This window comes from Luteimonas dalianensis (genome assembly GCF_049339425.1).
Lineage (GTDB): Bacteria > Pseudomonadota > Gammaproteobacteria > Xanthomonadales > Xanthomonadaceae > Luteimonas > Luteimonas dalianensis.
The window spans coordinates 111,950-222,455 of sequence record NZ_JBMPPO010000005.1 but is presented as its reverse complement, the minus strand read 5'-3'; the positions used below and the strand labels follow the sequence as shown (position 1 = coordinate 222,455).

109 protein-coding genes, 2 tRNA genes and 1 other RNA gene (1 of these 112 only partly in view) are annotated in these 110,506 nt (G+C 71.2%); 73 read left to right on the top strand and 39 right to left on the bottom strand.

Annotated elements, in window-relative coordinates; all coding sequences use genetic code 11:
• From yajC to secF, 3 genes are all read left to right on the top strand, one after another.
• Positions 1-284 carry the 3' portion of a preprotein translocase subunit YajC gene (gene yajC / locus ACOZ90_RS09325; protein ID WP_422893383.1) on the top strand. The gene continues 55 nt to the left of window position 1, outside the view, so 284 of the gene's 339 nt are visible here — the last part of the coding sequence; its start codon lies off the left edge, out of view; it ends in the stop codon at positions 282-284.
• Positions 285-347: 63 nt separating this feature from the next.
• Positions 348-2,213, top strand: coding sequence for a protein translocase subunit SecD (gene secD / locus ACOZ90_RS09320; protein WP_422893382.1), 1,866 nt, complete (start codon positions 348-350; stop codon positions 2,211-2,213).
• A gap of 16 nt (positions 2,214-2,229) precedes the next feature.
• Positions 2,230-3,195, top strand: coding sequence for a protein translocase subunit SecF (secF, locus tag ACOZ90_RS09315; protein ID WP_422893381.1), 966 nt, complete (start codon positions 2,230-2,232; stop codon positions 3,193-3,195).
• Between the two features lie 255 nt (positions 3,196-3,450).
• On the opposite strand, the gene ACOZ90_RS09310 is transcribed toward secF, so the two are convergent.
• Positions 3,451-4,305, bottom strand: a complete 855-nt coding sequence (locus ACOZ90_RS09310; protein WP_422893380.1) for an inositol monophosphatase family protein — start codon at positions 4,303-4,305, stop codon at positions 3,451-3,453.
• A gap of 87 nt (positions 4,306-4,392) precedes the next feature.
• On the opposite strand from ACOZ90_RS09310, the gene ACOZ90_RS09305 reads away from it, so the two are divergent.
• The 3 genes from ACOZ90_RS09305 (at position 4,393) to ACOZ90_RS09295 (ending at position 8,293) form a co-directional block, all read left to right on the top strand.
• Positions 4,393-5,178 carry an RNA methyltransferase gene (locus tag ACOZ90_RS09305; RefSeq protein WP_422893379.1) on the top strand — a complete coding sequence of 262 codons (786 nt, stop codon included), beginning with the start codon at positions 4,393-4,395 and terminating at the stop codon, positions 5,176-5,178.
• A 77-nt stretch (positions 5,179-5,255) separates the two neighbouring features.
• Positions 5,256-6,179: a phosphate/phosphite/phosphonate ABC transporter substrate-binding protein gene (locus ACOZ90_RS09300; RefSeq protein WP_422893378.1), complete on the top strand. Its 924-nt coding sequence runs from the start codon at positions 5,256-5,258 to the stop codon at positions 6,177-6,179.
• A gap of 2 nt (positions 6,180-6,181) precedes the next feature.
• Positions 6,182-8,293, top strand: a complete 2,112-nt coding sequence (locus tag ACOZ90_RS09295) for a putative bifunctional diguanylate cyclase/phosphodiesterase (protein WP_422893377.1) — start codon at positions 6,182-6,184, stop codon at positions 8,291-8,293.
• A 10-nt stretch (positions 8,294-8,303) separates the two neighbouring features.
• Here the strand turns inward: ACOZ90_RS09295 and ACOZ90_RS09290 are convergent, their stop codons facing one another.
• Positions 8,304-8,945 (bottom strand): exopolysaccharide biosynthesis protein, encoded by a 642-nt coding sequence (locus tag ACOZ90_RS09290; RefSeq protein ID WP_422893376.1) that lies wholly within the window; start codon positions 8,943-8,945, stop codon positions 8,304-8,306.
• Complete coding sequence (locus ACOZ90_RS09285; RefSeq protein WP_422893375.1) at positions 8,935-10,266, bottom strand: hemolysin family protein; 1,332 nt, start codon at positions 10,264-10,266, stop codon at positions 8,935-8,937. Before ACOZ90_RS09285 ends, ACOZ90_RS09290 begins: the two co-directional genes overlap by 11 nt.
• Before the next feature lie 195 nt (positions 10,267-10,461).
• On the opposite strand from ACOZ90_RS09285, the gene ACOZ90_RS09280 reads away from it, so the two are divergent.
• Positions 10,462-10,848: an MGMT family protein gene (locus ACOZ90_RS09280; RefSeq protein WP_422893374.1), complete on the top strand. Its 387-nt coding sequence runs from the start codon at positions 10,462-10,464 to the stop codon at positions 10,846-10,848.
• A 70-nt stretch (positions 10,849-10,918) separates the two neighbouring features.
• Positions 10,919-11,575 carry a rhomboid family intramembrane serine protease gene (locus ACOZ90_RS09275; protein WP_422893373.1) on the top strand — a complete coding sequence of 219 codons (657 nt, stop codon included), beginning with the start codon at positions 10,919-10,921 and terminating at the stop codon, positions 11,573-11,575.
• Positions 11,576-11,578: 3 nt separating this feature from the next.
• Here ACOZ90_RS09275 and ACOZ90_RS09270 read toward each other — a convergent pair whose 3' ends face one another.
• From ACOZ90_RS09270 to ACOZ90_RS09255, 4 genes are all read right to left on the bottom strand, one after another.
• Positions 11,579-13,597, bottom strand: coding sequence for a M13-type metalloendopeptidase (locus ACOZ90_RS09270; protein ID WP_422893372.1), 2,019 nt, complete (start codon positions 13,595-13,597; stop codon positions 11,579-11,581).
• 100 nt (positions 13,598-13,697) lie between these two features.
• Positions 13,698-17,291 carry an ABC transporter permease/M1 family aminopeptidase gene (locus ACOZ90_RS09265; RefSeq protein WP_422893371.1) on the bottom strand — a complete coding sequence of 1,198 codons (3,594 nt, stop codon included), beginning with the start codon at positions 17,289-17,291 and terminating at the stop codon, positions 13,698-13,700.
• Positions 17,292-17,294: 3 nt separating this feature from the next.
• Positions 17,295-18,185, bottom strand: coding sequence for an ABC transporter ATP-binding protein (locus ACOZ90_RS09260; RefSeq protein ID WP_422893370.1), 891 nt, complete (start codon positions 18,183-18,185; stop codon positions 17,295-17,297).
• Between the two features lie 138 nt (positions 18,186-18,323).
• Positions 18,324-20,420 (bottom strand): M13 family metallopeptidase, encoded by a 2,097-nt coding sequence (locus ACOZ90_RS09255; protein WP_422893369.1) that lies wholly within the window; start codon positions 20,418-20,420, stop codon positions 18,324-18,326.
• Between the two features lie 407 nt (positions 20,421-20,827).
• Between ACOZ90_RS09255 and ACOZ90_RS09250 the strand changes: the two genes are divergently transcribed.
• Positions 20,828-22,132 carry a DEAD/DEAH box helicase gene (locus ACOZ90_RS09250; protein ID WP_422893368.1) on the top strand — a complete coding sequence of 435 codons (1,305 nt, stop codon included), beginning with the start codon at positions 20,828-20,830 and terminating at the stop codon, positions 22,130-22,132.
• A 7-nt stretch (positions 22,133-22,139) separates the two neighbouring features.
• Here the strand turns inward: ACOZ90_RS09250 and ACOZ90_RS09245 are convergent, their stop codons facing one another.
• Complete coding sequence (locus ACOZ90_RS09245; protein WP_422893367.1) at positions 22,140-24,167, bottom strand: protein kinase domain-containing protein; 2,028 nt, start codon at positions 24,165-24,167, stop codon at positions 22,140-22,142.
• A 111-nt stretch (positions 24,168-24,278) separates the two neighbouring features.
• On the opposite strand from ACOZ90_RS09245, the gene ACOZ90_RS09240 reads away from it, so the two are divergent.
• On the top strand, positions 24,279-25,649 hold the full coding sequence (locus ACOZ90_RS09240; RefSeq protein ID WP_422893366.1) for a hypothetical protein: 1,371 nt from the start codon (positions 24,279-24,281) through the stop codon (positions 25,647-25,649).
• Positions 25,650-25,652: 3 nt separating this feature from the next.
• On the opposite strand, the gene ACOZ90_RS09235 is transcribed toward ACOZ90_RS09240, so the two are convergent.
• Both ACOZ90_RS09235 and trxA read right to left on the bottom strand, forming a co-directional pair.
• Positions 25,653-26,102 (bottom strand): DUF4442 domain-containing protein, encoded by a 450-nt coding sequence (locus ACOZ90_RS09235; RefSeq protein WP_422893365.1) that lies wholly within the window; start codon positions 26,100-26,102, stop codon positions 25,653-25,655.
• Positions 26,103-26,110: 8 nt separating this feature from the next.
• Positions 26,111-26,998: a thioredoxin gene (gene trxA, locus ACOZ90_RS09230; RefSeq protein ID WP_422893364.1), complete on the bottom strand. Its 888-nt coding sequence runs from the start codon at positions 26,996-26,998 to the stop codon at positions 26,111-26,113.
• A 132-nt stretch (positions 26,999-27,130) separates the two neighbouring features.
• Between trxA and ACOZ90_RS09225 the strand changes: the two genes are divergently transcribed.
• The 3 genes from ACOZ90_RS09225 to ACOZ90_RS09215 are packed head-to-tail and all read left to right on the top strand — an operon-like array spanning position 27,131 to position 28,604.
• Positions 27,131-27,748 (top strand): hypothetical protein, encoded by a 618-nt coding sequence (locus tag ACOZ90_RS09225; protein WP_422893363.1) that lies wholly within the window; start codon positions 27,131-27,133, stop codon positions 27,746-27,748.
• Positions 27,745-27,963: a helix-turn-helix transcriptional regulator gene (locus ACOZ90_RS09220; protein ID WP_422893362.1), complete on the top strand. Its 219-nt coding sequence runs from the start codon at positions 27,745-27,747 to the stop codon at positions 27,961-27,963. Before ACOZ90_RS09225 ends, ACOZ90_RS09220 begins: the two co-directional genes overlap by 4 nt.
• Positions 27,960-28,604: a DUF998 domain-containing protein gene (locus tag ACOZ90_RS09215; protein WP_422893361.1), complete on the top strand. Its 645-nt coding sequence runs from the start codon at positions 27,960-27,962 to the stop codon at positions 28,602-28,604. The genes ACOZ90_RS09220 and ACOZ90_RS09215 overlap by 4 nt, the downstream gene beginning before the upstream one ends.
• On the opposite strand, the gene ACOZ90_RS09210 is transcribed toward ACOZ90_RS09215, so the two are convergent.
• Both ACOZ90_RS09210 and ACOZ90_RS09205 read right to left on the bottom strand, forming a co-directional pair.
• Positions 28,524-28,775, bottom strand: a complete 252-nt coding sequence (locus ACOZ90_RS09210) for a SemiSWEET transporter (RefSeq protein WP_422893360.1) — start codon at positions 28,773-28,775, stop codon at positions 28,524-28,526. The genes ACOZ90_RS09215 and ACOZ90_RS09210 overlap by 81 nt on opposite strands.
• A complete protein-coding gene (locus ACOZ90_RS09205) occupies positions 28,772-30,079 on the bottom strand; it encodes a metal-dependent hydrolase family protein (protein ID WP_422893359.1) in 1,308 nt (435 codons plus the stop codon). The genes ACOZ90_RS09210 and ACOZ90_RS09205 overlap by 4 nt, the downstream gene beginning before the upstream one ends.
• 139 nt (positions 30,080-30,218) lie before the next feature.
• Between ACOZ90_RS09205 and ACOZ90_RS09200 the strand changes: the two genes are divergently transcribed.
• From ACOZ90_RS09200 to rlmH, 7 genes are all read left to right on the top strand, one after another.
• Complete coding sequence (locus ACOZ90_RS09200; protein WP_422893358.1) at positions 30,219-31,148, top strand: DUF368 domain-containing protein; 930 nt, start codon at positions 30,219-30,221, stop codon at positions 31,146-31,148.
• 61 nt (positions 31,149-31,209) lie between these two features.
• The gene (gene leuS, locus ACOZ90_RS09195; protein ID WP_422893357.1) at positions 31,210-33,993 is read left to right on the top strand and encodes a leucine--tRNA ligase; all 2,784 of its coding nucleotides are present in this window, start codon (positions 31,210-31,212) and stop codon (positions 33,991-33,993) included.
• Positions 33,994-34,085: 92 nt separating this feature from the next.
• On the top strand, positions 34,086-34,586 hold the full coding sequence (locus ACOZ90_RS09190; RefSeq protein WP_422893356.1) for an LPS-assembly lipoprotein LptE: 501 nt from the start codon (positions 34,086-34,088) through the stop codon (positions 34,584-34,586).
• 37 nt (positions 34,587-34,623) lie between these two features.
• Entirely contained in the window at positions 34,624-35,652 is a 1,029-nt protein-coding gene (gene holA, locus ACOZ90_RS09185; protein ID WP_422893355.1) for a DNA polymerase III subunit delta, read from the top strand.
• Positions 35,652-36,326, top strand: a complete 675-nt coding sequence (gene nadD, locus ACOZ90_RS09180) for a nicotinate-nucleotide adenylyltransferase (protein WP_422893354.1) — start codon at positions 35,652-35,654, stop codon at positions 36,324-36,326. The genes holA and nadD overlap by 1 nt, the downstream gene beginning before the upstream one ends.
• 28 nt (positions 36,327-36,354) lie before the next feature.
• Positions 36,355-36,774 carry a ribosome silencing factor gene (gene rsfS, locus ACOZ90_RS09175; protein WP_422893353.1) on the top strand — a complete coding sequence of 140 codons (420 nt, stop codon included), beginning with the start codon at positions 36,355-36,357 and terminating at the stop codon, positions 36,772-36,774.
• Positions 36,775-36,813: 39 nt separating this feature from the next.
• Entirely contained in the window at positions 36,814-37,287 is a 474-nt protein-coding gene (gene rlmH / locus ACOZ90_RS09170) for a 23S rRNA (pseudouridine(1915)-N(3))-methyltransferase RlmH (RefSeq protein WP_422893352.1), read from the top strand.
• Between the two features lie 6 nt (positions 37,288-37,293).
• On the opposite strand, the gene ACOZ90_RS09165 is transcribed toward rlmH, so the two are convergent.
• Together ACOZ90_RS09165 and ACOZ90_RS09160 are read right to left on the bottom strand one after the other, a co-directional pair.
• Positions 37,294-37,479 carry a hypothetical protein gene (locus ACOZ90_RS09165; protein WP_422893351.1) on the bottom strand — a complete coding sequence of 62 codons (186 nt, stop codon included), beginning with the start codon at positions 37,477-37,479 and terminating at the stop codon, positions 37,294-37,296.
• 12 nt (positions 37,480-37,491) lie between these two features.
• Positions 37,492-38,214, bottom strand: a complete 723-nt coding sequence (locus tag ACOZ90_RS09160; RefSeq protein ID WP_422893350.1) for an SIMPL domain-containing protein — start codon at positions 38,212-38,214, stop codon at positions 37,492-37,494.
• Positions 38,215-38,337: 123 nt separating this feature from the next.
• On the opposite strand from ACOZ90_RS09160, the gene ACOZ90_RS09155 reads away from it, so the two are divergent.
• The 4 genes from ACOZ90_RS09155 to tldD are packed head-to-tail and all read left to right on the top strand — an operon-like array spanning position 38,338 to position 45,763.
• Positions 38,338-38,967, top strand: a complete 630-nt coding sequence (locus ACOZ90_RS09155) for a Maf family protein (protein WP_422893349.1) — start codon at positions 38,338-38,340, stop codon at positions 38,965-38,967.
• Positions 38,964-40,442: a ribonuclease G gene (gene rng, locus ACOZ90_RS09150; protein WP_422893348.1), complete on the top strand. Its 1,479-nt coding sequence runs from the start codon at positions 38,964-38,966 to the stop codon at positions 40,440-40,442. The genes ACOZ90_RS09155 and rng overlap by 4 nt, the downstream gene beginning before the upstream one ends.
• A 27-nt stretch (positions 40,443-40,469) precedes the next feature.
• Complete coding sequence (locus ACOZ90_RS09145) at positions 40,470-44,318, top strand: YhdP family protein (RefSeq protein WP_422893347.1); 3,849 nt, start codon at positions 40,470-40,472, stop codon at positions 44,316-44,318.
• Positions 44,315-45,763 (top strand): metalloprotease TldD, encoded by a 1,449-nt coding sequence (tldD, locus tag ACOZ90_RS09140; protein ID WP_422893346.1) that lies wholly within the window; start codon positions 44,315-44,317, stop codon positions 45,761-45,763. The genes ACOZ90_RS09145 and tldD overlap by 4 nt, the downstream gene beginning before the upstream one ends.
• A 16-nt stretch (positions 45,764-45,779) precedes the next feature.
• On the opposite strand, the gene yjgA is transcribed toward tldD, so the two are convergent.
• On the bottom strand, positions 45,780-46,328 hold the full coding sequence (gene yjgA, locus ACOZ90_RS09135) for a ribosome biogenesis factor YjgA (RefSeq protein ID WP_422893345.1): 549 nt from the start codon (positions 46,326-46,328) through the stop codon (positions 45,780-45,782).
• 125 nt (positions 46,329-46,453) lie between these two features.
• Between yjgA and pmbA the strand changes: the two genes are divergently transcribed.
• Entirely contained in the window at positions 46,454-47,812 is a 1,359-nt protein-coding gene (pmbA, locus tag ACOZ90_RS09130) for a metalloprotease PmbA (protein WP_422893439.1), read from the top strand.
• Between the two features lie 48 nt (positions 47,813-47,860).
• Entirely contained in the window at positions 47,861-48,283 is a 423-nt protein-coding gene (locus ACOZ90_RS09125; RefSeq protein ID WP_422893344.1) for a DUF4870 domain-containing protein, read from the top strand.
• 10 nt (positions 48,284-48,293) lie between these two features.
• Here ACOZ90_RS09125 and ACOZ90_RS09120 read toward each other — a convergent pair whose 3' ends face one another.
• Together ACOZ90_RS09120 and ACOZ90_RS09115 are read right to left on the bottom strand one after the other, a co-directional pair.
• Positions 48,294-49,607 carry a M48 family metalloprotease gene (locus tag ACOZ90_RS09120; protein WP_422893343.1) on the bottom strand — a complete coding sequence of 438 codons (1,314 nt, stop codon included), beginning with the start codon at positions 49,605-49,607 and terminating at the stop codon, positions 48,294-48,296.
• Positions 49,583-51,451 carry a CHASE2 domain-containing protein gene (locus ACOZ90_RS09115; RefSeq protein ID WP_422893342.1) on the bottom strand — a complete coding sequence of 623 codons (1,869 nt, stop codon included), beginning with the start codon at positions 51,449-51,451 and terminating at the stop codon, positions 49,583-49,585. The genes ACOZ90_RS09120 and ACOZ90_RS09115 overlap by 25 nt, the downstream gene beginning before the upstream one ends.
• Before the next feature lie 175 nt (positions 51,452-51,626).
• Here ACOZ90_RS09115 and ACOZ90_RS09110 point away from each other — a divergent pair, with 175 nt between their 5' ends.
• Positions 51,627-53,078, top strand: a complete 1,452-nt coding sequence (locus ACOZ90_RS09110) for a VWA domain-containing protein (protein ID WP_422893341.1) — start codon at positions 51,627-51,629, stop codon at positions 53,076-53,078.
• Between the two features lie 15 nt (positions 53,079-53,093).
• On the opposite strand, the gene ACOZ90_RS09105 is transcribed toward ACOZ90_RS09110, so the two are convergent.
• The gene (locus ACOZ90_RS09105) at positions 53,094-53,297 is read right to left on the bottom strand and encodes a hypothetical protein (protein WP_422893340.1); all 204 of its coding nucleotides are present in this window, start codon (positions 53,295-53,297) and stop codon (positions 53,094-53,096) included.
• On the opposite strand from ACOZ90_RS09105, the gene ACOZ90_RS09100 reads away from it, so the two are divergent.
• The gene (locus ACOZ90_RS09100) at positions 53,277-53,495 is read left to right on the top strand and encodes a hypothetical protein (protein WP_422893339.1); all 219 of its coding nucleotides are present in this window, start codon (positions 53,277-53,279) and stop codon (positions 53,493-53,495) included. The genes ACOZ90_RS09105 and ACOZ90_RS09100 overlap by 21 nt on opposite strands.
• The gene (locus ACOZ90_RS09095) at positions 53,492-54,124 is read left to right on the top strand and encodes a DUF2799 domain-containing protein (RefSeq protein WP_422893338.1); all 633 of its coding nucleotides are present in this window, start codon (positions 53,492-53,494) and stop codon (positions 54,122-54,124) included. The genes ACOZ90_RS09100 and ACOZ90_RS09095 overlap by 4 nt, the downstream gene beginning before the upstream one ends.
• A 15-nt stretch (positions 54,125-54,139) precedes the next feature.
• Here the strand turns inward: ACOZ90_RS09095 and ispA are convergent, their stop codons facing one another.
• From ispA to ACOZ90_RS09075, 4 genes are all read right to left on the bottom strand, one after another.
• Positions 54,140-55,042 carry a (2E,6E)-farnesyl diphosphate synthase gene (ispA, locus tag ACOZ90_RS09090; RefSeq protein ID WP_422893337.1) on the bottom strand — a complete coding sequence of 301 codons (903 nt, stop codon included), beginning with the start codon at positions 55,040-55,042 and terminating at the stop codon, positions 54,140-54,142.
• Positions 55,035-55,295 (bottom strand): exodeoxyribonuclease VII small subunit, encoded by a 261-nt coding sequence (locus ACOZ90_RS09085; RefSeq protein WP_422893336.1) that lies wholly within the window; start codon positions 55,293-55,295, stop codon positions 55,035-55,037. Before ACOZ90_RS09085 ends, ispA begins: the two co-directional genes overlap by 8 nt.
• A gap of 60 nt (positions 55,296-55,355) precedes the next feature.
• Positions 55,356-55,446: transfer RNA gene (locus ACOZ90_RS09080), tRNA-Ser, on the bottom strand.
• A gap of 74 nt (positions 55,447-55,520) precedes the next feature.
• Positions 55,521-58,373 (bottom strand): M16 family metallopeptidase, encoded by a 2,853-nt coding sequence (locus tag ACOZ90_RS09075; RefSeq protein ID WP_422893335.1) that lies wholly within the window; start codon positions 58,371-58,373, stop codon positions 55,521-55,523.
• A 129-nt stretch (positions 58,374-58,502) separates the two neighbouring features.
• Between ACOZ90_RS09075 and ACOZ90_RS09070 the strand changes: the two genes are divergently transcribed.
• Positions 58,503-58,910: a DUF6165 family protein gene (locus ACOZ90_RS09070; protein ID WP_422893334.1), complete on the top strand. Its 408-nt coding sequence runs from the start codon at positions 58,503-58,505 to the stop codon at positions 58,908-58,910.
• A 6-nt stretch (positions 58,911-58,916) separates the two neighbouring features.
• On the opposite strand, the gene ACOZ90_RS09065 is transcribed toward ACOZ90_RS09070, so the two are convergent.
• A complete protein-coding gene (locus tag ACOZ90_RS09065) occupies positions 58,917-59,984 on the bottom strand; it encodes a glycosyltransferase family 9 protein (protein WP_422893333.1) in 1,068 nt (355 codons plus the stop codon).
• Positions 59,985-60,005: 21 nt separating this feature from the next.
• Between ACOZ90_RS09065 and ACOZ90_RS09060 the strand changes: the two genes are divergently transcribed.
• From ACOZ90_RS09060 to ACOZ90_RS09035, 6 genes are read left to right on the top strand one after another with little or no spacing between them, the layout of a single operon-like run.
• The gene (locus tag ACOZ90_RS09060; RefSeq protein ID WP_422893332.1) at positions 60,006-60,767 is read left to right on the top strand and encodes a 3-deoxy-D-manno-octulosonic acid kinase; all 762 of its coding nucleotides are present in this window, start codon (positions 60,006-60,008) and stop codon (positions 60,765-60,767) included.
• A gap of 2 nt (positions 60,768-60,769) precedes the next feature.
• Entirely contained in the window at positions 60,770-61,525 is a 756-nt protein-coding gene (locus ACOZ90_RS09055) for an MBL fold metallo-hydrolase (protein WP_422893331.1), read from the top strand.
• A 1-nt stretch (position 61,526) separates the two neighbouring features.
• Entirely contained in the window at positions 61,527-62,555 is a 1,029-nt protein-coding gene (gene moaA, locus ACOZ90_RS09050; protein ID WP_422893330.1) for a GTP 3',8-cyclase MoaA, read from the top strand.
• A 4-nt stretch (positions 62,556-62,559) separates the two neighbouring features.
• Entirely contained in the window at positions 62,560-63,078 is a 519-nt protein-coding gene (moaC, locus tag ACOZ90_RS09045; protein WP_422893329.1) for a cyclic pyranopterin monophosphate synthase MoaC, read from the top strand.
• A complete protein-coding gene (gene moaD / locus ACOZ90_RS09040) occupies positions 63,075-63,317 on the top strand; it encodes a molybdopterin converting factor subunit 1 (protein WP_422893328.1) in 243 nt (80 codons plus the stop codon). Before moaC ends, moaD begins: the two co-directional genes overlap by 4 nt.
• A gap of 4 nt (positions 63,318-63,321) precedes the next feature.
• Positions 63,322-63,777 carry a molybdenum cofactor biosynthesis protein MoaE gene (locus ACOZ90_RS09035; RefSeq protein ID WP_422893327.1) on the top strand — a complete coding sequence of 152 codons (456 nt, stop codon included), beginning with the start codon at positions 63,322-63,324 and terminating at the stop codon, positions 63,775-63,777.
• On the opposite strand, the gene ffs is transcribed toward ACOZ90_RS09035, so the two are convergent.
• Positions 63,764-63,860, bottom strand: an RNA gene (gene ffs / locus ACOZ90_RS09030) — signal recognition particle sRNA small type. The two genes, ACOZ90_RS09035 and ffs, sit on opposite strands and share 14 nt — an antisense overlap.
• A gap of 13 nt (positions 63,861-63,873) precedes the next feature.
• A tRNA-Ser gene (locus ACOZ90_RS09025) sits at positions 63,874-63,965 on the bottom strand.
• Between the two features lie 120 nt (positions 63,966-64,085).
• Here ACOZ90_RS09025 and dnaX point away from each other — a divergent pair.
• From dnaX to ACOZ90_RS09005, 4 genes are read left to right on the top strand one after another with little or no spacing between them, the layout of a single operon-like run.
• Positions 64,086-65,894, top strand: a complete 1,809-nt coding sequence (gene dnaX, locus ACOZ90_RS09020) for a DNA polymerase III subunit gamma/tau (RefSeq protein ID WP_422893326.1) — start codon at positions 64,086-64,088, stop codon at positions 65,892-65,894.
• Positions 65,895-65,918: 24 nt separating this feature from the next.
• Entirely contained in the window at positions 65,919-66,239 is a 321-nt protein-coding gene (locus ACOZ90_RS09015; protein ID WP_422893325.1) for a YbaB/EbfC family nucleoid-associated protein, read from the top strand.
• 16 nt (positions 66,240-66,255) lie between these two features.
• On the top strand, positions 66,256-66,852 hold the full coding sequence (gene recR / locus ACOZ90_RS09010) for a recombination mediator RecR (protein WP_422893324.1): 597 nt from the start codon (positions 66,256-66,258) through the stop codon (positions 66,850-66,852).
• A gap of 51 nt (positions 66,853-66,903) precedes the next feature.
• Complete coding sequence (locus ACOZ90_RS09005; protein WP_422893323.1) at positions 66,904-67,254, top strand: histidine triad nucleotide-binding protein; 351 nt, start codon at positions 66,904-66,906, stop codon at positions 67,252-67,254.
• A gap of 18 nt (positions 67,255-67,272) precedes the next feature.
• Here ACOZ90_RS09005 and ACOZ90_RS09000 read toward each other — a convergent pair whose 3' ends face one another.
• Genes ACOZ90_RS09000 through ACOZ90_RS08985 form a run of 4 tightly spaced genes read right to left on the bottom strand, consistent with a single transcriptional unit; the run spans position 67,273 to position 71,714 of the window.
• Positions 67,273-67,785 (bottom strand): Slp family lipoprotein, encoded by a 513-nt coding sequence (locus tag ACOZ90_RS09000; protein WP_422893322.1) that lies wholly within the window; start codon positions 67,783-67,785, stop codon positions 67,273-67,275.
• Positions 67,782-69,776 carry a transglutaminase TgpA family protein gene (locus ACOZ90_RS08995; protein ID WP_422893321.1) on the bottom strand — a complete coding sequence of 665 codons (1,995 nt, stop codon included), beginning with the start codon at positions 69,774-69,776 and terminating at the stop codon, positions 67,782-67,784. Before ACOZ90_RS08995 ends, ACOZ90_RS09000 begins: the two co-directional genes overlap by 4 nt.
• A gap of 26 nt (positions 69,777-69,802) precedes the next feature.
• Positions 69,803-70,780: a DUF58 domain-containing protein gene (locus ACOZ90_RS08990; RefSeq protein ID WP_422893320.1), complete on the bottom strand. Its 978-nt coding sequence runs from the start codon at positions 70,778-70,780 to the stop codon at positions 69,803-69,805.
• Positions 70,761-71,714 (bottom strand): AAA family ATPase, encoded by a 954-nt coding sequence (locus ACOZ90_RS08985; RefSeq protein WP_422893319.1) that lies wholly within the window; start codon positions 71,712-71,714, stop codon positions 70,761-70,763. The genes ACOZ90_RS08990 and ACOZ90_RS08985 overlap by 20 nt, the downstream gene beginning before the upstream one ends.
• A gap of 77 nt (positions 71,715-71,791) precedes the next feature.
• Here ACOZ90_RS08985 and ACOZ90_RS08980 point away from each other — a divergent pair, with 77 nt between their 5' ends.
• Positions 71,792-73,672, top strand: coding sequence for a glycosyltransferase family 39 protein (locus ACOZ90_RS08980; protein ID WP_422893318.1), 1,881 nt, complete (start codon positions 71,792-71,794; stop codon positions 73,670-73,672).
• A gap of 9 nt (positions 73,673-73,681) precedes the next feature.
• Here the strand turns inward: ACOZ90_RS08980 and ACOZ90_RS08975 are convergent, their stop codons facing one another.
• Together ACOZ90_RS08975 and ACOZ90_RS08970 are read right to left on the bottom strand one after the other, a co-directional pair.
• The gene (locus ACOZ90_RS08975) at positions 73,682-74,251 is read right to left on the bottom strand and encodes a Maf family protein (RefSeq protein WP_422893317.1); all 570 of its coding nucleotides are present in this window, start codon (positions 74,249-74,251) and stop codon (positions 73,682-73,684) included.
• A 14-nt stretch (positions 74,252-74,265) separates the two neighbouring features.
• Positions 74,266-74,631 carry a hypothetical protein gene (locus tag ACOZ90_RS08970; protein ID WP_422893316.1) on the bottom strand — a complete coding sequence of 122 codons (366 nt, stop codon included), beginning with the start codon at positions 74,629-74,631 and terminating at the stop codon, positions 74,266-74,268.
• A 134-nt stretch (positions 74,632-74,765) separates the two neighbouring features.
• Between ACOZ90_RS08970 and ACOZ90_RS08965 the strand changes: the two genes are divergently transcribed.
• The 12 genes from ACOZ90_RS08965 (at position 74,766) to ACOZ90_RS08910 (ending at position 84,940) form a co-directional block, all read left to right on the top strand.
• A complete protein-coding gene (locus ACOZ90_RS08965) occupies positions 74,766-75,272 on the top strand; it encodes a YceD family protein (protein ID WP_422893315.1) in 507 nt (168 codons plus the stop codon).
• A gap of 30 nt (positions 75,273-75,302) precedes the next feature.
• Positions 75,303-75,497, top strand: a complete 195-nt coding sequence (rpmF, locus tag ACOZ90_RS08960) for a 50S ribosomal protein L32 (RefSeq protein ID WP_422893314.1) — start codon at positions 75,303-75,305, stop codon at positions 75,495-75,497.
• 112 nt (positions 75,498-75,609) lie between these two features.
• Entirely contained in the window at positions 75,610-76,605 is a 996-nt protein-coding gene (locus tag ACOZ90_RS08955; RefSeq protein WP_422893313.1) for a beta-ketoacyl-ACP synthase III, read from the top strand.
• A 115-nt stretch (positions 76,606-76,720) separates the two neighbouring features.
• The gene (gene fabD / locus ACOZ90_RS08950; protein ID WP_422893312.1) at positions 76,721-77,665 is read left to right on the top strand and encodes an ACP S-malonyltransferase; all 945 of its coding nucleotides are present in this window, start codon (positions 76,721-76,723) and stop codon (positions 77,663-77,665) included.
• A 36-nt stretch (positions 77,666-77,701) separates the two neighbouring features.
• Complete coding sequence (gene fabG, locus ACOZ90_RS08945; protein ID WP_422893311.1) at positions 77,702-78,445, top strand: 3-oxoacyl-ACP reductase FabG; 744 nt, start codon at positions 77,702-77,704, stop codon at positions 78,443-78,445.
• A gap of 121 nt (positions 78,446-78,566) precedes the next feature.
• Entirely contained in the window at positions 78,567-78,806 is a 240-nt protein-coding gene (acpP, locus tag ACOZ90_RS08940) for an acyl carrier protein (RefSeq protein WP_422893310.1), read from the top strand.
• A gap of 173 nt (positions 78,807-78,979) precedes the next feature.
• Positions 78,980-80,218, top strand: a complete 1,239-nt coding sequence (gene fabF / locus ACOZ90_RS08935) for a beta-ketoacyl-ACP synthase II (RefSeq protein WP_422893309.1) — start codon at positions 78,980-78,982, stop codon at positions 80,216-80,218.
• A gap of 66 nt (positions 80,219-80,284) precedes the next feature.
• A complete protein-coding gene (locus tag ACOZ90_RS08930) occupies positions 80,285-81,634 on the top strand; it encodes an aminodeoxychorismate synthase component I (protein ID WP_422893308.1) in 1,350 nt (449 codons plus the stop codon).
• A gap of 192 nt (positions 81,635-81,826) precedes the next feature.
• On the top strand, positions 81,827-82,885 hold the full coding sequence (gene mltG, locus ACOZ90_RS08925; RefSeq protein ID WP_422893307.1) for an endolytic transglycosylase MltG: 1,059 nt from the start codon (positions 81,827-81,829) through the stop codon (positions 82,883-82,885).
• On the top strand, positions 82,882-83,523 hold the full coding sequence (tmk, locus tag ACOZ90_RS08920; RefSeq protein WP_422893306.1) for a dTMP kinase: 642 nt from the start codon (positions 82,882-82,884) through the stop codon (positions 83,521-83,523). The genes mltG and tmk overlap by 4 nt, the downstream gene beginning before the upstream one ends.
• Positions 83,524-83,528: 5 nt before the next feature.
• Positions 83,529-84,554 carry a DNA polymerase III subunit delta' gene (locus ACOZ90_RS08915; RefSeq protein ID WP_422893438.1) on the top strand — a complete coding sequence of 342 codons (1,026 nt, stop codon included), beginning with the start codon at positions 83,529-83,531 and terminating at the stop codon, positions 84,552-84,554.
• 26 nt (positions 84,555-84,580) lie between these two features.
• Positions 84,581-84,940 carry a PilZ domain-containing protein gene (locus ACOZ90_RS08910; RefSeq protein ID WP_422893305.1) on the top strand — a complete coding sequence of 120 codons (360 nt, stop codon included), beginning with the start codon at positions 84,581-84,583 and terminating at the stop codon, positions 84,938-84,940.
• 60 nt (positions 84,941-85,000) lie between these two features.
• Here ACOZ90_RS08910 and ACOZ90_RS08905 read toward each other — a convergent pair whose 3' ends face one another.
• Positions 85,001-87,055: a 3-hydroxyacyl-CoA dehydrogenase NAD-binding domain-containing protein gene (locus ACOZ90_RS08905; protein ID WP_422893304.1), complete on the bottom strand. Its 2,055-nt coding sequence runs from the start codon at positions 87,053-87,055 to the stop codon at positions 85,001-85,003.
• A gap of 165 nt (positions 87,056-87,220) precedes the next feature.
• On the opposite strand from ACOZ90_RS08905, the gene rpoE reads away from it, so the two are divergent.
• From rpoE to recO, 9 genes are all read left to right on the top strand, one after another.
• Positions 87,221-87,835, top strand: a complete 615-nt coding sequence (rpoE, locus tag ACOZ90_RS08900; protein WP_422893303.1) for an RNA polymerase sigma factor RpoE — start codon at positions 87,221-87,223, stop codon at positions 87,833-87,835.
• Complete coding sequence (locus ACOZ90_RS08895; RefSeq protein WP_422893302.1) at positions 87,832-88,899, top strand: sigma-E factor negative regulatory protein; 1,068 nt, start codon at positions 87,832-87,834, stop codon at positions 88,897-88,899. Before rpoE ends, ACOZ90_RS08895 begins: the two co-directional genes overlap by 4 nt.
• Positions 88,900-88,981: 82 nt before the next feature.
• Positions 88,982-90,520, top strand: coding sequence for a Do family serine endopeptidase (locus ACOZ90_RS08890; protein ID WP_422893301.1), 1,539 nt, complete (start codon positions 88,982-88,984; stop codon positions 90,518-90,520).
• A 135-nt stretch (positions 90,521-90,655) separates the two neighbouring features.
• Positions 90,656-92,449 carry a translation elongation factor 4 gene (gene lepA, locus ACOZ90_RS08885; protein WP_422893437.1) on the top strand — a complete coding sequence of 598 codons (1,794 nt, stop codon included), beginning with the start codon at positions 90,656-90,658 and terminating at the stop codon, positions 92,447-92,449.
• 28 nt (positions 92,450-92,477) lie between these two features.
• Positions 92,478-93,275, top strand: a complete 798-nt coding sequence (lepB, locus tag ACOZ90_RS08880; RefSeq protein WP_422893300.1) for a signal peptidase I — start codon at positions 92,478-92,480, stop codon at positions 93,273-93,275.
• Positions 93,276-93,313: 38 nt separating this feature from the next.
• Entirely contained in the window at positions 93,314-93,694 is a 381-nt protein-coding gene (locus tag ACOZ90_RS08875) for a DUF4845 domain-containing protein (protein WP_422893299.1), read from the top strand.
• Entirely contained in the window at positions 93,675-94,346 is a 672-nt protein-coding gene (rnc, locus tag ACOZ90_RS08870; protein ID WP_422893298.1) for a ribonuclease III, read from the top strand. The genes ACOZ90_RS08875 and rnc overlap by 20 nt, the downstream gene beginning before the upstream one ends.
• A 48-nt stretch (positions 94,347-94,394) precedes the next feature.
• The gene (gene era / locus ACOZ90_RS08865; protein ID WP_422893297.1) at positions 94,395-95,324 is read left to right on the top strand and encodes a GTPase Era; all 930 of its coding nucleotides are present in this window, start codon (positions 94,395-94,397) and stop codon (positions 95,322-95,324) included.
• Complete coding sequence (recO, locus tag ACOZ90_RS08860; RefSeq protein ID WP_422893296.1) at positions 95,325-96,050, top strand: DNA repair protein RecO; 726 nt, start codon at positions 95,325-95,327, stop codon at positions 96,048-96,050. It begins immediately after the preceding gene.
• Positions 96,051-96,063: 13 nt separating this feature from the next.
• Here recO and ACOZ90_RS08855 read toward each other — a convergent pair whose 3' ends face one another.
• The gene (locus tag ACOZ90_RS08855) at positions 96,064-96,783 is read right to left on the bottom strand and encodes a response regulator (RefSeq protein ID WP_422893295.1); all 720 of its coding nucleotides are present in this window, start codon (positions 96,781-96,783) and stop codon (positions 96,064-96,066) included.
• A 36-nt stretch (positions 96,784-96,819) separates the two neighbouring features.
• Between ACOZ90_RS08855 and ACOZ90_RS08850 the strand changes: the two genes are divergently transcribed.
• The 8 genes from ACOZ90_RS08850 to ACOZ90_RS08815 all read left to right on the top strand — a co-directional run bounded on the left by ACOZ90_RS08850 (position 96,820) and on the right by ACOZ90_RS08815 (position 104,291).
• Positions 96,820-98,841 carry a translocation/assembly module TamB domain-containing protein gene (locus ACOZ90_RS08850; RefSeq protein ID WP_422893294.1) on the top strand — a complete coding sequence of 674 codons (2,022 nt, stop codon included), beginning with the start codon at positions 96,820-96,822 and terminating at the stop codon, positions 98,839-98,841.
• 44 nt (positions 98,842-98,885) lie between these two features.
• Positions 98,886-99,488, top strand: coding sequence for a DUF1318 domain-containing protein (locus ACOZ90_RS08845; protein WP_422893293.1), 603 nt, complete (start codon positions 98,886-98,888; stop codon positions 99,486-99,488).
• Between the two features lie 278 nt (positions 99,489-99,766).
• Complete coding sequence (gene rlmD / locus ACOZ90_RS08840) at positions 99,767-101,086, top strand: 23S rRNA (uracil(1939)-C(5))-methyltransferase RlmD (RefSeq protein ID WP_422893292.1); 1,320 nt, start codon at positions 99,767-99,769, stop codon at positions 101,084-101,086.
• 10 nt (positions 101,087-101,096) lie between these two features.
• Positions 101,097-101,612, top strand: a complete 516-nt coding sequence (locus tag ACOZ90_RS08835) for a CYTH domain-containing protein (RefSeq protein ID WP_422893291.1) — start codon at positions 101,097-101,099, stop codon at positions 101,610-101,612.
• A 55-nt stretch (positions 101,613-101,667) separates the two neighbouring features.
• Positions 101,668-102,675 carry a beta-N-acetylhexosaminidase gene (gene nagZ / locus ACOZ90_RS08830; RefSeq protein ID WP_422893290.1) on the top strand — a complete coding sequence of 336 codons (1,008 nt, stop codon included), beginning with the start codon at positions 101,668-101,670 and terminating at the stop codon, positions 102,673-102,675.
• Positions 102,672-103,229, top strand: a complete 558-nt coding sequence (locus ACOZ90_RS08825) for a hypoxanthine-guanine phosphoribosyltransferase (protein ID WP_422893289.1) — start codon at positions 102,672-102,674, stop codon at positions 103,227-103,229. The genes nagZ and ACOZ90_RS08825 overlap by 4 nt, the downstream gene beginning before the upstream one ends.
• 4 nt (positions 103,230-103,233) lie before the next feature.
• On the top strand, positions 103,234-103,989 hold the full coding sequence (locus ACOZ90_RS08820; RefSeq protein WP_422893288.1) for an S-methyl-5'-thioinosine phosphorylase: 756 nt from the start codon (positions 103,234-103,236) through the stop codon (positions 103,987-103,989).
• Positions 103,990-104,084: 95 nt separating this feature from the next.
• Entirely contained in the window at positions 104,085-104,291 is a 207-nt protein-coding gene (locus tag ACOZ90_RS08815; protein ID WP_422893287.1) for a cold-shock protein, read from the top strand.
• A gap of 117 nt (positions 104,292-104,408) precedes the next feature.
• Here ACOZ90_RS08815 and ACOZ90_RS08810 read toward each other — a convergent pair whose 3' ends face one another.
• On the bottom strand, positions 104,409-105,554 hold the full coding sequence (locus ACOZ90_RS08810; RefSeq protein WP_422893286.1) for a phospholipase A: 1,146 nt from the start codon (positions 105,552-105,554) through the stop codon (positions 104,409-104,411).
• Positions 105,555-105,583: 29 nt separating this feature from the next.
• Positions 105,584-106,087: a DUF456 domain-containing protein gene (locus ACOZ90_RS08805; protein WP_422893285.1), complete on the bottom strand. Its 504-nt coding sequence runs from the start codon at positions 106,085-106,087 to the stop codon at positions 105,584-105,586.
• 81 nt (positions 106,088-106,168) lie between these two features.
• Here ACOZ90_RS08805 and ACOZ90_RS08800 point away from each other — a divergent pair, with 81 nt between their 5' ends.
• Positions 106,169-106,387, top strand: a complete 219-nt coding sequence (locus ACOZ90_RS08800) for a cold-shock protein (protein ID WP_422893284.1) — start codon at positions 106,169-106,171, stop codon at positions 106,385-106,387.
• Positions 106,388-106,469: 82 nt separating this feature from the next.
• Here ACOZ90_RS08800 and ACOZ90_RS08795 read toward each other — a convergent pair whose 3' ends face one another.
• Positions 106,470-106,943, bottom strand: coding sequence for a peptidoglycan-associated outer membrane lipoprotein precursor (locus ACOZ90_RS08795; RefSeq protein ID WP_422893283.1), 474 nt, complete (start codon positions 106,941-106,943; stop codon positions 106,470-106,472).
• A gap of 129 nt (positions 106,944-107,072) precedes the next feature.
• On the bottom strand, positions 107,073-107,525 hold the full coding sequence (locus ACOZ90_RS08790) for a hypothetical protein (protein ID WP_422893282.1): 453 nt from the start codon (positions 107,523-107,525) through the stop codon (positions 107,073-107,075).
• A 95-nt stretch (positions 107,526-107,620) separates the two neighbouring features.
• On the opposite strand from ACOZ90_RS08790, the gene ACOZ90_RS08785 reads away from it, so the two are divergent.
• Positions 107,621-108,403 carry a tRNA threonylcarbamoyladenosine dehydratase gene (locus ACOZ90_RS08785; RefSeq protein WP_422893281.1) on the top strand — a complete coding sequence of 261 codons (783 nt, stop codon included), beginning with the start codon at positions 107,621-107,623 and terminating at the stop codon, positions 108,401-108,403.
• Positions 108,404-108,422: 19 nt separating this feature from the next.
• Here ACOZ90_RS08785 and ACOZ90_RS08780 read toward each other — a convergent pair whose 3' ends face one another.
• Both ACOZ90_RS08780 and ACOZ90_RS08775 read right to left on the bottom strand, forming a co-directional pair.
• Positions 108,423-109,202, bottom strand: coding sequence for a TatD family hydrolase (locus ACOZ90_RS08780; protein WP_422893280.1), 780 nt, complete (start codon positions 109,200-109,202; stop codon positions 108,423-108,425).
• A gap of 13 nt (positions 109,203-109,215) precedes the next feature.
• Positions 109,216-109,467 carry a DUF6116 family protein gene (locus tag ACOZ90_RS08775; RefSeq protein ID WP_422893436.1) on the bottom strand — a complete coding sequence of 84 codons (252 nt, stop codon included), beginning with the start codon at positions 109,465-109,467 and terminating at the stop codon, positions 109,216-109,218.
• A gap of 178 nt (positions 109,468-109,645) precedes the next feature.
• Here ACOZ90_RS08775 and ACOZ90_RS08770 point away from each other — a divergent pair, with 178 nt between their 5' ends.
• Positions 109,646-110,446, top strand: a complete 801-nt coding sequence (locus ACOZ90_RS08770; protein WP_422893279.1) for a glycine zipper 2TM domain-containing protein — start codon at positions 109,646-109,648, stop codon at positions 110,444-110,446.
• The last annotated feature ends 60 nt before the right edge of the window (positions 110,447-110,506 follow it).

Here is a 110,506-nt window from a genome sequence, read left to right as displayed (position 1 = left end):
CCGGAGGCAGCATGCTGTCGGCGCTGATGTTCCCGATCCTGCTGATTGCGATCATGTACTTCCTGCTGATCCGTCCGCAGATGAAGCGCAACAAGGAGCATCGGGCGATGCTGGAGAAGCTCTCGGTGGGCGACGAGGTGATCACCGGCGGCGGCATTGCCGGCGTGGTGCGCTCGATCGGCGACAGCTTCGTGACCGTCGAGATCTCCGACCGGGTCGAGATCCGCGTGCAGAAGGGCGCGATCGGCAACGTGCTGCCCAAGGGCACCCTCAAGTCCGCCTGACCGCAGGCGCTTACTCCACCATCAGACAGGCGCCGGCCCATGGCCGGCGCGCAGGGCTCGGCAATGCTGGAATTCCCACGCTGGAAATACGTCGTGATCGTACTGGTCGCCCTGCTGGGCACCCTGTACGCGCTGCCCAACCTGTATCCGCAGGATCCCTCGGTGCAGGTGACCGCCTCGCGCGGCAGCCAGATCACGCAGGCGCTGGGCGAGCGCGTCCAGGCGCAGCTGGACGAGGCCGGGATCGCGGTCAAGGCGATCGACGTGGATGCCGAAAACGGCAACATGATCGTGCGCCTGCCCGACCTGGACACCCAGACCCTGGCGTCCGACCTGCTGCGCGACAGCCTGGGCCAGGACTACACGGTGGCGCTGAACCTGGCTTCGACCGTGCCGGACTGGCTGAGCAGGTTCGGCGCCAAGTCGATGGTGCTGGGCCTGGATCTGCAGGGCGGCGTGCACTTCGTGATGCAGGTCGACCAGCAGGCGGCGCTGGAGCGGCGGCTTGACTCCTACGCCGAGGGCATCCGCGCCACCCTGCGCGACAACCGCGTTCGCTACAGCTCGGTCGAGCGCCGTGCCGACGGCACCATCCAGACCGTGCTCTCGGACGAGGCCGACGTCAGCAGGGCAATGCAGCTGATGGCCGCCGACCAGCCCACGCTCAACCGCTCGGTCAGCGGGAACCGCATCACCACCCGCGTGCCGGAGTCGGAGATCAACCAGATCGCGATGGATGCGATCGACCAGAACATCACCACCCTGCGCAACCGCGTGGACGAAGTCGGCGTTGCCGAGCCGGTGATCCAGCGCCAGGGCGACGACCGCGTGGTCGTGCAGCTGCCGGGCGTGCAGGACACCGCCGAGGCCAAGCGCATGATCGGCGCCACCGCCACGCTCGCCTACCACGCGGTGCTGGACGGGGACGCCTTCGAGGCCGCGCGCACCGGCGTGGTGCCGCCCGACGGGCGCATCTACTACAGCCGCGAGGTGGGTATCGACGGCAATCCGGTTCCGTACATCCTCAGCCGCCGGGTCATCGCCACCGGCGAGGAGATGGTGACCGCGCAGTCTTCCTACGACCAGAACGGCCTGCCGGCGGTGAGCGTGACCCTCAACGCGTCGGCCGGCAAGCGCATGTTCGACTTCACCAGCATGAACGTGGGCAAGCCGATGGCGGTGGTCTACATCGAACGCGTGCCGGTGGTGCGGATGGTCAACGGCGAGGAGGTGCGCTCCTTCCGCGACAGCGAGGAGATCATCAGCGTCGCCAACATCCAGGGCGTGTTCAGCCGCGAGTTCCAGACCACCGGCCTGGAGAAGCAGGAGGCCGACGACCTGGCGCGGATGCTGCGCTCGGGCTCTCTGGCCGCGCCGATGGACTTCATCGAGGAGCGCATCGTCGGCCCCAGCCTGGGCGCCGAGAACGTGTCGCGCGGCATCACCGCGGTGGGCTTCGCGTTCCTGTTCACCCTGGTCTTCTTCATGATCTATTACCGCATGTTCGGCCTGGTCACCAGCGTGGCGCTGCTGCTGAACCTGGTGCTGGTGGTGGCGGTGATGTCGATCTTCGGCGCCACCATGACCCTGCCGGGCTTCGCCGGCCTGGCGCTGTCGATCGGCCTGTCGGTGGACGCCAACGTGCTGATCAACGAACGCATACGCGAGGAGTTGCGCAACGGCATGCCGCCCAAGTCGGCGATCGCGGCGGGCTACGACAAGGCCTCGTCGTCGATCCTGGACGCCAACATCACCGGCATCCTGGCGGGCGTGGCGCTGTATGCCTTCGGCACCGGCCCGCTGCGCGGGTTCGCGATCACCCTGGTGGTCGGCATCATCGCCTCGATGTTCACAGCGCTGGTGGTGACCCGCGGGTTGGTGACGCTGATCTATGCGCGCCGCAAGAAACTCAAGACGCTGGCCATCTGACGGGAGAACCGAAGACATGAGCATTTTCCCGCTGACCCTGATTCCGGCCGAGCCGAAGATCGATTTCATGCGCATGCGCTGGATCACCCTGGGCGTGGCCCTGGTGGTGTTCATCGGCGCGATCGCGGCGATCGGGCTGAAGGGCTTCAACTTCGCGCTCGACTTCACCGGCGGCACCGCGGTGACGCTGCGCTTCGACCAGGCGCCGGACGTGGACGAGGTGCGCGCGCAGCTTGCCGATGCCGGCCACGGGAACGCCCAGGTGCAGACCTTCGGCAGCGGCGCCGACCTGCTGGTGCGCCTGCGCGCGGAGGAAGAGCAGCTGACGGTGGACCAGAACACCCAGCTGGTGGACGAGGTGGTCGCGGCGGTTACGGCGGACGGCAGCCGGGTGGAGGTGATCAGCAGCGAGTCGATCGGCTCCCAGGTCTCGGCCGAGCTGGCGACCAAGGCGGTCAACGCGGTGATCTTCGTGCTCGTGGGGTTCCTGATCTACATCGGTTTCCGGTTCGAGTGGAAGTTCGCGGTGGTGGCCAGCCTCACCACGTTCTTCGACGTGATCGCGGTGGCGGGGTTCTGGGCGCTGACCGGGCGGGAGTTCGACCTGACGGTGCTGGCCGGACTGCTGGCGGTGATGGGCTTTTCGATCAACGACAAGGTGGTGGTGTTCGACCGCGTGCGCGAGAACTTCCGCAGCATGCGGGCCGATCCGCTGACGGTGTTCAATGCGTCGATCAACCAGACGCTTTCGCGCACGATCATCACGTCCTTGGTGTTCCTGCTGTCGGTGTCGGCGCTGTATTTCTACGGCGGCGGTTCGCTGGAGGGGCTGGCGCTGACCCAGATGATCGGCGCGGTGATCGGGACGCTGTCCTCGATCCTGCTGGCCTGTCCGATGCTGACGGTGGGGTTCCTGAAGGTGACCAAGCAGGATCTGCTGCCCAAGGCCAAGGACGAGGCGGCGCTGGCTCGCCGGCCCTGATCGGGGGTTGTTGGTTGATTACGGAAAAGGCCGCGCACTGCGCGGCCTTTTTTGTCGGGTTCTTTTTCCGGGTTCGGGGGCTGCCCCTTTCCTTTGCCTCGCGGTGACCTGAGGGGCCCCGCCGCGGCCGGCAGGCCTTTGCGCTCCATGTCCCCCGGCCTGCGCTGCGCTGCGGCCTTCTCCTTTACTTACGCGCAAAGGCCTGCCGGCCACGGCGGGGCGTGGCTCCGGGGAGTGCCGGGCGGGGTGCCCGGATCAGTCCTGGGCGACGGAGGCCAGGCCGGTGAAGGCGTTGGCGTAGCCGGAGTCGGCCAGGGCCTTCTGCAGGGGAGGGGTGATGCGCACGTTGCCGGCCATCAGCTGGCGGCTGGCGGTGCCGCGGGCGTCCATGGGGCCGGTGGCGGCGCCCTTGAAGTCGGCGATGCGGCCGCCGGCCTCGCGCACCAGCAGCACGCCGGCGGCGATGTCCCAGGGCTTGAGGCCGGCTTCGAAGTAGGCGTCGACGCGGCCGCAGGCCACGTAGGCCAGATCCAGGGCGGCCGAGCCGGTGCGGCGCACGTCTTCGGCCTCGCGCAGCAGCTGGCGGATGCATTCGAGCTGGGCGCCGGCGCGGGCGCGCTCGCGCGGGGCGAAGCCGGTGGCGAGCATGGCGCCGCCGAGGTCGCGGCGTTCGCCAATGCGGATCCGGCGTTCGTTGAGCTGGGCGCCGCCGCCGCGGGTGGCGGTGAACAGTTCGTTGCGCAGGGGGTCGAAGATCACCCCGTGGATCGGCTCGCCGTCTTCCACCAGGGCGATGGAGACGCACCAGTGGGGGAAGCCGCGCAGGTAGTTGCTGGTGCCGTCTAGGGGGTCGATGACCCAGGTGTAGCGGCTGGCGCCGCGGTTGCCCTTCATCACGCCGCCTTCCTCGCCGAGGATGGCGTACTCGGGGTTGGCGCGGCGCAGTTCCTTGATCACCTCGGCCTCGGCCATGCCGTCGACTTCGCTGGCGTAGTCGTGGCGATCCTTCTCGACCACGTTGAGGGCGTCCAGGCGGTGCATGTGGCGCAGCAGGACGTTGCCGCCGGCGCGGGCCGCCTTGATCATGACGTTGACGGCAGGTTTCAGCATCGCGGGGGACTCCGGGCGCAAGGGGGATCGGCAGGGGAAAAGAGCGTGCCAGCGCTGCGGCTGGCCGCGACAGTTTAACATTCACCCATGTCCCAGGAACCCGAACAGACCTCTCCAACACCGGCGGCCCAGGCCGCAGCGGGCCGTATCCGCATCGTCCTGGTGGGCACCCAGCACCCGGGCAACATCGGCGCCGCCGCGCGGGCGATGCGCACCATGGGGCTGCAGCGGCTGGCCCTGGTGGCGCCGCGCCATTTCCCGCACGCCGAGGCGGCGGCGATGGCCGCCAGCGCAGGCCAGGTGCTCGAACAGGCCACCGTTCACGCGGATCTGGCCGAAGCGGTGGCCGACTGCCGGCTGGTGCTGGGCAGCACCGCCCGCGATCGCCGCATCGCGCTGCCGCAGCTGGCCCCGCGCGAGGCGGCCGGGCGGGTGGTGGAGGCCGCCGGCGGGAACGAGGTGGCGCTGGTGTTCGGCCGCGAGCGCACCGGGCTGGAGAACCACGAGCTGCAGCTGTGCCACTGCGCGGTGCACATCCCGTCGGATCCGGACTGCAGTTCGCTCAACCTGGCATCGGCGGTGCAGGTGCTGGCCTACGAGGTCAGGCTCGCCCTGCTGGAGGCCGGTGTGACCATGGCCACCGAACCCAGGCACGGCGATGACCCCGCCAGCCACGCCGAGGTGGAAGGGTTCTTCGCCCAGCTGCATGACACCCTGGACCAGATTGATTTCCACAAGGGACGCAACCCCGACGCCGCGATGCGCAAGCTGCGGCGGATCTTCCTGCGCACCGATCTGCGGGCGGGCGAGGTGCGCCTGCTGCGCGGCGTGCTGGCCGACGCCCAGCGCATGGCCCGGCTGGCGGGGCGTTGACGACGGTGCGGATGTCACTGTCCCGGCGGCGGCCTTTTGGGCTAGTCTCGCCTGCATCCACAGCGCGTGATCCCCGTTTGAGCACTGCCCGCGTCCGTCTTTCCCACCTGTTCGGCCTGCTGTGCGCCGGGTTGCTGGCGGCCTTTTCAGCTGTCGCCGAGGACGGCGTGCTGGTGCTGGGCCGGATCAGCGACGACCCGGCGCGGCATTACGCGCAGCTGCAGCCGCTGCTGGACTACGTGGTTCCGAAGATGGCGGACGTGGGGATCCGCGAGGGCCGGATCCTGATGGCCCGCGATGCGCAGCAGATGATGAGCTACCTGCGCCGCGGCCGCGTGCACTGGGTGACCGAGACGGCGGCGGCCTCGATGCTGCTGCAGGAGCGCACGGGCGCGCAGCCGCTGCTGTTGACCGAGCGCAGCGGGGTCAGCCATTACCGGACCGTGTTCTTCGTCCGCCGTGACAGCGGCATCGAGGCGCTGGAGGAGCTGCAGGGACGCACGGTGGCATTCCAGGTCCGCACCTCGACCAGCGCCTATTTCGTACCTGCCACCGAGCTGCTGGCGCGCGGGCTGGCGATGGAGATCCTGCTGTCGCCGCGGGACGAGCCGTCGGTGGACTCGGTCGGCTACCTGTTCGCCGGCTCGGAGGCCAACATCACCACCTGGGTTCACAAGGGCCTGGTGGACGCCGGGGCGATGAGCGACCTGGACTGGGAGAATCCGCGCGCCACCCCGCCGGCCTATCGCCGCGACCTGGTCCTGATCCACCAGACGCCCGCGTTCCCGCGCGCGGTGGAGCTCACCGGCCCCGACATGGCCCCGCGGGTGCGCGAGCGGCTGCGCGAGGTGCTGCTGGAGGCCGCGGCCGACCCGCAGGCCAGCGAAGCGCTGCTGCATTTCTTCCGCACCACCGGGTTCCTGCCGATCGACGAGGGCGCCGCCGGCCAGCTCGAATACCTGCGCAACGCGGTGCTCCGCGTCAGCGAGGAGGTCGAGTGAGGATGCGCTACGGACTGCAGGCCAGGGTGCTGACCGTGCTGCTGGTGGTGCTGCTGGTCACGCTGGGCGTCATCGGCCTGGTGCTCCAGCGCCAGCAGACGATGCGCGAGGAAATGCTGGACCAGGCCGGCGATGCGATGCACGGCCTGGTCTACAGCCGCCTGCGCAGCTACGGCGAGGCCCAGGTCGAGCGCCTGGCCGGCAATCTCGTCAACCCGCTGTACTACTTCGACCTTGAAGCCATCGGCCAGGTGATCGGCAACGTCCAGCGCCAGCCCGACGTGGATTACGTGGTGGTGTATTCGCCCACCGGCGAGGTGATCCACGACGGCTCGCGCGAGATCGCCACCTACGGCCACGTGATGGACGACGCGCTGGGCGCGGGGGCGATCGCCGCCGAGGTGCCGACGTCGCAGGCCGGCAGCGGCGTGTACGACGTGTCCGCGCCGATCCGGATCGGCGGCGAGCGCCTGGGCGGGGTGCGGATCGGCTATTCGCTTGAGTCCATCCGCCTGGACGAGGAGTCGGCCACCGCGGGCCTGCGCACGAGCCTGGAGGAGATCGCCCGCAACCACCTGGTCTGGATCGCCGCCCTGCTGTCGCTGCTGGTGGTGCTGGGCGCGGCGCTGGTGCTGGTCGCCGATCGCACCCTGGTGCGTCCGGTACGCCGCCTGGCCGCCGCTGCGCGCGAGATCGAGTCCGGCAATTTCGCGGCCCGGGTGCCGGCCAGCAGGCGCCTGGACGAGATCGGTGACCTGGAGCGCGGGTTTGCGCGCATGGCCGAAAGCATCGCCCGCCACGACCGCGACATCCGCAGGATGGCCTACACCGATGCGCTGACCGGCCTGCACAACCGGGTTGCGTTCCGCGAGATCCTGGACGAGCGCATGCTGCGCTCCAACGGCACCGGCGGCAGCATGGCGCTGCTGTTTGCCGACATCGACAACTTCAAGCGGGTCAACGATTCGCTCGGCCACGATGCCGGTGACGAGGTGCTGGTGCAGTTCGCCGAACGCATCCGCGAGGGCGTTGCCCGGCACTCGGAGGAGGCGGTGGTCGCGCGTTTCGGCGGCGATGAGTTCGTGATCCTGCTGCCGATCGCGGCGGACGGCAATGCGCGCGAAGCGGCCGGGCGGCTTGCCGGGATCCTGGTCCAGGATCTGCGCAGCCCGCTGATGGTTTCGGGCAACCAGGTGTTCCTGGGCCTGTCGATCGGGGTGACCCTGTTCCCCGACGATGCGGCCAGCGCGGGCCTGCTGATGAAGAACGGCGACATCGCCATGTACCAGGCCAAGGTGGCGGGGAAGAACTGCCACCGCTTCTACAGCCGGGCGATGGACCAGGCGGTGGAGCGGCGGGTGCGGATGGAGCAGGATCTGCGCGGGGCCTGGGATCGCGGCGAGCTGAGCGTGGTTTACCAGCCCCTGTTCCGCATGTCCGACAGCCGCCTGGTGGGCGCCGAGGCGCTGCTGCGCTGGCACCATCCCACCCACGGCATGGTGGCGCCCTCGGTGTTCATCGAGGTGGCCGAGCAGAGCGGGCTGATCGAGGCCCTGGGGCCGATGGTGCTGCTGGCGGCCTGCGAGGAAGCGGCGGGCTGGCAGGAGCGTTGCGGCCCGGACGGCATGTTCGTGTCGGTGAACGTATCGCCGCGGCAGCTGCGCGGCGGCGACCTGGCCCAGCAGGTGGAGGGTGTGCTGGACGAGACTTCGCTGGCGCCGGGGCTGCTGCACCTGGAGCTGACCGAGACCGCGGTGCTGGGCGACGAGCTGCGCACCAACCAGCACCTGGTGCGGCTGCGCTCGGCCGGGGTCAAGGTGTGGCTGGATGACTTCGGCACCGGGTTCTCGGGCCTGAGCCACCTGCGCCGGATCCCGATCGACGGGGTCAAGATCGACCGCAGCTTCATCGCCGACGTGCTGCGTGATCCGGACGACCTGGCCCTGACCAGCGCGATCATCGCCATGGCCCATTCGCTGGGGATGACGGTGGTGGCCGAAGGGGTGGAGAAGGAAGGGCAGTACGAGCTGCTGCGCGAGCGCGGCTGCGACCTGGCCCAGGGGTTCTGGCTGGGCCACCCGGTCAGCGGCGAGGAGCTGCGGCTGCTGATCTGACGCCGCGCTGCTACAGCAGGACGCCGATCCAGTGGGCCGCGGCCGCGGCCAGCGCGCCGCTGGCGACGCCGAACACGCCGATGGCCAGCAGCCCGGCGCCCCAGCACACCAGCATCAGCGCGCCGTCGCGCTCGAGCAGGGCCAGGGCGAAGGCCATCATCAGCGCGCCGAACAGGTAGTTGGTGAACGGGATGGGCAGCGCCAGCAGGATGCCCAGCAGCACCACCAGCAGGCCGGTGAACATCGCCGCCGGGCGATAGTCCAGCACCGCCGACAGGCGCGGCTTGATCCTGCGCTCGATCCGCGCCAGCAGCGGCGAGATCCGGCGTTCGAACCCGATCAGCGTGTGCCGGTAGGGCCCGCGCCGGGCCATGAACCGCGGCAGCCACGGCTGGCGCAGCCCCAGCAGCAGCTGCAGCCCCACCAGAACCGTCAGCGGCCCGCTGATCGCCCCGGCCAGGCCCGGCACCGGGATGAAGGCGGGGATCGAGGCGATGACCAGCAGCATGCCGAACACCCGCTTGCCCAGCCCGGCCAGCAGGTCTTCCAGCCGCAGTGCCTCGTCCGGATCGCCGACCGTGTACGCCGCCAGCAGGGCCCTGGTGCCGGCTTCGCCGCGGGCCGCCCCGTCGGCACCGGGGTCATTCGTCATAGGGGGCGGGTTCGGGCAGCTTCTGCAGCAGCAGCTTGTCGATGCGTGGGCCGTCCAGGTCCACCACCTCGATCCGCCAGCCTTCCCACTCGAACCACTCGCCGGTATTGGGAATGCGGCCGAAGTGGGCGATCACCATGCCCGCGGCGGTGTGGAAGTCGTGCTCGTCCTCGTCCGGCAGCCGGGCGCCGCCCAGCAGCTCGCGCACGGTGTCGGTGGTGACGGTGCCGTCGACCAGCAGGGTGCCGTCGTCGCGGGTGACCACCAGCGGCGTGGCATCGCTGCCTTCGCCGCTGCGGGTGCGGCCGATGACCGCCTCCAGCAGGTCGTTGACCGTGATCAGGCCGGTGATGTCGCCGTACTCGTCCACCACCAGCGCCAGCGACTGCTTCTCTTCGCGGAAGATCTCCAGCAGCTTCAGCGCCGGCGTGGATTCGGAAACGAACAGCGCCTCGCGCAGCTGGGCGAACAGGTCGAAGCTGTCGCGGTCGATGCGGTGCAGCAGTGACTTCACTTCCAGGATCCCGATGACGTCGGCATCCGAATCCCGATACACGGGGTAGCGTGAAAACGGCGTCTCGCGCATCGCCGCCAGGTTGGTCTGGAAGTCCTCGTCGGCGTCCAGCCAGGCGATCCGGGTGCGCGGGGTCATCAGGCTTTCGGCGCTGCGGTCGCCCAGCTGCAGCACCCGGTTCATCATGTTGCGCTCGTCGGCGTCGATCACGCCCTGCTCGTGGCTTTCGCTCACCAGCAGGCGGATCTCCTCCTCGCTGACCTGGGCGGCCTCGGTGTCCGAGAGCCGCAGCAGGCGCAGCATCGCGTGCACGCTGGAGCTGAGCAGCCACACCGCCGGCTTGGCCACGCGCGAGATGCCGTGCATGGGCAGGGCGATCACCGAGGCCAGCCGCTCCGGCGCCAGCAGCGCCAGGCGCTTGGGCAGCAGCTCGCCGAACACGATGGTCAGGTAGGTGATCAGGCTCACCGCCAGCACCAGGCCGATGGTGGCGGCCCAGCTGGACTGCACCAGCGGCATCGTGGCCCCCAGCGCCGGGACGGCGCCCAGCAGCACGTCTCCGATCGACTGGCCGATGGCCTGGCCACCGAACATGCCGGTGAGGATGCCGATCAGGGTGATCCCCACCTGCACCGTGGACAGGAAGCGTTCGGGCTGGTTGGCCAGCTCCAGCGCGGTACGGGCGCCGCGGCTGTCGTCGGCCTGCTGCTTCAGGCGCGACTTGCGCGAGGTGACCACCGACATTTCCGACAGCGCGAAGAACGCGTTGCAGGCGATCAGCACCAGGACGATCAGGAATTCCACCATCAGCCGGATCCCCGGGTCGGGTCGGGGCGGATGGAGCGGCTGGAACCGGTGGTGCGGAGCCCGGCGGGGGGCGGCGGTCTAGGGTCGTCGTCCATGGAGTCGATGGGGCGCGGCAGCGCGGAAGCGGATGATAGCAGCCGCCGGGGCCGCGTGGCCGCCGGCCCGGGAAGCCGCCGGGGCGGCTATCCTGCGGCGATGGAATCCAGCGCGGCACGCGAGCGGATCCTGGCCGCGGTGCGGGCGATACCGCCTGGCCAGGTGGCCGGCTACGGCGAGGTGGCGCGCCGCGCCGGGCTGCCGGGGCGGGCGCGCTTGGTGGCCCGGATCCTGTCCGCCAACGAGGATCCCGCGCTGCCCTGGCACCGCGTCCTGCGCAGCGACGGCCGGATCGCGCTGGAGCCGGGCAGCGATGGCTGGCGCGAGCAGGCGCAGCGGCTGCGCGCGGAGGGCGTTGAAGTGGTGGAAGGCCGGGTGCGGCCTGCTCCGCGCGCGCCCGGCGACGGCCTGGACGCGCTGCTGTGGGGGCCGGGCGAAGGCCCCGCGGGGCCTGCGGGCGGAGGAACGCCACGCCGCAAGCCTTGAACCGCCGGCCACCGGCGCCCGACAGGCCGGGCTGGGGCCGGTATCATGCAGCGTCACTCCAGGAGCCCGGATGTTCTCCAACCTGCCTTCCATCACCAGGACGCTGTTGATCATCAACGTCGTCGCGTTCCTGCTCCAGCTGCTGGCCGGGAACCAGCTCGTCTATCCGTTCATGCTGTGGCCGCTGGGCGGCGCGGAGGCGGGCGGGATGTCGTTCCTGCCCTGGCAGCTGGTGACCTACGGGTTCCTGCACGCCGACCTGTTCCACCTGCTGTTCAACATGCTGGTGCTGTACATGTTCGGCGCGCCGCTGGAGCACACCTGGGGCCAGCGCCGGTTCCTGACCTACTTCATGGTGTGCGTGGTCGGCGCCGGGCTGTGCCAGCTGGTGGTGGTGTCCTGGTCGCTGGCCCAGGGCGGGATGCCGTATCCGACGCTGGGCGCCTCGGGCGGGGTGTTCGGGGTGCTGCTGGCGTTCGGCATGCTGTTCCCCAACCACCGGGTGATGCTGCTGATCCCGCCGATCCCGATGAAGGCGCGCACCCTGGTGATTGCGCTGGGCGTGATCGAACTGTTCTTCGGCATCACCGGCACGCGCTCGGGCGTGGCCCACTTCGCCCACCTGGGCGGGATGCTGTTCGGCTGGCTGCTGATCCAGCAGTGGCGCGGCCGCCCGCCGTTCAGCAGGCGGCCGCCGCGCGGCGGCGACAACGTCCGCCGCCTGTAGGCCTCAGCGCCAGATCCTGACCTGCTCCGCCTCGGGGCGCTGCATCGGCGCGTCCGCGTCGCAGCCGAACGCCTCGCCGAAGGCCGGCAGGTTGGCCAGCGGGCCGTTGGCGCGCCACTTGCCGGGCGTGCGGGCCTGGTTGGCCGCGGCCACGGTGACCGCGTCGGGCGACATCTGCTGGCGCCACAGCCCGGCCCAGGCCTGGAAGAACGCCTGCGAGGACTCCTGGCTGCGCTGCGGGCTGGCCTGCTCCAGCGCCTGCCACGCCAGCTCCACGCCGGCCAGGTCGGCGGCATTGGCGTCGCGGTGGCGGGTGCCGTCGACCATGGCTTCGCTCGAGCCGGGAAACGCATAGGCGTGGTACTGGGTGGCCAGGCCGTGGGCGCGGTCGTTCCAGGCGATGTCGTCGGCCTCGGCCCACCAGTTGCGCACGTTGCGGTCGGCATCCACGTTGCGGCCGAGGATGTCGATGCTGCGGCCCAGTTCATGGCCGACCAGGGCGCCGAGGCTGCCGTAGTGGGCGGCGGGATCGGCGGCCATGTCCAGCACCGGCGGCTGCAGCACCGCGGCGGTCACCACCAGGTGGTTGCGGCCCAGGTCGTAGGCCAGCGCCGGCTGCTGCGGCTGCACGTCCCAGCGGCGGGCGGCGTTCTCCTGTCCGATCCGGCGCATCTCCTGGGCGTGGCGCCAGGTGGAGGCGATCAGCATGTTGGCGCCGAAGCTCTCGCGGCCCATCGGCTGGATGCTGAAGTCCACGTTCCAGGCCGGTGAGCCGACCTCGATCCGCAGCGCCTGCAGCTTGCGTCCGGCCTCCACCTTCGTGGCCGGGGCCATCCATTCGTTGCGCTCCAGCGCCCGCACCAGCGCGTCGCGCACCTGGCCGGCGATGGTTTCGGCGCGATCGCGGGTGGCGGCGGACAGGTGCGCGGCCACGTACTCGCTGGCCAGCATCGGCCCGGCGGCCTTGTTGATCGCGGCCAGCACCTGGTCGGGGCGTGCCGCCGGGGCGGTTTCCCCGCGCAGCACCCGGCCGTGGAATTCGAACTCGACGTCTCGGAATGGTTTGGATAGATACGGCGCCATGGCGTTGGCGATATGGAAGCGCAGGTAGGACTTCCACTGCTCCGGCGGCGTGTTGGCCACCAGGTGGTCGAGCAGGGCGAACAGCTCGGGATTGGCCAGCGAGACGTGCTCGGCCTCCACCTCCTGGGCCTGCAGGAACTGGTCCAGGCGCAGGTTGCGGTACTGCCGGCGCAGGCCGGCGGTGGGAACCAGGGCGTAGTTGTTGCGCGGGTCGCGCATGTGCTCCAGATCCTGCCAGTAGGCGGCGATGTGGCGCTCCATGTCGATCACGGCCTGGGCCTGAGCGTCCAGCTCGCCCTCGGCGACGCCGGTCAGGGCCAGGATCGCCCGCACGTAGTCGCGGTAGCGTTGCAGCAGCGCACCGGTGTCCGCGTCCTGGCGGCTGTAGAAGTCGGGGCCGGGCAGGCCGAGCCCGCCCTGGGTGAAGTAGCCGATGTGCCGATCCAGGTCGGCCAGGTCGAGGTCGGCGTTGAACTCGAAGGCCACCGGGATGCCGACCTGGTGCAGGGCGGCAATGGCCGGCGCGATGTCGCGGGCGCGGCGGATGCCGTCGATGCGCGCCAGCAGCGGCGCGATCGGCAGGGCGCCGTCGGCCTCCACCGCTGCCTCGTCCAGGCCGCTGGCCCAGAAGTTGCCCAGCAGCCGCTGGATCTCGTTGCGCGGCGCGTTCATGGCCCCGTCCAGCAGCTGGCGCTGCTGGCGTCCGGCCAGGTCGCGCAGCTCCTGCAGGGACGAAGCGGTGGCGATGCCCGGGCCGGGCAGGGCGTTGGCCTGCATCCAGTCCTGGTTGGCGAAGGCGTGGAAATCGGTGCAGGCGGTGGGTGCCGCAGGCGCGGCGCCGCGGCGCTGGGCGCCGGCATCGGCGGCCAGGCTGGCCAGCAGTACCGCGGCGGCGGCGAGGGCGAGGGGGCGGGCGGACGGGAAAGTGGTGCTCGGCATCACAGCTCCATTGCGGTTGGCGCCGGGGGATCGGAGCGCAGAAGTCTAGCAAGCGGCCCGCCGACCCGGTGACCGCCGGGCCGGCGCCGCGCGGCGGCGTTTACTGCAGCGTCACCCGCCTGCGGTTGTCGTCCGAGGCGCGGTCGATCAGCTTGTTGTACGGGTCGATGCCGGCCTCGTAGGGCGCCTCGTCGACCACGATTTCCAGCGTGGTTTCCTGATCCGTGATGCGGTGCTTTTGCAGGTACAGCACCCGCTCCTCCGATTCCGGGGCGCCCGGCGCGCGCGCGAACACGCCGATGTCGACCTCGTAGTCCACCGGCTCCGGAGTCTCCTTGCCGCGGCCGTCGGTGACCAGCTTCTCCGCGTGCACGGTGAGCGTGACGGCGTACCTGCCGTCTTCGCGCTGCACGGCTTCGGATGACACCACGCGCTGGTTCCAGAACACGATGCGTTCGAACAGGTCGCCGATCAGGGCGTGGTGCTCCGGACCGGTACCCGCGTAGAGCAGGTCGAGGAAGTCGCGGGTGGTCGGGTAGGGCGGGCCCTGGAACGCCCACTGCTCCAGGAACCGGGCCAGCACCGCGTTCAGCGCCTCCTCGCCGATGGCGTCGCGCAGCGCGTAGAACACCAGCGAGCCCTTGTTGTAGTGGATGTACTGCTGGTTCTCGTTGAGCGCCAGCGGCAGCTCCTCGACCCGCTCGGTGGAGCGCATCATCAGGTACTGATCCAGCTCGTACTTGAGGAACCGGCGCATCTGCCGCGCGCCGTATTCCTGCTCCATCACCATCAGCGCCGAATATTGCGCCAGCGACTCGGACAGCATGGTCGCGCCCTGCACGTTGGCGCCCACCACCTGGTGCGCCCACCACTGGTGCGCGGCCTCGTGGGCGGTGACGTAGAACACGTAGTCGATGTCCTCTTCGTCGCGCAGGTCGGCGATGAAGCCGATTGACTCCGAGTACGGGATGGTGCCGGCGAAGGCCTGGGCGAAGCTGCTGTAGCCGGGGAACTCCAGGATCCGGAACTGGCGGAACTGGTAGGGCGAGAACTCGCGGCTGAAGTACTCCAGCGACTTCTTCGTGGCCTCGATCATCCGCGCCACGTTCCAGTGGTGGGCGGGGTGGTGGTAGACCTCGATTGCCACGTCGTTCCAGCGGTCGCGCTCGACCAGCCAGCCAGCCGAGAGCCAGGAGAAGAACGGCAGCAGTTCGGATTCGGACCTGTAGTGGAAGTACCTGCGCCCGTCCTCGACCCACTCGCGCTGCAGGTAGCCGGGCGCGAGTGCGATCTGCTCTTCGGAAGTCGAGACGATGGTTTCGAAATCGACCCAGTCGCCGCTGTCGGTGATGTAGTTGGCGCCGGGCCCGGCCGGGTCGTCGATCGGGTTCATCCGTGGCAGTTCCGGCAGGCCGTGCTTGCGTCGCTCGTTGCGATCCTGCAGCTGCCGGTTCTCGTCGTAGCCGAACTGGGGCAGGGCGGCGTAGTTGTTGAAGAACGTGCCGTTGGCCACCACCGAGGTGCCGCCGCCGTTGAGCGGGAAGCCGTCGGGCTCGCTGGACAGCTCGAATTCGAAGTCCATCGCCGCGCCGGGCGCCAGCGGCCGCCCGAGCCGGTAGATGGTGTAGCCGTGGACCTCGTCGGCCTCGACCACCGTGTGCGGGCCGAACTCCAGCCGCCCGACCTCGACCTCCGGGTCCAGGCTCACGTGCAGCTCGGAGATCGACTGGCCGGTGCGGTTCTCCAGCCGGTAGCTGCCGCGGATGGCGACGGTGCGCCGGTCCGGGAAGATATCCACGTCGGCGCGGATCGCAGCGATGCGCGGCTTGGGCATGTCCTTGTACTGGCGGTACGCCTTCTCGTAGGCCGCCTGGCGCTCGCGCGCCTCGTCGCCCGGCACGTACTCGTTGAGCACGTTGGTGTTGTAGAAGATCCAGCCGCCCGTGCCGATGGCGGCCAGCACCGCCACCGCGATCGTCGCCAGCGCCGGGCCGCGGAGCCGCGAGCGCGCCTGCCGCAGCCGGTCGCGCCAGCCCAGCGAGGTGCCGCGCGGCCAGAACAGCGCCGCCACCGCCAGCAGTGCGACCGCGACCGCCGTCCAGTAGCCGCGGAACCACAGGTGCGGGCCGACGAAGTGGCCGTAGCCGTTCATGTCCGAATACGGGATCCGGCTGGCGGCCGGGTAGCGGTACAGCAAGTGGTCGAAATCCAGCATGCCCATGGCGAAGCTGGCCACCAGGTACACGATCATCAGCAGGTAGCCGAGGAATCGGTTGCCGCTGAGCACCTGCAGGAACAGCGCCAGCGCCGCCATCAGCAGGAACGTCATCGACGCCAGCCCCAGCCCCTTCAGGTACAGGGGTAGTTCGATGTCGGTGAACCCCAGCGCAAGCTGGTAGCCGATGGTGAACACCGCGCCCGCCGCCAGGAACACCGCCACGATCCCGGCCAGCGCCGTCAGCCGCGATGCCAGCGGGATCCAGTCCGGGGTGGCGTAGGCGTCGGTGGCCTCGGCCACCCGCAGCCCGCGCTCGCGCCAGACCAGTTCGCCGGCGTAGAAGATGATCACGATCACCAGGAACAGGCTGAGGCCGCCCTGGATCGCCGAGAGCATCGTCCGGGTGACCGGGTAGCGGTCGGTGCCGAACGTCATCCCGCTGAACTGCAGGGTGGTGAATATCAGCAGCAGGCCCAGCAGCAGCATGATGATGAACGGCGCGCCGCCCATCGACTGGCGCAGGTGGAACCAGCTCTGGCTGCGGTACTGGGCCCAGCGGGTGGCGGCGTCGCCGCGCAGCGCGACCGTCGGCAGGTGCACGTACGACGCGGCGGCCGGTGCCTGCGCGGGCGTGCCGGCGTCGCCCGTCCGGGCGCGGCGGCGACGCAGCCGCAGCCCCTCGCGGTCGGCGCGGAACAGGGTGAACGAGGCGGCCAGCATCGCCACCGTGATTGCCAGCCACAGCGCGCGGTTGGCCAGCAGCGGCCCGGTCAGCTCCGGCAGCAGGGTGTTGTACTGCTCGCTCGACCAGTAGCGGATGTGCTCGACGATCGCCGCGTTGCCGGACGGATCGACCAGCGCGGCGATCCAGCGCGTGTCCAGATCCTGCGCCAGCAGGTCCGACATCGACCACAGCACGAAGAACGCGATCACCCCGATGTAGGTGTAGAGCATCGAGCGGGTCAGCGTGGCCAGCAGGAACAGCAGCGCCGACAGGAACAGCAGGTTGGGGATCACCAGCACCGCGAACGCCCAGGCGTAGGCGCTCCACGGCGTCGGCCCCAGCCGCGCCTGGTCCAGCCACGGCATCTGGCTGCCCAGCCACAGGCCGAAGGCGATCGCGAGCATGATCCCCAGGCTGGCCAGGAAGCCGCCGCCGAAGCGCCCAAGCAGGTAGTCGCGCTTCTTCATCGGGGTGGCGAAGAACAGCTCCGCCGAGCGCATCTCGAAATCGCGCAGGGCGATGCCGGCGACGAAGATCGTGGTCAGCAGCACGCTGATCACGCTGAAGGCGCCCAGCAGGGTGATGATCACCGCCGGGGAGTTGCGCAGAATGTTGCCCACGCCGCCGCCGAAGCTGACGTCGTCCGAGGCCATGGCGCCGAAGCCGATCGCGGCGAAGGCCAGGGCCACGACCCAGAACAGGCCGCTGCGCAGCAGCAGGCGCCGCTCGAAGGCAAGCAGATGGCGGAGCATGGCTCAGGCCTCCCGGGCGACGGGGGCCGCGGCGCGCCGCAGCTCGCCGAAGTAGACGTCCTCCAGATCCGGCGGCACCGCGCTGAAGCCCTCGCCCGGCGCGCTGTCACTGAGCACGTGGATCACCGGCGTGCCGGCCACCAGGCGGGTGGACAGCACCGTGTGCGCGGCCATGTGTTCGTCCAGCGCATCCTTGTCCACGGACTTCTTCCACACCCGCCCGTCCAGCGAGCGGATCGCCTCGCGCGGCTCGCCGGCCAGGCGCACCTGGCCCTGGGCGATGATCGCCATGCGCGGGCACAGGTCGGTCACGTCCTCGACGATGTGGGTGGACAGGATCACCACCGTGTCCTGGCCGATCTCGGCCAGCAGGTTGAGGAAGCGGTTGCGCTCCTCTGGATCCAGGCCCGCGGTGGGCTCGTCGACGATGATCAGAGACGGCTTGCCGATCAGCGCCTGGGCAATGCCGAAGCGCTGGCGCATGCCGCCCGAGAAGGTGCCCAGCTTGCGCTTGCGCACGTCCCACAGGTTGACCTGGCGCAGCAGCGCCTCCACCAGCTCCCTGCGCTCGCCGCGCCGCGACACGCCCTTGAGGATGGCGAAGTGGTCGAGCATGGCCCCGGCGCCCACCTTCGGATAGACGCCGAACTCCTGCGGCAGGTAGCCCAGCCGGCGCCGGGCCTGGGTGGGCTCGGCCAGCACGTCCAGCTCGCCCAGGTGGATGCTGCCGGCGTCGGGCGCCTGCAGGGTGGCGATGGTGCGCATCAGGGTGGACTTGCCGGCGCCGTTGGGGCCCAGCAGCCCGAACATCCCGCTGGGGATGTCCAGGCTCACGCCGCGCAGCGCGTGCACGCCGTTGTCATAGGTCTTGGACAGCTCGCGGATCTTCAGCATCTGTGCGGCTCCTTCGCATTCCCCATCGGTGCAGCCTATCGTGGCAGGGCCGCCCGTGCCGCAAAACGTGCCGGATGTCACTGTGCCCCGGGGCAGGGTACGCGGGCCGCGGCGTCCGTGCCGGGCCCGCGGTCGCGCCTACCAGATGTCGATGCGATCCCCGCCCTCGCGCACCATGGCGTCGCCGGGCTTGCAGTCGAAGGCCGCGGCGAACGTCGGCAGGTTCGACGGCGCGCCGGCAGCGCGGAAGCCGGCGGGGGCGTGCGAATCGGTGGCCAGCCGCACCTTCAGCTCCTCGTCGGTGAAGTTGCGGCGCCACACGGTGGCCCAGTTCAGATAGAACCGCTGATCCTGGCTCAGGCCGTCGATCATCGGGTCCTCCTGGCCCTCGCGCGCGCGCTGCAGGGCGTCGTAGGACACCGCCAGGCCGCCCAGGTCGGCGATGTTCTCGCCCAGGGTCAGCTTGCCGTCCACGAACTGGCCGGGCGCGGCCTCGTAGGCGTTGAACTGTTCGATCAGCTGGCCGGTGAGCTCGCTGAAACCGGCCGCATCGGCCTCCGTCCACCAGTTCTCGAAGTTGCCCTGGGGATCGAAGCGGCTGCCCTGGTCGTCGTAGCCGTGGATCATCTCGTGGCCGATCACCGCGCCGATGCCGCCGTAGTTGAGCGCGTCGTCGGCCTCCGGGTCGAAGAACGGCGGCTGCAGGATCGCCGCCGGGAACACGATCTCGTTGCGCTGCGGGTTGTAGTAGGCGTTGACCGTCTGCGGCGGCATGAACCACTCGCCCGGATCGACCGGCTGGCCGATCTTGTCCAGGTTCCAGCGGTAGTTGAACGCGTTCGCCGCCAGCACGTTGCCGATGTAGCTCTCGCGCGAGGTCTCGAGGCCGCTCCAGTCGCGCCACTCGTCGGGGTAGCCGATCTTGGGGTCGAACGTGGCCCACTTCTCCATGGCCCTGGCCTTGGTCTCCTCGCTCATCCAGGCCAGGTTCTCGATCCGGATCTTGAGCGCGTCGGACAGGTTGCCCACCAGCTCATCCATGCGCGCCTTGGATTCGGCCGGGAACGCGACCTCGACGTACATCTGCCCCAGGGTCTCGCCGACCTGGCGGTTGATCGTGCCCAGGGCACGCTTCCACTCCGGCTCCATTTCCTGCTGGCCGCGCAGGGTGCGGCTGTAGAAGTCGTAGTTGGCCTGGACGAAATCCGAGGACAGGTAGGGCGAGGCGGCGTCCACGCGGTGGAAGCGCAGGTAGGCCTTCCAGGTGTCCACCGGCACTTCGGCCAGCATCGCGTCGACCTCGCGGTGGAAGTCCGGCATCGCCAGCGAGAACATCTCCGGCGCGGCTACGCCCTGGGACTGGAAGAACGCGCTCCACGGGAAGCCGGGAGTCAGCGCATCCGCATCGGCAAGGCTGACAGGGTTGTAGAACAGCTCCGCGTCGCGGGCCAGCTCCACGCGCGACTTCGACCTGTCGGCCAGCCGGGTCTCGAAGGCGACCACGTCCTTCGCCTGCGCCGCGGCGTCTTCGGCGCCCACGCCCGACAGCTCCAGCACCCGCGCCACGTGCTGCTCGTAGGCGGCCAGCTTGTCGGCATGGGCCTCGTCGAAGTAGTAGGTCTTGTCGGGCAGGCCCAGCCCGCCCTGCGAAGCGTAGGCGATGTTGACGCTGGAGTCCTTGAAGTCGGGCGAGGCGCCGAAGGAGAACAGCACGTTGTGGCCGTCCGCGGCGCTGCTGCGCAGGTAGTCGGCGACGGCCTGGGGCGTGTCGAGCGCGTCGATGGCGTCGATCACGTCCTGCACCGGGGCGATGCCCTGCGCGTCGATCCCGGCCCGGTCGGTGCCGGTGGCCCAGAAGTCGCCGACGATCTTCTCCACGCCGCTGGCGGCTTCGCCCGCGGCGGCCTGTTCGGCCAGCTGGCGCTGCACCGCCAGGGTGCGCTCGGCCAGCATCTCGAACGAACCCCAGGAGGTGCGGTCGCCGGGGATGTCATTGGCCGCCAGCCACTGGCCGTTGGCGTAGGCGTTGAAGTCCTGGCAGGCGTTCACGGTGGTGTCCAGGTCGCTGGCCTGGAAGCGGTTGACCGGAGGCAGGCTGCTTTCGTCCAGGCTCAGGCGGGGCGCGGAGTCCGCATCGGCCGCCTGGTCTGCGGTGGGTGCCCCGCCGCCGCATGCGGCCAGTGCAAGTGCGACGGACAGGCTGAGCAGCAGGATTTTCGGTTGCTTGGCGTTCATGGCGATCCTCGGCCCGGCGGGCCATCAGGGGAAGGAAATTACGCCCCGGCAGGGGCAGCGCGGCTACTTTACGCTCAAGGGCCGACGCGGGTGGATGCAGAAAGTCACGGCGGCCGGCAGGCGACAGCGGGCCGCGTTTGCCGTAAGATCGCCGCATCTGCAACACGGCTGCCCCTGCTTTCGAGCAGTGACGATCCTGGTATGCCGGCCGCGGCCCACGCCCCGGCTTCTTATCCCGCACGTCCTTTTCGTCGCGCAGACACGGCCCGGAACCATCCGGTTGCCGTCATCCCTTTGCTCGCAGCGCGGTTCTGGATAGCTCCGGGCAAGCCATGGTCAAGACCGGCCAATCGCCACGCCCTGCGTGCCGGTTGCCGCGTCGGGCCGTTTTTCGGAGTGACAGGACAATGACGTTTGAAACCCTCGGGCTTTCGCCCGCGCTGCTGCGCGCGCTTGCCGAAACCAACTACACCACGCCCACGCCGATCCAGGCCCAGGCGATCCCCGCCGGGCTGGAAGGCCGCGACGTGCTGGGCGCCGCCCAGACCGGCACCGGCAAGACCGCCGCCTTCGGCCTGCCGCTGCTGCAGCGGCTCGCAAAGGAAACGCCGCCCAAGGGCCCGCGCAAGCCGCGCGCGCTGGTGCTGGTGCCCACCCGCGAGCTGGCCGTGCAGGTCGCCGACAGCCTCAAGGCCTACGGCCGCCACATGCGCCTCAACGTGACCATGATCTTCGGCGGCGTCGGCATGCAGCCGCAGATCGACAACCTGCGCCGCGGCGTCGACATCCTGGTCGCCTGCCCGGGCCGGCTGCTGGATCATCTTGATTCGGGCCACGCCAAGCTCGACGCGATCGAGATGCTGGTGCTGGACGAAGCCGACCGCATGCTCGACATGGGCTTCCTGCCCTCGATCAAGCGGGTGCTTGCGCGGGTGCCGAAGCAGCGCCAGACCATGCTGTTCTCGGCCACCTTCGAGCCGCGCATCCGCCAGCTGGCGATGGAGTTCCTCGACCGGCCGGTGGAAGTGCAGGTAGCCGCGCAGAACACCATCGCCGACACCATCGTGCACCGCGTGCATCCGGTGGACTCGTCGCGCAAGCGCGACCTGCTGGTCGACATCCTCGCCGCCCGCCACACCGACCGGGTGCTGGTCTTCGGCCGCACCAAGCACGGCTGCAACCGGCTTGCCGAGCAGCTGGACAAGGCCGGGCTGCCGTCGGTGGCGATCCACGGCAACAAGAGCCAGGCGCAGCGGCAGAAGGCGCTGGACGCGTTCAAGGCCGGCCGCGCCCGGATCCTGGTGGCCACCGACGTGGCCGCGCGTGGACTGGACATCCCTGACCTGCCGCTGGTGATCAACCACGACCTGCCGATGGTGGCCGAGGACTACGTGCACCGCATCGGCCGCACCGGCCGCAACGGCGCCACGGGCGAGGCCCTGTCGCTGGTGGCGCCGGAGGAGGGCGGGCTGCTGCGCGACATCCAGCGCATGCTCAAGGCCGAGATCACCATGGAGACGGTGGCAGGCTTCGAGCCCAGCCAGCCGCTGCGCATGGACGCCAAGCCGGCGCAGGGGCGTGGCGGGCAGAAGCCCGGCGGCCAGCGCAAGCCGGCCAACCGTGGCCACGGCAAGCCGCAGCCGCGCAGCGCCAGCCCGCACGCCGGGCCCAAGCAGCATCGTGGCGGTGGCCGCAGGCGGCGCAGCGCCTGAGCCGGGGTCAGGGTTCGCGCACCAGCCGGAACCCCACGTCGTCGTAACCGCGTCCGGTCTGCCTCGGGCCGGACGCTTCGCGCCGCCAGCTGCTCCCGCCCACCGCGCGCGACTCGCAGCTGCCTTCGCAGTCCAGCAGCCACTCCGCCAGCGGGGTGGCGCCGGTGGCGGCCGGGAACTCGGCCGCTTCGCCCGCCGTGGGCAGGCGGTAGCGGGCGCCGTTGCGCTGGCCGAGCCAGCGCGCATAGGCGTCGGCATCGTCCCAGGACACGCAGGCCACCCCGTCGCTTCCCGACTGCTCGAAGCCGGGTGACGACCAGTCGCGCGGAGAGAACACCCGCAGCAGCGATGCACGTTCGCGGCACAGCGCCGGCTCGCGGCCGCTGGCCGTTGCGAAGCGCGCGTATTCGTCCAGGCTGATGGTGCGTGCGGTCAGGGCGTAGGCCGCGTCGCCATCCTTGCGCACCGTCATCCGGCCCGGGTCGCCCGGAACCACGTCACCGACTCCCGGGATGGCCCGCGCCTGCCTGGCCAGCCGCTCGCGGGTGGCCGCATCCACGCCGGCCGCCTGTGCCGCCTCCAGGCTGCGCAAGGCCGCCTGGCGGTCGAACCGCCCCGCGGCCCGGTCGATGCCGGCCTGGATGGCTCCCGCGGCCTCGCGCCGGATGGTGGCAAGGTCGGCGTCTGCGGCCGGGGACACCATTGCGGCCATCTGCGCCGCCCGCTCCAGCGCGGCCATGGCGCCATCGGGGTCGTTGGCACGCAGCCGCCGCACGCCGTCCTGGCCGAGCGCGGCAACCAGCGCCTTCGCGGCTTCGGGCAGCTCCAGGTGCTCGGGGTCGATCTTCGCGGCGGCCGTCAGGCTGTCCCAGGCGTTGTCGCCCCCGGGGGTGGTGAGGCGGCGCGCCCGGATCTGCCTGTGGGCATCGCTGATCAGGTGGCTGGCCCGCGATTGCGGCGCCGCCGGGTCGACCAGCGGATCCATGCTGACCGCCTCGTTCGCGACGGGGCTGACCTCCACGCCCGTGCCCTCGCCGGTGCCGGCGCGGAAGAAGCGCTCGGATCCGGTGCCTGTCCCGCCGTCGCGCAGGGCCAGGCCGAGGAGGCCTGCAAGCACCAGCCCGGCCATGACCCAGGCATAGCCGGGCACCCGCCGGACGAGGGCGGTGGCTGCCGCCGGCCATTGCGAAGGCGGCGGCCACCGCCGTGGCCCCGGCTGCGGCACCTGTTCCATCGCCTGCAGCATGTCGGCGGCGTCGTGGAACCGCTTCAGCGGGCCCTTGGCCAGCGCCCGATCCATGAAGCGCTGCCAGTGGCGCAGCTCGCGCGGCAGCCTGGGGACGGGGTCGCGCGCGTGCATGACCGCCATCGCCAGCGCGTCCTGGCCCTGGAAGGGCAGGTCGCCGGTCAGCATTTCCCAGGCCAGCACGCCCACGCTGTACAGATCCGCGCGCGGATCCACTTCTTCGCCGCGCGCCTGTTCGGGGGCCATGTAGGCGGCACTGCCCACGGCCAGGCCGGCGCTGGTCACCCGGCTGCCGTAGCCGCGGCGCAGGGCGATGCCGAAGTCCGCAAGCAGCGGTTTGCCCGCGGCGTCGAACAGCACGTTCTCGGCCTTGACGTCGCGGTGGATCACGCCGCGCCCGTGGGCGTAGGCCAGCGCCGACAGCAGTCCGCGCAGGACTTCGCGCACCGCGGCCTCGTCGCCGCGGAAGTCGCGCTGGCGCAGGTGCCCGTGGGCGAGATAGGGCATGGAGTAGTAGGGCAGGCCGTCGGCGGTGCGGCCCAGGTGGTGGATGTCGACGATGTGCGGATGATCCAGACGGCCGATGGCCCGGATCTCGTTCTCGAACCGGCGCCTGCCGACCTCGTCATCCAGCGCCTCCGCACGCATCACCTTCAGCGCGACCTGCCGGCCCAGCGACTCCTGCTCGGCCAGGTAGATGACCGAGGTGGCGCCCTCGGCGATCACGCGCAGCAGCCGGTAGCCGGGGACTTCCGGCAGCGGCGGCGCGTTGTGTGGTGACGACTGCATCGACATCCGGCATATCCCCCTGTAGCGCGGCAAGCATACGTTGCCGGGATGACCTCGTGCTGTGAAGTGGCGTACGGTTATGGGCGGGGAATCACGGAGAGGGGGCGACGCATGATGCGGGTATTGCGCTGGGTCGGGATCGCGCTGCTGGCGCTGTTGCTGGTGGCCGCGGCGCTGTGGGGCGCATCGCGGCTGCTTGGGCCCACGGCCGAGCAGCGCCAGGCGGTGGAAATGTTCGAAGCGCTGCCGCCGCCGCAGGGAAGCAATGCGTTCCCGGCGCTGTGGCTGCTGCAGTGGGATGTGCCGGAGACGGAACAGGCAGCGATCGCCGCCGGGGATGCGGAACGCTTCGGCGCCCTGCCTGCGCTGGGTGATCCCGCGCGCACGGCGGCCCTGAAGGACTTCCGCAGCGCTGCGACCGGACGCTACCCGGACCTGGAAGACACCCTGGCATCCGAACCGGCCTCCTGCGGTTTGCGCGCGGCGGGGTGCCTGGAGCACGTGCGCGCCGATCGCGATGCGCACGCCGCCCGCCTGCAGCGGGCAAGCCGGCTGGTGGAACGGGTGGAGGCGGTGGCCGATCACGACCATTACCGCAGCCTGCTGCCGCCCGCGCTCGACATGCCGTTCCCGAAGCTGCAGCTCACGACGCTGGCCCAGACCCGTCATGCCCTCCAGTTCGTCGATGGCGACGTCGACGCGGCGCTGGCCGGTACCTGCCGTGCGCTGGGCGGCTGGCGGCAGCTTGCCGGCGACTCGGATTCGGTGCTGGTCGCGATGTTCGCGGTGGCCGGCATCGAAGGCCACGCGGGGCTGCTGGCGGAGATGCTGGCCGAGTTGCCGGTTGACCACCCGCTGCCCGCTGCCTGCGGCCAGGCCCTGGCGCCGCCGCAGGCGGGCGAGTTCGGCCTTTGCACGGCAATGCGCGGTGAGTGGGAGTACGGCCTGACGGCGCTGGATATGATTGAACCGGAGCAGGGGTGGTATGGACGCATGAGTCGATCGCTGGTCCTGGACCGCGACGCCACTGCTGCGCTCTCCGCGGAGAACCTGGCGTGGTCGTGTGGGGAAGCGGCGGTACGGGCGGTGGCGGAGGATCACCCGATGAGTCCTCCGCATCAGGACCGCGGGATTTTGCGGTTTGAATGCGTGGCCAACGCCGTGGGCTGCATCCTGATGGACATCGCCCGGCCGGCGTATGCCGACTACGGGCTGCGCATGCAGGACGCGCGGGCGCGGATCGGGCTGCTGCGCACCCTGGAATGGATGCGCGGTCGGGCCGCGGCCGGGGACGGGCGCACCGCAGGTGAACTGCTGATCGCGCTGCCCGATGACCTGCGCGGCCCGGTGCGAACGGTCGATATCGACCCCGATACGGGCGGGCTGCGCATGGCGTTGTTTTTTGCTCGCCGCGACGCCTACTGGAGCCTCCCGCTGCCGCCGACGCTGCGCGCGTCCGGTGCCGGGAACGCGGCGCCCTGAATCTCAGCGGTCGGGCTTGCGGCGGGCGTAGACCTGCTTGCGCACCCGGGCGACCGTGTCGCCTTCCGAATCGACCACCTCGGTTTCAAACCAGCGCAGGTGCTTGGCGCCGTCGGCGGTGGCGGCGCGGATGGCTTCAACGGTGTCGTCGTCCAGTTCGAAGCTGGCGTGCACGGTGCCGCGGCCCGGCTTGAGGAACTCGATTTCCCCGGCCTGATCCCACACGTAGTGTCCGCGACCCAGGCGCTCCTTCACCAGGATCATCCAGAACGGATCGGTCATCGCGAACAGGCTGCCGCCGAAGTGGGTGCCCACGTAGTTGCGGTTCCACGGCCGCATGCGCAGCTCCACCCGGGCGCTGCGCCAGTCCTCGGCGATCGCCGCCACGTGGATGCCGGAGAACAGGAACGGCGGCCACAGGTTCATGCCGTGGCGCAGCGTGGAAGGCTTCATGGCGCGGCTCAGAACAGCAGGGAGGACATCTTCCTGCGGTAGCGACCCACGATCGCCGGATCGCCGACGACCTGGAACGCGTCGATCAGCGCCCGGCGCGGCAGGCCGTCGTCGAAGTCGCGGTCGCGCCTGAGCATTTCGATCAGCTGATCCAGTCCGGCCTCCGGCTCGCCGGCCACGATCCGGTGCACGCCAAGCAGGTGGCGCGCGCGCAGGTCGGACGGGTCGGTGGCGATCGCCTGCTCCAGCGCATCGGGCGCCGGCGCGTCGGCGAGCACGGCGGCGAAGCCCAGGTGGGCGCGCGCCTGCACGGTGCGGTCGTCGGTGGCCAGGTTGGCGGGCAGGGCGTCGAGCAGCTGCCCGGCCTCGGCGGTGGCGCCGGTGCGCAGCAGCGCCAGCGCCAGATCCAGCTTGAGCTCGTCGCGATCTGGCTCGGCCTGGACCTGCCCGCGCAGGCGGGCCACGTCGGCGTGCGGGTCGGAGGGGGGCGCTGCGGCCGGCGCATCGCCGTCGGCGCCTTCGAAGCCTTCCAGCGCGGGCGCCGCCGGCTCCACGCCGTTGCGCTTGAGGAACTCGCGCAGCTCGCCCTCGCTGATCGCGCCGGGGAAGCCGTCCACCGGCTGGCCGTTGACCAGCAGGAACACGGTCGGCACCGAGCGGATCTGGAACGCCGCCGCCAGCTGCTGCTCCTTGTCCACGTCGACCTTGGCCAGCACGAACGCGCCGTTGTACTCGCCGGCCAGCTTTTCCAGGGTCGGGCCCAGGGTCTTGCACGGGCCGCACCATTCGGCCCAGAAGTCGATCAGCACCGGCGTCTGCGTGGATGCCTGCAGGACGTCGGTTTCAAAGTTGGCGGCGGTGGCGTCGAAGACGTGGGTGGGGGGCTGGTTGGTCATGCGGGTTTCCTGTTTTGCTGCGCCCAGCATGGTGGCGGGCATGCCCGAAGCCAAGCCAATGTAAAAAACACTTGACATGCGGCGGGAATGATGTAAAAAGTGTTTTACATCAAGTCAAGTGGGGGATACATCATGCACATCAGAAGCCTGGGCTGGGCGGGGTTGGCCGCGGTGGCGGGGTTCGGCCTGTGGCTGCTGCTGGGCAGCGGGCGCGTGTTCGGCGTCGACATCGGCGGGCTGGGCGTGAGCCTGCTGGCCGTGGTCGCCTGGGGATCGCTGTACGCGGTGTCGCGGGCGCCGGCCGGCGGGATCGAACATGCGGTCTCGCCGGGAGAGTGGAAGGCGTGGATCGGACTGGGCTTCATGCTGGTCGGCACGAGCTATCTGCTGGGCAGGATCGAGCTGATGGATGGCGAATCGATGGCGCAGGCTTCGGCGGTGGCCCGCAAGCTGGTCATGCTGCTCATCGCCTGGATCGTGCTGTCGAAGGTGCTGGCCGACCGCTGGAAGGGCCGCGTCCAGGAGGACGAGCGCGACCGCGAGATCGAAGTGCGGGCCGCGGGCTGGGGCAGGGGCGCGCTGGTGTTCGCCGTGGTCGGCCTGGCGGTGCTGCTCGGCTTCTCCCCGGCCGACCGGCTGCAGTGGGCCACCCACTTCATGATCGGCAACCTGCTGATCCTGTCGCTGATGGTCGCCTGGCTGGTGGAGTACGCGGCGACGGCGGGAATGTACTGGTGGGATCGGCGGTGAGCGGCACGCCCATCGCCAACGTGATCCGCAGGCTGCGCTTCGACAACGGCGAGATGACCCAGCAGGCGCTGGCCGATGCCTGCGGGGTGACCCGGCAGACGATCATCGCGCTGGAGGCGGGCCGCTATGCGCCGTCGCTGGAGCTGGCGTTCCGGATCGCGCATGCGTTCGGGGTCGGGGTGGAGGAGGTGTTCCAGTGGGAGGCGAGGCGATGAGCCGCTGGATGGTTGCGGCCGGCCGCGCCGCCGCGGTGGCCTGCGTCGCGGCCGCGGTGGTGGGCGGCATGCGGCTTGACGGCTACTCGCACGCGCTGCATCCGCTGGCGCTGCTGGGCGGGCGGGGCGTTCCGGGGTCGGTCGTGTTCAACCTCGTCGGGTTCGTGCTCCCCGGCCTGCTCGCGGCGCTGGTGGCGCTGGGGCTTTATCGCGGACTGCCCGCGGCGGCGCGATGGTGGCCGCGGATCGGCGCCCGGCTGCTGCTGCTCTCGGCGCTGGCGTTCGCCGCCCAGGGCCTGCTGCCGCTCGACCCGCAGCACCTGGACGGGCCGCAAAGCGGGCTGCACGCCAGCGCGTGGATGGCCTGGTGGATCGCCTTCGCCGCCGGTGCGGCGCTGCTGGCGGCCGGCGCGCCGCGCCTGCGCGCGGGCACCCTGGCGGCAGCGGCCGTACTGCTGGCGATGATGTTCATTCCGGCTTCGCTGCTGGAACCGGTATTTGCCCAGCGCATCGCGCTCGCCGCGTGGCTGCTGTGGCTGGCCCTGGTGCCCGCGGCGGCCTCAGCCGTGGCGGAGCTTGAGCGCCAGGATCACGGCGGCCAGGGCGAAGGTGGTGATGTTGGCCAGGATCATCGGCCATGAGCCCAGCGCCAGCCCGTACAGGAACCAGAAGCCGATGCCGATGGTGAAGATCACGTACATCCCCAGCGAGATGCCGCTGGTGTCGCGGCTGCGGATGGTCTTGAGCGCCTGCGGCACGAACGCCAGCGTGGTCAGCACCGCGGCCGCATAGCCGAGCCATTCGATGCTCACCGCGCCTCCGGACGCTTGTACACGGTGCCGTCCTTCATCACGAAGCGCACGTCCATGACCGCCTCGATGTCCTGCAGCGGGTCGCCGGCCAAGGCGATGATATCGGCGCGCATGCCGGGCGCGATCCGGCCCTGGTCCTCGACTCCCAGCACCGTTGCCGCGTGGATCGTGGCCGCCTGCAGGGCCTGGGCGGCGGGCATGCCGGCCTCGACCATGTACAGGAACTCGCGCGCGTTGTCGCCGTGCGGGCCCACGCCCATGTCGGTGCCGAACGCGATCGGCACGCCGGCCCGGTAGGCCCGGGCGAAGGTGTCCTGGATCTTGGCACCGATGGCGGCGGCCTTGGGCCGCACGATTTCCGGGAAGTAGCCGTCCTCGCGCGCCTTGTCGGCGACGAAGCGGCCGGCGTGGATCGTGGGCACGTACCAGGTGCCGCGCTCGCGCATCAGCGCCATCACCTCGTCGCTCATGTGGGTGCCGTGCTCGATGCTCGTGACCCCGGCCTCGACCGCGCGGCGCATGCCTTCCTCGCCGTGCGCGTGCGCAGCCACGCTGTAGCCGTAGTCGCGCGCGGTCTCCACGACCGAGCGGATCTCATCGCCGGTGAACTGCGGCGCGTCGCCCGAGCGTGCATAGCTGAGCACGCCGCCGGTGGCGGTGATCTTGATCACGTCGCTGCCCTCCTTGTAGCGCTGGCGCACCGCCTGGCGGGCGTCTTCGACCGAGTTGATCACCCCTTCGGTGGGGCCGGGCGGCCCGAGCAGGTGGGAGAGCATCGAGTTCCAGCCGTTGCTGGGGTCGGCGTGGCCGCCGGTGGTGGCGATCGACTTGCCGGCGGCGAAGATCCGCGGTCCGTCCACCAGCCCCTGGTTGATGGCGTCGCGCAGGTGCGGGCTCACCTCGCCCCCCAGGTCACGCACGCTGGTGAACCCCGCCAGTAGGGTCTTTTCCGCGTAGCCGACGGCGCGGAAGGCGTAGTCCACCGGGTCCAATCGGAAGCCTTCGGCGTAGCTCTGCGGGCCGGACTGGCTGCCCAGGTGCACGTGCAGGTCGGTCCAGCCGGGCATGCAGGCGTGTCCGCCGAGGTCGATGTGCTGGGCCCCGGGCACGGCCGCCGCGGCGCCGGCGGTGACGCTCTCGATGCGGCCGTTGCGCACCGTGACCACGTGTGGGCCGAGCATGCTGCCGCTGCGGCTGTCGAACAGACTGCCGCATTCAAGCACCGCGGCATCGGCGGCGTCGGCGGCCGCGGGAGCGAACAGGGCGACAAGCGCCGCAAGGGCGGCGGTCGGCAGTCTGGGCATGGCGGCAGGGTCCCCGTGGTGGTTGCGGGCATTGAACCACGCCGGCGCCTCCTGAACAGCATCGGCACGCTGCATTCCTGCCCGCAACGGCGTAACCTGCGCACCCGCCGGCCGCAGGCGCCGCAACCCGGACACCCCGTTGAACCCCGCACGCACCTTCCTCGACTTCATCCGCGGCGCGCTGATTGGCGTGGTCGAGATCATTCCCGGCGTCAGCGGCGGCACCGTGGCGCTGATCATTGGCGTCTACGAGACCCTGATCGATTCGATGGGCGAGTTCGTGCACGGTGCGGTGGCGCTGGTGTCCGGCCTCCTGCTCGGGCGCGGCACCGCGCAGGCGCGCGAACACTTCGCCCGGGTTCGCTGGGACGTGGTGATCCCGCTGGGCATCGGCATGGTGCTGGCGCTGGTGGTCTCGGCGCGCATCGTCGCGCCCCTGGTGGAGCAGTATCCGCAGGCGGCGCGGGCGTTCTTCGCCGGGCTGATCCTGGTGTCGCTGCGGGTGCCCTACCGGATGGTCGGCAGTCGCTGGCGCGGCCACGAATGGGCCCTGGCCATCGGCGGCGCCGTGCTCGCGTTCTGGCTGACCGGGCTGCCGGTGCCGGCCGGCGACGGCGGGGCGCCGCCGCTGTGGCTGGTGGGGCTGGCGGCCGCGGTGGCGATCTGCGCCCTGGTCATGCCGGGCCTGTCGGGCTCGTTCCTGCTGCTGCTGTTCGGCCTGTACGTGCCGACGCTGGAGGCGCTGAACCGGCTGGATTTCGTCTACATCGGCACCGTCATCCTCGGTGCGGTGGTCGGGCTGGCGGTGTTCGTGCAGGTGTTGCGCTGGCTGCTGGCCCACCGCCGGCGGATCACCCTGTCGCTGATGACCGGGATGATGGCCGGCTCGCTGCGCGCGCTGTGGCCCTGGCAGGGGCCGGATCGCGAGCTGCTGGCACCGTCCGGGCAGGTGGGCGTGCTGCTGGGCTGGTTCGCGCTCGGGGTGGTGCTGGTGCTGGCGATGCTGGTGGTCGAGCGGATGGTGCTGCGGCGCCGGTACGCCATGGCGCGCAGGTCGCCGGCCGGGTAGGCGGGCGCCCGGCACGCGTGCCGGTTCCAATGGCGGGAGTTTGTGCGCTGCGGTAGGCTGCATGGCCCTTCCCCAGCCTTCCACGCCCGTGCCCGAGTCCACTGCTTCCCACGCCTCCGATCTCTCCGGCTACAGGCCCGCCGAGGTCGAATCCGCCGCCCAGGGGTTCTGGGATCAGACCCGCAGCTTCGAGGTGGTCGAGGATCCGGCCAGGCCCTCCTTCTACTGCCTGTCGATGCTGCCGTACCCGTCCGGGGCGCTGCACATGGGCCACGTGCGCAACTACACCATCGGCGACGTCATCAGCCGCTACCAGCGGATGATCGGGAAGAACGTGCTGCAGCCGATGGGCTGGGACGCCTTCGGCCTGCCGGCCGAGAACGCGGCGATCAAGAACCGCACCGCGCCGGCCAAGTGGACGTACGCCAACATCGAGCACATGCGCGGCCAACTCAAGGCGCTGGGCTACGCGATCGACTGGAGCCGCGAGTTCGCCACCTGCTCGCCGGACTACTACGTGCACGAGCAGCGCATGTTCGTGCGGCTGATGAAAAAGGGCCTGGCCTACCGCAAGAACGCGGTGGTGAACTGGGATCCGATCGACCAGACGGTGCTGGCCAACGAGCAGGTGATCGACGGCAAGGGCTGGCGCTCGGGCGCGGTGGTGGAGAAGCGCGAGATCCCGCAGTGGTTCCTGAAGATCACCGATTACGCCCAGGAGCTGCTGGACGGGCTGGACACGCTCGACGGCTGGCCGGAGTCGGTCAAGACCATGCAGCGCAACTGGATCGGGCGCAGCGAGGGCCTGGAGTTCGGCTTCCGTGTGGACGGCGAGGAGGAACTGCTGCAGGTCTACACCACCCGCCCGGACACGCTGATGGGGGTGACCTTCATCTCCATCGCCGCCGAGCACCCGCTGGCGATCAGGGCGGCGCAGGACAATCCGGAGCTGGCGGCCTTCATCGACGAGCTGCGCCAGGGCGGGGTGTCCGAGGCCGACCTGGAAACCCAGGAAAAGCGCGGCATGGCCACCGGCCAGTGGGCGATCCACCCGGTCACCGGCGAGGACATTCCGATCTACGTGGCCAACTTCGTGCTGATGGGCTACGGCACCGGCGCGGTGATGGCGGTGCCGGCGCACGACCAGCGCGACTGGGAATTCGCCACCCGCTACGGACTGCCGATCCGGCCGGTGATCGTGCCGGCGGCCGTGCATGACGCGCTCAACGAGCTGGTGCACGACGTGGGGGTGGATGCCGATCCGTTCCAGGCCGCGCTGTCGGGCACCTCGGTGGACGCCTACGACACCTCGGCCGCCGTGGCCGTGGTGCGCGAATACCTGGAGCAGGTGGAGCAGAAGGGGGCGTTCGCGGAGCGCGGGTTCCTGATCAACTCCGGCGAATACAACGGCATGGATTTCGATGCCGCCTTCGACGCGCTGGCGAAGCGGTTCGAGGACGAGGACATCGGCCGGCGCACGGTCAACTTCCGCCTGCGCGACTGGGGCGTGAGCCGCCAGCGCTACTGGGGCTGCCCGATCCCGGTGGTGTACTGCAACGCCTGCGGCGCGGTGCCGGTGCCCGAGGAGCAGCTGCCGGTGGTGCTGCCCGAGGATGTCGAGGATGCCTTCGCCGCCGGCACGGTGCTCTCGCCGATCAAGGCCGACCCCGAATGGAGGAAGACGACCTGCCCGCAGTGCGGCGGGCCGGCCGAGCGCGAGACCGACACCTTCGACACCTTCATGGAGTCCAGCTGGTACTACGCCCGCTACACCTCGCCCGGCGCGGACGACATGGTCGACGCGCGCGCCGGCTACTGGACGCCGGTGGACCAGTACATCGGCGGCGTGGAGCACGCGATCCTGCACCTGCTGTATTTCCGCTTCTACCACAAGCTGCTGCGCGACCAGGGCCTGGTGGACAGCGACGAGCCGGCCCGGCGCCTGCTCACCCAGGGCATGGTCATTGCCGACACCTACTTCCGCGAGAACCTGGACGGGTCGAAGGAGTGGTTCAACCCGGCCGAGGTCGATGTGACCCGCGACGACAAGGGCAAGGTCACCGGCGCCCGGCTCAGGGCCGACGGCCGGCCGGTGGGCATCGGCGGCGTGGAGAAGATGTCCAAGTCGAAGAACAACGGTGTCGACCCGCAGGAAATGATCGACCGCTACGGCGCCGACACCGTGCGCATGTTCTCGATGTTCGCCTCGCCGCCCGAGCTGTCGCTGGAGTGGAACGAGGCCGGCGTGGAGGGCATGGCGCGGTTCCTGCGGCGGCTGTGGAGCCAGGTCGAGCGGCACGTGGAGGCCGGCCCCGCGCCGGCGCTGGACACGGCGGAGCTGGACGCGGCCGGGCGCACCCTGCGCCGGCAGCTGCACGCCACCATCCAGAAGGTCGGCGACGACTACGGGCGCCGCTACAGCTTCAACACCGCGATCGCCTCGGTGATGGAGCTGCTCAACCACGTGGGCAAGTACGACGACCCGGCGCCGAACGCGCGCGCGCTGCGCCAGGAGGCGTTCGAGGCCATCGTGCTGCTGCTCAACCCGGTCACCCCGCATGCCAGCCACGCCCTGTGGCAGCGGCTGGGCCATGCCGAGACGCTGGTGGAGGACGTGGCGTTCCCGGCCGCCGACCCGGAGGCGCTGGCCCGCAACAGCGTGACCCTGGCGGTGCAGGTCAACGGCAAGCTGCGCGGCACCATCGAGGCGCCCGCGGACGCCTCGCGCGAGGATGTTGAGCGCCAGGCGCTGGCCGAGCCCAACGTGCTCAAGTTCATCGGCCAGGGCCAGGTGCGCAAGGTGATCGTCGTGCCCGGCAAGATCGTCAACATCGTGGTTGCCTGAACCCCGCCACCGCGGCGGGCCGGCGTGCACGCGCCCGGCCGCGCCCGGTTGCTAACCTTGTCGCCTCCGCCACCCTGGCCCAGACTGCGCCCATGATCCGATCCGCGATTGCCCTCGTCCTCGCCCTGACCCTTGCCGGCTGCGGTTTCCAGCTGCGCAGCGCGCTCAGCCTGCCGCCCGACCTGGGCCCGATCCAGGTCGAAGGCCAGGGCCGCTACAGCAAGCTGGCCGATTCGCTGTCGCTGTCGCTGCAGCGCGCCGGCGCCACCGTGGTGGAAGGGCGCGGGGGCGAGGAGGAGGTTGCCCGGCTGCGGATCCTGTCCGAGCGCTGGGGCAGCACCCCGATCAGCATCGACGCCCGCGGCCGCGCCCAGGAGTACACCCTGCGCTACGCGGTGGTGTTCGACCTGGTGCGCGCCGACGGCAGCGACCTGGTGCCGCAGCAGGCGGTGGAGCTGGCCCGCGACTACATCCGCAGCCCCACCGACCTGACCGGTTCCGACAGTGAGCAGGAACTGCTCACCCGCGAGATGGAGCGCGACATGGTGGCCTCGATCGTGCGCCGGATCGACGGCGCCTCGCGGCAGCCTTGAGCGTGAACATGGCCGTGGCGGGCCAGCGGGCCGGCGCATGGAGCTGAAGCCGGATCAGCTCGCCCGGCAGCTGCAGGCCGGCACCCTGCATCCGGCCTACCTCATCGCCGGGCCTGAGACCCTGCAGGTGCTGGAAGCGGCCGACGCGGTGCGCGTGCAAGCGCGCGCGCAGGGCTACAGCGAGCGCGAGGTGTTCGACGTGGATGGCCGCGGCTTCGACTGGTCGGCGCTGGAGGCCTCAATCAATGCGCCGAGCCTGTTCGCATCGCGCCGCATCATCGAGGTGCGCATGCCGACCGCCAAGCCGGGCAAGGAGGGCGCGGCGGTCATTTCCGCCTTCTGCGCGGATCCGCCTCCGGACGTGCTGCTGCTGGTCACCGGCGGGGAGTGGAGCAAAAAGCACGCGGGCAAATGGAGCGAGGCGATCGGCCGGATCGGCTGCGTGGCCATTGCCTGGGCGATCCGGCCCGACCAGCTTCCGGGCTGGATCGAGCAGCGCCTGCGCAGCCGCGGGGTGTCGGCCGACCGCGACGCCGCCCAGTTGCTGTGCGACCGGGTCGAGGGCAACCTGCTGGCGGCGGCCCAGGAAGTGGACAAGCTGGCGCTGCTGGCCGGCGGGGAACGGCTGGACGCGGCGCGGATGGAATCGCTGGTGGCCGACGCCGCCCGCTTCGACGTGTTCCGGCTCATCGACGCCGCGCTCAACGGCCAGCCCGGCCAGGTCTCGCGCATGCTCGCCGGGCTGCGCGCCGAGGGCGTGGTGGTGCCGGCGCTGATGGGCATGGTGGTGATGGAGCTGCAGCGCGCCGCCGCGCTCGCCCACGTGCAGTCGCGCGGCGGCAACCTGGCCGGCGAGTTCCGCGCCCAGCGGGTGTGGGAGTCCAAGCAGGCGGTGTTCCGGCGCGCCCTGCAGCGGCACGGCGCGGGGCGCTGGGAGCAGTTCCTGGCCGAGGCCGGGCGGATCGACCGCATCGCCAAGGGGCGCGCCGCCGGCGATGCCTGGCAGGCGCTGGAGCGGCTGCTGCTGGCGGTGGCCGAGCGCCGCGCCCTGGCGATGCTGGCCTGATGGCCGGCTCCGGGCTGGTTGTCCTTTACGGCGGCACCTTCGACCCGGTGCACAACGGCCACCTGGCCATCGCCCGGGCCGCGGCGCGGGCCCTGGGCTGCGTGGTGAGGCTGATGCCGGCGGCCGATCCGCCGCACCGGCCGGCCCCCGGCGCCAGCGCCCGGCAGCGCGCCCACATGCTCGACCTGGCCGTGCAGGATGAGCCGGAGCTGCGGGTGGATCTGCGCGAGCTGGAACGCCAGGGCCCCAGCTACACCGTGCAGACCCTGCGCGAACTGCGCGCCGCCGATCCGCAGGTGCCGGTCGCGCTGCTGGTCGGGGCCGACAGCTTCATCGGCCTGCCGTCCTGGCGGGACTGGCAGGCGCTGTTCGGGCTCACCCATTTCGTCATCGCCGACCGTCCCGGCGAAGCCTGGGGCCCCGGGAGCCTGCCCGGGCCGCTGGCGGCCCAGGCGCAGGGGCGCTGGAGCGATGATCCGGCCGAACTGTCGGCGCAGCCGGCCGGCCGGCTGCTGGCCCTGCGCCAGCCGCTGCACGAGGCCTCGGCCACGGATCTGCGCGCCCGCATCGCCGCGGGCCGGCCGTGGCGGCACCTGGTGCCCGCCGCGGTGGCCGGTTATATCCAGGCCCACGGCCTGTATCGCGACGCAGCCGACACGGCGTCTTCGCTATAATCCCGTGCAAACTCCACGAGCCATCCTTTTGAGCAACCCCGCCCAAGTCATCAAGACCCGCCTTCCCGACCCGCCGCCGGCCCCCGATGTGCTGCTCGACCACGTCCGTGCCGCCCTGGAGGAGCTCAAGGCCAGGGAGTCGGTGGAGATCGACGTGCGCGGCAAGACCAGCGTGTGCGATTTCATGGTGGTGACCTCGGGCACCTCCACCCGCCACGTGAAGTCGATCGCCGACGAGGTGGTCAAGCACGCCAAGCGCCTGGGCGTGCAGCCGCTGGGCGTGGAAGGCGAGCGCGAGGCCGAGTGGGTGCTGGTGGATCTGGGCGACGTGGTGGTGCACGTGATGCTGCCGCGGGTGCGCGAGTTCTACGCCCTGGAGCGGCTGTGGACGGTCGGCGACGAGCCGCCCGGGGAGTCTTCCGCCGAAGGCGATGACGCCCCGCGCTGACCATTCAGGCCGCGACGCGGCCGGACGCAAGGGTTTCCGGTGAAGGCGCGCCTGGTCGCGGTGGGCGAGCGTGCGCCCGGCTGGGTGGCCGAAGGCTTCGGCGAATACCGCAAGCGGCTTTCGCACTGGCTGCCCTTCGAACTGATTGAGATTACTCCCGGCCTGCGCGGCAAGGGCCGCGACACCGCGCGCGCGACCCATGACGAGGGCCAGCGGGTGCTGGCCGCGCTGCCGCGCGACGTGCACGTGGTGGCGCTGGACGGCCGCGGCCGCGAATGGGATTCGGAGGCGCTGTCGCAGCGGCTGGAGCACTGGCGCGGCCAGGGCCGCGACCTGGCCTTCCTCATCGGCGGGCCCGAAGGCCACGCCGACGAGGTGCTGGCCCGGGCCGACGAGTGCTGGTCGCTGGGCCCGCTGACCCTGCCGCACATGCTGGTGCGGCTGCTGGTGGCCGAGCAGCTCTACCGCGCCAGCGCGATGCTGGCCAACCACCCGTACCACCGGGCGGGATAGCCCGGCTCAATCGTCGTCGGCCGGATCCTTGCCGTCCCCGGGGTCGCGCTCCAGGCCGCCGTCGTCGGGCTCTTCCGGCGGGCGCTTGCCAAGGTTGCGCGCCTCGTCCTTGTCGCGCGGCTTGCGCTCGGCGTAGCCGGATCCGTCGTCGTCGCGGCTGGCCGGGGTGGTTTTCCTGTTCTTGTCCGTCATGCGATGGGGCCCTCAGCGGCCAAGTTCGAACACCACGTCCAGATTGACCGACAGGGTGCTTTCACCGGGTGAAACCGGGCTGGCCGCCACCGAATCCATGGCCCGCATGGCCATTCCCATCGGCCGCGGCATGAAGCCGCCGCCCTCGCTGATGCTGACGATGCGGCGCACCTGCATGCCCAGCGCTTCGGCATACAGCCCGGCGCGGGCACGGGCGGCGTCCAGGGCGGCGCGGCGCGCCTCGTCGTAGGCCGCGTCGGGCTCGCCGATCTGGAAGTTCGGGCCGTGCACCTGGTTGGCGCCGGCGGCCACCAGGGCGTCGATCACGCTGCCCAGGTCGTCGATGTCGCGGACGGTGAGGTTGACCGTGTTGCGCGCCTGGTAGCCGGAAATCTCCCGCGCCTCGCCGTCGGCGCGGTGGTACTGGGGGGACACCCCGAGGTCGCTGGTGCGGATGTCGCGTTCGGCGATGCCGGCCTTGCGCACCGCCTCCATCAGGCGGTTCATCTGCGCGGCGTTGGCGCGCAGCGCCTCGTTGGCGTCTGCGGCCTGGGTGACCACGCCGGCGGACAGGGTGGCCACGTCGGGCACGCGCGTGGCCTCGCCGGTGGCCGACACCGAAAGCAGGGTGCCGTCATTGGCGGTGACCTGGGCCGGCGCCTGGGCGTGCGCAGCGGTGGCGGGAACGGCCAGGGTGGCGGCCAGGAGCAGGGCGGACAGGGGGTTGCGGGGCATGGGGATTCCTCCAGGTGACGGGTTCAGGTTCGGGGCAGTCCGGTGAACGGCCCGTGAGCCGGAACGGGGTCGACCGCCCGCGGACGGGCGGTGCCGCGCGGCCTGCAGGGTATCCTTGCAGCAATGCTGCACCTTGCCTCCAGATCGCCGCGCCGCCGCGAACTGCTCGTCCGACTGGGCGTGCCCTTCGCGGTGCTGGACGTGGACATCCCGGAAGTGCGCGCCGCGCAGGAGCCGCCGGAAGCCTACGTGGCCCGGGTGGCCGCGCAGAAGGCCGCCGCGGGCCTGGCGCAGCTGGCCGGTGGTGATGACGCGCTGGTGATCGGGGCCGATACCGAGGTGGTGCTCGACGGCGAGGTGTTCGGCAAGCCGGCCGGCGCGGACGAGGCCGCGGCCATGCTCTCGCGGCTGTCCGGGCGCGTGCACCAGGTGCTGACGGCGGTCGCAGTGCGTTCGCGCGGCGGCCTGCTGCAGGCGCTGTCGGTGTCGGAGGTCGGGTTCGCGCCGCTGCCGCCGGCCTGGATCGACGCCTACGTGGCCAGCGGCGAGCCGATGGGCAAGGCCGGCGGCTACGCCATCCAGGGGGCCGCCGAGGCGTTCGTGGCCCGGCTGCAGGGGAACTGGTCGGGCGTGATGGGCCTGCCGCTGCACCAGACCGCGCGGCTGCTGGAGCAGGCCGGGATCCAGGTGCTGCCCGGGGCCCGTCCGGATGCGCCCATGGATGCCGCCGCGGGCGGCGGGGGCGGGGGATGAGCGAGGAGATCCTGATCAACGTCACCCCGCGCGAGACGCGCGTGGCGGTGGTCGAGAACGGCATGCTGCAGGAGCTGCACATCGAGCGCGGCTGGAGCCGCGGCGTGGTGGGCAACATCTACAAGGGCAAGGTGCAGCGGGTGATGCCGGGCATGCAGGCCGCGTTCGTGGACATCGGCCTGGATCGGGCTGCGTTCCTGCACGCCAACGACGTGCTGCGCTCGCTGCCGGCGCGGGAGATCGAGGCCGAGACCGGCCCGCTGCCGGTGCCGCCGATCGCCGAGCTGCTGCGCGACGGCCAGGACGTGGTGGTGCAGGTGCTCAAGGAGCCGATCGGCACCAAGGGCGCCCGCGTCACCACCCAGATCAGCATTCCCTCGCGTTACCTCGTGCTGCTGCCGCATTCGACCGTGGTCGGAGTGTCGGTGCGGATCGAGGACGAGGGTGAGCGCAGCCGGCTCAAGGGCATCGTCTCGGCGCTGTCGGCCGCCGGCAGCGGCCACGGCTACATCGTGCGCACCAACGCTGAGGGCCAGCCCGCCGACGCGCTGGAAGAAGACATCGCCTACCTGGCCCGGGTCTGGTCGCTGGTCGAAGAGCGCTCGGGCAAGGTGAAGACGGGCAGCTGCATCTACGAGGATCTGACCCTGCCCATGCGCGCGGTGCGCGACCTGATGCGCCGCGACGTGGAGAAGGTGAAGGTCGACTCGCGCGAGACCTGGGAGAAGCTGCGCACGTTCGCCGCCCAGTACGTGCCGGGGCTGGCGGAGAAGATCGAGCACTACGCGGGCGAGCGTCCCGTGTTCGACCTGTACGGGGTGGAGGACGAGATCAGCCACGCGCTGGAAAAGGAGGTGCCGCTCAAGTCCGGCGGCTACCTGGTGATCGACCAGACCGAGGCGATGACCACGGTCGACGTCAACACCGGCTCCTTCCTGGGCCAGCGCAACCTGGAGGAAACCGTCTACCGCACCAACCTGGAGGCGGCGCAGGCGGTGGCGCGGCAGCTGCGGCTGCGCAACCTGGGCGGGATCATCATCATCGACTTCATCGACATGACCGATCCCGAGCACCGCCGCCAGGTGCTGCGCACGCTCGAGAAATCGCTTGCCCGCGACAACGCCAAGACCACCGTCTACGACTTCTCGCCGCTGGGCCTGGTCGAGATGACCCGCAAGCGCACGGTGGAAAGCCTGCAGCGCCAGCTCAGCGAACCCTGCGGCGCCTGCGGCGGGCGCGGCATGCTCAAGACCCCGGAAACGGTGACCTACGAGGTGTTCCGAGAGATCACCCGCGCGGTGCGCCAGTTCGATGCCCAGCAGCTGCTGGTGATTGCCTCGCCGCGGGTGGTCGACCTGATCACCGAGGAGGAGTCGGTGGCGGTGGCCGAGCTGGAGGAGTTCCTGGGCAAGTCGATCCGTTTCCAGGCCGACGAGCAGTACCCGCAGGAGCAGTTCGATGTCGTGCTGCTCTGAGGCCGGGTCGGGCAGGGCGACGGGCCGATGAAGAGGATCGCCCTCGGCGGCCTGCGCCTGACGCGCAGGGCGCTGGTGTTTGCCGCCGTGATGCTGGTGGTGCTGATGGCGCTGGTGGGCGTGGTGGCCAGCCAGCTGCTGCCGATGCTCGAGCGCCATCCGGAGCGGGTGGAGGCCTGGCTGGGCGAGCGTGCCGGGCACCCGGTGCGCTTCGATACCCTGGACACCGAGTGGACACGGCGCGGCCCGCTGCTGCGCCTGGACGGCCTGCGCATCGGCCGGGACGGCGACGCGGTGACCATCGGCGAGGCGGAGGTGCTGGTGGCCCAGTACGGCGGGCTGCTGCCCGGGCGCTCGCTGACCGAACTGCGCCTGCGCAACCTGGCGCTGACCCTGGCCCGTGACGACGACGGGCGCTGGCACGTGCGCGGCCTGCCCGGGCAGGACACCGGCGGTGATCCGTTCAGCGCGCTGGAGCGCCTTGGCGAGCTGCAGGTGATCGGCGGCAGCCTGACCGTGGACGCGCCGGGGCTTGGCCTGCACGCCACGGTCCCGCGGATCGACGTGCGCCTGCGGGTGGACGGCCGCAACGTCCGCGCCGCCTCGCGGGCCTGGATGGGCGGAGCGGACGCGCCGCTGCGGGCGGCGGCGCGGTTCGATCGCGACAGCGGGGACGGGCGCCTGTACGCGGGCATGGATGACGGCGACCTGGACGCCTGGGCGCCGCTGCTGCGCATGGCCGGGATGGCGGTCGACGACGGCCACGGCCGGGCCGAGGTCTGGGCCGGGCTTCGTGACGCCAGGATCGACAGCGTGGTTGCGCGGCTGGATCTGGACGGGGTCGGCCTGCGTGGTGCCGCCGGGGCTGACGGTGCGCCGCTGCGGGTCGCCTTCGACGAGGTCGCAGGCGGATTTGATTGGCTCCGGACGGATGACGGCTGGCGGCTGGACGTTCCCCGGCTGCGGGTGGCCACGGACGAACGCGAATGGCGCAGCGATGGCGTGGCGGTGCAGGCCGGCGGCCATTATGCGCTGGTGGCCGAGCGGATCGAGGCCGCGCCGCTGCTGCAGCTGCTGGCCCTGAGCGATCGCCTCGGCCCGGGCACGCGTGACTGGCTGGCGCGCGCGGATGCCAACGCGGTGCTCGTGGACGTTGCGATGGCCGGGGCCGATGGCGTGGCGCCGGAGGGCCGGGCGCGGGTGGAGTCGGTTCGGTTCGCGCCCGTGGGCGACCGCCCCGGGCTCGATGGGCTGGCCGGCGAGCTGCTGGCCGACGGCGGCGGGCTGGTGTTTGAATTCGACCCGCAGGCGTCGTCGCGCTTCGACTGGCCGAGCGGCTTCGGCGTGGTGCACGAGGTGGCGCTGCGCGGGGAGGTCTCCGTGTGGCGGCAGGAGGGCGGCTGGCAGGTGCAGGCGCCGGCGCTGCGCGTGGACGGTGACGGCTACGGCGCGGATCTGCGCGGCGGGCTGTTGTTCCAGGGTGACGGCAGCCGCCCGCGGATCGACGTGGCCGCGCGCCTGGACGAGGCCAGGGCCCCGGTCGCGAAGCGATTCTGGGTGCGCTACCTGATGCCCGAGCAGGCGATCGAATGGCTGGACGCGGCGCTGGTGGACGGACGCATCGTCAACGGCCGGGCGGTGGTGTCCGGAGACCTGGACGACTGGCCGTTCGACTCCACATCCGGACAGGCCGCCAGCGGGCTGTTCCACGCCCAGGCGGATCTGGCCGGCGGCGTCCTCCAGTTCCAGCCGGACTGGCCGGCGGTCGAGGGCGTGCAGGGCACCGTCCGGTTCATTGCCAGGGGCTTCGACTTCCGCGGTAGCGGCGCGATCGCCGGGGTCGCGCTGGAGCAGCTGGAAGCGGGCATCGGCGACTTCGAGCGGGCCGAGCTGGCCGTATCCACCCGCACCGCATCCGACGCCGGGCGCGTGGTTGCGATGCTGCAGCAGTCGCCGCTGTCGGTGCAGGTGCTGGAGGGCCTGCAGGTGGACGGTGCGATGGAAGGCGATTTCGCCCTGGTGCTGCCGCTGCACGGCAACAAGACCGGGCCGCGCATCGAAGGCACGGCGCGGCTGGCGGGCGTGCAGGCGGCCATGCCCGGATGGGCGCTGGCCCTGGACAACGTGCGCGGCGCGCTGGAGTACGACCAGCACGGTTTCCTGGCCCCGCAGCTGAGCGTCTGGCAGTCCGGCCGCCCCGGCATGCTGGCGCTGCGCGCCGGTACCGGCCACGTGCTCGCCGATGGCAACGTGTTCGAGGGTGAGCTGCGGGCCGGCCTGGAGGCCTCGGAGCTGCTGGCGCGGGCGCCGCAGCTGGGCTGGCTGGAGCCGCGCGTGAGCGGGCGTTCGACCTGGACGGTGGGCGTGGCCATGCCCCGCGAGGATGCGGGCGGGGTGCCGCAGTTGCTGCTGCAGTCCGAACTCGTCGGTACCCGGCTCGACCTGCCGGAGCCGCTGCGCAAGGCCGCGGCGGCCCCGCTGCCGGCCCGGATCCGGATCCCGCTGCCGCTGGGCGATGGCGACATCGGCGTGCAGCTTGGTCAGCGCATGGCGCTGCGTGCGCACGCCGGCGAAGGCCCTCCCGCGGTGCGGGTGCGGATGGGCGGCGGCCAGGTGCAGGCGCCGGCCGCCGGGCTGGTGATCGAGGGCCGGGCAAACGAGCTGGCGGCGCTGGAGTGGGCCGGGCTGGTGGCCGCCGACGGCGGCCAGGAGCCGGGTGATGGCGCAGCCGCCGGCCCCGCGCTGGAGCTGCGCCAGGTGGACGTGCAGGTGGATCGGCTGCTGCTGGCGGGCGGCGGCTTCGGCGGCGTCCACGTGACCGGCGGAACGGGCGCGGGAGCCGGCGGCGGGATGGCGCTGCGGTTCAACGGCGAGGCGATGACCGGAACGCTGACCCTGCCGGGGCCGGACAGCACCGTGCTGGCGGGCCATTTCGAACGCCTGCACTGGCAGCGGCAGGCTCCGGCGGCGGACGCCGGGGCGGAGGCAGCAGCGGCTGCGGCGGAGGCGCCCGGCACGGGGCCGGATCCGGCGCTCATCCCTCCGATCCAGCTGTCCGTCGCCGATCTGCAGGTGGACGAGGCCCGGCTCGGCAACGCGACCCTGCAGACCAGCCGGATCCCGGGCGGCATGCGCATCGAACAGCTGGAAACCCAGTCGCCGCTCCACCACCTCACCGTCAGCGGCGAGTGGGTCGGCCGCGGCGAGCACGCGCGCACCCGCACCCGGACGCGGGTGGCGAGCGGGAACTTCGGCCAGCTGCTGGAAGGTCTGGGCTACCGCGGGCATCTGCGCGGTGGCGACGGCCGCCTGGAGCTCGCCGCATCGTGGCCTGCCAGCCCGGCCGGCTTCCGCGCCGAGCTGCTGGAAGGGCACCTGCAGCTATCGGTGCAGGACGGGCAGATCGTCGAACTCGAGCCCGGCGCGGGCCGCCTGCTCGGGCTGCTGAGCATCGCCGAACTGCCGCGCAGGCTGTCGCTGGATTTCCGCGACTTCTTCAATCGCGGGTTCGCCTTCAACGGGATCGAAGGCGACATCCACGTCGAATCGGGCCGCGCCCGCAGCGATGGCTTGGTCATGGACGGGCCGGCCGCCACGATCAACATCGCCGGCCACACCGACCTGCGTGCGCGCACCTATGACCAGACCGTGGAAGTGCTGCCCAAGTCCGGCAACGTGCTCACCGCGGTCGGCGCCATCGCAGGCGGCCCGGTGGGCGCCGCGGTCGGCGCGATGGCCAACGCCATGCTGCGCAAGCCGCTGAGCGGGCTGGGCGCCACCACCTACCGCATCACCGGCCCCTGGGACGAACCGCAGGTGGACGTGCTCCGCCGCGATCCGCCGCAGGTGGCCGGCAACAACGAGAGGACGCAATGACTGCAGACCAACCGCTGGCGATCGCCAGCAGCCGCCTGCTGCGGCCCGCAGGCCTGGACGAGTCCGCGCTGCAGCGCGCGTTCGGCGCCCTGATGGGGCCGGGCATCGACTTCGGCGACCTGTATTTCCAGCATGCCCGGCGCGAGAGCTGGACGGTGGAGGACGGCATCGTCAGGGACGGCGCGCATTCGATCGAGCAGGGCGTGGGGGTGCGCGCGATCTCCGGCGAGAAGACCGGCTTTGCGTATTCCGACGAGATCGACGCCGAAGCCCTGCTGGCGGCGTCCGGTTCGGCGCGGGCCATCGCACGCGCCGGTGACGCGCATGCGCCCAGGGCCCTGGTGGCCGGCCCGGGCGCGGCGCTGTATCGGCCGGACGACCCGATCGACGCGCTCGGCAGCGAGGCCAAGGTCGAGGCGCTGCGTCGGGTCGACCGCCTGTTGCGTGCCGCCGACCCGCGGGTGCAGCAGGTGATGGTGAACCTGTCCGGTGCGCTGGACACGATCCTGGTGGCGCGCTCGGACGGCGTGCTGGCCGGCGACGTGCGGCCGCTGGTGCGGATGAACATCCAGGTGATCGTGGAGCAGGGTGGCCGGCGCGAGTCTGGCTACGCCGGCTTCGGCGGCCGCCATTCCTACGCCGAGCTGCTGGCCGACGACCGCCCCGAACGCTTCGCCCGCGAGGCGCTGCGCCAGGCGCTGGTGAACCTGGAGGCGGTGGACGCCCCGGCCGGGGTGATGCCGGTGGTACTGGGTGCGGGCTGGCCGGGCGTGCTGCTGCACGAGGCGGTCGGCCACGGCCTGGAGGGTGACTTCAACCGCAAGGGCACCAGCACCTACGCCGGCCGCATCGGCCAGCGGGTGGCCGCGCCCGGGGTGACCATCGTCGATGACGGCACCCTGGCCGCGCGCCGCGGCTCGCTCAACGTCGACGACGAGGGCACGCCCACGCGCAGCACCACGCTGATCGAGGACGGGGTGCTGGTGGGCTACATGCAGGACACCCACAACGCCCGGCTGATGGGCGCCGAGCCGACCGGCAACGGCCGCCGCGAGTCCTTCGCCCACCTGGTGATGCCGCGCATGACCAACACGTACATGCTGGCCGGCAGGCACTCGCGCGAGGAGATGATCCGCTCGGTGAAGAAGGGCCTGTACGCGGTCAATTTCGGCGGTGGCCAGGTCGACATCACCAACGGCAAGTACGTGTTCTCGGCCACCGAGGCCTACCTGATCGAGGACGGCCGCATCACCGCGCCGGTCAAGGGCGCCACGCTCATCGGCAACGGCCCGGAAACCATGCAGCGGGTGGCGATGGTCGGCGACGACTTCGCCCTGGACGACGGCGTGGGCACCTGCGGCAAGGACGGGCAAAGCGTGCCGGTCGGCGTGGGCCAGCCGTCGCTGCTGATCGACCGGCTGACGGTGGGCGGAACCCGGGCTTGACCAGCCGCGGCCGGCGTCAATCCGTGGCCGGGTCTTCGTCCGCTCCAGCCTCGGCGTGCAGCTCGCGCAGCATGCGGAACAGCTCGCGGAAGGCGTGCGGCGGCTTGTTCTTCCTGCGCTCGGCGTGGACGTTGCGCACCAGCTGGCGCAGCTGCTGGCGGTCGGCCTGCGGGTGCTCGGCCAGCAGCGCTTCCAGGGCCGCGTCGCCCTCCTCAAGCAGGCGCTCGCGCCAGGCTTCGATGCGGTGCAGCAGCGCCGTCTCCTGGCGCGCCGACTCGCCGCCGGCGTCCATCGCGTCGCGGATGGCGTCCAGGGTCTCGTCGTCCTGGCGGCGCATCTGCTTGGCCAGGTACTGCAGCTGGCGCTTGCGGGCGATGTGCGAATCGATCCGCCGGGTCTCCAGGATGTGCGGCAGCAGGTCGTCGGGGATCGGCAGTTTTTCCAGCTGCCCCGGAGACAGCGCGATCAGCTTCTCCCCCAGTGCGCGCACCTCCAGCGCCTCGCGCCGCTGCTGGCTGCGGCTGGGGCCCAGGAATTCACCGGTTTCTTCGTCGATGCCGCGCATGGCTCTGGTGTCCGTGATGTTGCGTATGGCCGCGGATTTTCGCGGATGGGCACCGATAATGCACCCTGCCGCGTCGAAGCCGCATTGAACCGCACCCATCCAAGGACAGTCGATTGAACGAATCCATCTCCCGCACCGATGACAGCGTGGCCGACGACAGCGCCGCACGGCTGGAGGCGCTCTCGGGCCTGTCCCGGCGCCTGCTCGAGCTGTGCCGGGCCGCCGGCGCCGACCAGGCCGAGGTCAGCTGCTCGGAGGAGCGCGGGCTGAACGTGGGCGTGCGCATGGGCGAGGTCGAGACGGTGGAGGCCACCCGCGACCGCGGCATCGCCGTGACCGTGTACTTCGACCACCGCAAGGGCAGTGCCAGCACCGCCGACCTGCGCGAACAGAGCCTGGCCGCGACCGTGGAGCAGGCCTGCGCGATCGCCCGCTTCACCGAGGCCGACCCGGCCGCGGGGCTGGCCGATGCCGACCGCATGGCCGCCGATCCGCTGGAGCTGGACGCCTGGCACCCGTGGGCGCTGGACGCCGATCGCGCGGTGGAGCTGGCGCTGGCCTGTGAAGCGGCCGGGCGCGATTCCGACCCGCGCATTACCAACTCCGATGGCGCGGCGGTCGGCAGCGGCGCGTCGCTGGGGGTGTATGCGAACAGCCACGGTTTCGTCGGCGCCACCCGCGACACCATGCACAGCATGTCCTGCGCGCTGGTCGCCGGCCAAGGCGAGGGCATGCAGCGCCAGGGCTGGTACACCATCGGCCTTGCGGAAGCCGACCTGGAGCCGGCGGCCAGCGTCGGCCGCAGCGCCGCCGCGCGCGCCGTTGCCCGGTTGGAGCCGAAGGCGCTGGCGACCGGGCAGTACCCGGTTGTGTTCGACGCCGAGGTCGCGCGCTCGCTCATCGGCCACCTGGTCGGCGCGGTGTCGGGCGGGGCCCAGTACCGGCGCGCCAGCTTCCTGCTCGACAGCGTGGGCGAGCGCCTGTTCCCGGAGTGGTTCGGCATCCACGAGCAGCCGCGCCTGGTGCGCGGCCTGCGCTCGGCCTGGTTTGATGCCGAGGGCGTGGCCACCCGTGAGTCGGCCCTGGTGGAGGACGGCGTGCTGCAGCGCTACGTGCTGGGCAGCTACTCGGCCCGCAGGCTCGGGCTGGAAAGCACCGGCAACGCCGGCGGCGTGCGCAACCTGCGCGTGGCCGCCAACGCCGGCGGCCGGGAGGAACTGCTGCGCGGCATGGGCACCGGGCTGCTGGTGACCGACCTGATGGGCCAGGGGGTCAATACGGTGACCGGGGACTATTCACGCGGTGCGGGCGGGTTCTGGGTGGAGGACGGCGAGATCGCCTATCCCGTGGACGGCATCACGATCGCAGGCAACCTGAAGACGATGTTCCAGGCCATCGAGGCGGTGGGCAGCGACATCGATGCGCGCTCGCACCTGCGGGTGGGCTCGATCATGCTCGGCCGCATGACCGTAGCCGGCGGCTGAGGGGTTATCCTTGGCCCAGGGCAATGGAGCCCATGGGGAGAACGAGCAATGTCCGAACACGATCCAGCTGCACCGCCGCCGGCGGATTCCGGGCCGTCCGTGGGCGGCGTCAGCGCCGACCAGCGGCAGTGGGCCCTGTTCGCGCACCTGTCCGCGCTTTCAGCGCTGCTGACCGGTGGCCTGGGCGCCATCCTCGGCCCGCTGATCATCTGGCTGGTGAAGCGCGAAACGATGCCGTTCGTCGATGACCAGGGCAAGGAGGCGCTGAACTTCAACATCACCTGCTTCGGGATCTCGGTGATCCTGTGGGTGGTGGGCACCATCCTGCTGGTGATCCTGATCGGCTTCCTGTTCTACCTGGCGGCGTTCGCGGTGGGCGTCTACTGGCTGGTGATGACCATCATCGCCGCCCTCAAGGCGAATGAAGGCGTTGCCTACCGGTATCCGCTGACTCTGCGCCTGGTGAAGTAGCGCCCGGCGCTCAGTTGCGCCGCGCGCTCCTGTCCAGCCGGTCCATGCGCTCGTCCAGCGGCGGGTGGGTGCGATACAGCTGGGCCAGGCGCGCGGGGCGCTGGCCGAAGGCGGCCATCTTCTGCAGCACCGAATAGAACGCCAGCGGGTCGAACCCGGCCCGCTCCAGGTACACGCCGGCCGCGTGGTCGGCGCGGTATTCGGCGTCGCGGTCGAGGCTGGTGAGCAGCACCGCGGCACCGTGCCTGTCGACGTAATCCTTCGCATACGCGGCGGCCCCGGGCGCGGCGACCTGTGACAGCAGCGCGTCCTTGCCCGCTTCGCGCACCTGCTGCCTGCGGATCACCTCGAAGTGGTCGCGCTGGACCACGTGGCCGAGCTCATGCGCGATCACCGCCGCCAACTCGGAGTCGTCGGCGAGCAGCTCGTACAGCCCGCGGGTGACCAGCACGTAGCCGCCGGGCGCGGCGAAGGCATTGATCTCGCCGTCGTCGATGATGCCGAAGGTCCACGGCAGGTCCGGCCGCGAGGTCTGCGAGGCCAGCCAGCGACCCACCAGGTTGACCCGTCGCTGGGCATCTTCGTCGTCCCACAGCGGCGCCACGCCGAGCACGCGGCCTGTCACGGCCGGGCCAAGCGCGCGCTCTTCTTCCGCGATCTCCTGGTCCGACTTGCCCATGGCGCGGTCGGCCACGCGCGCGATCCCGCTGTCCCCGAGCGCCCCGCCACCGACCCTGGACAGCAGGCCGCGCGCGGACGCCAGCGCGCCGCGCTTCTCCGATCGGGTCGCCTGGTGGCCGGACACCTCGAGCTCGCGTGCCTCGCCGGGCCACGCCACGCTGCGCGGCTGCCAGCCCTGCGCGTGCGCGTGCGCGGCCGCCGTGGGCGCGTCGATGCGCCACGCCTCCATCCGTGCGAGCGCGGCGGCGTCGTGCGACCCGGCCGCGAGGTCGCTGGCGTCGATCCCGCGCACGGTCGCGGTCTCGGTCACCCGCCCGCGGCCCGCGCCGCCCTGCAACAGTGCCCGGCGGCTGGCGCCGGGGGTTTCATCGCCGGCATAGGCCATGCGCACCTCGTTGACCCGGACATAGCCGCTGCGTCCGTCGTCGAGCGCGAGTTCATACCAGAGCCCCTGCTGGCTGCTGATCTCCACCCGCGCGTCGCGTCGCAGCGTAGCGACCGCGGGCGCGTCGAAATCCGGCGCCTCGCGGACATCCACCGAGCGCTTGTGGACCACTGCCGGCATGCCCGCCGCCAGGGCTGCGGCGGTCGTGGCAATGCAGGCCAGTGCGACCATGCTCAGGGTGCGGATGGTGTTGCGCATGGCTGGTTCTCCTTGGATCCGTCGATTGGGGGCAAGAGCGGGTTGCCGGCGGCCAGGGGCCAGTGTTCGAGCTGGTCGAGGTCCTGGCCGAGCAGGGCGCGCAGGCGCAGCCGGCGCGCATGGGGGTCGTTGCCGGATCCATCGTCGATCCGGGCGGTGGCGGTGCAGACCATGATCCGGCCGCTGCCGTCAAGGCGTTCGCTGGTGGCATTGAGGGCCGCGTGCAGCGCATCCAGGTCGCGCCCCGCCTGTTCGCGCACGCCGGCCTCCGCGGCGCCCTTCCAGGTCAGCAACACCAGGTCGTCCAGGATCGCCTGCATCCAGTGCTTGCGCTCGATGACGCCCTCGATCATCACGATGTGGCTGCTGGAATGGACCAGCTTGCGCAGGATCCGGCGGTACTCGCGCCAGCGGCGCCTGGCCAGGCGGCGGGGCAGCCCCGGATCCGGCTCGAAGCGCAGCCGCGCCAGCAGCAGCCAGGGATCGGTGGCAGGGTCGTACGCGGGCAGGTAGTCGACGTTGCCGGTGGCACGCCCCCGCTGCACCGCAGCGTAGCCGCGGCACAGGCCGAAGCACAGCGCGCCGTAGCCGAGGCTGGCGAAGATGTCGATGAACCATCCGAAGAGCGTCAGCCCGGCGAACGCGATCGCCAGCAGCGCCAGGTTGAGCGCGACGAACACCGGATCGACGTCCCGGTGCGGCTCGCCGCGCCAGAACACGAAGCACGACAGCAGGACCAGCAGCGTGGCCAGCGCGTACTTGAGCCAGCCCGGCGGCATCCGGATCCAGCTGCCGGTGGACAGCGCTTCGACCGCCTCGGCGAGGATCTCCACGCCCGGCATCGCCATGTCCACCGGCGTCGGCTTGGCGTCGTTGATGCCGGCCGCGGTGTGGCCGACGACGGCCAGTGCGCCCTCAAGCGAAGGCAGGGCCTTGCCGCACACCGGAGAGCCTTCGATGAGGTCGGCGGCGCTGGCGTAGGGCAGGCGCGAGCGTCCGCGCCAGTTGATCCGCAGGTTGCCGTCGCGCGCTGCGACCGCCACCCGCGCGTCGGCCCCGCCGGCCCGGGCAAGGCGCAGCGCCAGGGACGGCATCGCCCACCCGCCGGCGACCTCGTACAGGCGCACGTCCCGCAGCACGCCGTCGCTCGCGCGCCGGATGTTCACCAGCCCGGAGTGGCGCGCCATCGCCGTCCCGAAAGGCTGGATCATCGCCACCCCCGGTCCCGGCATGGTGGCGCCGGGATCGAGGCGGAACGCGCCCGGCACCTCGCCCGCATGAAGCCCGGCCGCGTGGTCGAAGTCCGGGTGGAGGCGGGTGGCGGCGAAGATGAAGCGGCCGCCGCCCGCGTCGGCAGTCGCTTCCAGCAGGGCATCGCCGCCGGGGTCGTCGCGCGACGGGTCGGCGAACAGGACGTCGATTCCGACCGCGCTCACCCCGGCGCGGTCGAGCGCGTCGATCAGGTCGGCATGGCGTTCCCGGCTCCAGGGCCAGCCGCCTTCGCCGCGTGCGCGATAATGCTCGATCGAGCAGTCGTCGATTTCCACCACCACGGTGCGGCCGCTGGGGAGCGGCTCGATCGGCCGCCAGCTGATGACCCGGTCGAACACCGCGTCCTCGGCGTCGTCGAGCGAGCGCCCGTGCTGCCAGTCCCAGGCAAGCGCGCCGACCATGACCAGTGCCAGCAGCGGATAGAAGGTGAACCCCAGCCGCTGCGAACACCACGCCAGCGGCCGGCGGTAGCCGCGTTCGACCACCGCCCACGCGTCCATGAAGCGCACGCTGGCGCCCGCCATGGCCGAGTCCACGATGCCGGCCAGCCAATTCCTGATCTTCCCCGACACGCCTGTCCCTGGTTCCCGCGTTTGCCATGCCCATCCGGAACGTAAACGCCAAACGGGGGCGTGGACGGACAGGCCCGGGGCATGTCCCGCTTTCCGCCCGGAACCCGTCATGTGGAGAAGGAGTGGCGTGACTCCGGACCTTGTGGAGCAGCGCCAGCAAACGGGAGCGCGACCCATGAACAGGATGCTGACGTTGTTGTGCACGCTGGTGCTTGTGTCCAGTGCGCTGTGGCCCGCCTTTGGTTCCGCGGGTGGCGACGATGTGGCAAACACCGAAACGCCGGGCGGTACCAACCTGCTGTTCATCCTCGATGCGTCGGGCAGCATGTGGGGTCGCGTCGACGGCCAGCCGAAGGTCGTCGTCGCCCGGGAAGTGATGTCCGGACTGGTCCGGCAGCTGCCGGAGGACGCCAGGGCGGGCTTGATCGCCTATGGCCACCACCGCAAGGGCGACTGCACGGACATAGAGACCCTGGTGGCGCTGGGACCGCTGGACCGCGACGCCATGATCAGGCAGATCGAGGGTCTCAACGCGATAGGGATGACACCGCTCACGGCCTCCGTGCAGCAGGCGGTCGACCAGCTGCGGCAGATGGAGCAGTCGGCCAGCATCGTGCTTGTCTCCGACGGCCTGGAGTCCTGCGGCGGCGACCCCTGTGAAGCAGTCAGGGCGGCAAGGCGGTCGGGCGTCGAGTTCAGGCTGCACGTGGTCGGCTTCGATCTTGGCGACAGCGATACCGGGCAGCTGCAGTGCATGGCCGACGCCGGCGGCGGCCGGTTCTTCAGCGCGGACAATGCCGACGAGCTGGCCGGCGCGCTGGACGAAGCGGTACAGGCCGGGCCGGAGCCCGTCGCTGCGTCCACCGGGGCCATTGAGTTGAGCGTCACGGGGAATGGTGAGCCGATCGGCGCCTTTACCTACGTCTACAAGGCCGGGACCGACGAGGAGGTCGCACGGAACCACGCGCTGGAAGAGGGCAAGGCCCGCTATGAACTTGCCGCGGGCGACTATGACATCAGGGTCCGTGCCAAGGGGATTTCCGCGCCGGACCAACGACTGGAAGACATCCCGGTCACTGACGGTGGGACCACCGAACGGAGCGTGGACTTTTCCACCGGAACGGTTGAGCTCACGGTTACCACCAACGGCATTCCGTTGAAGGCCCGCACCTATATCCAGTATGCCGACAGCCACGAGGAGGCCAGCCGCGACGGCACCAACGGCGATGGCGTTGCCCGCTACACCATTCCGGTCGGTGAGTACCGCATCCAGGTCCGGCCCGATGGCATCAGCGCGCCGGACCAGTTCATTGACAGCGTCATGGTGGAAGCCGGCCAGACCACCGTGAAGCGCCTGGAGATCCCCAGCGGCACGGTCCGGATCAGGGTCACCGCCAACGGCCAGCCGTTGAAAGCCCGCACCTATATCCAGTATGCCGACAGCCACGAGGAGGCCAGCCGTGACTGGACCGATGGCGAAGGCTTCGCGGGTTACACGATCCCCGTCGGCGAGTACCGCATCCAGGTCCGGCCGGACGGGATCAGGGCCGACGACCGCTTCGTCGAGGGCGTGACGGTCAACGCGGCCGAGACCACGGAGGTCAGCCTTGATTTCCCGGTCGAGTAGCGGCTTCAGCCGACGCTATGCGCCCGCGTCGCGCGCCTCACGCCATCTGGCGAGGCGTCTGCGCGCCTCGCGGGTGTTCGGATCCTCTTCGCCCAGCGCCTGTTTGAGCCCGGTGTAACCCGTCTCCAGCAACGGCTCGGCGGCATCCGGTTCGAGGACGTCGCCGGCGTCGGTGACGAGGCGCGGTTCGCGTTGACGGTGGGCGCCGGCGACCTGCATGTCCGCACCGGCAACCTGTACTTCACCGTGTCGGCCTATTCGGGCCCGGCCATGGAAATGCCTGAAAGGCTGACCGGCGCGTCGATCATGGCCGCAGACAGGCAATGGCGGCAGGACACCATGCCGCAGCGCAGGGAAGCGGCGGTCGCGCTGGCCCAGGCTGTCGTCCAGTCGCTTGCGGGGCGTGGAGTGCAATGAGGGCGTTCGGGGTGGTCATGATTGCCGGCCTGGCATTGCTGCAGGCCGGCTGCGCATCCATGAGCCAGGGTGAATGCCTGTCTGGTGACTGGGGGCCGGTGGGATACCGGGACGGCGCCGACGGCCACCCGCCATCGCGCCTGGACGACCATGTGAGGGCCTGCGCCGCCTACGGCGTGCGCCCGGATGCGCAGGCCTACCTGGCCGCGCGTGATCGCGGGCTGGGCGAGTATTGCCGGCCGCAGCGCGGGTATCGCGAGGGCCGGATGGGGCGCCGGTACCACGGCGTATGCCCGCCGCAGCTGGCCGGCGGGTTCCTTGCCGGCTACGACGATGGCCGACGCCTGCACGCCGCCGAAGAACACCGCGACGCGCTGCGTGACGAGGTGCGTCGCCATGACCGGCGCATCGGCGACATCGACGATGAACTCGATGAGATCGGGGAGCGGCTCGCTGCGTCGGGGCTCGACAGGCACACGCGCGAATCGCTGGAAAGTGATCGCCGCAAGCTGCGGCGTGAACTGCGCGACATCAGGACCAGGCGCGAGCGTGCGTGGCACCAGGAGCGCATGGCCGAAGAGCATGCCAGGCGCCTGCGCATCGACCTCACGGGCTACTACCGGGACTGACCGGGGCTGCCGTGCTCAGCGGTCGCGTTCGACGGCCAGCCGGGCCAGCGTGCGCAGCGGCCCGGCGTCGTCGCCGAAGCCGGCCAGAGCCTGCTCCATCGCGTGGCTGAGGGCGCGCAGGCGTTCCCGCGAGGCTTCGAGTCCAATCAGGGCGGGGAAGGTGGCCTTGTCCTGCGCCGCATCCTTGCCAACGGTCTTGCCGAGGGCTTCGCTCTCGCCCTCGACGTCGAGCAGGTCGTCGCGGATCTGGAAGGCAAGCCCCAGCGCGTCCGCGTACGCGTCCAGGCGCGCGGATGCGTCCCTGCCGGCGCCCGCCGCGATCGCGCCCAGCCGCACGGCGGCGCGGATCAGGGCGCCGGTCTTGAGCGCGTGCAGGCGCTCGAGCACGTCGAGGCCGGATGCGGCGCCGGTGCCGGTCGCCGCCAGGTCCAGCGCCTGCCCGCCGCACATGCCGGCCGCGCCGGCGGCCGAGGCCAGCTCGCGCAGCATGGCGACCCGGCGGCCGTCGGGGAGCGGCGCCTCGGCCAGCACCTGGAACGCCAGCGCCTGCAGGGCGTCGCCGACCAGGATCGCGGTGGCTTCGCCGAACGCCACGTGCACCGTGGGCTGGCCGCGGCGCAGGTCGTCGTCGTCCATCGCCGGCAGGTCGTCGTGCACCAGTGAATAGGCGTGGACAAGTTCAACCGCGGTCGCGGCCGCGTCGAGCGCCCCGGGATCGACGCCGCAGGCGTGGCCGCTGGCGTGGACCAGCAGCGGGCGCATGCGCTTGCCGCCGAGCAGGACGGCGTGGCGCATGCCCTCGGCCAGGCGGGGCTCGGGACTGGCGGGCAGGGCGAGGGCGGCTTCCAGCGCGGCGTCGATGCGCGTGCGCCAGGCGTCAAGCAGCGGGCCGGTCTGCAGGCCCTGCGATTCAGACATCGTCGGCCAGGCCGGGGAAGGGTTCGGCCTGGTCGGGCTTTTCCGGATCGCTGAGCAGCTTCACCCGCAGCTCGGCCTGCTCCAGTGCCTGCTGGCAGCGGCGGTACAGGCCGACGCCCTGTTCGTAGGCGGCCAGCGACTGCTCCAGGCTCAGCTCGCCACGCTCCATGTTGTCGACCAGGGTCTCGAGCTGTTCGAGTGATTTCTCGAAGTCGGCGACGGGGGAGGGTTCGGGGGTGCGTTCTTTGGCCATGCCGCAAGTCTAAGCGATGGCCAAAGAAAAACGCCCCGCGAAGGGGCGTTTTTGCGCAACTGGCGGAGAGGGAGGGATTCGAACCCCCGAGGCGCTATAAACGCCTGCCTGATTTCGAGTCAGGTACATTCAACCACTCTGCCACCTCTCCGGTGGTGTGCGATCAAGCTTCGCACAGCCCTCAATGATACGACCCCTCCCGGCCGACGACAAGACGGGCCGGGGTCAGCGGTCAGCTTCCTCGACCTGTTCATTCATCATTTCCACCGGCCCGTAGCCCAGCGCCTCCAGCCGTTCGGCCTGGGTGGCGGCATCGCCGACCACCACGTAGATCATGGCGTCGGTACGCAGGTGGCGGTCGGCCAGCGTGCGTACCTGGGCCAGGTCCAGGCCACTGATCTGTCCGGCCTCCCGCTCCAGGTAGTCGGCGGGCAGTCCGTGGTCGCCGATGGCGGCGAGGATGCCGAGCTTGGCGCCGGGGGTCTCGAAGGCGAGCGCGCGGCGCTTGCCCATCGACTCGCGCGTGGTCTGCAGGTCGTCGGCGGTGAAGCTGGCGCCGTAGTCGCGGGCGATGTCGCGCGCGAGCTGCGCGGCTTCCAGGGTGACGTTGGCGCGGACGGCGCCGCCCATTGTGAAGTGGCCGACGTTGGTGTCGCCCGAAAAGCCGCTGCGGAACCCGTAGGAGTAGCCCTTTTCCTCGCGCAGGCTCTGCATCAGCCGTGAGGCGAAGCCGCCGCCGCCGAGGATGAAGTTCATCATCGTGGCGGGGTGGAAGTCCGGGTCGGCGCGGGTCAGCGCCGGGTAGCCGAACAGCAGCATGGACTGGGTGGCGCCGGGCATGTCGTGGAAATGGATGCGCGAGGCGGCGGGCGGCGCGGGCGCGGGGTAGGCCGGGATGCTCACGTCGCCGGCCTGCCAGCGCTGGCCCAGCGAGGCCAGCGCGTCGGTGGCCTGGTCGTGGCCGACCGGGCCGACGAAGCGGATGCGGGCGTGCTGCGGCGCCAGGCTGCGGGCCATGAACCGCCTGAGGTCGTCCATGTCGATCGCGGCCAGCGCGCTTTCGCTGCCCAGCGCGTTGCGCGACAGGATGTGCTCCGGGCCGTAGGCGACCAGATCGTACACGCGCCCGGCCATGGCGCCGGGCTCGGCGCGCGAGGCGGCGAGCTGGGCTTCGGCGGCGGCCCTGGCAAGGGCGAGTTCGTCCTCGTCCCAGCGCGGTTCGAGCAGCATTTCCTCCACCAGCGCCAGGGTGGCGTCGAGGTTGCGCGAGAGGGTGCGCCCGGAAATCACGAAGCGCTCGTCGCGCGCCTCCACGCCGACGGCCGCGCCCAAGGCCTTGAAAGCGTTCTCCATCTCGGCGGCGGTGCGGTTGCGGGTGCCGCGGTCGAGCATGCGCGCCAGCAGGCCGGCGGTGCCGGGCAGCTGCGGATCCTCGAACAGGCGCCCGCCGTCGATGGCCAGCTGGAAATGCACCAGCGGCGTTTCATCATGCTCGATGCCCGACACCTGCAGCCCGTTGGCCAGGGCGCTGCTCCACACCTGCGGCGGCGTCACCACCGGCGGCGGGCCGAACGGCGGTTCGATGGAGCGGTCGAAGGAGGAGGGCGTGCGCGCGTAGTCCGCGGCGCTGGCGGCCGGATCGATCGCGTCCTCGGCACCCTGCACGATCGGCTCCTCGACCACCGGGGCCACCTGCGAGCCCTCCAGCGCAAGCGCCGCCTGGCCGCGCGGGACGAAGCTGGTGGCCACGTGCGGCCGCTCGCGCAGGTAGGCGTTGTACACGCGCACGACGTCCTCGGCGGTAACCGCGCGCAGCGCGGCCAGGTCGGCGTCGGGGCTGGTGCCATACAGGTCGTGCCGGGCCAGCGCCGCGCCCTTGCCCAGCACGCTGGCCTGGCGCGCGTACATGTCGGCCTCGGACATGGTCTTGATCCGCTCCAACGCCTGCGCGTCCACGCCATCGCGCTCGAACCGGGCCATGCCGGCCTCAACGCCCGCCAGCGCGTCGTCCAGATCCACGCCGTCGAAGGCGGTGGTCTGCAGCATCACCATGCCGGCGATCTGCTGGCTGGTGTTCCAGGCCGACACCGCGCTGGCCAGCTTCAGTTCTTCCACCACCACCGCGGTCAGCGGCGAGTCGCGGCCGTCGGTCAGCAGCTCGGCCAGCACGTCCAGGGCGGCTTCGTCGGGATGGCCGCGCTCAACGCCCGGCCAGGCCAGGGTCAGTGCCGGCAGGCGGGCCAGGTTGTCCTCGTGCAGCAGGCGCGTGGAGGCCTCCAGGCGCGCCGGCTGTGGTGCCGGCGCGGCCGCTTCCTCGCCGCGGGCGATCTCGCCGAAATACTTCTCCACCCACTCGCGGGCCTGGGCCGGATCGAAGTCGCCGGCCACCACCAGGGTGGTGTTGTTGGGCGTGTACCAGCGGTGGTAGAAGCCGTGCACGTCCTCCAGCGTGGCCGCGTCCAGGTCGGCCAGCGAGCCGATCACCGGCCAGCTGTACGGGTGCCCCTGCGGATACAGGTGCTCCAGGATCACGCCGTAGTTGTGGCCGTAGGGGCGGTTGTCCACGCTCTGGCGCTTCTCGTTCTTCACCACCTGGATTTCCTTGGCCAGCACCGCGTCACTGACGGTGTTGATGAAGAACCCGAGCTTGTCCGCCTCGGCCCACAGCAGCTTCTCCAGCGCGTCGCTGGGCACGGTCTGCAGGTAGTCGGTGAGGTCGAAGCTGGTGCTGCCGTTGGCGCCCGAGCCGCCCACGCGGGTGCTCAGCCGATCCAGGCCACCGGGGCCGAGGTTCTCCGAGTCCAGGAAGAACAGGTGTTCGAACAGGTGGGCGAAGCCGGTGCGTCCCGGCAGCTCGCGCGCCGAGCCGACGCGTGCCGCCAGCACCACCGCCACCACCGGGTCGGAGTGGTCGAGGTGGAAGATCACCCTCAGGCCGTTGTCCAGTTCGAAGCGCTGGGCCGGGATCAGCTCGCCGGCCGGTTGGGCGGAGGGAGTGGTTACACCGGCGCCGGCGGGCACGCTGATGGCAAGCAGGAAGGCGGCCGCGATTGCCGGCAGCAGTCTGGACAGGGGCATGGGCTCGGTTCCTGGTCGGGTCTGGAGGTTTGCGGCAGATTACACCGCGGGTGAACGGCGCGGGGCCGCGTTCCGGGGCGGCGACGACGGCGGTTACACTGGCCGCATCACGTCATCCGGTGCCATGCCATGCCCGAAGTCCAGGTTCCCGTTTCATTCGGCGAGCTGCTCGACAAGATCTCGATCCTGCAGATCAAGTCCGAGCGGATGAGCGATCCCGCCAAGCTGGCCAACGTGCGCCGCGAGCTGGCCGAACTGGAGAAGACCTGGATGGCGCACCCCGCGGCCGGCCGCGACATCGCCGGCCTGCGCGCCGAGCTGAAGGCGGTGAACGAGCGGCTGTGGGAGATCGAGGACGAGATCCGGCTCAAGGAGAAGGCGCAGGCCTTCGACGAGGAGTTCGTGCGCCTGGCCCGCAGCGTGTACTTCGAGAACGACGGCCGGGCGCGGATCAAGAAGGAGATCAACCTGGCGCTGGGCTCGGCGTTCGTGGAGGAGAAGTCCTACCAGGATTACCGCGGCGAAGGCGGCGCCTGACGCCGGTCAGCAATGGTCGGCGCGGAAGCGCTCGAAGGCGGCGATCGCGTCGTCCACGGTCACCAGCTCCATCACCTTGTCGAATTCGATCTTGGTGCCCCATTTGAGTTCGGCCGCCGGCCGCTTGAGATGGCGGCGCGCGGCGGCGTCGTAACGATCCACGCAGTAGCGCCGATCCGAGTACGGGCCGCTGCGCTCGGGGTTGCTGGCCGCGTGCAGGCCCAGCACCTTCGTGCCCATGGCGTTGGCAATGTGCATCGGGCCCGAGTCCGGGGTCATCACCAGGTCGGCGCGGGCGAGCAGGGCGGGCAGCTGCTTGAGGGTGTCCTTGCCGACCAGGTCGATGGCAGGCGCGCGCGTGGCGGCGATGATGGCATCGGCGGTGCGCCTCTCCAGCTCGCTGCGGCCGCCGCACAGCACCACCCGCCAGCCGGCCGCGGCGGCGTGGTCGGCCACCGCGGCGTAGCGGTCGGCGTACCAGTTGCGGCGCTCGTGGCTGGAGCAGGGCGAGATCACCAGGGTGCGGGTGTCGTCGTCGGGCCACTGGGCCCGCGCCCATGCGTGGGCGTCGGCGGGAACCGGCATGTCCCACACGGTCTTGCCGCGCAGCAGGCCCAGCGGCTCGCAGAAGCTGCCGATCGCGTCCAGCACGTGGATGCCGGGGCGGTCGGCGATGCGTTCGTTGATGAACAGCCCGTGCAGATCCTTCGAGCGGCGGCGGTCGTAGCCGATCCGCCGCCGCGCCGGGATGAAGGCCGACAGCAGGTTGGCGCGCCCGGCCACCTGCAGCTGCAGCAGGGCGTCGAAGCGCCGGCCGTCCAGGCCGCGGCGCAGCGCGCGCATGCCGGCCAGGCCGGTCTTCTTGTCGTAGACGATGAACTCCACGCCTTCCAGGCCGTCGAGCAGGCGCTGCTCGGCCTTGCCGATCACCCAGGTCAGCGCCGTTTGCGGCCAGGCGTCCCGCAGCGTGTGCACCAGCGGCAGCACGTGGGTCACATCGCCCAGCGCGGACAGCCGCAGCAGGCAGATGGAGGCCGGTGCAGGGGCGGCCGGGGACGGCGATGGATTGGCCATTCGGCTTGCTAGACTCGCTGGATGGTTCGATTCGACGCCAGCGAAAGCCTGACGCCATTCCATGATGAGCGCGGCCGCGGCGCAGGCGGCGGTTACGGCTCGATTCTCAGCGATGCGGCGATCTCGGGGCAAGTCGGGCACGGCTGGTTCGATCCGGAACACTGGGGCGGGGATGCGCAGCCGGTGGGCAGCGGCGGCCGCGGCGGGGCGTGGTTCGTGGACGGCCCGTTCGGCCACGCGGTGCTGCGCCACTACCTGCGCGGCGGGCTGGCGGCCAGGTTCAGCCGCGACCTCTACCTGTGGCGCGGCAGCAACCGCACCCGCAGCTTCATGGAGTTCCGCCTGCTGCGCGATCTGCGCGGCGACGGCCTGCCGGTGCCGGCGCCGGTGGCGGCCTGCTACCTGCGCCGCGGGCTGTTCTACCGGGCCGCGATCCTGGTCGAGCGGCTGTGCGGGGTGCGCAGCCTGGCCGAGCTTGCCGCCGCCGGCCAGGCGCCGTGGCGGGAGGCGGGCGAGCTCATCGCCCGCTGCCATCGCGGCGGCCTCGACCACGTTGATCTGAACGCACACAACATCCTGTTCGACGAAGGCGGCCGCGGCTGGATCATCGACCTGGATCGCTGCCGCAGGCGGCTGCCGGAAACCGGCTGGCGCGCGCGCAACCTGGCGCGGCTGGAGCGCTCGCTGCTCAAGCTGCGCGGCGAGCGCACGGAGGACGTTGTGCGCGCCGATTTCGCCCGCCTGCGGGCGGCCTACGACGCCCGCTGGGCGAAGGGATACTGAGCATGGGCTGGGCGCTGCGCTTCCACGGGGTCGGCAACGCCGACGCGGTCGAGCTGGGCAATTCGATGGCCACCATCGAGCGCGACGGCGAGCCGTGGCTGACCATCGACTGCGGCAGCGAGGGCCTGACCGCCTGCATGGCGCACTACGGCCACCCGCCGCGGGCGCTGTTCATCACCCATACCCACATGGATCACGTGGGCGGCTTCGAACGGCTGTTCGTGCACCAGTACTTCAACGAACAGCGCCGCGGGCGCATGCCGGTGTACGTGCCGGCCAGCGTGGTGCCGCTGCTGCACCAGCGGGTGGGCGACTACCCCAACGCGCTGGCCGAGGGCGGGGTGAACTTCTGGGAGGCGTTCCAGGTGATCCCGGTCGGGGACTGGTTCTGGCACGGCGGCCTGCGCCTGGAAACCTTCGCCGTGCGCCACCACTGGCCGCGCACCGCGTTCGGCCTGCGCCTGCCGGGCAGCCTGGTGTGGACGGGCGATACCCGCCCGATCGCGGAGCTGCTGAAGGTCTACGCCGACGCCGGTGAAACCGTGGCCCACGACTGCGCGCTGGTGGGCAATCCTTCGCACGCGGGGCTGGATGAACTGGAGCGCGAATACCCGCCGGAGCTGCTGCAACGCTGCGTCCTGTACCACTACGCAAGCGCCGCGGACGGCGAGGCCATGCGCCGGCGCGGCCGCCGCGTGGCCGCGCCGGACGAGGTCTTGACGCTGCCCGAGCCGGTATCGGGCATCATGGGCAGTTGAGATGAGCGCCGTTCCCGCCCCCGCTGATTCCCCGCTGCCGCTGGACAGGCTTGGCCGCCCGCTGCGAGACCTGCGGCTGTCGGTGATCGAGGCCTGCAATTTCCGCTGCGACTACTGCATGCCGGCCGACCGCGTGCCTGACGACTACGGTCTGGATTCGGCCTCGCGGCTTTCCTTCGACCAGATCGAAACCCTGGTGCGTGGTTTTGCCCGCGTCGGCATCCGCAAGCTGCGCATCACCGGCGGCGAGCCGCTGCTGCGGCGCAACCTGCCGGAGCTGGTGGCGCGGCTGGTGGCGGTGCCTGGGATCGAGGATCTGGCCCTGACCACCAACGGCAGCCTGCTGGCGCGCCAGGCGCGGGCGCTGCGCGAGGCCGGGCTGCAGCGGCTGACGATCAGCCTGGATGCGCTGGATCCGGACGTGTTCCGGCGGCTGAGCGGCGGGCGCGGCGAAGTCGCCAGGGTGCTGGAGGGCGTGCGCGCCGCCGAGGACGCCGGCTTCGGGCCGATCAAGTTCAACTGCGTTGTCCAGCGCGGCATCAACGACGACCAGGTGCCGGTGCTGGCGGAACACTTCCGCGGCAGCGGCCACGTGCTGCGCTTCATCGAATACATGGACGTGGGCACCTGCAACGGCTGGGATCGCGAGCGGGTGGTGCCTTCGGCCGAGCTGCACGCGCGCATCCACGCGCGCTGGCCGCTGCGCGCGCTCGAACCGCTGCAGCGCGGTGAGGTGGCCGAGCGCCACGCGTTCGAGGACGGCGGCGGCGAGATCGGCTTCATCAGCTCGGTCACCGCGCCGTTCTGTTCGGACTGCAACCGGGCGCGGGTATCCGCCGACGGTCATCTGTATACCTGCCTGTTTGCCGCCGGCGGCGCCGACCTGAAGCCGGCCCTGGCCGACGGCGAGCTGGCCCTGGCCGACCACGTCGGCAACCTGTGGTCGCGCCGCGCCGACCGCTACAGCGAAGAGCGCGGCAGCGCCCGCGGCTCCGGCCGGCGGGTTGAAATGTTCCTCATCGGCGGTTGAATCGATGCCCAGATCCACTCCCGGCCAGGCCGGGCTGACCCATATCGACCCGGACGGCCGCCCGACCATGGTCGACGTGTCCGGCAAGGCGGTGACCGCGCGCGAGGCGGTGGCCCAGTGCAAGGTGCGCTTCCCGGCCGTGGTGGCCGCGCAGCTGCGCGAGAGCGGGCTGCGCAGCGCCAAGGGCGGCATCGTCGATACCGCGATCGTGGCCGGCACCATGGCGGTCAAGCGCACCCACGAGCTGATCCCGTTCTGCCATCCGCTGCCCATCGACGGCGTGCGCCTGGGCATCGACTGGCACGGCGAGCGCGAGCTGCTGGTGGAGTGCACGGTGCGCACCACCCACCGCACCGGCGTGGAAATGGAGGCGCTGACCGGCGCCACCGTGGCCGCGCTGACCGTCTACGACATGTGCAAGGCGCTCTCGCACGCGATCGTGCTGGGGCCGGCCAAGCTGGCCGGCAAGCGCGGCGGCAAGCGCGACTTCGGCAAGGCCGGAGCCGATGGAGGGAACAGGTGACCAGCGTGACCGTGCTGTATTTCGCCAGCCTGCGCGATGCGGCGGGCGCCGAGAGGGAAACCCTCGCCAGCGACGCCGCAGACCTGCGCGCGCTGTACGCGCAGCTGCGCGAGCGGCACGGCTTCGCGCTTGCGCCCGGGCGCCTGCGGGTGGCGGTGGACGGCAGCTTCGCGCGCTGGGAGGACGCCCTGCGCGAGGGCTCCGAGGTGGCCTTCATTCCCCCGGTCAGCGGTGGCTGAGGCGATGACGCGATTCCGGATTGCCGACGAGCCGTTCGAAACCGCGCCCCTGCGCGAGCGCCTGCTGCGCGACGAGGCCGGGGCCTGCAGCATGTTCGAGGGCTGGGTGCGCAACCATAACGAGGGCCGCCCGGTGCACGGGCTGCGCTACGAGTCCTACGTGACGCTGGCCGAGTCCGAGGGCGCGCGGATCATGGCCGAGGCCGTGGAGCGCTTTTCGCTTGGCGAAGCCGTCTGCGTGCATCGTATCGGCGAGCTGGAGATCGGCGACCTGGCCGTATGGGTTGGGGTCTCGGCCGGCCATCGCGACAAGGCCTTCGCCGCCTGCCGCTGGATCATCGACGAGGTCAAGGCGCGGGTGCCGATCTGGAAGCACGAGCGCTACGCCGACGGCGACACCGGCTGGCTGCACCCGGACGAGGGCGCGCCGGCCCGAAAAGGTGGCGACCCCGCCAGTTGACCTCGGCACCCGCGTCGATCGATACCGTTGCTGCCTTCCGGCCCTGGCGGGGTTTTCAACCTAGCGTTGCGAGGGACCGACGGGGTCACCATAGATTGGCGGAGAGAGGGGGATTCGAACCCCCGAAGCGGGTTAAGCCGCTTACACACTTTCCAGGCGTGCTCCTTCAACCACTCGGACACCTCTCCGTCCTGGCCCGGCGGGGCCTGTGGCCGCACCGGGCCGGCAATTCTACGCCGCGGCCGGGGCCGGAACAAGGAATCGCCTGAACCGGCGGGAAGCCCCCGCCGGCATGGCAGAATGGCGCCATGTCCTACCTCGTCCTCGCCCGCAAGTGGCGCCCCCGCCGTTTCGCCGAACTGGTTGGCCAGGAACACGTGGTCCGCGCGCTCAGCAATGCGCTCGACAGCGGCCGCGTGCACCACGCGCTGCTGTTCACCGGCACCCGCGGGGTCGGCAAGACCACCATCGCCCGCATCTTCGCCAAGAGCCTGAACTGCGAGCAGGGCACCTCGGCCGAGCCGTGCGGGCAGTGCAGCGCCTGCAGCGACATCGACGCCGGCCGCTTCATCGACCTGCTGGAGATCGACGCGGCCAGCAACACCGGCGTGGACGACGTGCGCGAGCTGATCGACAACGCCCAGTACATGCCCTCGCGCGGGCGGATCAAGGTCTACCTGATCGACGAAGTGCACATGCTGTCCAAGCCGGCGTTCAACGCGCTGCTCAAGACGCTGGAAGAGCCGCCGGAGCACGTGAAGTTCCTGCTGGCCACCACCGACCCGCAGAAGCTGCCGGTGACGGTGCTTTCGCGCTGCCTGCAGTTCAACCTCAAGCGGCTGGACCTGGGCCAGATCGAGGGCCAGATCAGCAAGATCCTGGGTGCCGAGGAGATCCCCGCCGACGAGGGCGCGGTGCGCCAGCTCGCCAGGGCGGCCGACGGCAGCCTGCGTGACGGCCTGTCGCTGCTGGACCAGGCGATCGCCTACACCGGCGGCAAGCTCGACGATGCGGGCGTGGCGGCGATGCTGGGCACCGTCGACCGTACCCGCGTAGGCGCGCTGCTGGACGCGCTGGCCGAAGGTGACGGCGAGCGGCTGCTGGCGGAGGTGGAGACCCTGGCCGGCTTCTCGCCCGACTGGGGCGGCGTGCTGGACGCGCTGGCCGAGGCCCTGCACCGGATCCAGGTGCGCCAGCTGGTGCCCGGGGTGGCGCTGGACGCGGACTCGGAGGGCGTGGACGTGGACGCGCTGGCCGCCGCGCTGCGCGCCGAAGTCGTGCAGCTGTGGTACCAGATGGCGCTGACCGCCCGCCGCGACCTGCCGCTGGCGCCCAGTGCGCGCGCGGGTTTTGAAATGGGCGTGCTGCGGATGCTGGCGTTCCGGCCGGCAGGTGGAGCGGGCGGGGCGACGGCAGCGGGCGGCACCGGCAGCGGCCGTTCGGCAGCGGAAGCGGCGAGGGCGGCGCTGGAGTCCGCGCCGCCGCCTGCACCCGTGAGCGCGTCCGCATCCCGGCCGCCGGCACGTCCGGCCGGCGCGGCGCCCTCGCGGCCGGCAGCGCCCCCGGAAAATCCATTCACCGCTCCGCCCGCGTCCGCGCCAGAGCCCGCACAGGCAGCGCCGGCGTCCAATGCCCCGGCAGCGCCGCCCGCCACACCCGCAGCCCCGGCACCGGCCGCGCCGCCCGCAATGTCTGCAGCTGCGGCACCGGCCGCGACCACCGATATCGACGCCGCCCGCTGGCCCGACCTGGTCACCGGCCTGGGCCTGCGCGGCCCGGTTCGCGAGCTGGGCGCACACACCGCGTTCCTGGGCTACGCCAACGGCGTGCTGGAACTGTCGCTGCCGCCCTCGGACGACCACCTGAAGGCGCCGTTCCTGGTCAAGCAGCTGGCCGATGCGCTGGCGCCGCACTTCGGCACCGCGCCGACGATCCGCTTCTCGGCGGCCGCGCCGGCCGAAGCCGAGACCCTGCACGAGCGCAACGTGCGCAAGCAGGACGCCCGCCAGCGCGAGGCCGAAAGCACGTTCCTGGCCGATCCGGACGTGCAGCGGCTGATGTCGCGTCCGGGCGCCAGCGTCGTGCCGGATTCCATCCGGCCCTTCGACGACAATTGATTCCCCCACCCAGAGGTAGACACGATGCGTGGAAACATCGCCCAGTTGATGCAGCAGGCGCAGAAGATGCAGGAAAACATGCAGCGCGCCCAGGAAGAGCTGGCCAGTCTCGAGGTCACCGGCGGCGCCGGCGGCGGCATGGTCGAGGTGACCCTGTCCGGCCGCATGGAGTGCCGCAAGGTGCGGATCGATCCGAGCGTGATCTCGGATCCGGAAATGGCCGAGGATCTGGTGGCGGCGGCGTTCAACGACGCGGTTAACAAGGTCAACGCCGAATCGGCGGAAAGGATGTCCGCGGCCACCGCCGGCATGGCGATGCCGCCCGGCATGAAGATGCCGTTCTGATCCAGCGCGCCCGGACGTGACCGCTTCACTGCTCGAACAGCTCATCGAGTCCCTGCGGGTATTGCCCGGGGTGGGGCAGAAAAGCGCCCAGCGCATGGCCTACCACCTGCTTGAGCGCGATCGCGAAGGCGGCAAGCGGCTGGCGACGGCGCTGGCCGGCGCGGTCGAGCGCATCGGCCACTGCGAGCGCTGCCGCGACTTCAGCGAGAGCGAACTGTGCGCGATCTGCGCCAGCGCCTCGCGCGATGCGCACCTGCTGTGCGTGATCGAGACCCCGGCCGACCGGCTGGCGATCGAGCAGGCCACCGACTACCGCGGCCTGTACTTCGTCCTGCACGGGCGGCTGAGCCCGCTGGACGGCATCGGCCCGCGCGAGCTGGGCCTGGATCGCCTGGGCGAGCGCCTGGGCGACGGCCAGGTGCAGGAAATGATCATCGCCACCAATCTCACCGTGGAAGGGGAGGCGACCGCGCATTACCTGGCCCAGCTGGCGCGCCAGCACGGCGTGCGGCCCAGCCGGCCGGCGCACGGCCTGCCGTTGGGCGGCGAGCTGGAGTACGTGGATCGAGGCACGCTGTCGCACGCCTTCGGCAGCCGCTCGGAGATCGCGTAGGAGCGCAGCGCGCGCGCTCCTGCAATGACGTTTCCATCAAGGAGGTGCGCTGTGAGCGAAGACACCATTTTCCATCGGATCATGCGGCGGGAAATCCCGGCCGACATCGTCTACGAGGACGACGACATCATCGCCTTCCGCGACATCGCGCCGCAGGCGCCGGTGCACATCCTGTTCGTGCCGAAGAAGACGATCCGCGGACTGGACGATGCCCAGGCCGACGACGCCGAAATGCTCGGGCGCCTCGCCCTGGCGGCGGCCGGCTACGCGCGCCGGGAAGGCTTCGCCGAGAAGGGCTACCGGGTCGTCATGAACTGCAACGAGGAGGGCGGCCAGACCGTCTTCCAGATGCACCTGCACCTGCTGGCCGGGGCGCCGCTGGGCCACTTCGGCACCCCGTAGGCCGGGCCTGCGCCCCGGTTACCACCACCACATGCCGTAGGGGTGCCAGTAGTACGGGTGCGGGTGGTGGATCACCCGGGTCTCGCCGCGCTCGGGCCACAGGTAGACCACGTCGGCGTCGATGCGCGGCATGCGGTAGGCGTACTCGCCGATGCGCGCGTCCTCGTGGCCGGCGATGCGGCCGGTGAAGGTGACCTCGCGCTCCTCGGTGAACACCGCCGGATCGTAGAAGCCCGCCCGGCAGGCCATGAAGCGGCCGCTGCTGCCGTCCTGCGCGCCGTAGGGGCGGCCCTGGCCGTCCAGGTGCGAGGAGAGCATGGTGAAGCAGGTGCGGTCGGCGCGCGGTTCGACGTCGATCACCTGTCCGCCCCAGCGCACCATCGCGCCGGTGTGGTCGCCCGCGCTTGCCTGCTGCGGCGTGACCGGCAGGTACTGGCCCTGCAGCGGCGAGGGCTGGGTGGCGCAGCCGGCGAGCATGGCTGCGAGCGACAGGGTGGTGAAGGTCGTCAGCAGCTTGCGGTGGGTTGTCATGTCGGATCCTCCAGTGGAGCCCGGCGATCCGGCCGGTGCGCGTCCAGATCACGCGCCAGGGCACGGCCGGTGGCCGGGTCGGCCTTTTCACCAGCGTAGCGCCAATCAACGAAACGCGCGCTGAGCGGAGCCAGGCCGGCGGCGGCACCCGGATGCGCCTGCACGATCCGTCCGGCCCAGGCCGTCGCCGGCTCGTGCGCCTCGGGCGCCAGGCCCAGCGGCGCGTAGCGCCGGCCCAGGCGCCGCCAGGCGCGCAGCACCGGGTCGCGCTCGCGTTCGCCGCGGGCCACCAGCCACAGCATCCACGCCAGCGCCAGGCCGGCCAGGGCGGAGAACAGGATGATCAGCTGGGAGATGCCCAGATCCCGGATCCCGATCGGGGACAGCAGCTGGCGCTGGCGCGCGGCGTCGAAGCCGAGGAAGGCGGTGTTCCAGCCGCGCCGCAGCCAGTCGCCCAGATCGCGGGCGGCGACGAAGTTGCCCAGCGCGTCCAGCCCTCCCGCCTGCTGGCGATCCTCCAGGGTGTCGAAGATGCGCTCGGGCGCAACCGCGGCGGTCGGATCCACCCGCACCCAGCCGCGCCCCTCCAGCCACGCCTCGACCCAGGCGTGGGCGTCCATGTTGCGCACGATCCAGTAGTCGCCGAAGCGGTTGCGGTAGCCGCCCGCGTAGCCGGTCACCACCCGGGTCGGGATCCCGGTGGCGCGCAGCAGCACCGCGAAGGCCGAACTGTAGTGCTCGCAGAATCCTTCCTTCTGGTCGAACAGGAACTCGTCGACGGAATGGCGGCCGGGCAGCGGCGTGGCCATGGTGTAGGCGAACTCGTCGGTGACCCACTGCAGCGACCGCCGCACGATCGCCGCGTCGGCGGCGGGGCCGACGCCGGCCTCCGCGCGCCATTGCAGCCCGAGCGCCCGGGTGCGCGGGTTGAAACCCTCGGGAAGCCGCAGCGCCAGCTGCCGCAGCATCTGCGGCAGCTCAGGCTCGAACGCCGCCGGTGGCGCCGAGCGCAGGCTGAAGCGTCGCAGCTGCGACAGCGGCCGCGGCGAGGTCATCGAGAAGTCGCGCGACAGGCGCACGCCGTCGGGCGCCGCCAGCGGCAGGTCCAGCGCCACCACGTGGCGCCGGTCGGTGGGCTCGATCTCGATCTCGTAGTCCCACACCGGCTCGCCGCGCGCGGCTTCCGCCGGCGGTAGGCCGGCAAGCCACTCGGAGCGCTTCCAGGTGCGGCCGTCGAAATCCAGCATCACCGGCCCGCGCCAGTACATCTGGTGCGGCCCGGGCACGGGCCCGTTGAACGTCACCCGCGCCGCTGGCGAGTCGTCGCTCATGAAGTCGATCCACTCGCCCGGAGACATCGTGTCCGACAGCCCCGGGCGCGCCATCGCCCGATCCGGCACGCCCCACATCGGCGAGGCCATGCGCGGGAACAGCCAGAACGCGGCCAGTGCCAGCGGCAGGCCCACCGCCACCAGCCGCCCCACCGTGCGCAGCCGCCGCCAGGCGCCGCGCGCGGTGGCCTCGGTTTCCCCGGTGCGGGCCGGGCCCCGGTCCACCGACTCCAGCTCCGACAGGCGCAGCAGCGCCATCAGCGCCAGTACCACCCCGGCCAGCCCCAGCAGCAGCGACAGCGGGCCCTGGTCGAGCAGGAAGGTGGCGAAGGGCGCGAACAGGGCGAACCCGAGCAGGCTGCGGGCATCGCGCAGGTCGCGCAGCTCCATCGGCTTGATCGCCAGCATCGCCGCCAGCAGCGCGCAGCCGGTGTCGCGGCCGAAGTGGAATCCGTAGTTGGCCAGCACCAGCCCGAACAGCGCCAGCGCCAGCAGCGGCCGCGGCCACGCCGGCAGGTTCACCCGCAGCGACACCACCGCGCCCAGCAGGCCCAGTCCGCCCACGCCCAGCGCCACGTGGCCGGGCAGCTGCAGCAGCAGTGGCAGCAGGCAGGCGCCGGCGGCGGCCAGCGCCCAGCGCCTGCTGGCCTGGTCGAGCATTGCCGATCTCCTGCGCCGCCTGGCCATCACGCGTCTCCCGCGCCGGGCAGCAGCGCCAGCGCCCGCAGGCAGGCGTGGCGGTGCGCGGCGCCCCCGGCCGGGCCCAGCGGCGGCTGCCCGGGCAGCACCAGCCGGTAGCGGCGCTGGTCGCGCTCGGCCTCGTCCACCCAGCGCGCCAGACGCTGGATCCGCGCTTCAACCGGCAGCGCGGACAGCCCGTTCCAGTCCAGCACCACGTCCGCGCCCTGCGGCTCCTCGTACTCGCGCACCAGCAGCGAGTCGCGGCGCGCCGAGGGCTTCCAGGCGATCGCGCGGCGGCTGTCGCCTCGGCGCCACGGGCGCAGGTGGTGCACGTCGTCGCCGGCCGGATGCAGGCGCGCCTGGGCGTTGTCGCCCGCGCCCAGCGGCAGCGGCGGGCCGTGCGGCTCGGGCGCCGGATAGACCAGTAGCGGCTTTTCCGGCCACAGCCACGACCACGCGCGGGCCAGGCCCAGCGGGCGGGTGGTGGAGATCCGCAGCCGGCCGGGGTGGAGCCAGCCGCGCACCGTGGTCGGCAGTTCGACCGCGGCCTCGCCGGCGCCGCGTTCCAGCGACAGCACCGAGGCGGCCTCGCCGGACTCCACCAGCAGCCCGCGCCGGGCCCGACGAGGATCGGCGCGCACGTGCACCCGCAGCAGCAGCGGCTTGCCCGCGGCCACGGGCTCGGCGTTGACGGCGTGTACTACCAGCCCGCTCAGCTGCAGGTGGGCGGCGATCAGGCTGGCCAGCGCGGTTCCGGCCAGCACCAGTCCCAGCAGCAGCGCGGGGTTGTTGTTGTAGTTGAGCGCGCCCACGCCCATCGTCACCAGCAAGACCAGGAAGAACAGCCCGAACCAGGTCGGCAGCACGTAGATCCGCCGGCGGTCGAACCGCACCGGCAGCGGCTCGGGCCTGCGCGGAAGGGCGAGCAGCTGCAGCCTGGCGCCCAGGCTGCGCGCGCCCGGCTCAGTCCACCGGGACCGCATGCAGGATCGACCGCGCCAGCGCCGCGCCGTCGGCGGCTTCGGTCTCGGGTACGAGGCGGTGGGAGGCCACGGCGGTGAACAGGGCCTGCACGTCGTCGGGCAGCACGTGCTGGCGCCCGGACATCAAGGCGTGCGCGCGCGAGGCACGCAGCAGCGCGATCCCGGCGCGCGGGGACAGGCCCACGCGCACGCCGTCATGGTGGCGGCTGCGCGCCACCAGCGCGTGCACGTAGTCCACCAGCGCCTCGCTGGCGTGCACCCGGCCCACGGCCTCGCGCAGCCGGTGCACGTCCTGCAGGGTCATCACCGCTTCGGCGCTGGCGATCAGGTCGCGCCGGTCACGGCCGTCCAGCAGCGCGCGTTCGGCATCCTGGTCCGGATAGCCCAGGCTCAGCCGCAGCAGGAAGCGATCCAGCTGCGAATCGGGCAGCGGATAGGTGCCGGCCAGATCCAGCGGGTTCTGGGTGGCGATCACGAAGAACGGGTCGGGCAGGGCGTGGGTGTGGCCGTCCACGCTCACCTGGCGCTCGGCCATGGCCTCCAGCAGGGCGCTCTGGGTGCGCGGCGGGGCGCGGTTGATCTCGTCGGCCAGCAGCACGTGGGTGAAGACCGGGCCCTGGTGGAACTCGAACTTGCGCGTGCCCGTGTCGTAGATCGACACGCCCACGATGTCCGAGGGCAGCAGGTCGGAAGTGAACTGGATGCGCTGGAAGCCGAGCCCGAGGGTGGCGGAGATCGCGTGGGCGAGGGTGGTCTTGCCCAGTCCGGGCAGATCCTCGATCAGCACGTGGCCGTCCGAGATCAGGGCCACGAACGCGAGCCGCACCGCCTCGCGCTTGCCCAGCACCAGGCCGTTGACCTGCTCCTGCGCCGCGTCGATGGCGCTTAACAGTCCGTCGGTTAGCATGTCCGCCGGCGCTGGGGATGCTGACATCGATGTCTCCGGTTCAAGGGCGCGCAAGAGGTGTGCGCCGGCCGGCGCCAAGCCAGTGTAACGGGGTCTTTGTACGGATGCCGAAAGACATCGACATGCGTGACGGCGGGCTGCGGATCGCGGAAGCGCGGCGCGCCTTCATCGTCCTGTGGGCGGTGGTCGCGGTGCTCAAGCTGGTGGTCGCCAGCCAGCTGCCGCTGTTCGTGGATGAAGCCTTCTACTGGCAGGAAGGCCAGCACCTGTCCTGGGCCTACTCCGACCTGCCGGGGCTGACCGCGTGGCTGATCCGGCTCGGCGTAGAGGTCGCGGGCAACAGCCATCTGGGCGCGCGCCTGCCGTTTCTGCTGATGGGCGCGGCGCTGCCGTGGATGATGGTGCACATCGTGCGGCGCGAGTTCGGCGAGGGCCGGGCGCCGTGGCTGGCCGGCAGCGCCACCGTGCTGCTGCCGCTGGCCGGAACCCTGGGGATCATGGCCCTGCCGGACGTGCCGATGGCGCTGGCGACCGTGCTGTGCATCGATGCGGGCGCGCGGCTGCTGCGCCGGGTCGACCACGGCGCGGCGGTGGTGCTGGCGCTGGGCCTGGCGATCGGCGCGCTGAGCCACTACCGCTTCATCGCGGTGATCGGCGTGGGCGTGGTGGCGCTGGCGCTGCTGCCGTCGGGCCGCCGCGCGCTGCGCGATCCGCGGGTCTGGGTCGCGATCGCGTTCGGCGCCGCGGCGTGGGTGCCGCTGCTGGCCTGGAACCTGGAGAACGCCGAGGCCGGCCTGCGGTTCCAGCTGGTCGAACGCCATCCCTGGGCGCTGCATGCCAGCGGCCTGCGCTTCATTCCGCTGCAGGCGGTGTTCGTGACCCCGCTGCTGCTGGTGGCGCTGCTGATGGGCGCCTGGCGCGCGGCCCGGCCCGGCAATCCGGAGACGGTGCGCCTGTTCGGTCTGCTGGGTGGGCTGGTGGTGCTGGGCTTCTTCGGGCTGGGCTTCTTTGCCGATACCGAGCGGGTCAGCTTCCACTGGCCGCTGCCCGGCTACCTGGCGCTGATCGCGCTGGTGCCGGCGGTGCTGGCGGGCTGGCCGCGCTGGCTGCGGCGGGCCACCTGGGGGCTGGCGGGGCTGGGGCTTGCGGCGGTGTTCGCCTACTACATCGCGGTGTCGATCCCGTCGCTGCGCGCGCACAGCGCGGCGTGGAAGTGGTATCCGTCCAACTTCGCCGGCTGGGACGTGCTCGCCGACGCGGTGGAAGACGAACTGGCCGGCATGCCCGAGGGCACGCGGCTGGTGGCCGACAACTTCAAGATCGGCGCCGAGCTGGGCTTCCGCATGGACGATGCACGCATCGAGGTGCTCGACCATCCGCTCAACCGTTTCCACGGCCGCGCCCCGCAGCTGCAGCTGTGGGGGCTGGAGACGACCGGGCGCGCGCAGTGGGGTGACGATCCGGCGCTGCTGGTGGTGGGTGCCAGCGACGTGCCGTACCACGCCCTGCTGCAGCGCTATCACCAGCTCTGCGGCCGGGTCGGGCCGCTGCCACCGCCGCGGGCGCTCAACATCGATCACGGCAGCCAGCGCTTCCTGCTGTTTGCGCTTGATCCGGCCGCCGGCCCCGATGCGCCCTGCGTGGCGCCGGCCATGGCCTGGATCGACGCGCCGGTGAGCGGGGCCAGGGTGGGGCGGCCGTTCGAGGTGGAAGGCTGGGCGTTCAAGGACGGGGTGGGCCTGTCGCGGGTGGAAGTGCTGCTCGACGGCGAGGTGGTGGCCGAGGCGGAGTACGGGCTCGACAACCCCGGGGTTGCCGGCTATTGGCGCATCTCCACCGATCCTTCGCACCCGCAGGTGGGTTTCCGGGCGACGGTGGATGCCGAAGCCCTGGCGCATCCCGGCCGCCACTGGCTTGGCCTGCGGCTGCACGGCAGCGACGGCAGCGTCGAGGACTGGCGCGAGCAGCCGGTGCTGGTGGACTGACCCGCCCGCTCAGGGCGCGGGGAAGCCGGCCTGGCGCAGCAGCCGGGCGGTGGCGATCAGCGGCAGTCCGACCAGCGCGGTGGGGTCGTGGCTGCCGATCGCCTCGAACAGGGTGATGCCCAGCGCCTCGGCCTTGAAGCTGCCGGCGCAATCGAACGGCTGCTCGGCATCGACGTAGCGCTCGATCTCGGCGGCGGCCAGCTGGCGGAAGTGAACCGTGGTCAGATCCAGCGCCGCGAACGCCTGCCCGCCACCCACCAGCGCCACCGCGGTGTGGAAACCGATCGTCCGCCCGGACATGGCGGCCAGCTGCGCCATCGCCGCTTCGCGCCCGCCGGGCTTGCCCAGCGGCGCGCCGTCCAGCTCCGCCACCTGGTCGGAGCCGATCACCCATGTGTCGCGGGCCGTGTTCGCCACCGCCGTGGCCTTGGCGCGGGCCAGCCGCTGCACCAGCGCCGCGGGTTCCTCGCCTGCCAGCGGGGTCTCGTCCACCTGCGGCCTGGCGGTGTCGAACGGCACCCGCAACCGCTGCAGCAGTTCGCGGCGGTAGGGCGAGGTGGAGGCCAGGATCAGGCGCATCGCGGCCGGCCGGCTCAGTGCAGGGGCGCGCGGGCGCGCTCGACCTGCAGCAGCTGGTGCTCGATCCGCTGGCTGGCCTGTTCGATCGAATCGCGCACGGTATCCAGCTCCTGCAGCGACGCCTGTGCGCCGTGCTGCTGCAGCCACAGGCGCTGGCGGAGCATCTCCTGCATGGCGTCGCGCACCGGGTTCTCGCCGTCGCCGGCGACCGCCTCGATCTCCGCCCGCGCCGTGCGCAGCCGCGCTTCCAGCGCATCCGCCGCGTCCAGCACGCCGGAGACGGCCCGGTGGCGGCGGCCGGCGGCGCGCCGGCGCGAATACAGCCGGGCGCAGGCGAACACGGCGGCGGCTGCAAGCAGCGCGGACAGGAGTTTGATCACGGGCCGGAACCGGGCGGGCGGACGGGCAGTCTGCCGCGCCGTGCCGGAACCGGCAAATTGCCCGCCGGGACAAGGGGTTGCCCACGCGGCCGGGTTTGACAGCGACGCCCGCGATGCCTAACATTCCGCCTCTTATGTCCGCGGAAGTGCCCGGAAAGGTCGACGGGTGGCGCATGGCCGCCACAGGTCGGGTGTACGAAGGGAGGCTGCCGCTGGCCGGGATGGCGCGTCTTCGCGACCTGCTGTTCGACGCGGAAGGCATTGCCGACTGGTCAGCCGCCTTCGGGCGCGACGAATTGGAAGTGCCGTACGTGGAGGTTCGGGTACAGGCCGTGCTGCCGCTGGAATGCCAGCGCACGCTGCGGCGGTTCGAGCATCCCGTCCAGGTCGAGCAGCGCTACGGTCTTGTCCGCAGCGAAGAGGACGAAGCCGCGCTTCCGGAAGGCTACGAGGCGCTGCTGGTGCCCGAGGACGGCGGCCTGGAGCTGCCGGCGCTGGTGGAGGATGAACTGATCCTCGCCGTGCCGCTGATCCCGGTGGCCCCCGGCTCCGAATCGGTCGAGCGCGACTGGCCGGTGACCGCGGACGAAGAAACACGCGCCAACCCGTTTTCGGCGTTGGCGGCCCTGAAGAAGAAGTAGCAACAACCGAACCCTGCTGGAGCAACTCCCATGGCTGTGCAGAAATCCCGCGTCTCCCCCTCCCGTCGTGGCCAGCGCCGCGCGCACGACAGCCTGTCGGCCAAGCAGCTGTCGACCGACCCGACCACCGGCGAGACCCACATCCGCCACCACATCACCGCCGACGGCTACTACCGCGGCAAGCAGGTGATCGCGCCCAAGGCCGTCATCGTCGACGAAGACTGATCCATCCGCGCCGCCGTCCCGCTGACGGCGGCCCCGCGGGCAACGCGCTCCGTCGCGCCCGTGTAGCATGCCCGTTGGCGTGCAAGGCACCAGGTCGAGGACGGTTTTGCAGATGAACCAGACGGGCACGGCCCAGCGCGTGTACTCGCGCATCGCGGGCACCGGCAGCTACCTGCCGGAAAAAGTCGTCACCAACGACGATCTGGCAAAGATCGTCGATACCAGCGACGAATGGATCGCCGCGCGCACCGGCATCCGCCAGCGCCACATTGCCGCCGACGGCGAAACCACGTCCGACCTGGCCTACCACGCCTCGATGCGTGCGCTGGAGGCCGCGGGCGTGCGGCCCGAGGAGCTCGACCTGATCGTGGTCGGCACCACCACCCCGGATCTGATCTTCCCGTCCACCGCCTGCCTGCTGCAGCACCGGCTGGGCGCCAACGGCTGCGGCGCGTTCGACGTCAACGCCGCCTGCTCCGGCTTCCTGTTCGCGCTGTCGGTGGGCGACAAGTTCATCCGCACCGGCGACGCGAAGACCGTGCTGGTGGTCGGCGCTGAAACCCTGACCCGCATGGTCGACTGGGAAGACCGCACCACCTGCGTGCTGTTCGGCGACGGCGCCGGCGCGGTGGTGCTCAAGGCCGATACCGAAACCGGCATCCTCAGCACCCACCTGCACGCCGACGGCGGCAAGAAGGAGCTGCTGTGGAACCCGGTCGGGGTCTCGGTCGGCTTCAAGGAAAACGAGAAGAACGCCGGCGTGGTCATCCGCATGGCCGGCAGCGAAGTCTTCAAGCACGCGGTCAAGGCGCTGGATGCAGTGGTCGACGAGACCCTCTCCGCCAACGGCCTGGACCGGCACGACCTGGACTGGCTGATCCCGCACCAGGCCAACCTGCGCATCATCGAGGCGACCCGCAAGCGCCTGGACCTGCCCGAGGAGCAGGTGGTCGTCACCGTCGACCGCCACGGCAACACGTCGTCGGGTTCGGTGCCGCTGGCGCTGGACGAGGCGGTGCGTTCGGGCCGCATCGAGCGCGGCCAGCTGGTGCTGCTGGAAGCCTTCGGCGGCGGCTTCACCTGGGGCTCGGCGCTGCTGCGCTACTGATCGCGGCGGCCACGCACGGGCCCATCGGCCGCGGCGCTACATACGCCGCGGTACAGACATCCCGGCGCGCGGCCCCGTATCATTCGCGGTTGTTTTCCCGATCCTGGACGTGCGCGTGACCGACTCCCGCCTTGCCTTCGTATTCCCCGGACAGGGATCCCAGTCGCTGGGCATGCTGTCCGAACTGGCGACCGCGCACGAAGCGATCATCAACGATTTCGCCGAGGCCTCCCAGGGTGCCGGCGTCGACCTGTGGGCGCTGTCGCAGCAGGGCCCGGAAGAGCGCCTGAACACCACCGAATTCACCCAGCCGGCGCTGCTGGCGGCCGGCGTGGCCGTGTACCGCCTGTGGCTGGCACGCGGCGGTGCCCGTCCGGCCCTGCTGGCCGGCCACAGCCTGGGCGAGTACGCCGCGCTGGTGGCGGCCGGGGTGCTCTCGCTGCACGACGCCGCGCGCCTGGTGCGCCTGCGCGGCCAGCTGATGCAGGACGCCGCGCCCGCCGGTACCGGGGCGATGGCCGCCGTGCTTGGCACCGAAGACGAGGTCGTGGCCGAGGTCTGCGCCGAAGCCTCCGGTGAGACGGTGGTGGTGCCGGCCAACTTCAACTCGCCCGGGCAGGTCGTCATCGGTGGCCACGCGGCCGCGGTGGATCGCGCGCTGGAGCTGCTCGCTGCCCGCGGCGTGCGCAAGGCGGTCAAGCTGGCCGTGAGCGTGCCCTCGCACACCCCGCTCATGCGCGAGGCCGCCAACCGCCTGGCCACCGCCATGGGCGACATGCAGTGGCGCGAGCCGGAGCTGCCGGTGGTGCAGAACGTCGACGGCGAAGTCCACGACGGCGCGCACGCCATCCGCGACGCGCTGGTGCGCCAGCTGTACCGGCCGGTGCAGTGGACGGGCTGCGTGCAGGCGCTGGCCGCGCGCGGCGCCACCCGCATCGGCGAGTGCGGCCCGGGCAAGGTGCTCGCCGGCCTGGTCAAGCGCATCGACCGCTCGCTGGATGCCCGCCCGCTTGGAACCCCGGACACCTTCGACGCCGCCCTGGCGGAGTGGAAGGACTGATCCGCGGCAACGACTGTCCCTGAGGAACCCGTACACATGACCGAATCCCTGAAAGGCGAGATCGCCCTGGTCACCGGCGCCAGCCGCGGCATCGGCGCGGCCATTGCCGACGAGCTGGCCGCGCGCGGCGCCACCGTGGTCGGCACCGCCACCACCCAGGGCGGCGCCGACGCGATCGGCGAGCGCCTGTCCGCCCACGGCGGCCACGGCCGCGTGCTGGACGTCGCCGACGGCGCCGGCATCGATGCCCTCATTGACAGCATCGGCAAGGACATCGGCCCGATCTCCATCCTCGTCAACAACGCCGGCATCACCCGCGACAACCTGCTGATGCGGATGAAGGACGAGGACTGGCAGGCGATCCTGGATACCAACCTGACCAGCGTCTACCGCGCCTCCAAGGCGGTCATGCGCGGCATGATGAAGGCGCGCAAGGGCCGGATCATCAACATCGCCTCGGTGATCGGGGTGACGGGCAACGCCGGCCAGGCCAACTACGCGGCGGCCAAGGCCGGCGTGATCGCCTTCAGCAAGTCGCTGGCGCGCGAGATCGGCTCGCGCGGGGTGACGGTCAACGTGGTCGCGCCGGGCTTCATCGCCACCGACATGACCCGCGACCTGCCCGAGGACGCGAAGAAGGACATGGCCGCGCAGATCGCGCTGGGCCGCCTGGGCGAGGCGGCCGACGTCGCCGGCGCCGTGGCCTTCCTGGCCGGCCCCTCGGCCGCCTACATCACCGGCGAGACCCTTCATGTCAACGGCGGCATGTACATGCCCTGACCCATGCATTCCGGGGCGCAAGCCCCTGAACAGGAAAGGGTGGCGGAGCCCTTAGCCCCGCGCCCGGCTTTCCCTTAAACTATCGGGCCGCAAGATTTCGGCCCCACGGAGCAGAGAACCCATGAGCAGCATCGAAGAACGCGTCAAGAAGATTGTGGTGGAGCAGCTGGGCGTGAAGGAAGACGAGGTCAGCGCCAGCGCTTCGTTCGTCGACGACCTTGGCGCCGACTCGCTGGACACCGTGGAACTGGTGATGGCCCTCGAGGAAGAGTTCGAGTGCGAGATTCCGGACGAGGAAGCCGAGAAGATCACCTCGGTGCAGCAGGCCATCGACTACGTCAAGGCCCACGTCAAGTCGTAATACCGTCGGGCGAGGATGTGCCGGCCCCTGGCCGGGACATCCTGCCGTTGCGTGCCACCCCGGACTGGTCCATGGGCGGCGCGCCGATGGACACGGGGCCGCGCATGCGGCCCCGTTTGTTTCCGGGCCCGCATGCCGGCGCGTCCGCATCCCACTGATTGAAGGAGCACTCCATGTCCAAGCGTCGCGTGGTCGTCACCGGTCTGGGCATCCTGTCGCCGCTGGGCAATGACCTGGTTTCCAGCTGGGAAGGGATCACCGCCGGCCGCTCGGGCATCGGCCCGATCACCCATTTCGACGCGTCCGCGTTCCCCACCCGGATCTCGGGCGAGGTCAGGGACTTCGACGCCTCGAAGTGGATCGCGCCCAAGGACATGAAGAAGATGGATCCGTTCGTCCATTACGGGGTCGCGGCCTCGATGATGGCGATCGGGGACGCCGGGCTGGAGATCGCGGGCGACGACGCCGAGCGCATCGGCGTGGCCATCGGCGCCGGCATCGGCGGCCTCAAGGGCATCGAGGAAACCACCCTGAAGTACAACGAAGGCGGCCCGCGCAAGGTGTCGCCGTTCTACGTACCCAGTACCATCATCAACATGATCGCCGGCCAGGTCTCGATCATGACCGGGGCCAAGGGCCCCAACATCGCCGCGGTCACCGCCTGCACCACCGCCACCCACAACATCGGCCTGGCGATGCGCATGATCCAGTACGGCGACGCCGACGCGATGATCGCCGGCGGCGCCGAGTACGCCACCACCCCGACCTCGCTGGGCGGCTTCTGCTCGATGAAGGCGCTGTCCACCCGCAACGACGCGCCGGAGCAGGCCTCGCGCCCCTGGGACGAGGGCCGCGACGGCTTCGTCATGGGCGACGGCGCCGGGATCCTGGTGCTGGAGGAGTACGAGCGGGCCAAGGCGCGCGGCGCGCGCATCTACGCCGAGCTGGCCGGGTTCGGCATGAGCGGCGACGCCTTCCACATGACCGCGCCGAGCGAGAACGGCGACGGCGCCGGGCGCTGCATGAGCGCGGCCATCGCCGACGCCGGCGTCGACCTGGCCCGGATCGGCTACATCAACGCCCACGGCACCTCGACCCCGGCCGGCGACCTGGCCGAGACCATGGCGATCAAGTCCGTGCTCGGTGCACACGCCGAAAAGGTCGCGGTCAGCTCGACCAAGTCGATGACAGGCCACCTGCTCGGCGCCGCCGGCGGCGTGGAAGCGGTGTTCTCGGCGATGGCGATCCAGAGCGGCGTGCTGCCGCCGACGATCAACCTCGACAACCCCTCCGAGGGCTGCGACCTGGACTACGTGCCGCACACCGCCCGCGAGGCGAAGGTGGACGTGGTGCTGTCCAACTCGTTCGGCTTCGGCGGCACCAACGGCACCCTGGTCTTCGCCCGGGTCTGACCCCGCTTTTCTTCGGGCCCGCAGGGCGGAGCAAGCTCCTCCCTGCCCGGACAGGACGCCACATCCGTGCTGATCACCCGTCCGCTGCCCTCCGACATCGGCCTGCTGGCGCTGCACCGGCTGGATCCGGCGCGCTACCCCGTGCTGCTGGAGTCGGTCGCGCACGGTACCGCCCAGGGACGCTGGGACATGCTGCTGGTGTCCACCGGGGCCGAGCTCGTGCTTGGCAAGGACGGCATCACCCGCGATGGCGCCGGCGTGGCGCTGCAGGGGCGCTTCCTCGACCTGCTTGACGGCTGCTGGCAATCGCTGCGGCTGCCGCGCGAGGAGCCGCGCTGGCCGTTCCGCGGTGGCTGGGCGCTGCTGCTGGGCTACGAGCTCGGGATGCAGGTCGAGCCGGTGCTTCGGCTGCCGCCGGCCCCCGGCCACCTGCCGGTGGCCATCGCCCTGCGCTGTCCGGCGGCGGTGCTGCGCGAGCGCGGTACCGGCGAGTGCGTGGCCCTGGCCGAACGCGGCCACGAAGCGCTGCTCGATCGCATCGCCGCCGACGCGCACGCCGCGGCCGGCCAGGCGCCCCTGCCACAGTGGCGGCCGCCGTCTTCGCTTGGGGAAGACGACCCGGATGCGTTCACCGCCGGGGTGGAGCGCATCCTGGAATACCTCGCCGCCGGGGATGTGTTCCAGGTGAACCTGTCCCGGGCCTGGCGGGCGGGCTTCGACCACGTTCCGCAGCCCGCCGAACTGTACGCGCGGCTGCGCCAGGCCAGTCCCGCGCCGTTCTCCGGGCTGTTCGCCTGCCAGGGCGGTGCGATCGCCAGTGCCTCGCCCGAGCGGCTGGTGTCGGTGCGCGGCGACGTGGTCGAGACCCGCCCGATCGCCGGCACCCGGCCGCGCCTGCCCGGCGACGACGACGCCGAGCGGATCCGGGAGATGGCCGGCGATCCCAAGGAGCGCGCCGAGCACGTGATGCTGGTGGATCTGGAGCGCAACGACCTGGGCCGGGTGTGCACGCCGGGCAGCGTCGAGGTGGACGAGCTGATGACCGTGGAAAGCTACGCCCAGGTGCACCACATCGTCAGCAACGTGCGCGGGCGCCTGCGTGGTGACGCCACGCCGGGCGAGGTGATCGCCGCGGTGTTCCCCGGCGGCACCATCACCGGCTGCCCCAAGGTGCGCTGCATGCAGATCATCGCCGAACTGGAGGGCACCGGCCGCGGTGCCTACACCGGCGCGATGGGCTGGCTCAACCGCGACGGCGACCTCGACCTCAACATCCTGATCCGCAGCGCCGAACTCGAGGGCGACACGCTGCGCTTCCGCACCGGCGCCGGCATCGTCGCCGACTCGCGGCCCGACCGCGAACTGGCCGAAACCCGCGCCAAGGCCCGCGGCATGCTCCTCGCCCTGCGCGGGTAAAGCGGCCATGCGCGCGAAGCCGCGTGAATCCAGGCAGCGCACGATCGCCGCGAACACGAGGGCCCGACGGCCCGCGAACCCCACCGCACAAACCGTCACCCGGCTTCGCACGCCTGGCGTGCCCCTACAGCCGGGATGGCCAAGGTATCCTGAGGCGATGATCTTCTTCTCCAAGACAACGCTGGTGGATCGATGAGCAGGCGCGGGCTGGGAATCGGGCTGTTTTTCGTGGTTTCGGCGCTGCTGGCCGGGGTGCTGGCGTACCTGGCGTGGAACCACCATCAGGGCTTCGCCAACGGGCCGCTGTCGGGCATCGACGAGGGCGATACCGTGATGGTCGAGCGCGGGGACTCGTTCCTGCGCGTGCTCGGCAGGCTGCGCGAAGCCGGCATCAGCGACGGCCACCGCGTCGAATGGCAGCTGCTGGCGCGGCGGCTGGACGCCGGCGGCCGGCTGCAGGTGGGCGAGTACCAGCTCGAACCCGGCATGAGCGCCACCGACGTGCTGGTGAAGATGCGCGACGGCCGGGTCATCCGCCACCGCTTCACCATCGTCGAGGGCTGGAACATCCGCGAACTGCGCGCCGCGCTGGCCCGCGCCGAGCCGCTGCTGCAGGAAACCGCCGACCTGGACGACGCCGCGCTGATGGACGCGCTCGGCCGCCCCGGCGTGCATCCGGAAGGCCGCTTCCTGCCCGAGACCTACCTCTACACCCGCGGCGACAGCGACCTGGATCTGCTGCAGCGGGCCGCCGCCGCGCTTGATGGCGCGCTGGAGCAGGCCTGGGACAAGCGCGCCGACGGGCTGCCGCTGGAGACCGCCGAGGAGGCCCTGGTGCTGGCCTCGATCATCGAGAAGGAAACCGGCCTGGCCTCCGAGCGCGCCCGCATCTCCGGCGTGTTCACCCGCCGCCTGCAGCGCGGCATGCGGCTGCAGACCGACCCCACCGTGATCTACGGCATCGGCAGCGCCTACGACGGCAACATCCGCCGCCGCGACCTGCAGACCGATACCCCCTACAACACCTACACCCGCGACGGCCTGCCGCCCACCCCGATCGCGATGGCGGGCGCGGACGCGATCCGCGCCGCGACCCGCCCGGAGCCCGGCGACGAGCTGTACTTCGTCGCGGTCGGCGACGACAGCGGCGGCCACGTGTTCTCGCGCACCTACGCCGAGCACCAGGTGGCGGTGCGCGAATACGTGCGGCGCTATCGCCAGCGCTTCGGCCCGGGGGCGCGCCAGGAATGAGCGCATTGCCGACGCACCCGCGCTTCGTCAGCCTGGAAGGCGGCGAGGGCGCCGGCAAGACCACCGTGCTCGGCGCGCTGCGCCGCGAGCTGGCGGCCGCCGGCGACGAGGTGGTGGTGACCCGCGAGCCGGGCGGGACGCCGCTGGCCGAGAGCATCCGCGGCCTGCTGCTGGATCCCGGGCATGAGCCGGCGGCGCCGGAGACCGAGCTGCTGCTGATGTTCGCCGCCCGCGCCCAGCACGTGCGCGAAGTGATCCGGCCCGCGCTGGAGCGCGGCGCCTGGGTGCTGTGCGACCGCTTCACCGACTCCAGCTACGCCTACCAGGGCGGCGGCCGCGGGCTGGATCGGGGCCTGATCGAAACCCTGGAGCGCGCCGTGGTCGGCCTGCGCCCGGGGCTGACCTTCCTGCTCGACCTGGACGTGGCCACCGGCCGCGAGCGCACCCGCGGCCGCGACCTGGTGCCCGACCGCATCGAGCGCGAGCGCGACGGCTTCTTTGAACGCGTGCGCGCCGCCTTCCGCGAGCGCGCCGCCGCAGATCCCGGCCGGTTCCGGGTGATCGATGCCTCGCAGCCGGCCGATGCCGTGGCCGCGGCCGCGCTGGCCGCGCTGCGCCAGTGGCAGGAGGCCGCATGAGCGGCATGCCGACCGCCCCGCTGGCGCCGTGGCAGCAGCGCATGTACGAGCGCGCCGTGGAAGCGCTCGACTCCGGCCGCATGGGCCACGCGCTGCTGCTGTCCGGCCCGGAGCGGCTGGGCAAGCGCGCGGTGGCCGAGCGCCTGGCGCAGTACGTGCTGTGCACGGCGAAGGAGGGCGCGCGCCCCTGCGGCCGCTGCCGCTCCTGCGAGCTGTACGCGGCGCGCTCGCAGCGCGACCCGCTGGAGCACCGGCCCGACGGCAGCCTGTCCCATCCGGACGGACACCCGATGCACCCGGATGCGGTGTTCGTCAGCTACGCGTGGCGGATGTCGCCGAGCCCACAGCGGCAGCTCACCCAGGTCAGCGTCGACCAGATCCGCGAGCTGTCCGAGCGCCTGGGCAAGTCGGCGCAGTACGGCGGCGGCAAGGTCGCCATCATCGAGCCGGCCGAGGCGATGAACGAGAACGCCTGCAACGCCCTGCTCAAGACCCTGGAAGAGCCGCAGCCGGGCCGCTACCTGTGGCTGGTGGCGGCCAACCCGATGCGCCTGCCGGCCACCATCCGCAGCCGCTGCCAGCGGCTGGAGTTCCGCCTGCCGCCGCGCGAGGAGGCGCTGGCGTGGCTGGGCGCGCAGGGGTACGACGACAGGGCCGCCACCGAGGCCCTGGACGCCGCGCGCGGACATCCGGGCCTGGCCGCGTCCTGGCTGCGCGACGGCGGCATGGAACTGCGGCGGGAGGTGGCGGCCGACCTGGCCGCGCTGGCCCGCGGCGAGCTGGCCCCGTCCGAAGCCGCCAGGCGCTGGACTGCCGAAGGCGCCGATGCCGTCTCGCGCCTTGGCCACGCCGCTGACATCGCCGTGGGCAAGGCCTCAGGCTTGACCGACCCGGAGCGAACCCGCAGGCTTGCGGCGTGGTTCGATGAAGCCAACCGCACCCGCGACCTGCTGCGCACCACCGTGCGCGCGGATCTCGCGGTCGCCGGGCTGCTGTTGCGCTGGCGCGAGCTGGCCGCGGCCGGGCGTTGAACCACCACACAGGAGGGGAGTGATCGATGGGGGCAACCGGGCCAGGCGCGCGACAGGGCATCCTGTCGCTGGCGGTGAAGGACAAGGCGGCGCTGTACAACGCCTACATGCCGTATCTCAAGCACGGCGGCATCTTCGTGCCGACGCCCAAGCGCTATTTCCTCGGCGACGAGGTGTTCCTGCTGCTGACCCTGCCCGAGACCAGGGATCGCCTGCCGGTGGCCGGCAAGGTGGTCTGGGTCACTCCGGCCGGCGCCCAGGGCAACCGCACCGCGGGCGTGGGCGTGCAGTTCGCCGACACCAACGAGGGCGAGACCGTGAAGGGCCGCATCGAAACCCTGCTGGCCGGCATCCTGACCTCGGAAAAGCCCACCCACACGATGTAGCCCGGCCCGCTTGGCCCCGCCTTGGCAGGAGCGCGCATGGCGGGCTCCTGCGGGAAAAGGTCAGGGCCGCAGCGCGGGGTTGTCCCAGCCCGGACGCGGGGCGAAGCGCTCGCCGTACTTGCCCTGCAGGGCCTTGAGCCGCTCCAGCAGCTTGTCGGCGCCGGTGTCGCGGATGTGCTGGATCGGGCCGCCGCGGAAGGGCGCGAAGCCGGTGCCGAAGATCACCCCGGCGTCCAGCAGGTCGGCATCGTCCACCACGCCATCGGCCAGCGCCGCCACGGCTTCGTTGAGCAGGGCCAGCACCAGCCGGTCTTCCAGGTCGTCCGGCGCCCTGTAGTCCTTGGGCAGTTCGGGCTTCTTCGCCTTGCCGTCCTCCCAGGCGTACAGGCCCTGGCCGTCCTTCTTGCCGCGCTTGCCCGCCTCGGGCGGCTGCGCCAGCGCCGCGGGGATCCGCAGGCCCAGGAACGGGGCCAGCTCCGCCGCCACGCCCGCGGCCACGTCCAGGCCCACGGTGTCGATCAGCTCGATCGGCCCCATCGGCATGCCGAACTTCACCGCCGCCCGGTCGATCGCCGCGCCCGGGATGCCCTCTGCGTACGCGGTGGCGGCCTCCAGCATGTACGGGAACAGCAGCCGGTTGACCAGGAACCCGGGGCTGCCCGCCACCGGCACCGGCAGCTTGCCGGTGGCGCGGCAGAAGCCGGCCAGGCGATCCTGCGTGTCCGCCGCCATCGCCTCGTGGCGCACGATCTCCACCAGCGGCATCAGCGCCACCGGATTGAAGTAGTGCAGGCCGGCGAACTGCGCCGGCCGCTGCAGGCCCGGGGCCAGCGTGTCCAGCGGGATCGAGGAGGTGTTGCTGGCCAGCAGCGCGCCCGCGCCGAGCCCGGGCTCCACCTGCGCGTACAGTCCGCGCTTGGCGTCGGCGTCCTCGATGATCGCCTCGATCACCAGGTCGGCCCCGGCCACGCCCGCGCCCTCCAGGTCGGACTTCAGCCGCGCCGCGACTTCCGGCCGCCTGGCGTCGTCCTTCACCTTCTTCGCAAACAGGCCCTGGGCCCGCTCGATCGCCTTGTCGATGTAGGCCTGCTCGCGATCCTGCAGGGTGACCTGGAAGCCCTTGTAGGCCGTCCAGGCGGCGATGTCGCCGCCCATCACGCCCGCGCCGACCACGTGCACGCGTTCCACGCCGTGCTCGCGCGTGCCCAGGCCCTTCAGCCGCTCCTGCAGGAAGTACACGCGGGTGAGGTTGCGCGCGGTCGGCGTGCCCGCCAGCTTGACCACCGAGCGCCGCTCGGCGTCCAGCTTCGACTGCAGGCCGCCGCCGCTGCGGCGCCAGGTCTCGATCAGCGAATACGGCGCCGGATAATGCTCCCTGCGCGCCTTGCCGGCGACCTGCTTGACCAGGATCGGCGCCAGCGCCTGCCGCACCGGCCAGGTGTTGGTGGCCCAGCCCATGAAGCGCTGCTTGAACGGCCGCGTGGTGCCATTGAGCGCAAGCCCGGCCGCGGCGTCCAGCAGCAGCGCCGGCTCGGCCACCTTGTCCACCAGGCCGATGCCGCGCGCCGCCTTCGCCGACAGCGCGCGGCCGGTGAGCATCATGTCGAACGCGGCCGGCGCGCCGACCAGCCGCGGCAGGCGCACGCTGCCGCCCCAGCCGGGGTAGATGCCCAGCTTCACCTCGGGCAGGCCGATCCGGGTGGAGTCATCACTGCTGGCCACCCGGTAGTCGCAGGCCAGCGAGATCTCGGTGCCGCCGCCCATGCAGAAGCCGTGGATCGCGGCCACCGTGGGGCAGGGCAGGTCGGCCAGGCGCTGGAACACCTGCTGGCCGCGGTGGATCGAATCGCCGATGGTGCCCCTGGCGTCGAACTCGGCGAATTCGCGGATGTCGGCGCCGGCGATGAAGCCCTTGTCCTTGGCCGATGCCAGCACCAGTCCACGGGGCGGATCCAGCGCCAGCCGCTCCAGCAGGCCGTCAAGCTCGATCAACACGTCCTGCGCGAACGTGTTGACCGACTCGCCCTGGCGGTCGAACGACAGCACGAGCACGCCGTCCTCGCGCAGCGCGGCTTTCCAGTGGCTGAAGCGCAGTCCGTCGAGGCCTGCAATCATGCGACACCATCCGTTAGGGTATGGGGGAAACCCCCTATCATCCAGAGGTCGTTCGCCTGCCGTCAAATCCCCGGCGTGGCGGGAGCGCGCGGCTACGGGGGTTGTCGGCAAGCCGCTGCGCCCCCAAGTCCAAGCGTTCAAGCGCACGAACAGGAGCCCGGCCCGATGGCCGACAACGATCCCCAGCATCCGGACAACGAACTGGTCAGGCGCGTGCAGCGCGGCGACAGTGCCGCCTTCGACCTGCTCGTGCGCAAGTACCAGCACCGGGTCGCGGCCCTGATCGGGCGCTACGTGGCCGACTGGAGCGAATGCCAGGACGTGGCCCAGGAAACGTTCATCCGCGCCTACCGGGCCATCGGCAACTTCCGTGGCGACGCCCAGTTCTACACCTGGCTGCACCGGATTGCCGTCAATACCGCCAAGAACCACCTGGTGGCGCTGGGCCGCCGCCCGCCGGGCGCGGATATCGATGTCGAGGACGCCGAACAGTTCGATTCGGGCATCCGGCTGCGCGACACCGACACCCCCGAACGGGAAATGATGCGCCGGCAGATGGAACAAACGGTGCTGCGCGCGGTCGAAGGATTGCCCGAGGAGCTTCGGGTCGCCATCTCCCTGCGGGAGGTCGACGGCCTGAGCTACGAGGAGATCGCCCGGCGGATGGACTGCCCGGTCGGGACGGTGCGTTCGCGCATCTTCCGTGCCCGCGAGGCGATCGACCAGGAACTCAAGCCGCTGATGGACGACGAGACAAGCGCGGAGCGTGCCACCCGATGATGCAAGACGAAGACACCGACAACCTCCAGATCGTGCCCGACCAGGACAAGCTGGAGCGTTACCACCGCCAGCAGCTTTCGGCGATGCTCGACGGCGAGCTGTCGCCCGACCAGGCGCGCTTCATGCTGCGCCGGCTGCAGCACGACGCCGACCTGGCCGGCCGCTGGGAGCGCTGGCAGGTCTGCGGCGACGTGCTGCGCGGCCAGCACGGCGCGCTGCTGCCGGCGGACTTCTCGCAGAAGGTGTCGGCGGCCATCGCCGGTGACGCGGTGGTGGCCCAGGTGCCGGCCCGAAGGGGCGGGGCGCGCCTGCTGCGCTGGGGCGGCGGCGCCGCGCTGGCCGCTTCGGTGGCCATGGCCGCGCTGCTGGTGGGGCGCCAGGCCGGGATCGAGCCGGAGCCCGCGATGCCGCAGGCGTCGCCCGCATTCGCCGCCGCCGGCACCGGGACGGCCCCGGCCCCGGCGGCTCCGGTGGCCATCGATCCTGCGCCGGAAGCCGCTCCCGCGGCCGCGGCGGCAGCGATCGCCGCCACCGCGGTTGCAGCCACGCAAATCCCGCGGCGCGCCTCCGAAACCCGTACGCGCTCGGGTGCGCAGCCCGATGCCGGCGTTGCCGGTGCCGCATCGCGCAGCGCGGCGGCACCGCGGCTGGCCGTCGTTCCGGCGACCGAGGCGCCGCGCCCGCGCGTGGAGAGCGCGCCAGCCGCCGCTCCCGCCCCGCTGCCGGCTCCGGCGGCCGATACTTCGCTGCTGGCCGGCCTGGCACAGGGTGCCGATGGCATCGGCGCGGATCCGTTCGCCGCATTGCCGATGACCGTCGCCAGCCGGCCCTGGCCGCGCGCCGGCATCGATGGCGGCGGAGCCTATTCGGTGGGCCTGGGCGGCGTGCTGCCGGGCAGCACCGCCTGGCCGCGGTCGTTTGAAGCCGGCCGGCAGCCGGCGGCCGAACTGTTCGGTCTTCCGGTCGCGCCGGTGCAGCCGCCGCCGGCCGCGACCGCGATCGGAGCCCGCGTCGTTCCCGCCCGCGCCGCGCCGCGCGAAGCCGTCGTGGCCGGCCCGCGCTGAAGCGCGCCCGCGTCCGATTCCCCCTCCAGGCGCCCCGCGGGGCGCTGGATCCCCCGTTGGATTGTCGAAGGACTGTTCGCCGATGAAAGCCCCCGTTCCCGCCCTTGTCCTCGTGCTGGTGACCGCCGCGGCCACCGCCGCCGTGATCCTGCCCTCGGCCACCGCCGAACCCGCGGCCCAGGAGTCCACCGCCGCCCAGGCCAACCGGGCGCCCGCGACCGAACTGGTGACCGGCCTGCCGGACTTCACCCGGCTGGTGGAGCAGGTCGGCCCCGGCGTGGTCAGCATCGAGGCCACCATCGCCATGCGCACCGCCCAGCGCGGCGGGCGCGCGGGGCCGGGTGACGAGATGATCCCGGAGATCTTCCGGCGCTTCTTCGGCCCGGGCAGCCCGTTTGGCGGCCAGCCGGCCAATCCGCAGGCGCCGGCGCCGCGCGGCATGTCGATGGGCACCGGATTCCTGATCAGCGACGACGGCTACCTGCTCACCAACCACCACGTGGTCGCCAATGCGGAAGAGGTGCGCGTGCGCCTGCACGACCACCGCCAGTTCGATGCCGAGGTCGTGGGCAGCGACGAGCAGTCCGACGTGGCCGTGCTCAAGATCGACGCCGACGACCTGACCGTGCTGCGCCCGGGCGACGCCGGCCAGGTGCGCCCGGGCCAGTGGGCGGTGGCGATCGGCTCGCCCTTCGGCCTGGAGCAGTCGGTCACCGCCGGCATCGTCAGCGCCGTGGGCCGCTCCAACCGCTACGCCAACCAGCAGTACGTGCCGTTCATCCAGACCGACGTGGCCATCAACCGCGGCAACTCCGGCGGCCCGCTGCTCAACACCCGCGGCGAGGTGATCGGCATCAACTCGCAGATCTTCAGCAACAGCGGCGGCTACCAGGGCGTGAGCTTCGCGATCCCGATCGACATCGCCATGAACGTGGCCGAGCAGATCAAGGACACCGGCAGCGTGCAGCGCGGCCTGGTGGGCGTGAACGTGGGCCCGGTGACCCGCGACGCGATGTCCGGCTTCGACCTGCCCGATACCCGCGGCGCGATGGTGGTGGGGGTGCAGGACGGCAGCCCGGCCGAGGACGCCGGGATCGAGGTGGGCGACGTGATCCGCGCGGTCGACGGCACCCAGATCATCCAGGCCAGCGACCTGCCGCCGATCGTGGGCAACATGCCTCCGGGCACCAAGGTGCGGCTGGAGGTGCTGCGCGATGGCCGCACCCGCAACTTCGACGTCACTCTGGCCAGCCTGGACAGCGACACCGGAACCAGCCAGCCGGCGCGCCAGCGCGGCGCGGATCCGCGCCAGGGCCAGCCCGGCTCCAGCAACGCGCTGGGCCTGGCCGCGCAGGATCTGACCGAGGCCCAGCGCCGCCAGGCCGGGCTGCCGGAGGGCGAGGGCGTGCGCATTACCGCCGTGGACGGCGCGGCCGCCCGCAGCGCCGGCATCCGTCCCGGCGACGTGATTTCCCGGGTGGGGCGCTCGGTGGTCGGCAGCGCGGCCGACCTGGATCGGCTCCTGCGCGACGTCGGCCCGGGCCAGACCGTGATGCTGCTGCGCCACCGCGGCGGCGGCGCCGAGTTCGTGGCGGTGACCCCGGGCGACTCCGACGACTGAGTGCGCCCGGCCGCTGCGGCGGCCGCGTGCCGGCACGGCGCCCGTCCCGCAGGGGGCGGGTGCCGCGCTGTGCGATAATGTCGCGTTTTCCCCCGCCAACGCGACACAGCGACGCCCGCCCCCATGAGCGATCCGATGCGGAACATCCGCAACTTCTCCATCATTGCCCACGTCGACCACGGCAAGTCGACCCTGGCCGACCGCATCATCCAGATGTGCGGCGGCCTGACCGAGCGCGAGATGGAAGCGCAGGTGCTGGACAACAACCCGATCGAGCGCGAGCGCGGCATCACCATCAAGTCGCACTCGGTGTCGGTGTCCTATACGGCCAAGGACGGGGAGACCTACCACCTCAACTTCATCGACACCCCGGGCCACGTCGACTTCAGCTACGAGGTCAGCCGCTCGCTGGCCGCCTGCGAGGGCGCGCTGCTGGTGGTGGACGCCGCCCAGGGCGTGGAGGCGCAGTCGGTGGCCAACTGCTACACCGCGGTGGAGCAGGGCCTGGAAGTGGTGCCGGTGCTGAACAAGATCGACCTGCCCACCGCCGACGTGGAGCGGGTGAAGGAGGAGATCGAGGCGGTGATCGGCATCGACGCCGCCGACGCGATTGCGGTCAGCGCCAAGACCGGGCTGAACATGGAGGACGTGCTGGAGGCGATCGTCACCCGCATCCCCGCCCCCGTGCGCGGCGACACCGACAAGCTGCAGGCGCTGATCATCGACTCCTGGTTCGACAACTACCTGGGCGTGGTTTCGCTGGTGCGGGTGGTGCAGGGCGAGATCAAGAGCGGCGACAAGCTGCTGGTGATGTCCACCGGGCGCACCCACCAGGTCGACGGCGTGGGCGTGTTCACCCCCAAGCGCAAGGTCACCGGCAGGCTGGCGGCGGGCGAGGTGGGCTGGGTCACGGCCAGCATCAAGGACGTGCACGGCGCGCCGGTGGGCGACACCCTGACCCTGGCCGGCGATCCGGCGGCCAACCCGCTGCCCGGCTTCCAGGAGATGCAGCCGCGGGTGTTCGCGGGCCTGTTCCCGGTCGACGCCGACGACTACCCGGATCTGCGCGAGGCGCTGGACAAGCTGCGGCTCAACGACGCCGCGCTGCGCTTCGAGCCGGAGAGCTCGGAGGCGATGGGCTTCGGCTTCCGCTGCGGCTTCCTGGGCATGCTGCACATGGAGATCGTGCAGGAGCGGCTTGAGCGCGAGTACGACCTCAACCTGATCACCACCGCGCCCACCGTGGTCTACGAGGTGGCCAGGACGGATGGCGAGGTGATCCCGCTGGACAACCCGGCCGACCTGCCGCCGTCCAACCAGGTCGAGGAGATCCGCGAGCCGATCATCCGCGCCAACATCCTGACCCCGCCCGACCACGTGGGCAGCGTGATCACCCTGTGCGAGGAGAAGCGCGGCCGCCAGGTCGGCATCCAGTACATGGGCAGCCAGGTGCAGGTGAGCTACGAGCTGCCGATGGCCGAGGTGGTGCTGGATTTCTTCGACCGGCTCAAGTCGGTCAGCCGCGGCTACGCTTCGCTGGACTACCATTTCGAGCGTTTCGAGGTCGGCCCGTTCGTGCGCGTGGACATCCTCATCAACGGCGACAAGGTCGACGCGCTGTCGCTGATCGTGCATCGCAGCCACGCCGACCGCCGTGGCCGCGAGCTGGCCGAGAAGATGAAGGAACTGATCCCGCGCCAGCAGTTCGACGTCGCCATCCAGGCCGCGATCGGCTCGCAGATCATCGCCCGGACCACGGTCAAGGCGCTGCGCAAGAACGTGCTGGCCAAGTGCTATGGTGGCGACATTTCGCGCAAGAAGAAGCTGCTGGAGAAGCAGAAGGAAGGCAAGAAGCGGATGAAGTCGGTCGGCCGCGTCGACATCCCGCAGGAGGCCTTCCTGGCGGTCTTGAACACCGGCAAGGATTAGGGCGTGGCTTCGCTCCAAAGGAGCATCGATGAAATGGTTTGAAATCGGACTGGTCGTCCTGACCCTTGCGACCGGCATCATCTGGCTGCTGGATCGGCTGGTGTTCGCAAAGCGGCGCGCCGAAAAGGCGGGGCTGCTGGAGGACAAGGAGCCGGTGGTCGTCGACTACGCCAAGGCCTTTTTCCCGGTGCTGGCGGTGGTGCTGATCCTGCGCAGCTTCGTTGCCGAGCCGTTCCGCATTCCCTCCAGTTCGATGATGCCGACCCTGCTGATCGGCGACTTCATCCTGGTCAACAAGTTTTCCTACGGCCTGCGCCTGCCGATCACCAACCAGAAGGTGGTGTCCATCGGCGAGCCGCAGCGTGGCGACGTGGTGGTGTTCAGGCCGCCCCAGCACCCCGACCAGGACTGGATCAAGCGGGTGATCGGGGTGCCGGGCGATACCGTGGACTACGTGGACAACACGGTCTACGTGAACGGGCAGCCGTTCGCCTACGACGCCGTGGGCAGCTACGAGGGCCGCGGCCGCGGCCGCGACATGACCGGCGCGACGCTGCTGGAAGAGCAGATCCCGGGGCGCGGGCGCGTCCACCAGGTGCTGGAAACCGAACTGCCGATCAGGGATCCGGCCGAGCGCGGGCCGTGGACGGTGCCGGAAGGTCATTATTTCGTGATGGGCGACAACCGCGACAGGAGCGACGACAGCCGCTTCTGGGGTACGCTTCCCGAGAGCCAGCTTCGCGGCAAGGCGTTCATGGTCTGGATGAACTGGGACGGCAGCGCCGGGGGCGTCGGCTTCGACCGGATCGGCAACCGGATTCCGTAATATCGCGTGGCGGCACAGCATTCCTTGGGGAGAAGGCAATGAGGGGCAATGAGAGGGGAATGACCCTGCTCGGGTTCGTGATCGTGCTGGCGGTGGTGGGCTTCTTCGCCTACATCGCCATGCGGCTGTTCCCGATGTACCAGGAGTACTACAGCGTGCGTTCGGCGATGAAGGGCCTGGCCGCCGAGCCGGGTATCGGCACCCAGGATCCGGCCAGGATCCAGGATCTGTTCTTCCGGCGGCTGTACATCAACTACTCCGAGAACGTGAAGAAGGAGCACGTGAAGCTGCGCCGGGTGGACAACGGCTGGGAGATGCACGTGCAGTACGAGGTGCGCCGGCCGCTGGTGGGCAACCTCGACGTGGTCGGCAAGTTCGATTCAACCCAGATGCTCACGCGTGCCGGCGACGTCAACTGATCCGTTCGGCCATCGCTTTGCCGACCCGGGCCTGCTGGCCCGGGCGCTGACCCATCGCAGCGCCGGGGCGCCGCACAACGAGCGGCTGGAGTTCCTCGGCGACGCCCTGCTGGGGCTGGTGGTGGCCGAGGTGCTGTTCCAGCGCTGGCCGCGCGCCGACGAGGGCGCGCTGACCCGGGCCCGGGCCGAGCTGGTACGCGAATCCACCCTGGCCCGGATCGCCCGCCGGCTCGACGTCGGGCCCATGCTCAAGCTCGGCCCGGGCGAGATGAAGTCCGGCGGCCACCGCCGCGATTCGATCCTGGCCGACGCCCTGGAGGCGGTGATCGCCGCCATACACCTGGATGCCGGCCTGGACGCCTGCCGCGCCGCGGTGCTGGCCTGGCTGGAGCCGGAGCTGGACGGGCTGGAGGTCGGCAAGCTGGAAAAGGATCCCAAGACCCGGCTGCAGGAATGGCTGCAGGGCCGCCAGCATCCGCTGCCCAGCTACGAACTGCTGGGTGAAAGCGGCTCCGACCACGACAAGACCTTCCGCGTGCGCTGCGTGCTGGCGGTGCCGGAGCTGTCCGCCGAAGGCGAGGGCAGCTCGCGCCGCGCTGCCGAGCAGCAGGCCGCCGAAACCGTGCTCTCCCGGCTGGGCGGTCAGCAGTAGCAGCGCGCCATTCGCGCCCGCGCGGCGCAGCCGCCCTACAATGGCGGGATGAACGCACCCAGCCCCCATCGCGCCGGCCACGTCGCCGTGCTCGGCCGCCCCAACGTCGGCAAATCGACCCTGGTCAACGCCCTGGTGGGTGCCAAGGTCAGCATCGTCTCCAACCGTCCCCAGACCACCCGCCACCGGCTGCTGGGCATCGCCAGCTTTCCGGAAGGACAGCTGGTGCTGGTCGACACCCCGGGCCTGCACCGCGACCACGGCAAGGCCAGCGCCACCGCCATGCACCGCTGGATGAACCGCTCCGCGCGCGGCGCCCTGGAGGGCGTGGACGTGGCCCTGCTGGTCGTCCAGGCCGGCCGCTGGGAGGACGAGGACAGCGCCGCCTACGAGGCCCTGCGCGGGGCCGGCGTGCCGGTGGTGCTGGTGGTCAACCAGGTCGACCGCATCCAGGACAAGGCCAGCCTGCTGCCGTACCTGGCCCAGGCCAGCGAGGGCCGCGGGTTCGCCAGCGTGCACCCGGTGTCGGCGCTCAAGCGCAAGGGCCTGGACGGGCTGGTGGACGACGTGCTCAAGCTGCTGCCCGAACAGGTTCCGCTGTACGGCGACGACGAGATTACCGACCGCAGCCAGCGCTTCCTGGCCGCCGAGCTGATCCGCGAGCAGCTCATGCGCCAGCTCGGCGCCGAGCTGCCCTATGCGACCACGGTGGAGATCCAGTCCTGGGCCGAGGAGCCTTCGCCCAGGGGCGGGGCGATGCTGCGCGTGGGCGCGGTGATCTGGGTCGAGCGTGAGGGCCAGAAGGCGATCGTGATCGGCAAGGGCGGCGCGCGCCTGCGCGCGATCGGCACCAAGGCCCGCGAGCAGATGGAGCGGCTGTTCGGTTCCAAGGTGTTCCTCCAGACCTGGGTGCGCGTGCGCGAGGGCTGGTCGGACGACGAGGCGGCGCTGCGGGCGTTCGGCTACGAGGATCGCTGATTGCGCTACCACGCCGAGCCCGCCTACGTGCTGCATGCGCGGCGCTGGCGCGAGACCAGCCTGCTGGTGGAAGTGCTGAGCGAGCATCACGGCAGGATCGGCCTGGTGGCCCGCGGCGTGACCGGGCCGAAGCGGCACGCGCTGCGCGCGGCGCTGCAGCCGCTGCAGCACATCCGCCTGCAGGCCGTGCAGCGCGGCGAGCTGGCGTGGCTGGACTCGGCCGAGCAGGTCGACAACGCGCCGCTGCTGGCCGGTGAGGCAACCCTGGCGGGCTTCTACCTGGGCGAGCTGCTGCTGCGCCTGGTGCCGCGCCAGGATCCCTACCCGCGCCTGTACGAACTCTACGGCCAGGCCCGCGAGCGGCTGCGCGCGGGCGAGCCGCTGGCGTGGACGCTGCGGCGGTTCGAGCGCGACCTGCTGGACGCGCTGGGGGTCGGGTTCGACTTCGGCGTGGACGGCGACGGCGCGGCGCTGGATCCGGCCGCGCGCTACCGCATCGAGCCCGACCACGGCCCGCGCCGGGTGCGTGAACTGCGCCCCGGCGAGCGTGCCGGCGACGCCACCGGCCGCGGCCTGCTGGCCCTGGCCGCCGACACCCTGCCCGAGGCCGAGGATCTGCCGGGCCTGCGCCGCGCCCTGCGCGAAGCGCTCACCCACCAGCTCGGTGGCCGCGGCCTGAAGTCCTGGGAACTGATGGGCGAACTCGGCCGCCTCGCTCCCCGCTGAAGAACAACTGCTGCTAGCCGGAGGGCTGGCCGGCCGTTGCGTTGGCGGCGTCCACGAATGCCTGCAGGCGCGCCGCGCATCCGGGCGCATCCCCCAGCGCCCGTCCCGCCGCGTCCAGCCGCGCCGCCCCCACGAACCCGCAGCTGGCGCGCAGCCGGTGCAGGGCGTCGCGTACGCCGGTCTCGTCGCCATAGCTGGCCGCGGCCACGATCCGGTCGCGCGCGGCCGGCAGTTCGGCCAGGAACAGCTGGCGCAGGGCGGCCACGTTCTCCAGGTTGCCGGCCAGCGCGGCGGCGGCGGCGCCGTCGTCCCACACGGGTGCGTCGGGCGCGGCGCATTGCGCGGCCGGTTCGCCCACGGGCAGCGCGTGTCCGGTTTCCAGCGCGGCCCTGACCGCGTCGCGCCATGCCGTGGCCGGCAGTGGCTTGACCACCACGGTGTCGAAGCCGTCCGCCAGCAGGCGCGCGCGCTCGTCTTCCCCGGCCGAGGCGGTGTGGGCAAGCGCGCGGGTGGCGTGGCCGCCGGCCCGCAGCTCCGCCAGCAGGCCGCTGCCGGTGCCGTCGGGCAGGTTGGCATCGAACAGCCACAGCGCGTGGCTGCCGTTGGTCGCCATCTCCCGTCCCTGGGCCACGGTGCCGGCCAGATCCACCTCCACGGGCAGCTCGGTGAGCGCCGCGGCCAGGAACATCCGGCTCGTGGGTTCATCCTCCAGCAACAACAGCCTCGGCTTCATCGCCTGCTCCCGTTCCCTCGGTATGCTCGCGCCATCGTGCGTTTCATCCTACTACTGTTGCTGGGGGCGTCGGGAATCGGACTTTCGGCCGAGGCCGGAGCCCGCGCTGCCGAAGCCCGCATCGCGCGCATCGACAGTCCGGTCGCGGTGTTGCACGAGGTGCGGGTGCGCCTGGAGTGGCCGGCCGATGCGGAACAGGGCCGGCTGCGGATCGAGGCCGCCAGGGCGCGGGCGCCGGACCTGGGCTACGACTTCACCGACCTGTCCTGGAGCTGCCCGCTGGTGCGCCCGGCCGGGCCCGGCGAGGGCTGGAGCTGCGCGGGCGAGCTGCGCTCGGGCGATGCCGCGCCGATGCGGCTGGCGGTCGACCTGGGCGGGGCCGCGACCGGGGCATGGCTTGGCCGGGGCCAGGCGCAGGTCAGCCTGCATCGGCAATCCGCCGCGCCTGACGACATCCGCATCGAACTGACCCGCGTGCCGCTGGCCTGGGCGCAGGCGCTGGTGGCGCAGGCCTGGCCGTCGGGGCGCCTTGGTGCGGGACGGGTGGATGGCGAGGTGCGTATCCGGGCTTCGGCGCCGCTGGCGCTGGACGCCGACCTTGCCGTATCGGAGGCGGCCTTCGAGACCGTGGATGCGAGCGCGGCCGGTGAAGGGCTGCAGGCGCGGGCGCGGGTGGGTTTCCGCCAGCCGGGCGGAACCGCGATGGTGGCCGTCGACGGTGAGCTCGGCAGCGGTGCGCTGCTGTTCGGCAACGCCTTCATCGACCTGCCGGACGCGCCGGTTGCGGTGCGGGTGGACGCGATGCGTGACGGGCCCGAAGCGCCGTGGCGCCTGCCGCGATTCGAATGGCACGACGGGCCGGCGCTGGTGGCGCACGGCTCGGCGGCGCTGACCGCCGGGGCCACGCTGGGCGATCTGGAGCTGGAAGTGGTGAGCGACGACGCCTCGCTGCTGCCGGCGCGCTACCTGTCCGGCTGGCTGGCGCTGGCGGGCCTGGGCGGGCTGGATATCCGCGGCGGGCTGGACGGGCGCATCGCGGTGCGCGACGGGTCGCTGCGCGAGGGCCGGCTGCGGCTGCGCGAACTGGATCTGCAGGGACAGGGGGGGCGCTTTGCGTTTGACGGCCTGGACGGGGAAGTGCTGCTCGCCTCGGCGCAGCCGGCGGACAGCGCGCTCACGTGGCGGGGCGGGGCGATAAGCGAGCTGCGTTTCGGTGCGGCGCGGCTGCCGCTGCGCAGCAGCGCCGGCGAGCTGCGCCTGCGCGAGGCGGTGGAGGTCGGGATGCTGGGCGGCCGGCTGCTGTTCGACCAGATGGCGATGCGGCTGCCCGCGGACGGGCAGGGTCTGCGCCTGGGCCTGGGCCTGGCGGTGGAGGACATCCAGGTGGAGCAGCTGGCGCAGGCGTTCGGCTGGCCGGCGTTCGGCGGCACGCTGAGCGGCCGGATTCCGGCGGCGCGCTACGAGGACGAGCGGCTGGAATTCGACGGCGGGCTGTCGGTGCAGGTGTTCGACGGCCGGGTCGACGTGGGCGCGCTGTCGATGGATCGGCCGTTCGGGGTGCTGCCCACGCTGTCGGCGGACATCGCGCTGCACGAGCTGGATCTGTATGCGATCACCGGCGTGTTCGGATTCGGCGACATCAGCGGGCGGCTGTCGGGCAGCATCGACGGGCTGCGGCTGGTGGGCTGGAAGCTGTCCTCCTTCGACGCCGAGCTGGGCACGGTGCGGCGCGCGGGCGTGCGCCAGCGGATCAGCCAGCGGGCGGTGCAGAACATCTCCAGCGTGGGCGAGGGGATGTACGTGGGCGGGCTGCAGGGGCAGCTGATCGGCTTCTTCGACGACTTCGGCTATTCGCGGATGGGGATCAGCTGCCGGCTGGAGAACGGGGTGTGCCGGATGGGCGGCCTGCGTTCAGCGGGCAACGCCTTTACTATCGTGGAAGGCGCCGGGATCCCGCACCTGCGGGTGATCGGCCACAACCGCAACGTGGACTGGGAGACGCTGGTGGAGCGGATCGTCGGGGCGATTGGCGGTGATGTGGCACCGGTGGTGGATTGAGTCGGCGGCGATGGGCCGCGTACGGATCACAACGGAGACGGATGATGGGACGCTGGTTTGGAACGATGGTTGCTGCAGTGGTGCTGCTGACGGCGTGCGTGACGATCAACGTGCATTTCCCGGCGGTGGAGGCGCGCGAGGCGGCGCGGGAGTTCGTTGACGATGTGATCGGGCGTCCGGCGGATGCGGATGCGCAGGCGGATGACCTGTTCGAGCCGGGCGGGATGGCGGTGGCGCCGGCGCGGTTCAACGGCTGGGCGCTGCTGGGGATCGGGACGGCGCATGCGCAGAGTCCGGACATCACCGTCAGCACGCCGGCGATCGACGGGATCCGGGCGCGGATGCGCGACCGGTTCCGCGGGTCGCTTTCGGCGCACTTCGATTCGGGCGCGCTGGGATGGGGGCGCGACGGATCGGTGCAGGTGCGCGATGCGGGGGCGATCCCGCTGTCGGCGCGGGTGTCGGTGAACCAGGCGGTTGCGGAACAGAACCGGGACGCGCGGGCGGTGTACCGGGAGATCGCGGTGGCGAACGGGAATCCGCAGTGGGAGGCGCGGATCGCGGAGGTGTTTGCGCGGCAGTGGATCGAGCGTTCGAAGTCCGGATGGTGGTACCAGGATTCTTCCGGCAGCTGGCGCCAGAAGTAACCCGCCGTTCCGGCGCTGATCGGGGTTTGTCGCGATCGGACGGGCCCCGCCGCGGCCGGGAGGCCTTTGCGCTCCATGTCCCCCGGCCTGCGCTGCGCTGCGGCCTCCTCCTTTACTTGCGCGCAAAGGCCTGCCGGCCACGGCGGGGCTCGGCTCCGGAGAGGTGCGGGCTCGTGGGCTCCCGGGCTCCGGATGGACGCCGGCCCGGGCTGGCTCACTCCGCCTGGGGGCGGCCCCGATGAGACAATTGGTCACCTCCCTTCCCGGTAACCGAATCTGTGGCGCGTTTAGACCAGACACCTTTTGAAATCGAGATTGCAGACCTTGCCCATGACGGCCGCGGAGCCGGTCTGTTGGAGAGTGGAAAGTCGGTATTTGTCTGGGGCGCGCTGGCCGGCGAGCGGGTGCTGGCGAAGCGGACGCGTCGGTCGCGGGATTTCGATCAGGCGGTGACGCTCCAGGTGCTGCGGGCTTCACCGGATCGGGTCGAGCCGCGGTGTCCGCATTTCGGGGGCTGTGGCGGGTGCGTACTGCAGCACCTGGATGTGGAAAAGCAGATCGGGGCGAAGCAGGCGACGCTGCTGGGGCTGCTGCGCGATGCCGGCGGGCTGGAGCCGGAGTCGGTGCTGCCGCCGCTGGTGGATTCGGCGTGGGGCTACCGGCGCAAGGGGCGGCTGTCGGTGCGCTGGGTGGCCAAGAAGGGGAAGACGCTGGTGGGCTTCCGGGAGCCGGATCCGCGCTTCGTGGCGGATCTTTCCGAGTGCCATACGGTGATCCCGGCGATTGGCGGGCGGATCGGTGCGCTGGCGCAGCTGGTGGACGGGCTGCAGGCGCGGGCGGTGATTCCGCAGATCGAGTTCATTGCCGGCGATGACGCGGTGGCGCTGGTCGTCCGGCATCTGGAACCGCTGGAAGCGGGCGACCGGGAGGCGCTGGCGGGGTTTGCGCGCGAGCACGGGTTCGCGGTGTTCCTGCAGCCGGGCGGGCTGGATACGGTGCATCCGCTGTGGCCGGTGGAGCCGCCGCGGCTGGCGCTGCGGCTGGCGCCCTGGGACGTGGAGCTGGGGTTCCAGCCGATGGACTTCATCCAGGTCAATGCGGGGCTGAACGAAAAAATGATTGCGCGCGCGCTGGAGCTGCTGGAGGCGGGCGCGGAGGATCGGGTGCTGGATCTGTTCTGCGGGCTGGGCAACTTCACCCTGCCGCTGGCGCGCACGGTGCGCGAGGTGGTGGGCGTGGAGGGCGATGCGGGGCTGGTGGCGCGGGCGCGGGAGAATGCGCTGCACAACGGTCTGGACAACGCGCAGTTCCACGCGGCCGACCTCACCCTGGACCAGCGCCAGGCGCCGTGGATGGGGCAGGGGTTCGACAAGCTGCTGCTGGATCCGCCGCGCTCGGGTGCCCTGGAGGTGCTGCGGCAGCTGCCGCTGGAGCAGTTCCGGAGGATCGTCTACGTGAGCTGCAACCCGGCGTCGCTGGCGCGCGATGCGGAGTACCTGGTCAACGAGCGCGGCTGGAAGCTGCGCAGCGCCGGGGTGATGGACATGTTCCCGCATACGGCGCACGTGGAATCGATCGCGCTGTTCGAGCCGGGCTGAGGAGGACGCGATGGCGATCGAGATCGAACGGAAGTTCCTGGTCAGCGGCGACGGCTGGCGGGCGGCGGCGGAGCGGTCGGAGGCGATGGCGCAGGGCTACCTGAACCAGGTCGACGGCCTGGCCGGCGGCGACCTGGCCAGCGTGCGGGTGCGGCTGGAAGGGCCGCGGGCGGCGCTGAACATCAAGTCCTGCGAGCCGGGGCGCAGCCGCCAGGAGTTCGAGTACCCGCTGCCGGTGGAGGATGCGCGCGCGCTGCTGGCGCTGTGCACCGGCGGCCGGGTGGAGAAGCGGCGCCACTACGTCCGCCACGGCGCGCACCTGTGGGAGGTGGACGAGTTCGAGGGTGACAACGCCGGGCTGGTGGTGGCGGAGGTGGAGCTGTCGGAGTTGGAGGAGGAGTTCCAGCGGCCAGCGTGGCTGGGGCCCGAAGTGACGGAACTGCAGCGCTACTACAACATCGCCCTGTCGGCGCGCCCGTTCCGGGAGTGGAGCGAGGCCGAGCGACGGGGGCTTGCGTCCACATGACATCTGCCACAATGGCCGCGACGGTGCCGCTGGCGGCATCGATGGAGAAAATCGCATGCTCGTGATCGGCGTTGCCGGCACCGAACTCACCGTGGCCGAGCGCGACTGGCTGCAGCACGACGCCTGCGCGGGCGTGATCCTGTTCACCCGCAATTTCGCCTCGCGCGCGCAGGTGTCCGACCTGGCCGCGGCGATCCGCGAGGCCGCGCCGCGCCCGCAGCTGGTGTGCGTTGACCAGGAGGGCGGCCGGGTGCAGCGCTTCCGCGAGGGCTACAGCGCGCTGCCGGCGCTGGAGGCGTTCGGACGCCTGTATGCCGAAGACCAGCGGGCGGCGATCGAGGGCGCGCGCGAGCATGCCTGGCTGATGGCCAGCGAGATCCTTGCCACCGGTATCGACCTGAGCTTCGCGCCGGTGGTGGATCTGGGCCGCGGCAACCTGGCCATCGGCGACCGCGCGTTCCACGAGCGTCCGGACGTGGTGGCCGAACTCACCCGCGCCTACGTGGAAGGCATGCACGCGGCCGGCATGGGCGCCACGCTCAAGCACTTCCCCGGGCACGGCTCGGTGCGCGAGGACACCCACTTCGACCACGCGATCGACGACCGGACGCTGGAGGACATCCGCGCGGCCGACCTGGTGCCCTTCGTCGCCGGCATCGAGGCCGGGGCGGACGCGGTGATGCTGGCGCACGTGGTGTATCCGCAGGTGGCGCCGGAGCCGGCGGGCTATTCGCCGCGCTGGATCAACGACATCCTGCGTACGCAGATGGGCTTTCGCGGGGTGGTGTTCTCCGACGACATCGGCATGGCCGCCGCGCACGGCGTGGGCGGGATCAAGGCGCGGGTGGATGCGCACCTGGACGCCGGCTGCGACGTGGTGCTGGTGTGCCACCCGGAGCTGGTGCCCGAATCGCTCGCGGCGGTGGAAGGCCGGCCGCTCAACACCATGGCCCTGGCCGGCCTCATCGGCCGCGGCGGACTGGGCTGGGATGCGCTGATCGCCGATCCGCGCTATCACGATGTACAAGGGGCGCTGACGTCGCCCGGAAGGGGAATGGCATGACACCGCGCCTGGAAGATGCGCTGCGCGATGCGGAGCTGGTTCACGACCGCGACGCGCTGGAAGACGTGATCGAGGACATGGCCGACGAGATCGTGGCCGACTACGAGGATGACGGGCAGCCACCGCTGTTCCTGACGGTGATGAACGGCGGCCTGCATTTCGCCGCGCAGCTGTCGTTCGCGCTGGGCGAGCGTGGCATGGACGTGGAGTTCGACTACCTGCACGCCACCCGCTACGACGGCACCACCTCGGGCTCGCGGCTGGCCTGGCTGCACCGCCCGGCCACGCCGATGCGCGGGCGCAACGTGATCCTGGTCGACGACATCCTCGACGAGGGCCACACCCTGTTCGCGGTGCAGCGCTGGTGCGAAGACCAGAACGCGGCCGACGTGCGCATCGCGGTGCTGGCGGAGAAGGTCCACGAGCGCCGCATCGACGGCGTGGAGGCCGACTACTGCGGGGTCGAGGTGCCGGATCGCTACGTCTTCGGCTACGGCATGGACTACTACGGGCAGGGCCGCAACCTGCCGGCGATCTACGCGCTCGGGGCGTAGCCGGGTGGGCGGTTCATCGATGGACCTTGCGGTGATCGGCGGCACCGGCCTGTACCGGCTTGCCGGGCTGGAGGACGTGCGTGCGGAGCGGCCGGCCACGCGCTACGGCGAGCCGTCCGGGCCGGTGAGGATCGGCACGCTGGAAGGACGCCGGGTGGCGTTCCTCGCCCGCCACGGGGAGGAGCATTCGGTGCCGCCGCACCGGATCAACTACCGGGCCAACCTGGAGGCGCTGCACGGGCTGGGCGCCCGGCAGGTGCTGGCGCTCAACACGGTGGGCGGCATCACCGATGCGTTCGGGCCGCGGGTGCTGGCGTGTCCGGACCAGATCATCGACTACACCTGGGGCCGGATCTCGACGCTGTGCGAGGAGCCGGGCAGCGAGGTGCTGCACGTGGACTTCGGCGATCCGTACACGCCGGCGCTGCGCGCGCGGGTGCTGGCTGCGGCGCGCGCTGGGGGCGTGGCGCTGGTGGATGGCGGCTGCTACGGCGCCACCCAGGGGCCGCGGCTGGAGACGAAGGCCGAGATCGCGCGGATGCGCCGCGACGGCTGCGACCTGGTCGGGATGACGGGCATGCCCGAGGCGGGGCTGGCGCGCGAGCTTGGGCTGGACTATGCGTGCGTTGCGATCGTGGCCAACTGGGCGGCGGGCTGCGGCGGGTCGGATGCCGAAATCACGCTGCAGGAAGTGCTGGACAACGTGGAACTGGCTTCCGCCGCGCTGCCGGAAATCCTGCGGGAAATACTGCAGCAATAAAAACGTTGCAAGTTGGCAACGTTGCTTTGCATACTCGGCGGGCGTGTGCAGCGGAAACGCGCACGCGCATTCGTATCCAGACGAGGTGGAAGTTCATGCAATACGGCACAGTGAAGTGGTTCAACGACGCGAAGGGATTCGGGTTCATCGCACCGGAAGACGGCAGTTCGGACGTGTTCGTCCATTACAGCGCGATTGCTTCGGAGGGCTTCCGCAGCCTGCAGGAAGGCCAGCGCGTCAGTTATGAAGTCACGCAGGGCCCGAAGGGCGCCCAGGCGTCCGGGGTTTCGCCGGTGGCCTGATGGCCCCTGCAATTTCCTGATTCTTGAACCCCGCACTTGTGCGGGGTTTTTTTGTGGCGGCTCACCCCAACTGTGATGGCGGCTCTTCTTGTTGCAGGAGTGCGCGGTGCCCGGCGGCTAGAACCAGTCCTGCAGCGAGATGCCCAGTCCGATGTAGGTGGCCCGGTGGTTGTAGTCGATCAGGCTCTCGCCGTAGCCGCTGAAGATCTGCAGGTGGCCGCGGAAGGCGCGGTGGATCGGGAAGCCCCAGTCGAACTGCAGCGCGCCGTGCGCGCGGTCGCCGCCGCGCAGCGAGTGCCGGGCCATCAGCGCATAGCGGTGGCCGTCGCGCACGTGCATCAGGGTGATGTCGCCGCGGCCCATGTAGTCCTCGATGTCCGGGTTGTCGTCGTCGCTGCCGTCGGAGATGCGCACCCACGGCCGCGCCACCAGCGCCCAGGAGTCGTTGTCGAAGCCGAAGTTGAACATCAGCCGGTTCCAGCTGCGCGAAAGCGGATCGCTGCGTCCGTTGGACTGGTGGTTGATGCCCACGGCGGCCATCCGGCCACGCCAGCCGCCCGGCAGCCCGTAGCCGTTGCGGAACACCAGCAGCGCTTCGGGCTCGTAGTTGGTTTCGCGGAACGGCCGCGACTGGTCGCCGTTGAAGACCTGCCAGCGCGAGCTCTGGGTATAGCCCAGCCACAGGTCGCCGTTGTTGCCGAAGATGTTCTCCAGCGCCTTGGTCTTGAAGCTGACCTGGAACTTCGCCTCCACGCTGTCCAGCTGCTGCGGATCGGTCTCCGTGTTGCGCGGGTTGGGCGAGGTTGGCAGCGGATTGGTCTTGCTCGTCCAGACCACGGGTAGCAGGTAGACCGGCTTGTAGGCGCGGATGTTGAACAGCCCCAGCTTGGAGTCGGCGGCCAGTTCCCAGCGCGAGTCCAGCAGCGACCCCTGGCCGACGTTGGCCAGCGCGTCCGCGCGCGGGTCGCTGCTGTCGAAGGCGAACAGGCCCTGGATGCTCTGGCGCGCGCGCTCGCGGCGGGTGGCGTTGGTATCGGCGGCTGCTTCCTCCTGCAGTGAGGCCCGCGCCGCTTCGGCGGCCGCATCGGCCTGCGCCGGATCCGGCGTCCCGCGGCCGGCCACGGCGTCATAGCAGGCCAGCCTCGTGGCGTCGGTCTGGATGGCGGCGCACGCCTCCAGCGTGGGCGGCGCCTCCTGTGCGTGCAGGCCCCCGGCGGACAGGGCAAGCCCGGTGGCGATGCAGGCGATGGCGGTGTGGTTCATCAAAGCGATCCCGGCGACAGATGGCGCGCTCATGGCAGCAGCCAGGCGAGCGCGAAGATGCCGATCATCGCAAACACCAGCATCAGCTTCAGCCCCACCGCCAGCACGATCCCCACCCAGGTGCCGGCGCCCACCCTGGCCGCCTGTCCCATCCCGCGCGGGCCGAGGCTGCGCAGGTGCAGCAGCTCGCCGGCAACCGCTCCCAGGAACGGGCCGGCGAACACGCCCGCCAGGCCGAAGAACATGCCCACGAAGGTGCCCAGCACCGCCCCGGCCAGCGCCTTGCCGCTTGCGCCCACCCGCTTGGCGCCGGCGGCGCTGGCCCAGAAGTCGACCACCAGCGAGATCAGCGTGAGGATGGCAAGCACCACCAGCGTGACGGCACCGATGTGCTGGAAATCCCCGGCCCAGGCGGCCAGCAGCATGCCGGCGAACACCAGCGGCACCCCCGGCAGCGCCGGCAGCAGGACGCCGGCCAGGCCGACCAGGGCCAGGATCAGGGCGAGGGCATACCAGAGCGGGGCGGGATCCATTGAATTGCATTTTCCCATGCGTCGGGGTAGTTTTTTTGCGCCGGACCACCGGCAGACCCGATCGGCAAGCCCCTGGAGTGCGTGAGCATGGCAGAACGTGAAGTTGGTACGGTGAAGTGGTTCAACGATGCGAAGGGTTTCGGATTCATCAGCCGTGAAAGCGGCGAGGATGTGTTCGTGCACTTTCGCGCAATCCAGATGCCGGGGTTCAAGTCCCTGCAGGAAGGCCAGAAGGTGAGCTTCGTGGTCGTCCAGGGGCAGAAGGGCCTCCAGGCGGACGCGGTCGAAGCCGCCGACTGACCGGCGTCCGGTTCCGCTTTTCTCCGGACATGAAAAAACCCGGCCATGTGGCCGGGTTTTCGCGTTGGTGTGGCCGGGCGGCTTATTGCGCCCAGGCGCGCCCGTCCTGGATCCGTACGTAGGAGCCTTCGCGCAGGCCGGAGATGTCGTTCTGGGTGACGACCGTGCTGCGGCCGTCGTCCATGCGCACGTGCACGTGGTAGACGTAACCGCCCTGGGTGCGGTTCTGGATGGCGTTGCCGGCGATGGCGCCGGCGACCGCGCCACCGGCCGTCGCCACGTTGCGGCGGCCGTCGCTGTCGGTGTTTCGGCGGGCCAGTTCCTTGCCCGCGACCGCGCCGACCACGCCGCCCAGCACCGGGCCGATCACGTTGGGCGAGTTTTCCGCGGCCGTGCGGTCGATGCGGGTGACGGTGCCGCAGTCATAGCAGTTGGCGGCGTAGCCGCCCGATGCGCCGTAGCCCGGGCCGTAGCCGCCCGCCGGCGCGGTGGCGCAGCCTGCGAGGGCGAGGGATGCCGATACCAGGGCGGCGCCGCCGATCTGTCGGATGTTCATGGCCTGTCTCCTTTCGTGTCCGCGATGGGATCGACGATAGGAATGCGAGGGTGAACGGCACGCCAATCACGCCGCCCGGACGGCAGCACGCGCCAGCCGCTGTTCAGCCCGCTGGATGTCCGCCCGGGCTCAGCTGCGGAAATCCTGGTGGCAGGCGCGGCAGGAGTCGCGCAGGCGCTTGTTGGTGGTGCCCAGCCCGGCGCAGTTGATCGGCGGTGATGCCAGCGCGTCGTCCAGCGCCGCGCGCATGCCCGATGCCGCCTGGGCATAGCGGCGGTCGTCGCGCAGGTGCGGGAACGCGGGCTCCAGGTCTTCGGCCATGGTGCGCAGCGCCCGCAGGTGCGGCAGCACGTCGGTGGCGTTGCAGCGGTTCTCCTCGGCGCGCTGGAGCAGCTGGCCCATGTGCCACTGCTTGACGTGCATCACGCTGGAAGGGAAATGGTCGGCCCGCGCCTGCAGCGCCCGCACCACCATCACCGTGGCGAACACGCCCAGCGCGAGCCCGAGCAGGAGTACGAACAGGTAGCGGGCCGCCGCGGAGGGTTGCTGGCTTGGCGGCTTGGGCTCGGGCAGGTTCGACATGTGGACGGCTCCGGTGTTGGGTGTGGTGTTGGGCTGGCCGCATAGTATGGCGCACCGCCGGGGCCGGGCCGCCGGCCGGCGCTTAGAATGCGCGCATGGATCGTGACTGGATCGACCGCTTCGGCGGCATTGACCGCCTGTACGGAGCGGGCGCGCTGGAGCGCCTGTCCCGGGCCCACGTGTGCGTGGTCGGGCTGGGCGGCGTGGGCTCGTGGGTGGTGGAGGCGCTGGTGCGCAGCGGGGTGGGGCGGCTGACCCTCATCGACGCCGACGACCTGTGCCTGTCCAATACCAACCGCCAGCTGCCGGCGCTGCAGGGGCAGTATGGCCGCGGCAAGGCCGAGGCGATGGCCGAGCGCTGCCTGGCGATCAATCCCAAGGTTGCCGTGGATCCAGTCGCCAGATTCCTGACCCCCGGCAACCTCGACGACCTGCTCGGCCCCGGCTTCGACCTGGTGCTCGACGCCTGCGACAGCTTCCGCACCAAGGTCGAGGCGATCGCGTGGTGCCGGCGGCGCAAGCAGCCGGTGGTCACCGTGGGTTCGGCCGGCGGCCGCGTCGACCCGAGCCTGGTGCGCGTGCGCGACCTGTCGCGCACCGAGCACGACGCGATGCTGGCGCTGGTGCGCAAGAAGCTGCGCGCGGACTTCAACTTCCCGCGTGGGCCGAAGCGCTATTTCAGCGTGCCGGCGGTGTATTCGCTGGAGAACGTGCGCTACCCGCAGGCCGACGGCAGCGTCTGCGGCCTGCGCCCGAAGCTCGACCCCGACGCCGCCCTCAAGCTCGACTGCGGCGCCGGCCTGGGCGCGGCCACCCACATCACCGGCACGTTCGCGTTCGTCGCCGCCGGCAAGGCGCTGGAGCTGCTGCTCCGGTAGGAGCGCGCATGGCGCGCTCCTACGCCGTGGGGGCGGGGAGGTTGAAGAGGCGGCGGGCGTTGGCGGTGGTGGCGGCGGCGATCTCTTCGCGATCCTGGCCGCGCAGTCCGGCGATGGCGTCCAGCACGCGCACCAGCAGCGCGGGCTCGTTGCGGCCGCCGCGGTTGTCGGCGTCCGGCTGGTCGGGCGCGTCGGTTTCCAGCAGCAGGTGCTCCAGCGGCATGTCGGCCACCAGCCGCCGCAGCCGGCGCGCGCGCTCGTAGGTCACCGGGCCGCCGATGCCGATCATGAAGCCCAGTTCCCACAGCTGCCCGGCCTGCTGCGGGCTGCCGGAAAAACTGTGCACCACGCCTCTCAGCCTGCCCACGCGGCGGATGGAGGCGATCACCGCGTCCACCGCGCGCCGTGCGTGCACGATCACCGGCAGGTCGTGTTCGGCGGCAAGCCGCAGCTGGCCATCGAAGAACTCCTGCTGGAGGTCGCGATCCAGTCCCTCGACCCAGTAGTCCAGCCCGCATTCGCCCACCGCCACCGGCCGCTCCCGCCCGATCCAGTCGCCCAGCTCGCGCAGGTGCCGGGGCTGGTGGTGCTCCAGGAAGGTCGGGTGCAGGCCGTAGGCCGGATGCAGCCCGGCCCCGGCCGCGCAGACATCGCGCAGCTTCGGCCACGCGGCTGCGTGGGTGGCAGGAACCACCTGGGCCTCTACGCCGGCATCGCGCGCCCGAGCGACCACCGCCTCGCGATCGGGATCGAATCCGTCCGCGTCCAGGTGGCAGTGGCTGTCGACCAGCGACACCATCCCGCCCGCGTCCTCAGCGCTCGCGCCGGGCCTGGCCGTCGATCGGGTCGCGGTCGCGATCGCCAGCCGCGGGCGGCGGCGCGCCGTCGCGCTTGCGGCCGGCGAGCAGCAGCGTGCCCAGGCCCAGCAGCAGCTCGTCGACGAACGGGATCGGATCCGGAACCACCAGGGTCAATACGAACAGCCCCGCGGTGACCATGAAAAGGCGTGGATAGCTGAGCCGCCCGAGCCAGGTCAGCAGCGGCCCCATCAGGAGATAGCGCATGGGAATGTCCGGACGGTTGGCGATGGAGGTCACGCTATCACGCAGTCCGGCCGGGCGCGTTCATTCCCCCGTCATTTTCGCGCGCCGCAGCCGCCCTTTGTTCAGGCTGGGAATGTTGTCATCGGGCTGCGAGCAAAAGGCAGGCGCGGGGCCTGCCGCAACTCCAAAGGAGCGCGAGATGAAGAACAACACCCTTGCCATTGCATTGGCTTCCCTGCTGGTCGGCGGCGTCGCCGTGGCCGCGTTCCAGAACAACTCCCGCGACGAAGGGGCCCTGGCCTCGCACGATCCGGACGTTGCCGCGGACATCGCGGTGGATCCGGATGCGATCCCGGCTTCGGGCCGCCTTGAGTACGCGGATGTGCTGGACGTGCACGAGATCACCGAGTCGCAGGATCTGTACGCGCAGGTGCTGGGCGTTGAGCCGCTGAGCGAGACCACCACCTCGAGCACGCCGCGCCAGGTCTGCCAGGACGTGGCGGTGCAGTACCAGGCCCCAACCCGAGACCCGAACCGCATCGCCGGTACCACCATCGGCGCGGTGGTCGGCGGCGCCCTGGGCAACCAGATCGGCGGCGGCGACGGCCGCAAGCTGGCCACGGTGGGCGGCGCGGTGGGCGGCGCCTTCGCCGGCCGCGCGATCCAGGGTCGCCAGCAGGCCAACAACGTCCAGACGGTGACCGAGCGCGAGTGCCGCACCGTCCAGGACACCTCGCAGAGCACCCGCGTGGTGGCCTACAACGTCACCTACCGCAATCCGGACGGTACCACCGGCAGCATGCGCACCGGCAGCGAGCCGGGCGAGCGCATCAAGCTGGGTACCGAGCAGGTGCCGGTGGCCTGGGACGTGACCTACAGCTACGAGGGCGACGAGCGCACCGTGCGCATGGAGCAGCGTCCGGGCCAGCGCCTGCCGGTGCTTGATGGCCAGGTGGTGCTGCAGACGGCTTCCATGGAAGGTGGGCCGGCCTACCAGTAAGGCCGACCGGCCGCGCTGGGCGGCAGCAGGCTTGAACCCGACGGGGCCGGAGCGATCCGG

Bases quoted from the DNA above. Each gene is read 5' to 3' on its own strand.
- lepB (WP_422893300.1), top strand. From the start codon at position 92,478: ATGAAATGGTTTGAAATCGGACTGGTCGTCCTGACCCTTGCGACCGGC.
- ACOZ90_RS08855 (WP_422893295.1), bottom strand. From the start codon at position 96,783: ATGAAGCCGAGGCTGTTGTTGCTGGAGGATGAACCCACGAGCCGGATG.
- fabG (WP_422893311.1), top strand. From the start codon at position 77,702: ATGACCGAATCCCTGAAAGGCGAGATCGCCCTGGTCACCGGCGCCAGC.
- acpP (WP_422893310.1), top strand. From the start codon at position 78,567: ATGAGCAGCATCGAAGAACGCGTCAAGAAGATTGTGGTGGAGCAGCTG.
- ACOZ90_RS08965 (WP_422893315.1), top strand. From the start codon at position 74,766: ATGTCCGCGGAAGTGCCCGGAAAGGTCGACGGGTGGCGCATGGCCGCC.
- ACOZ90_RS08810 (WP_422893286.1), bottom strand. From the start codon at position 105,554: ATGAACCACACCGCCATCGCCTGCATCGCCACCGGGCTTGCCCTGTCC.
- ACOZ90_RS09265 (WP_422893371.1), bottom strand. From the start codon at position 17,291: ATGCTCCGCCATCTGCTTGCCTTCGAGCGGCGCCTGCTGCTGCGCAGC.
- ACOZ90_RS08915 (WP_422893438.1), top strand. From the start codon at position 83,529: ATGCCGACCGCCCCGCTGGCGCCGTGGCAGCAGCGCATGTACGAGCGC.
- yjgA (WP_422893345.1), bottom strand. From the start codon at position 46,328: ATGCGCGGCATCGACGAAGAAACCGGTGAATTCCTGGGCCCCAGCCGC.
- ACOZ90_RS09070 (WP_422893334.1), top strand. From the start codon at position 58,503: ATGCCCGAAGTCCAGGTTCCCGTTTCATTCGGCGAGCTGCTCGACAAG.
- ACOZ90_RS08825 (WP_422893289.1), top strand. From the start codon at position 102,672: ATGACACCGCGCCTGGAAGATGCGCTGCGCGATGCGGAGCTGGTTCAC.
- ACOZ90_RS08875 (WP_422893299.1), top strand. From the start codon at position 93,314: ATGAGGGGCAATGAGAGGGGAATGACCCTGCTCGGGTTCGTGATCGTG.
- ACOZ90_RS08815 (WP_422893287.1), top strand. From the start codon at position 104,085: ATGCAATACGGCACAGTGAAGTGGTTCAACGACGCGAAGGGATTCGGG.
- ACOZ90_RS09270 (WP_422893372.1), bottom strand. From the start codon at position 13,597: ATGCCGAGCACCACTTTCCCGTCCGCCCGCCCCCTCGCCCTCGCCGCC.
- ACOZ90_RS09000 (WP_422893322.1), bottom strand. From the start codon at position 67,785: ATGACAACCCACCGCAAGCTGCTGACGACCTTCACCACCCTGTCGCTC.
- ACOZ90_RS08845 (WP_422893293.1), top strand. From the start codon at position 98,886: ATGGGACGCTGGTTTGGAACGATGGTTGCTGCAGTGGTGCTGCTGACG.
- ACOZ90_RS08980 (WP_422893318.1), top strand. From the start codon at position 71,792: ATGCCGAAAGACATCGACATGCGTGACGGCGGGCTGCGGATCGCGGAA.
- ACOZ90_RS09240 (WP_422893366.1), top strand. From the start codon at position 24,279: ATGATGCGGGTATTGCGCTGGGTCGGGATCGCGCTGCTGGCGCTGTTG.
- ACOZ90_RS09285 (WP_422893375.1), bottom strand. From the start codon at position 10,266: ATGGTGGAATTCCTGATCGTCCTGGTGCTGATCGCCTGCAACGCGTTC.
- ACOZ90_RS09310 (WP_422893380.1), bottom strand. From the start codon at position 4,305: ATGCTGAAACCTGCCGTCAACGTCATGATCAAGGCGGCCCGCGCCGGC.
- ACOZ90_RS09145 (WP_422893347.1), top strand. From the start codon at position 40,470: ATGAAGAGGATCGCCCTCGGCGGCCTGCGCCTGACGCGCAGGGCGCTG.
- ACOZ90_RS09055 (WP_422893331.1), top strand. From the start codon at position 60,770: ATGGGCTGGGCGCTGCGCTTCCACGGGGTCGGCAACGCCGACGCGGTC.
- ACOZ90_RS08795 (WP_422893283.1), bottom strand. From the start codon at position 106,943: ATGAACATCCGACAGATCGGCGGCGCCGCCCTGGTATCGGCATCCCTC.
- ACOZ90_RS08895 (WP_422893302.1), top strand. From the start codon at position 87,832: ATGATGCAAGACGAAGACACCGACAACCTCCAGATCGTGCCCGACCAG.
- ACOZ90_RS09250 (WP_422893368.1), top strand. From the start codon at position 20,828: ATGACGTTTGAAACCCTCGGGCTTTCGCCCGCGCTGCTGCGCGCGCTT.
- ACOZ90_RS08975 (WP_422893317.1), bottom strand. From the start codon at position 74,251: ATGCGCCTGATCCTGGCCTCCACCTCGCCCTACCGCCGCGAACTGCTG.
- ACOZ90_RS09245 (WP_422893367.1), bottom strand. From the start codon at position 24,167: ATGCAGTCGTCACCACACAACGCGCCGCCGCTGCCGGAAGTCCCCGGC.
- ACOZ90_RS09255 (WP_422893369.1), bottom strand. From the start codon at position 20,420: ATGAACGCCAAGCAACCGAAAATCCTGCTGCTCAGCCTGTCCGTCGCA.
- ACOZ90_RS09120 (WP_422893343.1), bottom strand. From the start codon at position 49,607: ATGCGCAACACCATCCGCACCCTGAGCATGGTCGCACTGGCCTGCATT.
- tmk (WP_422893306.1), top strand. From the start codon at position 82,882: ATGAGCGCATTGCCGACGCACCCGCGCTTCGTCAGCCTGGAAGGCGGC.
- trxA (WP_422893364.1), bottom strand. From the start codon at position 26,998: ATGACCAACCAGCCCCCCACCCACGTCTTCGACGCCACCGCCGCCAAC.
- ACOZ90_RS09165 (WP_422893351.1), bottom strand. From the start codon at position 37,479: ATGACGGACAAGAACAGGAAAACCACCCCGGCCAGCCGCGACGACGAC.
- ACOZ90_RS08785 (WP_422893281.1), top strand. From the start codon at position 107,621: ATGGATCGTGACTGGATCGACCGCTTCGGCGGCATTGACCGCCTGTAC.
- dnaX (WP_422893326.1), top strand. From the start codon at position 64,086: ATGTCCTACCTCGTCCTCGCCCGCAAGTGGCGCCCCCGCCGTTTCGCC.
- ACOZ90_RS08890 (WP_422893301.1), top strand. From the start codon at position 88,982: ATGAAAGCCCCCGTTCCCGCCCTTGTCCTCGTGCTGGTGACCGCCGCG.
- ACOZ90_RS08995 (WP_422893321.1), bottom strand. From the start codon at position 69,776: ATGCTCGACCAGGCCAGCAGGCGCTGGGCGCTGGCCGCCGCCGGCGCC.
- ACOZ90_RS08780 (WP_422893280.1), bottom strand. From the start codon at position 109,202: ATGGTGTCGCTGGTCGACAGCCACTGCCACCTGGACGCGGACGGATTC.
- ACOZ90_RS09225 (WP_422893363.1), top strand. From the start codon at position 27,131: ATGCACATCAGAAGCCTGGGCTGGGCGGGGTTGGCCGCGGTGGCGGGG.
- ACOZ90_RS08990 (WP_422893320.1), bottom strand. From the start codon at position 70,780: ATGCGGTCCCGGTGGACTGAGCCGGGCGCGCGCAGCCTGGGCGCCAGG.
- ACOZ90_RS09160 (WP_422893350.1), bottom strand. From the start codon at position 38,214: ATGCCCCGCAACCCCCTGTCCGCCCTGCTCCTGGCCGCCACCCTGGCC.
- ACOZ90_RS08835 (WP_422893291.1), top strand. From the start codon at position 101,097: ATGGCGATCGAGATCGAACGGAAGTTCCTGGTCAGCGGCGACGGCTGG.
- ACOZ90_RS09060 (WP_422893332.1), top strand. From the start codon at position 60,006: ATGGTTCGATTCGACGCCAGCGAAAGCCTGACGCCATTCCATGATGAG.
- ACOZ90_RS09305 (WP_422893379.1), top strand. From the start codon at position 4,393: ATGTCCCAGGAACCCGAACAGACCTCTCCAACACCGGCGGCCCAGGCC.
- ACOZ90_RS09015 (WP_422893325.1), top strand. From the start codon at position 65,919: ATGCGTGGAAACATCGCCCAGTTGATGCAGCAGGCGCAGAAGATGCAG.
- holA (WP_422893355.1), top strand. From the start codon at position 34,624: ATGGAGCTGAAGCCGGATCAGCTCGCCCGGCAGCTGCAGGCCGGCACC.
- ACOZ90_RS09065 (WP_422893333.1), bottom strand. From the start codon at position 59,984: ATGGCCAATCCATCGCCGTCCCCGGCCGCCCCTGCACCGGCCTCCATC.
- ACOZ90_RS09215 (WP_422893361.1), top strand. From the start codon at position 27,960: ATGAGCCGCTGGATGGTTGCGGCCGGCCGCGCCGCCGCGGTGGCCTGC.
- ispA (WP_422893337.1), bottom strand. From the start codon at position 55,042: ATGTCTGAATCGCAGGGCCTGCAGACCGGCCCGCTGCTTGACGCCTGG.
- ACOZ90_RS09035 (WP_422893327.1), top strand. From the start codon at position 63,322: ATGACGCGATTCCGGATTGCCGACGAGCCGTTCGAAACCGCGCCCCTG.
- secD (WP_422893382.1), top strand. From the start codon at position 348: ATGCTGGAATTCCCACGCTGGAAATACGTCGTGATCGTACTGGTCGCC.
- nadD (WP_422893354.1), top strand. From the start codon at position 35,652: ATGGCCGGCTCCGGGCTGGTTGTCCTTTACGGCGGCACCTTCGACCCG.
- ACOZ90_RS08910 (WP_422893305.1), top strand. From the start codon at position 84,581: ATGGGGGCAACCGGGCCAGGCGCGCGACAGGGCATCCTGTCGCTGGCG.
- ACOZ90_RS08790 (WP_422893282.1), bottom strand. From the start codon at position 107,525: ATGTCGAACCTGCCCGAGCCCAAGCCGCCAAGCCAGCAACCCTCCGCG.
- rng (WP_422893348.1), top strand. From the start codon at position 38,964: ATGAGCGAGGAGATCCTGATCAACGTCACCCCGCGCGAGACGCGCGTG.
- leuS (WP_422893357.1), top strand. From the start codon at position 31,210: ATGGCCCTTCCCCAGCCTTCCACGCCCGTGCCCGAGTCCACTGCTTCC.
- secF (WP_422893381.1), top strand. From the start codon at position 2,230: ATGAGCATTTTCCCGCTGACCCTGATTCCGGCCGAGCCGAAGATCGAT.
- ACOZ90_RS09125 (WP_422893344.1), top strand. From the start codon at position 47,861: ATGTCCGAACACGATCCAGCTGCACCGCCGCCGGCGGATTCCGGGCCG.
- ACOZ90_RS09110 (WP_422893341.1), top strand. From the start codon at position 51,627: ATGAACAGGATGCTGACGTTGTTGTGCACGCTGGTGCTTGTGTCCAGT.
- ACOZ90_RS09260 (WP_422893370.1), bottom strand. From the start codon at position 18,185: ATGCTGAAGATCCGCGAGCTGTCCAAGACCTATGACAACGGCGTGCAC.
- moaC (WP_422893329.1), top strand. From the start codon at position 62,560: ATGCCCAGATCCACTCCCGGCCAGGCCGGGCTGACCCATATCGACCCG.
- ACOZ90_RS09105 (WP_422893340.1), bottom strand. From the start codon at position 53,297: ATGCAGGTCGCCGGCGCCCACCGTCAACGCGAACCGCGCCTCGTCACC.
- rpmF (WP_422893314.1), top strand. From the start codon at position 75,303: ATGGCTGTGCAGAAATCCCGCGTCTCCCCCTCCCGTCGTGGCCAGCGC.
- ACOZ90_RS09075 (WP_422893335.1), bottom strand. From the start codon at position 58,373: ATGCCCCTGTCCAGACTGCTGCCGGCAATCGCGGCCGCCTTCCTGCTT.
- rpoE (WP_422893303.1), top strand. From the start codon at position 87,221: ATGGCCGACAACGATCCCCAGCATCCGGACAACGAACTGGTCAGGCGC.
- ACOZ90_RS09275 (WP_422893373.1), top strand. From the start codon at position 10,919: ATGTTCTCCAACCTGCCTTCCATCACCAGGACGCTGTTGATCATCAAC.
- ACOZ90_RS09085 (WP_422893336.1), bottom strand. From the start codon at position 55,295: ATGGCCAAAGAACGCACCCCCGAACCCTCCCCCGTCGCCGACTTCGAG.
- fabF (WP_422893309.1), top strand. From the start codon at position 78,980: ATGTCCAAGCGTCGCGTGGTCGTCACCGGTCTGGGCATCCTGTCGCCG.
- ACOZ90_RS08775 (WP_422893436.1), bottom strand. From the start codon at position 109,467: ATGCGCTATCTCCTGATGGGGCCGCTGCTGACCTGGCTCGGGCGGCTC.
- ACOZ90_RS09280 (WP_422893374.1), top strand. From the start codon at position 10,462: ATGGAATCCAGCGCGGCACGCGAGCGGATCCTGGCCGCGGTGCGGGCG.
- mltG (WP_422893307.1), top strand. From the start codon at position 81,827: ATGAGCAGGCGCGGGCTGGGAATCGGGCTGTTTTTCGTGGTTTCGGCG.
- nagZ (WP_422893290.1), top strand. From the start codon at position 101,668: ATGCTCGTGATCGGCGTTGCCGGCACCGAACTCACCGTGGCCGAGCGC.
- ACOZ90_RS09190 (WP_422893356.1), top strand. From the start codon at position 34,086: ATGATCCGATCCGCGATTGCCCTCGTCCTCGCCCTGACCCTTGCCGGC.
- ACOZ90_RS09155 (WP_422893349.1), top strand. From the start codon at position 38,338: ATGCTGCACCTTGCCTCCAGATCGCCGCGCCGCCGCGAACTGCTCGTC.
- tldD (WP_422893346.1), top strand. From the start codon at position 44,315: ATGACTGCAGACCAACCGCTGGCGATCGCCAGCAGCCGCCTGCTGCGG.
- lepA (WP_422893437.1), top strand. From the start codon at position 90,656: ATGCGGAACATCCGCAACTTCTCCATCATTGCCCACGTCGACCACGGC.
- ACOZ90_RS09095 (WP_422893338.1), top strand. From the start codon at position 53,492: ATGAGGGCGTTCGGGGTGGTCATGATTGCCGGCCTGGCATTGCTGCAG.
- ACOZ90_RS08955 (WP_422893313.1), top strand. From the start codon at position 75,610: ATGAACCAGACGGGCACGGCCCAGCGCGTGTACTCGCGCATCGCGGGC.
- ACOZ90_RS09295 (WP_422893377.1), top strand. From the start codon at position 6,182: ATGCGCTACGGACTGCAGGCCAGGGTGCTGACCGTGCTGCTGGTGGTG.
- ACOZ90_RS09205 (WP_422893359.1), bottom strand. From the start codon at position 30,079: ATGCCCAGACTGCCGACCGCCGCCCTTGCGGCGCTTGTCGCCCTGTTC.
- era (WP_422893297.1), top strand. From the start codon at position 94,395: ATGAACGCACCCAGCCCCCATCGCGCCGGCCACGTCGCCGTGCTCGGC.
- ACOZ90_RS09235 (WP_422893365.1), bottom strand. From the start codon at position 26,102: ATGAAGCCTTCCACGCTGCGCCACGGCATGAACCTGTGGCCGCCGTTC.
- ACOZ90_RS08805 (WP_422893285.1), bottom strand. From the start codon at position 106,087: ATGGATCCCGCCCCGCTCTGGTATGCCCTCGCCCTGATCCTGGCCCTG.
- ACOZ90_RS08770 (WP_422893279.1), top strand. From the start codon at position 109,646: ATGAAGAACAACACCCTTGCCATTGCATTGGCTTCCCTGCTGGTCGGC.
- ACOZ90_RS08905 (WP_422893304.1), bottom strand. From the start codon at position 87,055: ATGATTGCAGGCCTCGACGGACTGCGCTTCAGCCACTGGAAAGCCGCG.
- ACOZ90_RS08985 (WP_422893319.1), bottom strand. From the start codon at position 71,714: ATGTCAGCATCCCCAGCGCCGGCGGACATGCTAACCGACGGACTGTTA.
- ACOZ90_RS09290 (WP_422893376.1), bottom strand. From the start codon at position 8,945: ATGACGAATGACCCCGGTGCCGACGGGGCGGCCCGCGGCGAAGCCGGC.
- moaA (WP_422893330.1), top strand. From the start codon at position 61,527: ATGAGCGCCGTTCCCGCCCCCGCTGATTCCCCGCTGCCGCTGGACAGG.